The sequence below is a fragment of the Paraburkholderia sp. GAS82 genome, from assembly GCF_050436285.1.
GTDB lineage: Bacteria > Pseudomonadota > Gammaproteobacteria > Burkholderiales > Burkholderiaceae > Paraburkholderia > Paraburkholderia phenazinium_B.
Window position 1 is genome coordinate 114,138 of record NZ_JBNDLX010000005.1, and the last position, 115,343, is coordinate 229,480.

At 61.4% G+C, this 115,343-nt stretch carries 102 protein-coding genes and 4 pseudogenes (2 of these 106 cut by a window edge); 33 read left to right on the forward strand and 73 right to left on the reverse strand.

The genetic code is table 11. The features are described 5' to 3' along the window. The 8 genes from P3T17_RS16925 to P3T17_RS16960 all read right to left on the reverse strand — a co-directional run. Positions 1 to 1,611, reverse strand: the 5' portion of a protein-coding gene (locus P3T17_RS16925; protein WP_429408034.1) for a tetratricopeptide repeat protein. Its footprint begins 540 nt before the window's first position; the window shows 1,611 of its 2,151 coding nt (coding positions 1-1,611); the start codon lies at positions 1,609 to 1,611; its stop codon lies beyond the left edge, outside the window. A gap of 326 nt (positions 1,612 to 1,937) precedes the next feature. Beyond that, a complete protein-coding gene (locus tag P3T17_RS16930) occupies positions 1,938 to 2,633 on the reverse strand; it encodes a head GIN domain-containing protein (protein ID WP_074268977.1) in 696 nt (231 codons plus the stop codon). Between the two features lie 239 nt (positions 2,634 to 2,872). Continuing rightward, entirely contained in the window at positions 2,873 to 3,775 is a 903-nt protein-coding gene (locus P3T17_RS16935; RefSeq protein ID WP_429408036.1) for a hypothetical protein, read from the reverse strand. Positions 3,776 to 3,872: 97 nt separating this feature from the next. Continuing rightward, positions 3,873 to 4,382, reverse strand: a complete 510-nt coding sequence (locus tag P3T17_RS16940) for a GNAT family N-acetyltransferase (RefSeq protein WP_083611746.1) — start codon at positions 4,380 to 4,382, stop codon at positions 3,873 to 3,875. Positions 4,383 to 4,390: 8 nt separating this feature from the next. Beyond that, positions 4,391 to 4,906 carry an N-acetyltransferase family protein gene (locus tag P3T17_RS16945; protein ID WP_429408038.1) on the reverse strand — a complete coding sequence of 172 codons (516 nt, stop codon included), beginning with the start codon at positions 4,904 to 4,906 and terminating at the stop codon, positions 4,391 to 4,393. A 35-nt stretch (positions 4,907 to 4,941) separates the two neighbouring features. Continuing rightward, complete coding sequence (locus tag P3T17_RS16950; RefSeq protein ID WP_429408040.1) at positions 4,942 to 5,409, reverse strand: TIGR02594 family protein; 468 nt, start codon at positions 5,407 to 5,409, stop codon at positions 4,942 to 4,944. A gap of 64 nt (positions 5,410 to 5,473) precedes the next feature. After that, positions 5,474 to 8,452, reverse strand: coding sequence for a putative bifunctional diguanylate cyclase/phosphodiesterase (locus P3T17_RS16955; RefSeq protein ID WP_429408042.1), 2,979 nt, complete (start codon positions 8,450 to 8,452; stop codon positions 5,474 to 5,476). Between the two features lie 115 nt (positions 8,453 to 8,567). Further along, complete coding sequence (locus P3T17_RS16960; protein ID WP_429285892.1) at positions 8,568 to 9,341, reverse strand: N-acyl amino acid synthase FeeM domain-containing protein; 774 nt, start codon at positions 9,339 to 9,341, stop codon at positions 8,568 to 8,570. A gap of 316 nt (positions 9,342 to 9,657) precedes the next feature. On the opposite strand from P3T17_RS16960, the gene P3T17_RS16965 reads away from it, so the two are divergent. After that, positions 9,658 to 10,959 (forward strand): MFS transporter, encoded by a 1,302-nt coding sequence (locus P3T17_RS16965; RefSeq protein ID WP_429408044.1) that lies wholly within the window; start codon positions 9,658 to 9,660, stop codon positions 10,957 to 10,959. A 208-nt stretch (positions 10,960 to 11,167) separates the two neighbouring features. Continuing rightward, the gene (locus P3T17_RS16970; RefSeq protein ID WP_074268982.1) at positions 11,168 to 11,524 is read left to right on the forward strand and encodes a hypothetical protein; all 357 of its coding nucleotides are present in this window, start codon (positions 11,168 to 11,170) and stop codon (positions 11,522 to 11,524) included. Between the two features lie 3 nt (positions 11,525 to 11,527). Here P3T17_RS16970 and P3T17_RS16975 read toward each other — a convergent pair whose 3' ends face one another. The 8 genes from P3T17_RS16975 to deoC form a co-directional block, all read right to left on the reverse strand. After that, positions 11,528 to 12,562, reverse strand: a complete 1,035-nt coding sequence (locus P3T17_RS16975; protein ID WP_429408046.1) for an ABC transporter permease — start codon at positions 12,560 to 12,562, stop codon at positions 11,528 to 11,530. Positions 12,563 to 12,597: 35 nt separating this feature from the next. After that, positions 12,598 to 14,130, reverse strand: a complete 1,533-nt coding sequence (locus P3T17_RS16980; protein WP_074268984.1) for a sugar ABC transporter ATP-binding protein — start codon at positions 14,128 to 14,130, stop codon at positions 12,598 to 12,600. Between the two features lie 79 nt (positions 14,131 to 14,209). Further along, positions 14,210 to 15,214: a substrate-binding domain-containing protein gene (locus tag P3T17_RS16985; protein ID WP_074268985.1), complete on the reverse strand. Its 1,005-nt coding sequence runs from the start codon at positions 15,212 to 15,214 to the stop codon at positions 14,210 to 14,212. A gap of 116 nt (positions 15,215 to 15,330) precedes the next feature. Further along, entirely contained in the window at positions 15,331 to 16,359 is a 1,029-nt protein-coding gene (locus P3T17_RS16990; RefSeq protein ID WP_429408048.1) for an ABC transporter permease, read from the reverse strand. Positions 16,360 to 16,452: 93 nt separating this feature from the next. Next, complete coding sequence (rbsK, locus tag P3T17_RS16995) at positions 16,453 to 17,415, reverse strand: ribokinase (protein ID WP_429408050.1); 963 nt, start codon at positions 17,413 to 17,415, stop codon at positions 16,453 to 16,455. Further along, positions 17,412 to 17,891 (reverse strand): RbsD/FucU family protein, encoded by a 480-nt coding sequence (locus tag P3T17_RS17000; protein WP_074268988.1) that lies wholly within the window; start codon positions 17,889 to 17,891, stop codon positions 17,412 to 17,414. Before P3T17_RS17000 ends, rbsK (P3T17_RS16995) begins: the two co-directional genes overlap by 4 nt. Before the next feature lie 50 nt (positions 17,892 to 17,941). Next, positions 17,942 to 20,338, reverse strand: a complete 2,397-nt coding sequence (locus P3T17_RS17005) for an aldehyde dehydrogenase family protein (protein WP_429408051.1) — start codon at positions 20,336 to 20,338, stop codon at positions 17,942 to 17,944. Positions 20,339 to 20,351: 13 nt separating this feature from the next. Next, positions 20,352 to 21,362, reverse strand: coding sequence for a deoxyribose-phosphate aldolase (gene deoC / locus P3T17_RS17010; RefSeq protein ID WP_074268990.1), 1,011 nt, complete (start codon positions 21,360 to 21,362; stop codon positions 20,352 to 20,354). Positions 21,363 to 21,718: 356 nt separating this feature from the next. Between deoC and zapE the strand changes: the two are divergent. After that, positions 21,719 to 21,910: pseudogene (gene zapE, locus P3T17_RS17015) on the forward strand (AFG1/ZapE family ATPase); the annotation flags it as partial. Between the two features lie 137 nt (positions 21,911 to 22,047). On the opposite strand, the gene P3T17_RS17020 reads toward zapE, so the two are convergent. Next, positions 22,048 to 22,383: a DUF2322 family protein gene (locus P3T17_RS17020; RefSeq protein ID WP_429408052.1), complete on the reverse strand. Its 336-nt coding sequence runs from the start codon at positions 22,381 to 22,383 to the stop codon at positions 22,048 to 22,050. Positions 22,384 to 22,520: 137 nt separating this feature from the next. Between P3T17_RS17020 and bla the strand changes: the two genes are divergently transcribed. After that, on the forward strand, positions 22,521 to 23,393 hold the full coding sequence (gene bla / locus P3T17_RS17025; RefSeq protein ID WP_429408053.1) for a class A beta-lactamase: 873 nt from the start codon (positions 22,521 to 22,523) through the stop codon (positions 23,391 to 23,393). A 103-nt stretch (positions 23,394 to 23,496) separates the two neighbouring features. Here the strand turns inward: bla and rbsK (P3T17_RS17030) are convergent, their stop codons facing one another. The 4 genes from rbsK (P3T17_RS17030) to P3T17_RS17045 all read right to left on the reverse strand — a co-directional run bounded on the left by rbsK (P3T17_RS17030) (position 23,497) and on the right by P3T17_RS17045 (position 28,125). After that, a complete protein-coding gene (gene rbsK, locus P3T17_RS17030) occupies positions 23,497 to 24,429 on the reverse strand; it encodes a ribokinase (protein WP_429285899.1) in 933 nt (310 codons plus the stop codon). A gap of 37 nt (positions 24,430 to 24,466) precedes the next feature. Further along, positions 24,467 to 25,468, reverse strand: coding sequence for an ABC transporter permease (locus tag P3T17_RS17035; RefSeq protein WP_074268993.1), 1,002 nt, complete (start codon positions 25,466 to 25,468; stop codon positions 24,467 to 24,469). 2 nt (positions 25,469 to 25,470) lie between these two features. Next, positions 25,471 to 27,093: a sugar ABC transporter ATP-binding protein gene (locus P3T17_RS17040; RefSeq protein ID WP_429408055.1), complete on the reverse strand. Its 1,623-nt coding sequence runs from the start codon at positions 27,091 to 27,093 to the stop codon at positions 25,471 to 25,473. Between the two features lie 66 nt (positions 27,094 to 27,159). Continuing rightward, a complete protein-coding gene (locus tag P3T17_RS17045) occupies positions 27,160 to 28,125 on the reverse strand; it encodes a sugar ABC transporter substrate-binding protein (RefSeq protein ID WP_429408057.1) in 966 nt (321 codons plus the stop codon). A gap of 172 nt (positions 28,126 to 28,297) precedes the next feature. Between P3T17_RS17045 and P3T17_RS17050 the strand changes: the two genes are divergently transcribed. Beyond that, complete coding sequence (locus tag P3T17_RS17050) at positions 28,298 to 29,170, forward strand: LysR family transcriptional regulator (protein ID WP_074268996.1); 873 nt, start codon at positions 28,298 to 28,300, stop codon at positions 29,168 to 29,170. Between the two features lie 63 nt (positions 29,171 to 29,233). On the opposite strand, the gene P3T17_RS17055 is transcribed toward P3T17_RS17050, so the two are convergent. Continuing rightward, complete coding sequence (locus tag P3T17_RS17055; RefSeq protein WP_429408058.1) at positions 29,234 to 29,635, reverse strand: hypothetical protein; 402 nt, start codon at positions 29,633 to 29,635, stop codon at positions 29,234 to 29,236. A gap of 15 nt (positions 29,636 to 29,650) precedes the next feature. Continuing rightward, positions 29,651 to 30,367 carry a class I SAM-dependent methyltransferase gene (locus tag P3T17_RS17060; RefSeq protein WP_429408060.1) on the reverse strand — a complete coding sequence of 239 codons (717 nt, stop codon included), beginning with the start codon at positions 30,365 to 30,367 and terminating at the stop codon, positions 29,651 to 29,653. Positions 30,368 to 30,535: 168 nt separating this feature from the next. On the opposite strand from P3T17_RS17060, the gene P3T17_RS17065 reads away from it, so the two are divergent. Continuing rightward, positions 30,536 to 31,579: a rod shape-determining protein gene (locus P3T17_RS17065; RefSeq protein ID WP_074268999.1), complete on the forward strand. Its 1,044-nt coding sequence runs from the start codon at positions 30,536 to 30,538 to the stop codon at positions 31,577 to 31,579. A gap of 8 nt (positions 31,580 to 31,587) precedes the next feature. Here the strand turns inward: P3T17_RS17065 and P3T17_RS17070 are convergent, their stop codons facing one another. After that, a complete protein-coding gene (locus tag P3T17_RS17070; protein WP_429408062.1) occupies positions 31,588 to 32,223 on the reverse strand; it encodes a CGNR zinc finger domain-containing protein in 636 nt (211 codons plus the stop codon). Positions 32,224 to 32,392: 169 nt separating this feature from the next. On the opposite strand from P3T17_RS17070, the gene P3T17_RS17075 reads away from it, so the two are divergent. From P3T17_RS17075 to P3T17_RS17090, 4 genes are all read left to right on the forward strand, one after another. Further along, positions 32,393 to 33,088 carry an alpha/beta fold hydrolase gene (locus P3T17_RS17075; RefSeq protein WP_429408064.1) on the forward strand — a complete coding sequence of 232 codons (696 nt, stop codon included), beginning with the start codon at positions 32,393 to 32,395 and terminating at the stop codon, positions 33,086 to 33,088. An 82-nt stretch (positions 33,089 to 33,170) separates the two neighbouring features. Then, the gene (locus tag P3T17_RS17080; protein WP_429408066.1) at positions 33,171 to 34,037 is read left to right on the forward strand and encodes an alpha/beta fold hydrolase; all 867 of its coding nucleotides are present in this window, start codon (positions 33,171 to 33,173) and stop codon (positions 34,035 to 34,037) included. Between the two features lie 84 nt (positions 34,038 to 34,121). Then, positions 34,122 to 34,916 (forward strand): DeoR/GlpR family DNA-binding transcription regulator, encoded by a 795-nt coding sequence (locus P3T17_RS17085; RefSeq protein WP_429408068.1) that lies wholly within the window; start codon positions 34,122 to 34,124, stop codon positions 34,914 to 34,916. Next, entirely contained in the window at positions 34,913 to 36,076 is a 1,164-nt protein-coding gene (locus P3T17_RS17090; protein ID WP_429408070.1) for an MFS transporter, read from the forward strand. The genes P3T17_RS17085 and P3T17_RS17090 overlap by 4 nt, the downstream gene beginning before the upstream one ends. A gap of 41 nt (positions 36,077 to 36,117) precedes the next feature. On the opposite strand, the gene P3T17_RS17095 is transcribed toward P3T17_RS17090, so the two are convergent. After that, positions 36,118 to 36,627: a septal ring lytic transglycosylase RlpA family protein gene (locus tag P3T17_RS17095; protein WP_429408525.1), complete on the reverse strand. Its 510-nt coding sequence runs from the start codon at positions 36,625 to 36,627 to the stop codon at positions 36,118 to 36,120. 203 nt (positions 36,628 to 36,830) lie between these two features. After that, positions 36,831 to 37,661, reverse strand: coding sequence for an SDR family oxidoreductase (locus P3T17_RS17100; RefSeq protein ID WP_429408072.1), 831 nt, complete (start codon positions 37,659 to 37,661; stop codon positions 36,831 to 36,833). A gap of 111 nt (positions 37,662 to 37,772) precedes the next feature. Between P3T17_RS17100 and P3T17_RS17105 the strand changes: the two are divergent. Then, positions 37,773 to 37,955 (forward strand): annotated as a pseudogene (locus tag P3T17_RS17105) (helix-turn-helix domain-containing protein); the annotation flags it as partial. Between the two features lie 39 nt (positions 37,956 to 37,994). Beyond that, a complete protein-coding gene (locus P3T17_RS17110; protein WP_429408526.1) occupies positions 37,995 to 38,666 on the forward strand; it encodes a LysR substrate-binding domain-containing protein in 672 nt (223 codons plus the stop codon). An 81-nt stretch (positions 38,667 to 38,747) separates the two neighbouring features. Here P3T17_RS17110 and P3T17_RS17115 read toward each other — a convergent pair whose 3' ends face one another. Next, positions 38,748 to 39,131, reverse strand: coding sequence for a hypothetical protein (locus P3T17_RS17115; protein WP_429408074.1), 384 nt, complete (start codon positions 39,129 to 39,131; stop codon positions 38,748 to 38,750). A 187-nt stretch (positions 39,132 to 39,318) separates the two neighbouring features. Then, positions 39,319 to 40,278, reverse strand: coding sequence for a LysR family transcriptional regulator (locus P3T17_RS17120; protein WP_429408076.1), 960 nt, complete (start codon positions 40,276 to 40,278; stop codon positions 39,319 to 39,321). A gap of 67 nt (positions 40,279 to 40,345) precedes the next feature. Between P3T17_RS17120 and P3T17_RS17125 the strand changes: the two genes are divergently transcribed. The 5 genes from P3T17_RS17125 (at position 40,346) to P3T17_RS17145 (ending at position 44,565) form a co-directional block, all read left to right on the forward strand. Further along, positions 40,346 to 40,876 carry an N-acetyltransferase family protein gene (locus tag P3T17_RS17125; protein WP_429408527.1) on the forward strand — a complete coding sequence of 177 codons (531 nt, stop codon included), beginning with the start codon at positions 40,346 to 40,348 and terminating at the stop codon, positions 40,874 to 40,876. A gap of 312 nt (positions 40,877 to 41,188) precedes the next feature. Further along, positions 41,189 to 41,782 carry a cytochrome b/b6 domain-containing protein gene (locus P3T17_RS17130; RefSeq protein WP_429408078.1) on the forward strand — a complete coding sequence of 198 codons (594 nt, stop codon included), beginning with the start codon at positions 41,189 to 41,191 and terminating at the stop codon, positions 41,780 to 41,782. 2 nt (positions 41,783 to 41,784) lie between these two features. Then, positions 41,785 to 42,576, forward strand: a complete 792-nt coding sequence (locus P3T17_RS17135; RefSeq protein WP_429408080.1) for a molybdopterin-dependent oxidoreductase — start codon at positions 41,785 to 41,787, stop codon at positions 42,574 to 42,576. 47 nt (positions 42,577 to 42,623) lie between these two features. After that, positions 42,624 to 43,238 (forward strand): hypothetical protein, encoded by a 615-nt coding sequence (locus tag P3T17_RS17140; protein ID WP_429408081.1) that lies wholly within the window; start codon positions 42,624 to 42,626, stop codon positions 43,236 to 43,238. 274 nt (positions 43,239 to 43,512) lie between these two features. Beyond that, positions 43,513 to 44,565: a porin gene (locus P3T17_RS17145; protein ID WP_429408082.1), complete on the forward strand. Its 1,053-nt coding sequence runs from the start codon at positions 43,513 to 43,515 to the stop codon at positions 44,563 to 44,565. 58 nt (positions 44,566 to 44,623) lie between these two features. Here the strand turns inward: P3T17_RS17145 and P3T17_RS17150 are convergent, their stop codons facing one another. Together P3T17_RS17150 and P3T17_RS17155 are read right to left on the reverse strand one after the other, a co-directional pair. Next, positions 44,624 to 47,701, reverse strand: a complete 3,078-nt coding sequence (locus P3T17_RS17150) for a diguanylate cyclase domain-containing protein (RefSeq protein ID WP_429408084.1) — start codon at positions 47,699 to 47,701, stop codon at positions 44,624 to 44,626. Positions 47,702 to 48,038: 337 nt separating this feature from the next. Continuing rightward, positions 48,039 to 49,673, reverse strand: a complete 1,635-nt coding sequence (locus tag P3T17_RS17155) for a putative bifunctional diguanylate cyclase/phosphodiesterase (RefSeq protein ID WP_429408086.1) — start codon at positions 49,671 to 49,673, stop codon at positions 48,039 to 48,041. A gap of 42 nt (positions 49,674 to 49,715) precedes the next feature. On the opposite strand from P3T17_RS17155, the gene P3T17_RS17160 reads away from it, so the two are divergent. Then, a complete protein-coding gene (locus tag P3T17_RS17160) occupies positions 49,716 to 49,997 on the forward strand; it encodes a hypothetical protein (protein ID WP_429408087.1) in 282 nt (93 codons plus the stop codon). Between the two features lie 241 nt (positions 49,998 to 50,238). Then, positions 50,239 to 51,693, forward strand: a complete 1,455-nt coding sequence (locus P3T17_RS17165) for a phospholipase D-like domain-containing protein (RefSeq protein ID WP_429408088.1) — start codon at positions 50,239 to 50,241, stop codon at positions 51,691 to 51,693. Here the strand turns inward: P3T17_RS17165 and solA are convergent. The 7 genes and pseudogenes from solA to P3T17_RS17200 all read right to left on the reverse strand — a co-directional run bounded on the left by solA (position 51,676) and on the right by P3T17_RS17200 (position 55,937). Continuing rightward, positions 51,676 to 52,848: an N-methyl-L-tryptophan oxidase gene (gene solA, locus P3T17_RS17170; RefSeq protein WP_429408090.1), complete on the reverse strand. Its 1,173-nt coding sequence runs from the start codon at positions 52,846 to 52,848 to the stop codon at positions 51,676 to 51,678. The two genes, P3T17_RS17165 and solA, sit on opposite strands and share 18 nt — an antisense overlap. A gap of 89 nt (positions 52,849 to 52,937) precedes the next feature. Continuing rightward, positions 52,938 to 53,807, reverse strand: a complete 870-nt coding sequence (locus P3T17_RS17175) for a cytochrome c oxidase assembly protein (protein WP_429408092.1) — start codon at positions 53,805 to 53,807, stop codon at positions 52,938 to 52,940. Positions 53,808 to 53,933: 126 nt separating this feature from the next. After that, positions 53,934 to 54,245, reverse strand: a complete 312-nt coding sequence (locus P3T17_RS17180; RefSeq protein WP_429408094.1) for a DUF3876 domain-containing protein — start codon at positions 54,243 to 54,245, stop codon at positions 53,934 to 53,936. 33 nt (positions 54,246 to 54,278) lie between these two features. Next, positions 54,279 to 54,662, reverse strand: coding sequence for a hypothetical protein (locus P3T17_RS17185; RefSeq protein WP_429408095.1), 384 nt, complete (start codon positions 54,660 to 54,662; stop codon positions 54,279 to 54,281). Between the two features lie 63 nt (positions 54,663 to 54,725). Next, positions 54,726 to 55,094 carry a nuclear transport factor 2 family protein gene (locus P3T17_RS17190; protein WP_429408098.1) on the reverse strand — a complete coding sequence of 123 codons (369 nt, stop codon included), beginning with the start codon at positions 55,092 to 55,094 and terminating at the stop codon, positions 54,726 to 54,728. 203 nt (positions 55,095 to 55,297) lie between these two features. Continuing rightward, the gene (locus P3T17_RS17195) at positions 55,298 to 55,699 is read right to left on the reverse strand and encodes a type II toxin-antitoxin system HicB family antitoxin (protein ID WP_074269019.1); all 402 of its coding nucleotides are present in this window, start codon (positions 55,697 to 55,699) and stop codon (positions 55,298 to 55,300) included. Between the two features lie 56 nt (positions 55,700 to 55,755). After that, positions 55,756 to 55,937 (reverse strand): annotated as a pseudogene (locus P3T17_RS17200) (type II toxin-antitoxin system HicA family toxin). A 167-nt stretch (positions 55,938 to 56,104) separates the two neighbouring features. Between P3T17_RS17200 and P3T17_RS17205 the strand changes: the two are divergent. The 4 genes from P3T17_RS17205 (at position 56,105) to flhC (ending at position 59,267) form a co-directional block, all read left to right on the forward strand. Next, positions 56,105 to 56,998: a helix-turn-helix domain-containing protein gene (locus P3T17_RS17205; RefSeq protein ID WP_074269021.1), complete on the forward strand. Its 894-nt coding sequence runs from the start codon at positions 56,105 to 56,107 to the stop codon at positions 56,996 to 56,998. A 71-nt stretch (positions 56,999 to 57,069) separates the two neighbouring features. Continuing rightward, entirely contained in the window at positions 57,070 to 57,597 is a 528-nt protein-coding gene (locus P3T17_RS17210; protein WP_429408100.1) for a GNAT family N-acetyltransferase, read from the forward strand. Positions 57,598 to 58,341: 744 nt separating this feature from the next. Next, positions 58,342 to 58,662: a flagellar transcriptional regulator FlhD gene (gene flhD / locus P3T17_RS17215; RefSeq protein ID WP_074269023.1), complete on the forward strand. Its 321-nt coding sequence runs from the start codon at positions 58,342 to 58,344 to the stop codon at positions 58,660 to 58,662. Positions 58,663 to 58,676: 14 nt separating this feature from the next. Further along, entirely contained in the window at positions 58,677 to 59,267 is a 591-nt protein-coding gene (gene flhC, locus P3T17_RS17220; protein WP_074269024.1) for a flagellar transcriptional regulator FlhC, read from the forward strand. Between the two features lie 235 nt (positions 59,268 to 59,502). On the opposite strand, the gene P3T17_RS17225 is transcribed toward flhC, so the two are convergent. The 9 genes and pseudogenes from P3T17_RS17225 to P3T17_RS17265 form a co-directional block, all read right to left on the reverse strand. Beyond that, positions 59,503 to 60,831 (reverse strand): Nramp family divalent metal transporter, encoded by a 1,329-nt coding sequence (locus P3T17_RS17225; protein ID WP_429408101.1) that lies wholly within the window; start codon positions 60,829 to 60,831, stop codon positions 59,503 to 59,505. A gap of 61 nt (positions 60,832 to 60,892) precedes the next feature. Next, entirely contained in the window at positions 60,893 to 62,095 is a 1,203-nt protein-coding gene (locus P3T17_RS17230) for an acyl-CoA dehydrogenase family protein (RefSeq protein WP_429408102.1), read from the reverse strand. Between the two features lie 34 nt (positions 62,096 to 62,129). Then, positions 62,130 to 62,786, reverse strand: coding sequence for a methionine ABC transporter permease (locus tag P3T17_RS17235; RefSeq protein ID WP_429408103.1), 657 nt, complete (start codon positions 62,784 to 62,786; stop codon positions 62,130 to 62,132). After that, positions 62,779 to 63,990, reverse strand: a complete 1,212-nt coding sequence (locus tag P3T17_RS17240; RefSeq protein ID WP_429408106.1) for a methionine ABC transporter ATP-binding protein — start codon at positions 63,988 to 63,990, stop codon at positions 62,779 to 62,781. The genes P3T17_RS17235 and P3T17_RS17240 overlap by 8 nt, the downstream gene beginning before the upstream one ends. A gap of 53 nt (positions 63,991 to 64,043) precedes the next feature. Continuing rightward, a pseudogene (locus P3T17_RS17245) lies at positions 64,044 to 64,760 on the reverse strand (MetQ/NlpA family ABC transporter substrate-binding protein); the annotation flags it as partial. A gap of 472 nt (positions 64,761 to 65,232) precedes the next feature. Further along, on the reverse strand, positions 65,233 to 66,840 hold the full coding sequence (locus P3T17_RS17250) for an efflux transporter outer membrane subunit (RefSeq protein WP_429408108.1): 1,608 nt from the start codon (positions 66,838 to 66,840) through the stop codon (positions 65,233 to 65,235). 14 nt (positions 66,841 to 66,854) lie between these two features. Continuing rightward, on the reverse strand, positions 66,855 to 70,040 hold the full coding sequence (locus P3T17_RS17255; protein WP_429408109.1) for an efflux RND transporter permease subunit: 3,186 nt from the start codon (positions 70,038 to 70,040) through the stop codon (positions 66,855 to 66,857). Positions 70,041 to 70,104: 64 nt separating this feature from the next. After that, positions 70,105 to 71,325, reverse strand: coding sequence for an efflux RND transporter periplasmic adaptor subunit (locus P3T17_RS17260; protein WP_074269032.1), 1,221 nt, complete (start codon positions 71,323 to 71,325; stop codon positions 70,105 to 70,107). A gap of 34 nt (positions 71,326 to 71,359) precedes the next feature. Beyond that, on the reverse strand, positions 71,360 to 72,235 hold the full coding sequence (locus tag P3T17_RS17265) for an alpha/beta hydrolase (RefSeq protein ID WP_429285934.1): 876 nt from the start codon (positions 72,233 to 72,235) through the stop codon (positions 71,360 to 71,362). A 194-nt stretch (positions 72,236 to 72,429) separates the two neighbouring features. On the opposite strand from P3T17_RS17265, the gene P3T17_RS17270 reads away from it, so the two are divergent. Then, a complete protein-coding gene (locus tag P3T17_RS17270; RefSeq protein ID WP_074269033.1) occupies positions 72,430 to 73,434 on the forward strand; it encodes a LysR family transcriptional regulator in 1,005 nt (334 codons plus the stop codon). Positions 73,435 to 73,852: 418 nt separating this feature from the next. Next, positions 73,853 to 74,833, forward strand: coding sequence for an aldo/keto reductase (locus tag P3T17_RS17275; RefSeq protein WP_429408111.1), 981 nt, complete (start codon positions 73,853 to 73,855; stop codon positions 74,831 to 74,833). 98 nt (positions 74,834 to 74,931) lie between these two features. On the opposite strand, the gene P3T17_RS17280 is transcribed toward P3T17_RS17275, so the two are convergent. The 5 genes from P3T17_RS17280 to P3T17_RS17300 form a co-directional block, all read right to left on the reverse strand. Further along, positions 74,932 to 75,846, reverse strand: coding sequence for a cation diffusion facilitator family transporter (locus P3T17_RS17280; protein ID WP_074269035.1), 915 nt, complete (start codon positions 75,844 to 75,846; stop codon positions 74,932 to 74,934). A gap of 7 nt (positions 75,847 to 75,853) precedes the next feature. After that, positions 75,854 to 76,918 carry a selenide, water dikinase SelD gene (gene selD, locus P3T17_RS17285; RefSeq protein ID WP_429408113.1) on the reverse strand — a complete coding sequence of 355 codons (1,065 nt, stop codon included), beginning with the start codon at positions 76,916 to 76,918 and terminating at the stop codon, positions 75,854 to 75,856. Between the two features lie 116 nt (positions 76,919 to 77,034). Continuing rightward, positions 77,035 to 81,870: an NAD-glutamate dehydrogenase gene (locus P3T17_RS17290; RefSeq protein WP_429408114.1), complete on the reverse strand. Its 4,836-nt coding sequence runs from the start codon at positions 81,868 to 81,870 to the stop codon at positions 77,035 to 77,037. A 146-nt stretch (positions 81,871 to 82,016) separates the two neighbouring features. Further along, positions 82,017 to 82,562: a DUF3455 domain-containing protein gene (locus P3T17_RS17295; RefSeq protein WP_429408116.1), complete on the reverse strand. Its 546-nt coding sequence runs from the start codon at positions 82,560 to 82,562 to the stop codon at positions 82,017 to 82,019. A gap of 275 nt (positions 82,563 to 82,837) precedes the next feature. After that, the gene (locus tag P3T17_RS17300; protein ID WP_429408119.1) at positions 82,838 to 83,830 is read right to left on the reverse strand and encodes an alpha/beta fold hydrolase; all 993 of its coding nucleotides are present in this window, start codon (positions 83,828 to 83,830) and stop codon (positions 82,838 to 82,840) included. Between the two features lie 260 nt (positions 83,831 to 84,090). Here P3T17_RS17300 and P3T17_RS17305 point away from each other — a divergent pair, with 260 nt between their 5' ends. Then, positions 84,091 to 85,140, forward strand: a complete 1,050-nt coding sequence (locus tag P3T17_RS17305; protein ID WP_429408121.1) for an NADP-dependent oxidoreductase — start codon at positions 84,091 to 84,093, stop codon at positions 85,138 to 85,140. 75 nt (positions 85,141 to 85,215) lie between these two features. Here the strand turns inward: P3T17_RS17305 and P3T17_RS17310 are convergent, their stop codons facing one another. From P3T17_RS17310 to P3T17_RS17320, 3 genes are all read right to left on the reverse strand, one after another. Beyond that, entirely contained in the window at positions 85,216 to 85,992 is a 777-nt protein-coding gene (locus P3T17_RS17310) for an alpha/beta fold hydrolase (protein WP_429408123.1), read from the reverse strand. Next, entirely contained in the window at positions 85,989 to 87,023 is a 1,035-nt protein-coding gene (locus P3T17_RS17315; RefSeq protein WP_074269040.1) for a M14 family zinc carboxypeptidase, read from the reverse strand. The genes P3T17_RS17310 and P3T17_RS17315 overlap by 4 nt, the downstream gene beginning before the upstream one ends. 99 nt (positions 87,024 to 87,122) lie before the next feature. Then, positions 87,123 to 87,719 carry a TetR family transcriptional regulator gene (locus P3T17_RS17320; protein WP_429285941.1) on the reverse strand — a complete coding sequence of 199 codons (597 nt, stop codon included), beginning with the start codon at positions 87,717 to 87,719 and terminating at the stop codon, positions 87,123 to 87,125. Positions 87,720 to 88,009: 290 nt separating this feature from the next. Between P3T17_RS17320 and P3T17_RS17325 the strand changes: the two genes are divergently transcribed. The 3 genes from P3T17_RS17325 to P3T17_RS17335 all read left to right on the forward strand — a co-directional run bounded on the left by P3T17_RS17325 (position 88,010) and on the right by P3T17_RS17335 (position 90,555). Beyond that, positions 88,010 to 88,672, forward strand: a complete 663-nt coding sequence (locus P3T17_RS17325) for a DUF3313 domain-containing protein (RefSeq protein WP_074269042.1) — start codon at positions 88,010 to 88,012, stop codon at positions 88,670 to 88,672. Positions 88,673 to 88,801: 129 nt separating this feature from the next. After that, complete coding sequence (locus tag P3T17_RS17330) at positions 88,802 to 88,996, forward strand: hypothetical protein (protein WP_074269043.1); 195 nt, start codon at positions 88,802 to 88,804, stop codon at positions 88,994 to 88,996. After that, entirely contained in the window at positions 88,996 to 90,555 is a 1,560-nt protein-coding gene (locus P3T17_RS17335; protein ID WP_429408125.1) for an intermembrane transport protein PqiB, read from the forward strand. Before P3T17_RS17330 ends, P3T17_RS17335 begins: the two co-directional genes overlap by 1 nt. A 34-nt stretch (positions 90,556 to 90,589) precedes the next feature. Here the strand turns inward: P3T17_RS17335 and P3T17_RS17340 are convergent, their stop codons facing one another. From P3T17_RS17340 to P3T17_RS17370, 7 genes are all read right to left on the reverse strand, one after another. Then, entirely contained in the window at positions 90,590 to 91,210 is a 621-nt protein-coding gene (locus P3T17_RS17340; protein WP_074269045.1) for an ANTAR domain-containing response regulator, read from the reverse strand. Further along, complete coding sequence (locus P3T17_RS17345) at positions 91,207 to 92,382, reverse strand: transporter substrate-binding domain-containing protein (protein ID WP_429408127.1); 1,176 nt, start codon at positions 92,380 to 92,382, stop codon at positions 91,207 to 91,209. Before P3T17_RS17345 ends, P3T17_RS17340 begins: the two co-directional genes overlap by 4 nt. 83 nt (positions 92,383 to 92,465) lie before the next feature. Further along, positions 92,466 to 93,173 (reverse strand): ABC transporter ATP-binding protein, encoded by a 708-nt coding sequence (locus P3T17_RS17350; protein ID WP_429408129.1) that lies wholly within the window; start codon positions 93,171 to 93,173, stop codon positions 92,466 to 92,468. Continuing rightward, the gene (locus P3T17_RS17355) at positions 93,170 to 95,032 is read right to left on the reverse strand and encodes an ABC transporter permease subunit (protein WP_429408131.1); all 1,863 of its coding nucleotides are present in this window, start codon (positions 95,030 to 95,032) and stop codon (positions 93,170 to 93,172) included. Before P3T17_RS17355 ends, P3T17_RS17350 begins: the two co-directional genes overlap by 4 nt. Beyond that, positions 95,025 to 95,858, reverse strand: a complete 834-nt coding sequence (locus tag P3T17_RS17360; protein ID WP_429408133.1) for a branched-chain amino acid ABC transporter permease — start codon at positions 95,856 to 95,858, stop codon at positions 95,025 to 95,027. The genes P3T17_RS17355 and P3T17_RS17360 overlap by 8 nt, the downstream gene beginning before the upstream one ends. A 29-nt stretch (positions 95,859 to 95,887) precedes the next feature. Then, positions 95,888 to 97,057 (reverse strand): substrate-binding protein, encoded by a 1,170-nt coding sequence (locus tag P3T17_RS17365; RefSeq protein WP_429408135.1) that lies wholly within the window; start codon positions 97,055 to 97,057, stop codon positions 95,888 to 95,890. Positions 97,058 to 97,136: 79 nt separating this feature from the next. Then, entirely contained in the window at positions 97,137 to 98,024 is an 888-nt protein-coding gene (locus P3T17_RS17370; RefSeq protein WP_429408528.1) for a nitrilase family protein, read from the reverse strand. Positions 98,025 to 98,348: 324 nt separating this feature from the next. Between P3T17_RS17370 and P3T17_RS17375 the strand changes: the two genes are divergently transcribed. The 3 genes from P3T17_RS17375 to P3T17_RS17385 are packed head-to-tail and all read left to right on the forward strand — an operon-like array spanning position 98,349 to position 101,579. Next, a complete protein-coding gene (locus tag P3T17_RS17375; protein ID WP_429408136.1) occupies positions 98,349 to 99,374 on the forward strand; it encodes a succinylglutamate desuccinylase/aspartoacylase family protein in 1,026 nt (341 codons plus the stop codon). A 14-nt stretch (positions 99,375 to 99,388) separates the two neighbouring features. After that, the gene (locus P3T17_RS17380; RefSeq protein ID WP_429408138.1) at positions 99,389 to 100,711 is read left to right on the forward strand and encodes an MFS transporter; all 1,323 of its coding nucleotides are present in this window, start codon (positions 99,389 to 99,391) and stop codon (positions 100,709 to 100,711) included. Continuing rightward, a complete protein-coding gene (locus P3T17_RS17385; RefSeq protein WP_429408140.1) occupies positions 100,704 to 101,579 on the forward strand; it encodes an MBL fold metallo-hydrolase in 876 nt (291 codons plus the stop codon). Before P3T17_RS17380 ends, P3T17_RS17385 begins: the two co-directional genes overlap by 8 nt. Before the next feature lie 9 nt (positions 101,580 to 101,588). Here the strand turns inward: P3T17_RS17385 and P3T17_RS17390 are convergent, their stop codons facing one another. From P3T17_RS17390 to P3T17_RS17415, 6 genes are all read right to left on the reverse strand, one after another. Next, positions 101,589 to 102,491, reverse strand: a complete 903-nt coding sequence (locus tag P3T17_RS17390) for a LysR family transcriptional regulator (protein ID WP_074269055.1) — start codon at positions 102,489 to 102,491, stop codon at positions 101,589 to 101,591. A 249-nt stretch (positions 102,492 to 102,740) separates the two neighbouring features. Continuing rightward, on the reverse strand, positions 102,741 to 103,085 hold the full coding sequence (locus P3T17_RS17395) for a cupredoxin domain-containing protein (RefSeq protein WP_074269056.1): 345 nt from the start codon (positions 103,083 to 103,085) through the stop codon (positions 102,741 to 102,743). A gap of 35 nt (positions 103,086 to 103,120) precedes the next feature. Next, positions 103,121 to 104,065, reverse strand: a complete 945-nt coding sequence (locus P3T17_RS17400) for a metallophosphoesterase family protein (RefSeq protein WP_429408142.1) — start codon at positions 104,063 to 104,065, stop codon at positions 103,121 to 103,123. Between the two features lie 133 nt (positions 104,066 to 104,198). Then, on the reverse strand, positions 104,199 to 105,026 hold the full coding sequence (locus P3T17_RS17405; RefSeq protein WP_429408144.1) for an anti-sigma factor family protein: 828 nt from the start codon (positions 105,024 to 105,026) through the stop codon (positions 104,199 to 104,201). Continuing rightward, a complete protein-coding gene (locus P3T17_RS17410) occupies positions 105,026 to 105,568 on the reverse strand; it encodes a sigma-70 family RNA polymerase sigma factor (RefSeq protein WP_429408145.1) in 543 nt (180 codons plus the stop codon). Before P3T17_RS17410 ends, P3T17_RS17405 begins: the two co-directional genes overlap by 1 nt. A gap of 192 nt (positions 105,569 to 105,760) precedes the next feature. Next, positions 105,761 to 106,705: a LysR substrate-binding domain-containing protein gene (locus tag P3T17_RS17415; RefSeq protein WP_074269060.1), complete on the reverse strand. Its 945-nt coding sequence runs from the start codon at positions 106,703 to 106,705 to the stop codon at positions 105,761 to 105,763. Positions 106,706 to 107,166: 461 nt separating this feature from the next. Here P3T17_RS17415 and P3T17_RS17420 point away from each other — a divergent pair, with 461 nt between their 5' ends. Further along, positions 107,167 to 109,503: a patatin-like phospholipase family protein gene (locus P3T17_RS17420; RefSeq protein ID WP_429408146.1), complete on the forward strand. Its 2,337-nt coding sequence runs from the start codon at positions 107,167 to 107,169 to the stop codon at positions 109,501 to 109,503. 42 nt (positions 109,504 to 109,545) lie between these two features. Here P3T17_RS17420 and P3T17_RS17425 read toward each other — a convergent pair whose 3' ends face one another. From P3T17_RS17425 to otnI, 6 genes are all read right to left on the reverse strand, one after another. Then, positions 109,546 to 110,679, reverse strand: coding sequence for an ATP-binding protein (locus P3T17_RS17425; RefSeq protein WP_429408148.1), 1,134 nt, complete (start codon positions 110,677 to 110,679; stop codon positions 109,546 to 109,548). A gap of 79 nt (positions 110,680 to 110,758) precedes the next feature. After that, complete coding sequence (locus P3T17_RS17430) at positions 110,759 to 111,556, reverse strand: alpha/beta hydrolase (protein ID WP_083611754.1); 798 nt, start codon at positions 111,554 to 111,556, stop codon at positions 110,759 to 110,761. A 148-nt stretch (positions 111,557 to 111,704) separates the two neighbouring features. Then, complete coding sequence (locus P3T17_RS17435) at positions 111,705 to 112,412, reverse strand: response regulator (RefSeq protein ID WP_074269064.1); 708 nt, start codon at positions 112,410 to 112,412, stop codon at positions 111,705 to 111,707. Between the two features lie 210 nt (positions 112,413 to 112,622). Then, entirely contained in the window at positions 112,623 to 113,825 is a 1,203-nt protein-coding gene (gene pcaF / locus P3T17_RS17440; protein ID WP_429408151.1) for a 3-oxoadipyl-CoA thiolase, read from the reverse strand. Positions 113,826 to 114,161: 336 nt separating this feature from the next. Further along, positions 114,162 to 115,142 carry a D-erythronate dehydrogenase gene (gene denD, locus P3T17_RS17445; protein WP_429408153.1) on the reverse strand — a complete coding sequence of 327 codons (981 nt, stop codon included), beginning with the start codon at positions 115,140 to 115,142 and terminating at the stop codon, positions 114,162 to 114,164. Next, a protein-coding gene (gene otnI / locus P3T17_RS17450) for a 2-oxo-tetronate isomerase (protein ID WP_429408155.1) crosses the window boundary here: on the reverse strand, positions 115,139 to 115,343 show its final stretch. The gene runs 587 nt beyond the window's last position; the window shows 205 of its 792 coding nt (coding positions 588-792); the start codon falls outside the window, past its right edge — the gene reads right to left on this strand; it ends in the stop codon at positions 115,139 to 115,141. The genes denD and otnI overlap by 4 nt, the downstream gene beginning before the upstream one ends.

A 115,343-nucleotide genomic window follows, 5' to 3' on the forward strand; every position in this document is an offset into this window, starting at 1 on the left:
GAGCTTCAGGTGACCGGCAGGCGGAATGGTGTCCGGGGTGGTATGCAGATGCAGCGGCGCACTGAGCAGGCTGGTCCAGCGGTCGAATCCGGACGCCAGCCGCAACGCGCCTTGATGGTCGAGCACCGCATCGACACCCTCCACCGCAGCCATCAGGCGGTGCAGCGGGGCCATGCAGACAACCGTAATCGTGGCCGCGCCCCGCGCCTTGAGGAGCGGAAGATAGCGGCTGAACTGCAGAATGTCGCCGAGGCCATCCTCTTGCCAGATCAACAACGACTTGCCGGCGAGATCATCGCCACGCCAGTGCTGACAGGGCAACATCGCGACAGTCTTCGGGTGGATATAGTCCGGCTTCTGATAGCGGGACTCGTAAAGCCGCCAGCCCTCTTCGAACGCACCGGTGCTGAGCAACAGTGTCGCGAGAGCGAATTTCGCATCGGCATAGTCTGGGCGGATCGCGATCGCCTGCCGGTATGCTGCTTCGGCTTCCTCTAGCCGATTGAGCTCCTTCCGGACGTTGCCAAGGTTGTAATGGGCCTCGACGACATTGGGACGCAGCGCGATCGCCTGCTGGTATGCAACAGCAGCTTCCGACCAGCGCTCGAGTACCTGGAGGACACTGCCCAGGTTGTTATGCGCTTCGACACCGTTCGGATTGATGTGCAGCGCCTCGCGATAAACCGCCTCCGCATCGGCGAGCCGATTCATCCCGTGCAGCACGATGCCAAGGTTGTAGCACGCCTCCGCGTAATCGGGACGCAGCGCTAGCGCCTGCCGGTAGCAAGCCTCGGCTTCGGGCAGCTTTTTGAGGTCGGCCATTACGGTGCCGAGATTGTTGTGCGCCTCGGCGTAGCCCGGACGGATCGTCACGGCCAGCCGGCAGGCGAGTTCCGCTTCGGATAGCCGCGTGAGCAGCTTGAGCACGCTGCCCAGGTTATTGAGCGCCTCGGGATACTGAGGGCGGATCGTCAGCGCCTGACGGTAAGCCTGATCCGCCTCGGGCAAGCGACCCAGTTCCTTGAGCACGTTGCCCAGGTTGTTGTGCGTCTCGGCAGAACCGGGCCGCAACGCCAGCGATTGCCGGTAAGCGGCCTCTGCCTCATGCAAACGGCGCAGCTCGTAGAGGACGATGCCCAGGTTGTAGTGCGCCTCCGCGTAATCGGGACGTACGGCGAGCGCCTGCCGGTAGGCCGCCTCTGCGTCAGGCAGACGCTTGAGACCACACAGCACTGCACCAAGGTTGTTATACGCCTGGGCCTGATCGGGGCGGATGGCCACGACGCTGCGGAACATTGCCTCCGCTTCTGACAGGCGGCCAAGCCCCTTCAGCAACATGCCGAGGTTGTTGTAGCCATCTGCGAAATCGGGCTTTAGCGCGATCGACTCGCGCCAGTAAGTCTCCGCTTCGGTGGACCGGTTCAGACCGTGCGCCGCGATTGCGGCGACGCTAAGTGTTCCGACGAGTATGGGTACGGCGACGCTGGCACGCGCTTCAAGGATAGGTTGTACCAATGCCAGCGCCTCGGCGAATTTCCCGGTGGAACAGAGCATAGCCGCGGACTGTACGGTTTCTGCATGGGAGGGCGCGAGCGTCGATGCCGGAGTCATGAATAGGGGTTGCCGATGTCAGCGTCTGTAAGGTCAGGGAAAGCGATTTGCTAGCAGCAGGTTCAACGCGCACGTGTCGTGCGGATGCGCCCACTGCTGACGGAACGCCCCAAACGCAGGTTAAGGCAATTGAGGCTAATGCGATGGGAGGAAATGAACGTGTTGGAGCACGTTATTCAGGGGATGGGGGTATAGAGGACCGCACGGCTGAGTCTGCAGTTGCTCCAGTGCGGTACCCACAGACACCTTACGCCTGTAAGGCCTATGCAGGAGTGGAGACGGTCTGTCCGCATGGTCCGGCGGAGGCGATCCGCACTACCCGATAGCTATTCGAAATGCACATCCCCGGAGCCGGTCCGGTTCACTATTTTCGTTGGTGGATTGCCAACAACCCGAACGTCACCGGATCCCGTTAGAGAGACGATTGCCGTGTTCGCCGCATATCCGCGCAAATCGCCGGAGCCCCTCATACTCGCATTTAGCGTTTTTGCATGGACCGAACGCGCGTCTACTCCGCCCGAGCCTTTGATCGAGACATTGACCGTGGCGACCTGGCCCGACGCCACGATCGAGCCAGAACCGGAGACGTCGAGGTTCAGAGAATCGCCGCTGAGACCTGAAGCATTCAGCGATCCCGAACCGGACAGACTCACCGCAAGCAGCGACGGACCGGTAACCGTCACCTTGATCGGCCTCCTCAGCATCACCGAATCCGTAAGCTGGATAGTCAATACATTGTCTTTCACGGTCGTAAGCACCAGTGGCACGACATCGGCCGGACCGGAAACCGTAACGGACGTATTCGCGCCGGTAGAAAAAGTCACATCCACGGGCGCACGCAAGTCAATGCCCGAAAACTTGCCGGGCTGGCGCGCTTCCGACTTATCTGCGCCTGCGCCGGGGGACACCGCTACCGGTGAATCGACACGCATGATGGCGCCGTTGTTGCTCTGGGCTAGCGCAACACTGGCGAGGATGCTGCCAGCCGCTACGACGGCCAGGCGAACGATGGACGGTCTCATAGTTCTCCCGATCAGTTCAGTCAAGTCAAGCCGGTCTAAAGCAGCTCCGGTTGCAGATCATGCACCTCACGAGCCGGTCGCGTCAAACCACTAGACGCTTGAGATTTCGACGGCCTATGAGAAGCGAAGCAGTGTGCAGGCCTAACGATCGCTGCGCAGCAGACCGTAGAGCGCGCTGTCCGGCACTTCGCCGCCGACAATCCAGCGCTCGGCAAGCGGATGGAGAGCAGCGCTTACCCTCATCCGAGCATGCTGTATAGCGGCTTAGCTTTGCCGGCGAACCAGTCCTTCAGCGACTCGTCGTCCCAACCTTCCGCTATCGCAGCCGCTTGCCGAAGCCACCCCGCGCCCTCCTCTTGCCGCTCAAGTCCGAAAAGCGCTTGCGCCGACTCAAGCATCAGGAAGGCACGATCGACGTCTTCGCTGCCATGGGTTTCAATCAGCTGCCTGCCGCGCTCCGCCGCTTCAAGTGCCTTTGCGAATTCGCCAAGACGATTGAATACCAGCGCACAAAGGTAATCCGCCCGCTCGTGGTTGACCCACGTTCCCGCGCGATGCCAAAGCTCGCGCGCGGCAAACGCTCCGTCTTTCATCGCCTCTCGAACCTGAGACTGCGCTAGCGTTTCATCATCCAGTTCGAGCAGCGCGGAGACGATGTTGTTCAGGCTTGCCGCCACGAGCGCGTCGGCATCCTTTGTTTCGTCCCATTGTCTGACCGCTGCCACTACGGTCTGCAAGGCAATGGCTGCGTCGACCGCGCGCTCGCGTATCGGCAAGAAGCTGAGCGCTGCTGCGCGCACGACCATCGTGGCCTGATCCGGTCGCAATCCGTGCTGTGTCATCCGGCGCTCCAACTTGAGGCCAGTCAGAAGATCGCCGCTGAGATGTGCCGCCACCGCCGCATTGCGCAATGCGGCGAGGGGTACGGTTTCATGAGCCGAGGATGCTTTGACAATCAGCTCGTACGCCTCGCTCCAGCGTTGATATTTTTCGCCAATCACGTGAACGCAAAGCCACGAGAAGCGCCCTAGCTGATCGGCAGGCACTGGCGACTGAGCGATGTGCCTAAGCTGGCCGGCGGCAGCTTCGGGTTCGTCGTCGTGGTTCTGCATTAGCAGGCTGAGTTCGTCTGCGACCGTCATTGTGCGTATTCCCTTGTTGGCAATCGGAACATTCAAACAGCGTGGCACTTGTGGTGTTTAACGGCGGGAGCTGGCCGGCGCATCGCGTGGGTTGCCCTTACGCGTCAATCACCTTGAGCATTTGCAGGCAGGGATTACTCGGCGCCCAAAGCTCGGGGAACACTTCGATGGACATAAAACCCTGCCGTTCGTAAAAGCCGCGCGTCAATGCATAGTGAGGATTTGCGCTAGTGGCCGCGATTGTCTTCACCTGCAAAAAGCGCGCGCCGCGCTCGGCAAGCCAATGCTCGACATGCTTCAAAAGCTGCTTGCCGTGGCCCTTGCCTCTCGCGTCAGCGTGCACAGCTACACAGTGAATTTCCCAAGCTTGCGGGAAATGCTCGCGTAACGTCAAGAAGCCGATAATCCTGTCTGCTTCGTGGAGTACAAAGGTAGGCAGCGTTGCCGTGTCACGGACATACTGCACCAAAGATTCTTCGATTCCGAACCATTCCGGCACGCTGCGCAAGATGGCTTCACACGCAGCTTGCACATTGTCTTTCGGACCTTCTATATGCGTGTTGAATTGATCAGGCTTTGACAAAGGACGGCTCATGCGATTGTTCATTCATTCGATCAGTCAGCCAAAGCGCGATGGTAACGAAGTTCAACAAGCGACGCACCACCGATTTGCGTTGACTTGCTCGAACCATCATGAACAAAGCCCAGCTTTCGGTAAGCCGCTATCGCGCGATGATTCTCCGCCAATACCCAAAGCGCCACGTGCTCATATCCCGCGTCTCGCAGCTGCATCTTTACTGCATCGCTCAAGCGCCGGCCCACTCCTTTGCCCCACCACGACGGCAACACATAGAAGGCTTCCACTTCGGCCCATTGACTGTCCTTGTCCTCATCGCGGCTACGGCCAAACGCGATCCAGCCGACGAGCACGTGGCCGGTGTGCGCAAGCAACACGCGGATGCGCCCATTTCCAAGCGCCTTCTGCCATCCAGCGGTGCGCCCTGCGACGGTCAGGTCGTTTAGAAACTGCTCCGGAATGATTCCGATGTAAGCGGCCTGCCATGTCGCCACGTGGACCGTCGCGATCGCCTCGGCATCTTCGAGATTTGCTTCGCGCACTTCAATCGACATCGATACGGTTTCCTGATTATTTGCAGCGGTCCAAATTATCTAAAGACACCGCCCGCTGGCCAGCGATAACCCAACACCGACTCACGCGGATAGGCGTTTTCGCAGACGCGACCCAACTGGTTGCCGCCCCACAGGTAAACGTTTTGCGCATCCTCGCGCAAGAAAAAGCCAACATGCCCTTTCCAGCTATCGGGCTCGTCACGATACAGCACGGCAACGCATCCTAAAGCCGGTTGCCCGAGCGCCTCACCCCACTCAAGCCACGAACGGGCTAATGCCGATCCAGTCCCAGCGATGTCAAGTTGCGCCAGACACCAGTTCACGAACGACGAGCACCATGAGGCTTTATCGTCATAGCCGCGAATATTCGTGTGCCAATGGTATTCGGTGATGCGTGGATTGCTTTGTCCCAGCGGATACTGGGCCACGCCAGTTTCCCCGCGGGCGACGGCAAGCCAGGGTGGCCCCACGCCCGCATCGGGTTGGTATTGAAGATCGTCCATGGATCAAATTGCAAAGGAAACGACGCCTACCCTACACTTGCGTGCCCGCTCAATGCAAGTCCGCTCAATGCAAGCCGGCTCGCACGCGAATTTCATATTCTTCTTCGATACGCGGCGCGGGTTCGAGCAGGCTATTGACGAAATCTTGAGTGGCGGGATCTTCGATGAAGCTCGCGGCCGAACCGGCAGTCAGAATCGCGGCGCTTTCCTGCGGTCTCGCGATAACATACCCCTGCACGTAGTCCACGCCGATCTCTTTCAGCGCGCGCAGCGTATCGGCATCTTCCACCCACTCGGCAATGCTGCGCATGCCGAGGTTTCGCGCAAGCGCGACGATCGCCTCCACAATCGCCGTATCCGCAGGATGCGCGCACATCGTACGAATGAACTCACCGTCGATTTTCAACGCGTCGGCCGAGAGATCCTTCAGATACTTGAACGATGTATAGCCTGCGCCAAAATCATCGAGCGCAATCTTGCCGCCCATATCGTGGACGCGAGCAATAAAGCGCTGTGTATTCTCAAGATCGTGCAGCGCCACGCTTTCGGTGATTTCGAGGCACAGGTAGCGAACAATCGGGCGATAGCGTGCGAACAGCGCAAAGATGTCTTCCATGAACTGCTCGTCGTTGAGCGAGCCGCCGCTCAGATTGACGCAGACAAAACGCGTCTTCGACAACGCATGCCGGTTGGTCTCGATCCAGTCGAGCACAGTAGCAAGCACCCATTTGTCGATGGCCGCAATGTTGCCGGACTCTTCCGCCGCCACGATCACCTTGCCGGCCGGCAGCGTCGTACCATCCGGCGCGCGCCAGCGAAGCAGCACTTCGAAATCGAGCGAAGCGGTCGGCGCGGCGAGCGACATGATCGGTTGCATCACCAGGAACAGACCAGGCGGCAGGCGGTTTTGACCCAGCGTCTCGACCAGCATCAGTTCCTTGGCGCGTTCCTCGAAGGCGGCCGCGCCCTTGCGATACGTGACGAGATGCCCGTGTGCCACGTTCTTCGCCTCACGGCACGCACCGTCTGCGTTGGATAGCGCGTCCTGCACGCGTACGCCGTGCGAGCACTCCACCAGTCCGATCGACGCCTTGACCTGAAACGCGCAATTGCCTACCTGATACGGCGCGGCACTGAGCACGGTGACCAGCTCGCGGCATTGCTCGATCGCATCGTCGATACCCGTATTGCTCATCACACAGATAAACTCGTCGCCACCGATCCGTCCCACCGAATAATCGGACCTCACCACCGAACGGGTACGCGCTGCAACCTGCTTGAGCACCTCGTCACCGGCGCGGTGACCAAACAGATCGTTGACGAGCTTGAAGCGGTCAAGATCGATATACGCGAGCGCCCACGGTGCGTTTTCGTCGCTTTGTTCGGCGATGGCCCGCTCGACTCCGCGGCGATTCAGCGAGGCGGTTAGCGGATCGTGCTCCGCGAGAAAATGCAGCCGCTCGATAGCCTTCGAGCGCTCCGTCACGTCCTGCAACGATGCTTCGATCCAGCCGTTCGAATGCGTGGCCTTGAGCGAATAGCGCCGCTCAGCCGTGCCGGTTTCGAGCGAGCCGCCCAGTTCGAGTTCGGCCTCACTGCCCTTCTGCGCCAGCGCCTGCAATGAACCCCAGGCGCCCGGTTCGAAATAGTCCTTCCAGTGACGGTCCCTGTATTCGCCCTTGCGCATATCGAGCATCGCACGCAGCGCGGGATTGGCCCGCACGAAACGTCCGTTCTCATCCAGGGTGAAGAGACCGATCGGCGCAACATCATAGGTATTGCGCAACTCCGTCTGCATGCGGCGGCGGCGCTCGCGATCGGCGCGCATCTGCTCCGCAATCGCGAATGCAGCCATCATGCTCGACGACAGCGCTGCGATCACGGGATTCACGCCGCCAAACAGCAGCTTGATGCCGAACGCCGCACCCAGCACCTCGGAGAAGATCGAAAACAGCACGACCGCCATCGACGCCACGTACCACAGCACAGTACGCGAACGCGTTGTCCACACCAGCCGCGCAAGCAGGAAAATCAGCACGACCATGCCCAGGCTGCTGAGCGCCCACAGCACCGGGATGAACTGCGCATAGCGCAGCGTGGCGGCTGCCACGAGCATCAGAAGACCGTTGTATTGCACGATCCGCAGCATCCAGCGAAAGCCTTCTCCTTTCAGCTCGCGGCGGAACAGTTGGCCGAATAAAGCTACCGTGAGCATGTAGTACACGGCGAAGGTGGCCTGACGCAGCAACTGCATGTGATCGGGCGGAATGATGCGGCCGATCCATTCCATGTCCCAGCCCATGGCATTCGCACAGAGCCGCAGATTGCCGACGAGCCAGGCCGCGAAAATCACATACGTCCATTCACGATTGATCAGCGCGGTCACGAAGACGAACACAGCCAGCGTCAACAGACCGCCCGCGATCAAAGCCGAGTTTTCCTGGAAGTCGAGCGCTGAACGATCGAGGTCGTGCGCGCTCCAGGCAAGTGCGTTCAGATACGCAGGACCCGAAAATGTCCCGCGGCACAAGACAGCACTTGGGGCAGACACCGGCGCGTCGACGGCGAGCTCGAACCCAGCCTTGATGGGGCTGATCTTGCCGCTGACACCCCGGCGATCACCTTGCCCAAGCGGCGCCAAAGTCGATGCGTTCCAGCACGCGATTGTCTGCGCGTGGCGAGACGGAAATTCAATCAGCGTGGGCTGCCCCGATTTGATGACGGGTACATCGAACAGAAACCAGAAAGGGGTTTCGGCGAGCCGCGTGCTGTAGCGCCGCGTAGAAGGCGCCCGCAGTTGCCCGCTCAGGGCTTGCAGCGCCTCGGCCGGCGTAAGCGAACTGGTCTTGTCAGGGACGACATGAAGATTCACAACAAGCGAGCCGTTCGACTCGAATTGTCTTGGCGCCCACAGAAAAGCGACGACCGTCGCGGCCGCGATGAGTCCCGGCACGAGATACACCGAGAATGCGAACAGCAGCCAGTCGATGAACGACCCCGCACGCATGTACCTCGATCGCGAGAAGAAAGTCGCCAATTCCATACCTGGAATTCCCCTAGTGCGGCAGCGCTTCTATTTGGGCAATGACAGAGCCTGAATGGCTCTGCCATCGCCACACTCCATTAGTTGGCCTGCCGGATGGCCGGACTATGTTGTTTTAGCTACTTTGAGCAATTTGCGAAGCCTCCAGGCATCCTACCGTTTCTCGCGCAAAAGATAAATCTACCGGGGATAAATCGATGTCCGGGTGGTGTGTTTCAAACACGTACTGGAACAGCGGGTGCTGAACCGCCGCCCATCGCTGGCGAGCTACCGCCACGGGCTTGGCCAAAACCCGGTGAGGTAATCCGCCTACATGCGCCATTGGCAAAAACTGATTTTTTGCGAAAACGTCGTCGAAAAGCATGGCTTCGTATTCGCGATCCAATGGAGTGCGCGCAGTAATCACCATCCAGTCGATCTGCTGTTGCTGGCAATATAAAAACAATGCCTTGCACAACCCGATCTTTACCATCCGTCCCATTACCCCGCCGGCCACTCCCAGCCGGGTCGCCTCCGCCATGCGGGTACCCTGCAACCAGTCCGGCAATTCAACTGATTGCTCGACCGCCAGTGGTGCAAACTGGTTGGTCTGGATGCGCATGGTCCCGAGTGGGCCCCCGTCCAGCTTCGATTCCGCGAGAAGCACGGCCGTGCCGGCCGCGTAATCGCCTATTTCTATCGTCATTTGGCGGGCGAAGTCAGGCAGATGCCTGCTGTAAGCCATTTGGCGCATTTCGACAGCTTTTTGAAGGGATTCTTCGTCCGCGACGATTCGAATGGTAAACGGCATTCTTTCGGTTTTTTTCACCGGCAGGTTCAAATCTACCGAGTCGGCGGCCCGTCCGTTGTGCGATTCGGAAATTAATACTGCAGGATTGAGTCGATCCATTTTGTAACCCCAATTGAGCGATAAGAGAAGAAATCGCCGCACTGGGCACGCCATATATCCGTGCTTCAGCACGACAAACTAGACTCTCATGAACTCAAATTTACGTGTGAGTCCTATCTAATCTTTCTGGGTAACTTACTGAATTGCCTTACCGGCGGGCGATCCGCGCGAAAGCCGAAGCGAGGCGCAAACGTTATCGTCCGATTGCTGCACGATGAGCGCGAGCGGGATCATCGGACTTGCACTAAACTTGGCGGCTTTTTAGCAATGCGGCGGCGCATGCAAGGCGTCGGATCCGCAACCGACTTCGCAATCAATGAACCCTCAGCCCGCAGAGCCCCCCGCAGATTCGAACCCCACTCCCTCCAGCGAATCACGCGCCGCGACAACCGGCGCTACGCTGCAAAGCTTGCCGCGCAGCAGGCCCTTTCAGCGCTTCTGGTGCACCCGCGTCCTTTCTTCGCTCTCCTTCCAGATGTTGGCAGTTGCCATGGGCTGGCACATCTATGCCATCACACATAGCGCCTTCGCGCTTGGCCTGCTCGGTCTTGCGCAATTTCTGCCGATGTTCACGCTAACCCTCGTGGTCGGCCACGTCGCCGACCGCTACGACCGCCGGCGCATCGCCGCCGTCTGTCAAAGCATCGAAGCCGCTGCTGCGTTGCTGTTTGTGTTGGGCACCTTTGGCGGATGGCTGGGCGCACCTGTTATCTATGCGCTCGCTGCTTGCGTCGGCGCGGCGCGCGCCTTCGAATCACCCGCGGTGTCTTCGTTGTTGCCGGGCGTCGTGCCTCGCGCCCAACTGCCCCAGGCGACCGCATGGGCAACCTCGGCCGGCCAGACCGCGCAAATCGTCGGCCCGGCGTTGGGCGGCCTGCTGTATGGCGTTGGCCCTGGGTTTGCGTACATCGTCTGTACGTTCACGTTTGCATTGGCGGCGGCGATGGTCTGGGGTATTCCGTTGCAGGCGAAGCCAACCACGCGCGCACCCGTTACCCTCGAGTCCGTCTTTTCAGGCATCGCTTTTATCCGCCAGCAACCAGTCATTCTCGGCGCGCTGTCTCTCGATTTATTCGCGGTCCTGTTTGGCGGTGCGACCGCGCTGCTGCCGATCTTCGCGCGCGACATCCTGCATGCCGGACCGCTCGGACTCGGTCTGTTGCGCTCGGCGTCCGCCATCGGGGCGTTGAGCGGCACCATCTGGCTCGCGCATTTTCCACTGCGTAATCGGCCAGGGGCGGCCATGTTCGGCGGCGTGATTGCGTTCGGCGTGGCGACCATCGTGTTCGGCCTCTCGCATCAATTTCTCCTTTCGTGGCTCGCGCTGGCGGCGCTCGGTGCATCGGACGTGATCAGCGTGGTCGTGCGCAGCTCCTTAGTGCAACTACGCACACCGGACGGGATGCTTGGACGCGTGAGCGCGGTCAACGCGCTGTTTATCGGCTCATCGAATCAGCTCGGCGAATTCGAGTCCGGATTGACCGCCGGATGGTGGGGTGCGCAACCTGCCGTGCTGGTGGGAGGCGTCGCCACCATCGCGGTTGCCCTGCTCTGGATGAGGTTATTTCCAGCCCTGCGAAAGGTGCAATCACTCAAGCACGAAGAGGTCAGTTCGTAAGATCTGCCAGGAAAATATCTGTTGCGCATACGCAACGTCAAGCGGCAGCGAGTCGGCGTTCCGCGACGGGTCAATTTTACCGATCCAATATGTGGCAGGAAAAAATGCCCGTCGCGCAGGTACAGCAACCTTTGCGATCGCACCTTTCTTCAGAACCTCAGTCAAACTTTTTAGCATTGGTCCGAGACTGACGCGAACAGGAGGAGACATGCAGACTGCTCACCACTCTCATCACTTTCATCTCGAGCTACGCCACGCAACGGTACCCACCTACGTGACCAGCTATCTCTTTCCGATCCTGCTGCTTGCCTACGAGGCGTACCGGGTCGGGCGATGGATCTACGATTACGGCATGAACTTCGCGAACTTCAAGTACATGGGCTATGAATTCCTGCTCATGCTGACGTTCGTGGGCCTGCAGATTTTCGTCGAAGTGGTGTTTCTGGCCTGTGCGGGCATCACCCGCCACCCGGACTTCGAGCACCGGGTCGCCAATGTTCTAACGGGTATCGGTTGCTCGCTCGTGGTGATCGGTTTCGATCTGGCGTTGCAGCACGCGTTTTAACGCTCAGGACTTTCGCTGCAGAGCGAACAGTGTGCCGGCGATCAGGATGAACGCGCCGATGATCACTTTTTGCCACGTGCTGGGCACGCCGATGAGGATCAGTACGTTGTTGATCAGCGTGACCAGCACGACGCCCAGCAGCGTGCCGACCACGGTGCCCGTGCCGCCGGTAATGCGTGCGCCGCCGAGAATCACCGCGGCGATCACATCGAGCTCGGAGCCGACCAGGTCGAATGGGTTTGCGAGCCGGTTATTCGACACGTGCAAGATCCCCGCGATGCCCGCCAACATGCCCGTATAGCCGAACACGAACAGGTGGATCGCGCGTACGTTGTAGCCGAGGCGCTCCGCAATCGCGAGGCTGCCACCCATCGCATAGACACCGCGGCCCATCATGGTCCGGTTCAGCAGCCACCAGGTCACCACGGCCGCCAGCACCAGCGCCAGCACCGAAACCGGCAGCACTGCGCGCAAACCGTCCGCCGTCTGATAGAAAAACAGCGGGATGCGCCCAAAGCGATCCATGCTGTGCGGGATGTTCATGAAGAACGTCGTGCCGATGAAAGTCAGCAGGATGCCGCGATACAGATATTGCGTGCCGATCGTGACGATCAGCGAAGGCGCTTTGAGCCGGTGCACGAGCATGCCGTTGATCAGGCCAAGTAGTGTGCCGCCCACTGCGCCGGTGATCAGGATCAACGCAAACGGCTCATCGGGCCACCATGCGAACACGGCCTTGGTGATCCCATACATCGTCAGCGCACCAATCGCCGTGAACGACACGTCGATGCCGCCCGAGGCCAGCACGACCAGCGTGCCAAGCGCAAACAGCGAGACCGTGGTCGCCGAATGCAACGTGTCGAATAGCGTCGCAAACTGGAAGAAGCGCGGATTGATCGCGCCCACGACGACGCACATCACCACGATCAGCCCGAAGGTGAACCACTCAGGGTTACGCGCCAGTTTGGCCCGCAAGCCAAGCGGTTTGACCTGCGGGGCAATTTCGACGACGGATGGTGTGGTCATGGTCTGGTTCATGCGCGGGTTCATGCGTGTAACGTCCCTAACGTCCTTTAAGCGGCTTCCGACAGCAGCGCGTGGTACAGGTCGGCTTCTTTCATCTGGTCGGCCTGGTATTCGTTCGCGACGCGTCCCTTCTTCATCATCAGTATGCGATCGCAGTTCTGCAGCAGTTCGGGCAGGTCGTCGCTGATCAGGATAATGCCAATGCCGCGCTGCGACAGCCGCTGCATGATGCGGTAGATGATGTCCTTGGAGCCGACGTCCACGCCCACGGTCGGGCCGTGCAGGATCAGCACGCGCGGATCGATGGCGAGCCAGCGGCCAATCAGCACGCGTTGCTGATTACCGCCCGAGAGCGACTGCACTGGCTTGTCGACATCGGGCGTGGCGATCTGCAATTCCTTGACGGTCTCCACGGCGAGCGCCTGCGCCCGGGCGCGGTCGATCTGGCCGAAGCGGTCGCGCAGGCCGGAAATCATCGCGGTGATTACGTTGTCGCGAATCGGCTTGTCGAGAAAGAGCCCTTCATTCAGGCGGTCTTCCGGCACATAGCCGATACGGTGATCTTTCGCCTCCGAGGGCGTACGCAATGTAATGCGCTTGCCGTCGAGCACGACCTCGCCATGCTGCGCAGGCGCCACGCCGGCCAGGGCTCGCGCCAGTTCGTTGCGGCCCGAATCCAGCAGCCCCGTCACGCCGAGAATCTCGCCGCGATGAAGTGCAAACGACACATCGGCGAATTGCCCGGTGCGGGTAAGGCCGCTCACATCCAGCACGACCTCTGCACCAAAACCGCCTTCGCGGTAACGCTCGCTCGACAGATGCCGGCCCGTCATCAATTCGCTGATCTGCGCCTTGGTGTAGTTCGTGATCGGCCCTTGCGCCATGGTCTGGCCGTCGCGCAGCACGATCACTTCACCGCCGATTGCATAGCATTCGTCGAGCTTGTGGCTGACGAACAGAACCGTCACACCCTGCGCACGCAGATTGGTTAGCACTGCAATCAGGTTGTCGACTTCCTTTTGCGTCAACGAAGTCGTAGGCTCGTCCATGATGACGAACTTCGCCTCGCTCGCAATGGCTCGCGCAATGGCCACGAGCTGGCGCGTCGCGAGCGGCAGCTGTTCGATCAGAGTTGCCTGGAAATCCGCATCGCCCGGCAGACCGACCGACTCGAGCGCGCGCGCAGCCGTCTTCGCCAGGGCACGCCGGTCGAAGGTGCGGGCCAGACGGCCGTTATGCGTGGCCAGCTCCGAGGTCAGCGCAACGTTTTCGACCACGCTCATATTCGGCAGCAGGGAGAGATCCTGGTACACCGTCTCGATCCCGGCCGCGAGCGATTCGAGCGCCGAGAGGCGCGCATGCGACACGCCCTCGATAATGAGCTCGCCTTCATCGGGCGGCTGCGCGCCTGAGATAATCTTGATCAACGTGCTCTTGCCGCAGCCGTTCTCGCCGAGCAGATGATAGATCTGCCCACGCTGGAACGACAGGCTCACGCCACGCAATGCGTGCACGCCGGTAAAGCGCTTGTGCACGCCAACAACCTGCAGGAACGGCACGGAAGCAGCGTCTGAATTCATATTCCAATCGCAAACTTAAGAAATGCACCCGCACGTGGAACCCACGCGCGGGCACACCGTTACAGAGGAATCTACAAGCTTAGAACGAGTAGTTCTTGTAGTTCGACTTGTCGACGTCAACCCAACCCTGGCCGCGCACGATGATGCCCTTGCCCGGACCCTTGGTGACGGTCACCTTGGTGTAGCCCGGAATGCCGAGGTTGTCGCCGTCATGCACGGTCTGGCCGTGGATCAGCATCAATGCGATCTTGTTCATCGCAATGCCAGCAAGCTTCGGATCCCAGAACGAAATACCGTTGATGGCGCCGCTTTCCAGGAACTTGCCCGCCTCACCCGGCAGACCCGTGCCGTACACGCAAATCTTGCCCTGCAGACCCGCTTCTTCAACGGCGCGGCCAATGCCGATCACGTCCAGCGATGACGAACCCTGGAAGCCCTTCAGGTCGGGATGCTTGCGCAGCACTTCCTTCGCGACTTCATAGGCGCGCTCGCCGTCGTTATTGGTTTCGAGCTTCGGCTCGACCAGATCCATCTTCGGATACTTGGCCTTCGCGTTGCCGATCCCGCCGTCGGCCCACTGCACCTGCGAGCGGCTGCCGAGCGAGCCCACCAGCACGGCCCATTTGCCTTCGTCGTGCATGCACGAGGCCAGGTGTTCGTTCAGGTTGGCGCCATAGGCCGTGTTATCGAATGCTTCGATGTCGACCATGGTGTTCTTTTCATTGTCGGCCTCGTGCGTGACCACCTTGATGCCGCGGTCCATCGCCTTCTTCAGCACGGGTTCGAGCGTCGGCGGATCGTACGGCACCACTGCCAGGGCATCGACCTTCTTGGCGACCAGGTCTTCAATGATCTTTAGTTGCTGTGCTGCGTCCGCCTGGCCCGGGCCGGTCTGATAGGCCGTGACACCGGGGTTGTCTTTCGCGAACTCCTTGACGCCTTCGTCCATCCGGTTGAACCAGTTGATGCCGGTCACCTTCACCACTGTCACGATCGTGACATTATTCGCCGCCTGCGCTGCAGCGATCACGCCTACCGTGAGGACACCCGCGGCGATCGCGGCGCTCAATCGAGTCAGTTTCATACCAAGTCTCCATTTTTCTTTCGATGTCGCCCTGCTTCACGGTTGCGGACATCCAGGGCCCCGATGTACGCCGTGTACTAAACCTTGCCTATGTGCCGATGCTCACGCTGAGCTCACTAACGCCGCGTGGACGGATCGGATCGCGTGAAGCCGAAGATCGCGCTGACCCGCTCGCCGCCACCAAACGCCAGCGACAGCAGCAACAGAAAACCCCATGCGCAGTCGCCGAAGAATTGCGACACGCCCAGCAGATTGAAAAGGCTCGCGAGGAACTGCAGCACCGTCGCCGCGAAAAACACGGAGATAATGCGGCCGCGGCCGCCAGCGGGATTCACGCCGCCCATCACCGCGATCAGGATCGAGATCAGCAGATACGAATTGCCGTAGTCCCACTTCGCGCTCGACGTGTGAGTGGCGCTGATCAGGCCGGCGAGCGATGCCAGCACGCCGCACATCGTGTAAGTCACGATCAGCATGCGGTCGCGCGGAATCCCGGCGTAGAAAGCCGCCTTGGGGTTGGTGCCCATCAGATACAGCCGCAAGCCGAACGGACTGCGCTTAAGCAGCCAGCCGAGCACGATGATTGCGGCGATGAAGATGACGAACGAGACCGGCACCTGGAACCACGTGCCGTTACCGATATCCGAGAGCTGATCGACATACTCGACCGGCACCGAGGCGCCGTTGCTCAACACGACCGCAATGCCGGTGAACAGCAACTGGGTGCCGAGCGTGCAAAGAATGGGGGTGAGCCGCAGCTTCGCAATCACGATGCCGTTCAGCAGGCCGCCGAGCAGTCCCATGACGACCGTGATCACACAGAAGACCGCTGTGTAGGCGACGGGCGAGGCATCGCTGCTGATGAGCTTCGGCAACGCCAGCGCGGCAACCATGCCCGACAGATTGGCGAGGCCGACGCCCGACAGGTCGATACCGCCGTTGCCGGAGATCATCGAGAGCATGATGCCGAGCGCGAGCAGACCGAGCTCGGGCAACTGGCTGCCCATCGACTGCAGATTGTCGATGTCCACGAACTGGCCGTGCGACAGGCCTGTGGCCACCAGCACGACAAGCACGTTGACGATCAGCAGGAAATTCAACTGCCGGTCGGAGAACAGTTTTCCAACAGCGAACGAGGACTTCATGGTGAAGACAGACTCCTTCAAACTGCATCGGACTTCAGTGAGCCTTTGAAGCGCGTCTAAAGCGGCCTCAAAATGCACCTTTGGTACGCAGGCTTATTGCGCAGACGCCGGTTGGCCCGACTGACTCAATACCTGATTCACTTCGCTCAAGGTCGGCATGGACGGCGCCGTACCGGGCCGCGTGACGGAGATGCCAGCCAGCGCACAGCCGAAGCGCATCGCTTCCACGGGATCGGCGCCGCGTGCCAGCGCAGCTGCAAAGCCGCCCGTGAAGCCGTCGCCTGCGCCAGCCGTTTCCACGACACGGCCGCACTGGAACGCCGGCACGAGTACCGATTGCGTGGCCGAGTGCAGCAACGCACCCGCTTCGCCCAATGTGACGATCACGGTGCCGACGCCTTTAGCCAGCAGAACGTCAGCGGCACGACGCGCGTCGTCGGCGTTCTGGATCGGCACGCCCGTCAACGCGGCGGCTTCCGTTTCGTTCGGCGTGATGTAGTCGCACAGCGGGAAAATATCGTCGTCGAGCGGTAACGCGGGCGCCGGGTTGAACACGGTGGTGACGCCGTGCCGGCGCGCCACTTCGAGACCGCGGCGCGCGGCAGAGATCGGCTGCTCCAGTTGCGTCACGAACACCTGCGCAGCGGCAATATCCGCTTCAATCGCGTCGACGTCGCTCGCGTTCATCGTGCCCGCAGCACCGGAAGCGACGATGATCGCGTTACGGCCGTCGGTCTCGTCGACAAAAATATGCGCCGCTCCCGTCGACACGCCCTCTACGGCAGTCGCGCGTGCCGTGATGCCTTCGGCAGCCCACGTCGAGCGGGCGATCGCGCCGAACGCATCGTTGCCGAGGCGCGTGCAGAACACCACTTGTGCGCCAGCGCGCGCCGCCGCAACCGCCTGATTCGAGCCCTTGCCGCCCGGGCCCATCGCAAAGGACGAGCCCGCGATGGTTTCGCCGATCAGCGGCATACGTTCGGCGCGGAAAGTCAGATCGGTCACATAGATGCCGAGAATGACAACGCGCCCATTCGCCTGGGACTGCGTACTCATTTGCTGCGCTCCGTCGCACTGGGCGCGTCCGGCGCCAGCAACACACCCTTCTTGAACACAAAGCAGCCGTACCCACGCTGCTCGCCGGTCGCGATCACGCAATACGCCTGCTTCGCCCGCTCATAGAAAGCGAAGCGTTCAATCGAGGCAAATGGCACATCGCGCCCTTCGGCGGCGTTCACTTCAGCTTGCGCCTCGCGTTGCACGGCAGGAATCGTGTTCGGCTCGCCGACCACTTCCATGCGCAGCGCCGGATCGTCGACGAAGCTATCGAGCGGCATGACAGACAGCACCGCGCGAACCGCGCTCGCCGCATCCGCGCCGTCGAAGCGCAGCAGTTTGCCCAGCACCGTTTCACGCGCAACGGAATCGCCGGGGAAATTCGCATCGCAAATCACCACTTCGTCGCCGTGGCCCATCGCGCGCAGCGCGTACAGCACATCGGCGTTCAACAGCGGGTCCAGATTCTTCAGCACAGTGTCTTCTCCATGTTCTAGCGGACTGCCATCGGATCAGCGTTCGACGGTCAGTCTCCGTAAGGTATCCAGATGTTCTTCACTTGCACCGCCTGACGCAGCCAAGCCGGGCCTTCTGTCGAGCGGTCGAACCAGTCGAACTCGCGGCCATGATCGACAAAGGTGCGCTTCAGGTTACCCACCGAGGCGCGCTCAACCAGTGCCGAATCCGCCGCACTGCCGAAGCACCAGAGCGCATCGACGTCATCGTGCTTGGCCAGCGCAGGCAGCAACGCAGCGCGCTCGCCGGTGACAATGTTCAGCACGCCGGCAGGTATATCCGATGTCTCGACCACCTGATACAGATCCGTCGCCGTCAACGGGTTCGATTCGCTCGGCAGTACCACCACGCGGTTGCCCATCGCCAGCGTCGGCCCCACCAGCGAGACGAAAGCCAACAGCGGTGCCTCGTCGGGACAGGCAATGCCGATCACGCCAAGCGGCTCGTGCATTGCCAGCGCGACACCACGCAACGGCGGAGTATGCACCGCGCCGTCGAACTTGTCCGCCCACGCGGCATAGGTGAAGAGCCGCGTCACCGCCGCTTCGACTTCCGCATGCGCGGCGGCTAGCTCAACGCCGGTGCGCGCCACCAGTTGCCGTGCGAATTCGTCGCCCCGCACCGTGAGATTCTCGGCGAGGTAGTACAGGACCTGGGCGCGATTATGCGTACTGGCCTGCGACCACTTCCCTGCACCGCGCGCCGCCTCGACAGCATTGCGAATGTCCTTGCGATTACCCTCGCCCACCTCGCCGACAATCGCGCCGTCTGCACCATAGACGGGCAGCGAATAACCGCCGTCTGGCCGCACCTGCTTGCCGCCAATGAACAGCTTGGCAGTGCGATCGATCGGCGTGACGTTTGCCACCGCGGCAAGCGACGGGTCCGTTGCGGCGCGCTCATTCGCAACTCGTGCAGGACGTTCAACGAGCTTAAGCCACGCACGCGGCTTCAGATATTCGTAAATGCCCTCGCGGCCGCCTTCACGACCATAACCGGACTCGCGATAACCGCCAAAGCCGACCGCGGCATCGAACAGATTGGTTGCGTTGACCCACACAACACCCGCTTGCAGGCGCGGCGCGATATCGAGCGCACGGCCAATCGTTTCGCTCCACACGCTCGCGGCCAATCCATAGCGCGTGTTGTTGGCAAGCGCGACCGCTTCGTCCGGCGTGCGGAAGCTCATCGTCACCAGAACGGGGCCGAAGATCTCTTCCTGAGCGAGCGTCGAAGCAGGAGCAACACCTGTTACGAGTGTGGGCGGGTAATAGCAACCCTGACCCGGCACGGCGGCGTCCGGCGATTGCCATACCGAGCAGCCTTCCAGACGGCCCGCTTCCAAGAGCGACTGAATTCGCTCGAGCTGCACCGGATCGACGATCGCGCCCATATCGATGCTCTTGTCGAGCGACGAACCCACGCGCAGCGTTTCCATGCGCCGCTTCAGCTTGTCGATGAAGCGCGCTTCAATGCCCTCTTGCACCAGCAGACGTGAACCGGCGCAGCAGACCTGCCCCTGGTTGAACCAGATGGCGTCCACGACGCCTTCGACTGCACCGTCGAGGTCGGCATCGTCGAACACGATGAACGGCGACTTGCCACCAAGTTCGAGCGTCAGCGATTTACCGGAGCCGGCCGTCACCGAGCGAATCTGCCGGCCGACTTCAGTCGAGCCGGTAAACGCGAGCTTGTCCACATCAGGATGTTCGACGAGCGCAGCGCCAGTGCGGCCATCGCCGGTCACAACATTCAGCACACCCGCAGGCAAACCGGCGCGATGCGCCAGCTCCGCAAACAATAAGGCCGTGAGCGGCGTGTATTCTGCAGGTTTCAGCACAACACAATTTCCGGTTGCGATAGCCGGCGCAATCTTCCACGCGAGCATCAGCAGCGGGAAATTCCATGGCACGATCTGACCGACTACGCCCAGCGGCGCAAAATCGGCAAACTCGCTGTCCTGCAGTTGCGCCCACCCGGCGTGATGCAGGAAGTGACGCGCGACCAGCGGCACGTCGATGTCGCGCGTCTCGCGAATCGGCTTGCCGTTGTCTAGCGCTTCAAGCACGGCGAACAGACGGCTATGCCGTTGCACCATACGCGCTAGCGCATACAAATGACGCGCGCGTCCAGCGCCACCGAGCGTTAGCCAGGCAGGCTGCGCGGCGCGTGCGGCAGCAACCGCCGCGTCGACATCAGCCGCATCGCCTTGAGCGATTTGCGCAAGCAACTCGCCCGTGGCAGGTTCGCGCGATTCGAAGCGCTCGCCCGAAGCCGGTGCATGCCATGCCCCGCCGATAAAATGCCCGAAGCTCGCCTCGTGCTGCGCAAGCCACGCGCGCGCAGGCTGATCGTCCTCGGGTGCGGGACCGTACTCCATCGAAGAAAAATATTCGGCTACGCTCATGGGATCGGTCTGCTCAGGCTACGGGGTGACGATTGAAGGAGGAATAACGGCCGCTCACGTGATGTTCGAGCTGGCGTTCAATATCCGCGAGAAGACTCGACGCGCCGACACGGAACAGTTCCGGCTCGAGCCACGCACGCCCCAGTTCCTCTTTCATCAGGATCTGATACGTGAGCACGGATTTCGCACTGGACACACCGCCCGCCGGCTTGAAACCGATCAGGATGCCGGTACGCTCGTAGTAATCACGGATCATGCGCACCATCACCAGCGACACGTCGAGCGTCGCATTCACGCCTTCCTTGCCGGTTGAAGTCTTGATGAAATCGGCGCCCGCCATCATGCAGATCATCGAAGCGCGCGCCACATTCGAGAGCGTGCGGATATCGCCGGTGGCGAGAATCGCTTTCAGATGCGCCGGACCGCAGGCCGCACGGAAATCGCGCACCTCGTTGTAAAGCGCTTGCCAGTTGCCCGTAAGCACATGCTCGCGCGTGACGACGATGTCGATCTCTTGCGCGCCATCGGCCACCGAGGCTTCGATCTCTTTCAGTTTGAGCGGATGCGGAATGAGGCCTGCCGGAAAGCCGGTGGACACTGCCGCAACGGGGATGCCGCTGCCCTGCAATGCATCGACCGCAGCGGCCACAAAGCGATGATAGACGCACACCGCGCCGGTCGTGATGGTCTGCGGTGCGATGCCGAGCGCGCTGAGGATATCCGCACGCACCGGCTGCCGCGCTTTTGCGCACAGGCGCCGCACGCGGCCTTCGGTGTCATCGCCACTCAGCGTGGTCAGGTCGATGCAGGTGACCGCCTTCAATAGCCACGCGGCCTGCGCATCTTTCTTGACGGTGCGCCGCGTGCCGAGCGTAGCGGTGCGCCGCTCGACTGCAGACTGATTCACGCGCAGGCCGTCGAGCCAGGCGGCGTCGAACGGCACGCCGGGATTACGTTCGGGATGTACGGCCACGCCGCGCCGAAGCGCGATGACCGAGGAAGACGAAGATGGAGCTTCAGGCATGGGTCGTCCGTGATTTTGTGCAGTGCACAGCAACCAGTGATGGTTTATTCGCAACCATCGTACATCGAATGATAGGATCGTAACAAGCTTCGTTACGATCATTTCCTCATATCGTGTTTGTGGAACTGGCGCGCATCGGCAACCGCCGGGTCGTCACGGGTTTGGCCATCGGTATTTCCACTAGGCGCTGTACTGCGAGTGCAGATATCGTTGAGCCCGCAGCGGTGCCTGGTTGGATGACCCCTGTTCGAAAACGACCCTGCTCAAAACGTGGAGTTGCAGCACGATGATTGACGAAGCTCGCGTCGTGAGCGCCCTGGCGGCGCGCGCGGTCGTGCCGGATGACAGCCAGCGCCGCGGTCTCGCGGCAATGGCTCGACGGCGTCGAGCTGCTGTGCTTCGATGAATTCCACGTGCACGATATCGCCGATGCATTTCTGATCGGCCGCTTTCTCGAGATCGCACTTGAACTGGGCACGCGCATCGTGCTGACGTCGAACTCCGCGCCGCAGGGTCTGCTGCCGAATCCGGAATTTCATGAGCGCTTCGATCTGTCGCGCACGCTGAGCCGGTTAGCCGAAATGCAATCGCGAACCTATCTGAATCTTTTCGATAGCCCTGCGGCAGCGTCCGAGATGACGACATCTCTCACCTGAGCGATGCCGCCTGTTCTACGGTTGCGCGCTCAGGCCGCGGCGGCAACCACCTCGATGCGCAACGCCTCTCCTCCCGCCGCAATGACAAGCAGACGGTCGACGTTGGGATGTGCACCCGGACGATTACGGGCGTCGGACGTATGCTCCGCGAATACTGCCATGCCGTGCTCGGCTGCCTTGGCATCCAGCGCGCCGAATACCTGCTGCAGATAGTGGTAAACGGCGACCGAACCCTGCTTGCCAGGCTTGTTCTCAATGCTCGCCACCACGGCACCCTTGCCGTCCAGCAGATCGATACGCTCGATGCCGTCGATCGAAGGCAGTTGAGCCAGATTGTCCTTGAATACGTTACTCGGTTGAATCACTGAAAGGGCTCCATCGGTTAGATAGTGAACGTTGCGGCGGTATCTTATCCGATAGGATTCTGCACAACGCGCAAGCTCGCCCGGCGACCGGTTCGCAGAATGCGCACCAGAAAACTTCTAACTATCAGGACGATTCTTTGCCCATCTCTATCACGCGTCGGCGCCTGGCTCTCGGGCTACCGTTCCTGCTCGGCAGCGGGCTCACCACTCAGCTTTACGCAGCCACCAACCCCATCAGCAACATCGAACGCCGCCGCGGCGGACGCCTTGGTGTGTTCGCTATCGATACCGGCTCCGGCCGAACGCTCGCTTACCGGGCCGACGAACGTTTCCTGATGTGCAGCACCTTCAAGGGACTTCTCGCCGCGCAGGTGCTCGCACGCGTGGACGCGGGCAAGGAGAATCTGGACCGCCTCGTGCATTACACGGAGAAGGACCTGATCTTCACGTCCCCCGTGACGAAGGCCAATGTCGCGCAAGGCGCCATGTCGGTCCGCGCGATGTGTCAGGCCATCGTCGAGGTCAGCGACAACACAGCGGCGACCCTGTTGATGAGAGACGCTGGCGGACCTCCCGCGCTGACCCAATTTGTTAGAAGCCTCGGCGACACCGTCACGCGTTCGGATCGCTATGAACCCGACTCCAATCAATACAGCGGCGCGCGCGATACCACGACGCCGAAAGCGATCACGAAATCAGTCGGCAAGATACTCCTGGGCAATGTGTTGAGCGCGCAGTCGCGTCAACAACTTGAAAGCTGGATGATCGATTGCGAGCCAGGCCTCGACAGGATCCGCGCGTCGTTGCCGACGGACTGGGTTGCCGCAGACCGGCCGGGAACCAGCGTCGAAGAAGAAACGAACGACTACGCGATCGTGCGGCCACCGGGACGTGCGCCTCTACTTGTCGCGGCCTATTACGATGCACCGTATGTCGACATGGACGGCCGTGAAGCCGTCATGCGCGAGGTCGGTGCCGCGTTTGTCGACTGGGCCAAGCGCAGTGCGTAATGAGAGCCGGCCTGCGCAATCGGCATTGCTATCACAGCAATACGATCGGCAGCGCAGGCCGTCTCAGCTATTTGACGTCGAAATTTTTAAAGAACGATCCGCTTCAGCCCGCGCTATCCACTTCTGCACGCGTAGGTATCGACGGTTGCGCGCCAGCGCGCGTGACCGAAATCGAGGCAGCCCGTTGCGCCAGACTGATCGCGCCTTCAAGCGGCTGCCGCGCGGCAATTTGCGCGGCAAATACACCAATAAACGTATCCCCAGCAGCAGTCGTATCGACTGCCTGAACCTGCGGCGCAGGGAAGTGCGTCCCTTCTCCACCTTCGAGCAAAAGATAGGCGCCTTGTGAGCCAAGCGTCACGATCACATTGCGCGCGCCGCCACGTTGCAACTCTGTCGCCGCCCTTCTCGCGCCACTCTCCGATTCGACCGGCAGGCCGGCGAGGATTGCGGCTTCGACTTCGTTCGGCACGAGGTAATCGACCAGCGGCAACCATTCAGCCGGCAACGGCCCGGTTGCCGGCGCCGGATTCAGCACCGTGATCTTGCCAAGGCGCCGCGCAAGACTGAGCGTCGCGAAGACCGAATCCCATGGCGTTTCCAGCTGGCAAACCACGACGTCGCAAGCCTTGATTGCAGCCTCGTGACGCGCGACGCTGTCCGGCGTGAGCTGGCCATTGCTGCCCGCAACCACGACGATAGTGTTCTGCCCGTCATCCGAGACCGTCACCATCGCGACACCGGTAGGCTGCGCCGGGTCGACATCAATACCCGCGCAATCGATGCCTTCCGTTTCCAGATCCTTGACGCGCTGCGCGCCGTTGGCATCCTTGCCGACGCATCCGACCATCGCCACACGCGCACCGATGCGCGCTGCCGCCACCGCCTGATTGCCGCCCTTGCCGCCGGCAACCTGAGAAAACTCATGTCCGCTAATGGTCTCGCCCGGCCGCGGCAAATGCGGCGAACGCGCCACGAGGTCGGTATTGATACTGCCCACCACGAGCACCCGGCCCTGCTTCACTTCTTTCGACACTTTCTCTCTCCTGCCGATCATTCGCCGAATGACGGGATCATGCGGCGCGACGCCGGCTTCTATAGGTATCCAGCACGACCGCCACGACAATGACGGCCCCTGTAATAATGCGTTTGGTGGGTTCGGTAGCGCCAATCTGCGCGAGACCTGCGGCCAGCACCGAGATGATCAACACGCCGAAGAAGGTGCTGGTCACCGAGCCACGCCCACCCATCAAACTCGTCCCGCCAATCACCACGGCTGCAATCACCTGCAATTCGATGCCCGAGCCGGCATTCGGATCCGCCGCTTCGAGACGTGAGATCTGGAACAGCGCGGCGAGGCCGGAGAGCAGACCCATCATCGCGAATACCGCGATCTTGTAGGGCCGCGGATTGACGCCTGCGAGACGCACCGCTTCCTCGTTGGTGCCGATACCGACCAGATAGCGGCCAAACACCGTGCGCGTCAACACGAACTGCGCAACGACCATCACGACGATAGCGATCAGAAACGCGGGCGAAATGCCAAACGCGATCGGGTTGGAGAGGAAGTCGAACGCATCGCCGATGTACGCCGTGCGCGAGTTGGTCAATTGATACGCAATGCCGCGTGCCCCCTCGAGCACGCCGAGCGACACGATAAACGACGGAATCCGCCACGCCACGGTAATCGTGCCGGTCACGCAGCCCGTCAAGGTTGCGCCCGCCATGCCGAGCAAGGCAGACGGCAGCGCCGGCCAATGCCATTGCAATGCCGCGATGCTCGTCAACGCCGCGCCGAGCGCCAGCACGGAGCCGACCGACAGGTCGATGCCCGCGATGATCAGCACAAAGGTCATGCCGATCGACATCACCACCAGGTCGGGGATCTGGTTAGCGATCGTGCTGAACGTGTCGTAGGTGAGGAAGTGCGAACTCAGCAGCGAAAACAGTACGATCATGCCGAGCAGCGCGCCAAGCAGTCCCAGGTAGTTCGAGAAGCCAAGACGCGTGCCGACCGGCTTTGCATTCTTGGGCGGTTCGTTCTGCAGCGTAGGCAGGCTGGTTGGTGCGGTCATGCTTAGTACTCCACTAATTTGTCGCCGGGCTTGCCGCCGGGCACGTGTGCATCGGGCGCGATCGGCTCGTGCAGGATTTCGTCGCGCTGCGTGTAGCCCGCGAACGCCGCTGCGAGCAGCCCGTCCTGGGTCCAGGCGCCGCGCTCGAACAGTCCCGTCATCCGTCCTGCCGACATCACGCCGATGCGGTCGCAAATCGACATCAATTCGCGCAGATCGCTCGACACCACCACCAAAGCACGGCCTTCCCGCGCGAGGGTGCCCATCAAGGCATAGATATCGAACTTCGCGCCGACGTCGATGCCGCGCGTGGGTTCGTCGAACAACAGCACCGTGCAATCGCGCGCGAGCCAGCGGCCGATCACCACCTTCTGCTGGTTACCACCCGAAAGCTCGGATACGACCTGAGCCGGTCCTGAGCAACGCACGCGCATGGCGTCGATCTGCTGGCCCGCCATGGCCGCCTCGCGACGCGCGTCCACCACGCCGTTCTTCGACACGGCGCCCAGATGGCCGAGCGAAATATTGGCGGCGATCGGCTGCGTGAGCAGGAGGCCTTCGCCTTTGCGATCTTCCGTAATCAGGGCGACGCCATGCTTCACGGCGTCTACTGGCGAGGTGATCTGCACCTTCTCGAGCGCACCGCCGCCATATGCAATCGACACTTCGCCGGCATCGGCGCGATCCGCGCCGTAGATAAGCCGCATCAGTTCGGTGCGGCCCGCGCCGATCAAACCGCTGATGCCGAAAATCTCACCGGCCTTCACTTCGAAGGAAACGTCGTGCACCACGGGCTCGCGGGTCATCCCGCTGACCTTCAGCGCGACCTCGCCAATGCGCCGCTCGCCAAGATCGATCGACTCGCCAATGTCGCGCCCGACCATCAGCGTCACCAGACGGTCGGCAGAGAGATTCGCCATTTCGTCGACGTGCACGAGCCGGCCGTCACGCAGCACGGCGGCGCGCTTCGCGATACGTTTCAATTCTTCCAGCCGGTGCGAGATATACACCAGCGCGACGCCACGCGACTTGAGCCGCTCGATCTGCTCGAACAGCAGATCGACCTCGCGCGCCGTCAGCATCGCGGTGGGTTCGTCGAGGATCAGCACACGGCAATCGCCGATCAGATTGCGGGCGATCTCGACCATCTGCTGATGCCCAATGCCCAGGGTACCCACCAGCGTATCGGGATGGATCGCGTCGAGCCCGACCTGCGCCATGGCGTGCCGCGCATCCTCGCGCAGTTTGGTGCGGTCGATCCAGCCGAACACGCCGCGGTGCGGCAAGCGGTTCAGGAACAGATTTTCGGCAACAGAAAGCGTCGGCAGCAGGTTCAGTTCCTGCATGACCATGCGCACGCCAAGCGCTTCAGCGTCCTTGCGGCTCGCGGGTGTGTAAGCCGTGCCGCCTAGCGTCATCGAGCCGGTAGTCGGCGTTACCAGACCACCGACGATCTTCGACAAGGTGCTCTTGCCCGCACCGTTCTCGCCGGTCAGCGCCAGCACCTCGCCTGCGCGCAGGTCCAGCGAGATATCCGCGAGTACAGGCTCGGCGTAGGTCTTGCCGATGCCGTGAACCTGCAGCACGGTTTTGGCATCGACAAGGGAAAGGTTTGGAGTAGACATCAAATTGACCGAATCAGACCAGAAGCGGGCGCGTGGCACCGGGCGGCGCCACGCGTTATACCGTTCTTACTTGGTGACCAGATCGACCGGCGTTTCGACCACGCCAGACAATTCCGACTGCTTCTTGTGTTCCGACAGTGCCTTCAAAGCGGTATCGATACCGAATACGGCCTGCTTGGCGGCGTATTGATCCGCCGTCGCGAGGACACGGCCATCGGCGAGCATCGGCTTGATCGCGCTGATGTTGTCGTAGCCGACCACCTGGATCTTGCCAGCCTTGCCAGCCGCACGTACAGCCGAGACCGCACCGATCGCCATGTTGTCATTGCCGCACAGGAGCGCCTTGACATCAGGATTTGCGTTGAGGATCTGGCTCGCGACCGCGTTGCCCTTGTCGATTTCCCACTCGCCCGATTGCAGCGATACCACCTTCATGCCGCCGGCCGCCATCGAATTCTTGAAGCCCAGCGTGCGTTGCTGCGCGTTGGTCGTCGTCGAAACGCCTTCGATAATCGCCACGTTGTCGCCCGACTTCAGATGCTTGGCGAGGTAGTCGCCTACCTTCTGCGCGCCCTTGGCGTTATCCGGGCCGACGAACGGAATGTTCAGATCTTTCGACTTGAGCACGTCCTTGTCCAGCTGGTTGTCGATGTTGACCACGATGATGCCCGCGTCGACAGCCTTCTTCAGCACCGGCACGAGCGCCTTCGAATCAGCCGGTGCAATCACCAGCGCATCGACCTTCGACACGATCATCTGCTCGACGATACGGATCTGGTTAGCGGTGTCCGTCTCGTCCTTGATACCGTTGGTGATCAGGTCGAACTTGTCCGGATTCTGCTTCTGATAATCCTTGGCGCCGGTTTCCATGGTGAGGAAGAACTCGTTGGCCAACGACTTCATCACAAGCGCGACCTTCGGCTTGTGCGGGGCCTGCGCGAACGCGGTGGACATGGGCAGAACCGACGCGGCCAGGAAGGCTGCACCGACTACGATAGCGCGACGTCGCGCCGGTTGGAAATGGCGAATCATTGATGTGTCTCCTGTTCGCTCGTTCGGTCTACGTACTGATAGCCGCCGAATCGTGTGATGGGTTAGGACGTCACGTTTGCCACCAGATGCTGGGACAAGCGTGAGCAGGTCCAATCCTATCCTCGCGATCTCGGTTATGCTATGCCAAATTTCAAAATCGGCCGTTTCAAAAATGGAACACGTGGACTGGGACGATCTAAGGATTCTGGTGGCCATCGCGCGCGGCGGCACCATGCGCTCCGCCGCGGCGGCATGCGATCTGAGCGCGCCCACCCTCTCGCGGCGCCTGACCGAGCTCGAGCGCCGGCTGGGCGAGCCGCTGATCGACCGGGTGCCATCGGGCTGTACCGTGACTGCCTTCGGCGCACGGGTGCTGGCGTGGGCCGAGCAGATGGAAGACCTCGCCCATCAGATCGAGCGCGCCGCGGACGTGACCGGCAGCAGCGGCCCGCACGGCACGGTGCGGATCAATGCGGTCGAGTGGCCATCGTACATTCTGTTGAAGCTGCTTGGCTCGTTTCAGGAGCGGTTGCCCGGTCTTCAGATCGAAGTGCTGACGTCTCGGCGGCCTTATAGCCTCGCGCGGCGCGAAGCCGACATTGCACTGTGGTCCGAGTGTCCGGAAGAAGGCGACCTGTATGTGCGCCGGATTGGCCGCATCCGCTTCGGGCTGTTCGCTTCGCGCGATTACTATCTGCGGCACAAGGCGGCCATCGCCAGAAAGGAGTGGGACAAGCTGTCGTTCGTCGGTTATGACGACCGGCAGCCCGATCATCCCGCCACGCAATGGCTGAAAACCCTGACCGGCGCGCCAGCGCCCTCGCTTCGAAGCAGCTACGGCATGGGGGTGTTCGATGGCGTGCTGGGCGGCTCCGGGCTCGGCGTGCTCGCCCAGCTCGCGGGCGACACGACGAGCGATCTGGTCTGCGTGGAGCGGCACATCAAGCCGCTCGATCAGGACGTGTGGATGGTGCTGCATCCTGCACTGCGCGACAGTGAGCGCATCCGCACCGTGGCGAATCTGATTGCCGAGATTTTCCGCTAGGCATGGGGTTGACCCGAAGGCCGGATCGAACTGGCCGCACGAGATCCCGGCGTGACAGGCTGGTTATTCCTGACGCTGAACGATCCGGCCGTCGGCGAGGTCAACCGTTTCGCCAACCTTGAGCGCCTGTACCTGCTGGACCTGTTCCGCCGAGAAGCGGTGCTCGGGGTCATGGAAGACGTGCAGCGGATAGACAAACGTCCCCTGCTTCCAGTAGCGGCGGTCGAAGGTCACGGCGAACTTCTTCTCGCTCAGCCTGACCGGCGTAAGCGAGGTCAGCTTCGCGCGAAACTTCACCACCTCGCCGCGTACCAGATCGCGCTGCGACGCCACCATCATCCCGACTTCGCTTGCGGGATCGTTGGCCTCCGGGCAGTTTTCCGCCGCCTGAACAGCAGCCTCACCGGCCTGAACCAGTCCTTGCAACCACCGCTTCGTGTCGGACAGCGGGTTATCTTCCATCATGATTCGCATTTCCTGTTACTGACTCAATTTGCTAACCGGTGCCTGGACCTGGGCCTGGACCTGCGCGTGAAAAATCACCGACGCGGGCTTGCCGGTTCTCGGGTCCAACGGCTCCTGCAATGCACGCAGGACGAGCCCGCTACCGCGCAGCAGTTCGACCCATGCCTGCAAGGTACGGAAGTACCACGGCGGGGCGTCGGTAAATGCCGGGCCGAAGCCGGCCCACGAACCCGTGCGCCAGCCATCAACGTACGGCAGATCGCCGCACGAAACAAGAGGATGGAGCGTCTGCACAAGCAGGCTCCCATCTGCTTCGAGCAGCGTTGGCATGATCCGCAGCAGACCCTCTACCGACTCCTTGCCGAGCAGCGAAAAATTGCATCCTACGACATCGGCGCTCGCTTTGAACTGCCCTGTGGCGATCTCTTCGTACGACTGAACCCTGCCATCGATTACCCCCGCCTGCTTCGCTGCAGCCACCAGTTCGGGCACCACGTCCACCGCCGTCACGCCGATACCGCGTTGCTGCAGCGCGAGCGCTAGCCACCCCTCTCCGCAGCCGAGGTCGATGACAGTCCTGGGCTCGCAAGCCAGCACCGCATCCACGATGGCCTGATCCGTAACCAGACGGCGGCTTTCGATTTCGCGGGCGCGTACTGCCTGTGTCCACGGCGAAGCATTGTGCCGCCACGAATCGATGATCTTGCTGTCGCTCAGAGGGTCGAGGTTCATGCGTCGTTCCAACGACAAGTCAGGCCGTATCCTACCTCTCGCGGCGCAAGTGGCGCATACACCGCTGCGTCCCCGGGATGGGGAAACTGTTATTCTCTCCTCTCCCGACTGCCGCATGGTCGCATGTGATGGACCAACCGCCTGGCATCAAGCCAGACAGGACGTTGAATGTTCGGTTTTCTGCGCAGCTTCTTCTCCAACGATCTGGCGATCGATCTCGGCACCTCAAACACGCTGATTTACATGCGCGGCAAGGGTATCGTCCTCGACGAGCCATCGGTCGTGTCCATCCGGCAGGAAGGCGGCCCGAACGGCAAGCGAACCATTCTCGCGGTCGGCAAGGAAGCCAAGCAGATGCTGGGCAAGGTGCCGGGCAACATTGAAGCCATTCGCCCGATGAAGGACGGCGTGATCGCCGACTTCAACATCACCCAGCAGATGATCAAGCAGTTCATCCGGATGGTGCACGCACCGCACATTTTTGCGCCGTCGCCGCGCATCGTGATCTGCGTGCCGTGCGGATCGACTCAGGTCGAGCGTCGCGCGATCAGGGAAGCGGCCCACACCGCGGGCGCGGCAAAAGTCTATCTGATCGAAGAACCGATGGCCGCCGCAACCGGTGCAGGCCTGCCCGTTTCCGAAGCCACCGGCTCGATGGTGGTCGATATCGGCGGCGGCACCACGGAAGTCGGTGTGATCTCGCTCGGCGGCATCGTCTACAAAGGCTCGGTGCGCGTGGGCGGCGACAAGTTCGACGAGGCGATCGTCAACTACATCCGCCGCAACTACGGCATGCTGATCGGCGAGCAGACCGCCGAAGCGATCAAGAAAGGCATCGGCTCCGCGTTTCCCGGATCCGAAGTCAAGGAAATCGAGGTGAAGGGCCGCAACATGTCCGAAGGCATACCGCGCAGCTTCACCGTTTCCAGCAACGAAATCCTCGAAGCGCTGACTGATCCGCTGAACCAGATCGTATCGGCGGTCAAGATCGCACTCGAACAGACCCCGCCTGAACTCGGCGCCGATATCGCCGAGCGCGGCATCATGCTCGCCGGCGGCGGTGCGCTGCTACGTGATCTCGACCGGCTGCTCGCCGAGGAGACCGGACTGCCTGTATTCGTCGCCGAGGCGCCGCTGACCTGCGTTGTGCGCGGCTCCGGCATGGCGCTCGAGCGCATCGACAAATTCGGCGACGTCTTTTCCTACGAATAAGCCGATGCTTACTGGCTGAGTTCCTGCGCCTTGAGGCGCTTGCGGTGGGCCGCAACCTTCGCGCGGTTACCGCAGAGCGCCATGCTGCACCAGCGGCGCGCGTGACCTCGCGTGTGATCCGCAAACAGCAGCGTGCAATTCACCCCTTCGCACGCTTTCACCAGCGTGAAGTCCTCCTCGCAGACGAGTCTGGCCAGCGCTTCGGCCACCGGCATCAGCAGCGACTCGGCTGACTGCCAGCGCCGCTTCGCGCGAAGCTCGAAAGTCGTCACGCCATCCACGGTGTTCGCGACGATTTGCCGATGCTGTTCGTCACGCTCCAGCAACTGATTCACCGGTTCGAGCTCGCGCAGATCTTTGGCGCTCAGAGGCCGCCCCTTGTGCTGCTTCACAAATCCCCTGAACCACTCGCGCAACTCGCGCGCCTTCGCTGCCACTTCATCGAGTTCGGCAAGCGTCGAACGGCGCCGGATGGATTCGAGTGCTTCACGCGGCACAAACGCCGCCTGGTCCAGCCAGGCCAACAGGCCCTCGCCGTCGCTAATCCAGTCAACTTCCTCATCCACCGGCGTCGCCACCGAATTCAGAAAATCCAGTCCGGGCGCGTCGGCCAGGAACATCGCGGGTATTTGGCGGTAGTCCATCTCTTGTGACGAATACAGAGTGACGATAGACACATCGTAACCACTAAAAAAGCCCTTGACAAGTTACATCTGCACTTTGTAACCTATAAATGCGCAATAGACAGGTTACAAAGAGACGTCGATGTGTGCGCACCCAAAGCGGCACCCACTATCTTGTAAGGAGCGAAAAATGGCGATTGGCAACGTAAGCGTGGTGCTTGTGCACGGCGCATGGGCAGACGGTTCGAGCTGGAGCAAGGTCATCGAACGTCTGGAAGGACAAGGCATCCGCGCGGCCGCGGCACCGTTGCCGCTTACGTCGCTGCAGGACGACGTCGCGGCGCTGAACAGAACACTCGAGCGGATCGACGGTCCGGTTGTGCTTGCCGGACACGCTTATGCCGGCGGAGTGGTCGGGTTGGCGCGCGCAGACAACATCACGGCGCTGGTCTACGTGACGGCTCTGGCGCCCGACGAAGGTGAAACCGTTGGCGAGGTGTTCTACCGCGCTGAACCGCATCCGCAGGCGCCGAAGCTTGCACCGGACCAGCACGGTCTGATCTGGCTGCCTGACGATGCCTTCCCGGCGGCATTCGCACAACACGCGGCTTCACAGGAACTGACGGTGCTCCGCGCGGTTCAACGGCCTATTTCGGTTGCCTGTATTGGCGAGCCGGTGGGACGTCCGCTTTGGAAGGACGTTCCGAGCTGGTTCCTGATCGCCGAGCAGGATCGCATGATCAGTCACGACACCCAGCAGTTCATGGCGCAGCGGATGAACGCGCGGGTGCATTCGTACCCGGTCGATCACACGCCCATGATCACGGCCCCTGACGCCGTGACGAACGTGATCGTCGAAGCGGTCAACGCAGTATCGGCTCAATAAAGACGCGGGCCACATTCGTATCCGTGTACATCCCCTGCTCTGCACCGCAGGCAAACCCGTTGATTCATTCAGGAGAAAACTCATGTCATCTATTAGCTATCGTTCCGCCGACGTGGACGGCGTCAAGGTGTTTTATCGTGAAGCCGGTCGTCAAGGCGCTCCGAAACTGCTGCTTCTGCACGGCTTTCCGAGTTCGAGCCACATGTTTCGCGACCTGATTCCGAAGCTGGCGGACCGCTTCCATATCGTCGCTCCGGACCTGCCGGGTTTTGGGCAGTCCGACATGCCGGCTCGTGAAAGCTTTGCGTACACGTTCGACCACATTGCGGAGGTGATTGGGCGTTTCACCGAGGTGATTGGCTTCGATCGCTTTGCCATGTACGTATTCGATTACGGCGCGCCAACGGGCTTCCGGCTTGCCGTCAAGCATCCCGAACGGATCGCCGCGATCATCTCGCAGAACGGCAATGCGTATGAAGAAGGGTTGAGCGACGGATGGAATCCGATCCGCGCCTATTGGAAAGAGGCTTCGCCGGCTAATCGCGAAGCGCTTCGTGCGCTGCTGACACATGAAACGACCGTATGGCAGTACACGCACGGTGTGCCGGACGCGTCACTCGTGTCACCCGACGGCTACTCGCTCGACGAGTTTTATCTGAGCCGTCCGGGTGCAGATGAAGTCCAGCTGGATCTGTTCCGCGACTATCGGAGCAATGTGGCGTTGTACCCGGCGTTCCAGCAGTATTTCCGCACCCATCAACCGCCGCTTCTTGCGGTGTGGGGCAAAAACGATCCGTTCTTTCTGCCCGCTGGCGCCGAAGCATTCCGGCGCGACCTGCCGGCGGCAGTGGTGCGCTTTCTCGATACGGGGCACTTCGCGCTGGAAACGCATGCTGCGGAAATCGCTGCGGCGATTGGCGAATTCCTGAGTGCGCAGGAGCGTTCCTGAAATTCAGTCGTTGCCGGCGATTCTCGTTTGCGATACATTATGCTCGTTTATGATCGATTTACCCAACCGAGCAAGGATCGCCAGATGCAACGAAGCCGACAGGACGCCATGGATGGGCTGCTGCCCGACGAGCGCGAGCAGTTCATCCTCGAGCGTCTGCGAACCCAGGGCCGGGTGCTGGCATCCGAAATCGCGGCCGAACTCAACACGTCGGAGCACACCGTCCGCCGCCACTTGCGCGACCTCGCCAGCGCGGGGTTGTGCAAGCGCGTGTATGGCGGCGCCCTGCTGACTTCGCCATCTCATCTGAACGCATCGACGCGTATGAAGGCAGATGTGGATCGCAAGCAACGCCTTGCCATTGCTGCTGCGTCGATCGTGCAGCCCGGGCAGGTGATCCTGCTGGACGCGGGTTCGACCAATGTTGCGATCGCGCAGGCGCTTCCGGACAACGCAGGGCTGACCGTCGTGACGAACTCGCCAGAGGCTTGCCTGCGTCTGCTGGATCGGCCGGGTTTCGACATCGTTCTCATCGGCGGCAGGGTCGGCGGCGATGTCGCGGGCGCGCTCGGGTCGACCGCGCTGCTGCAGGTCCAGCAGATCAAAGCCGACGTCTGCTTCCTGGGCGCGTGCGCGCTCGATCCCGTCGAAGGCATTGCCGCCTTCAATGCCGAAGATGCCGAACTCAAACGCGCCATGCTCAAATCGAGCAGCGTGCTCGCGATTGCGATGACGACCGAGAAGCTGATGACAGCGGCGCCTTTCGTTGTCGGGCCAGCGTCCGCCATCGACTGCCTGATCGTTGAAGCCGATCTTGCCGCGGATCGCATCAACGAACTCGAAGAAGTCTGCGACAACGTGATGGTGGCAACATCATGAAGCCGATCAGGGAACGTCTTGCGACTCTCGCGGTTTTTCTCGCGAACGGCTTTGGGATCGGTGCGTGGGCGGTCGAAATTCCGCGCATCAAGGAGCACCTCTCGTTAAGCGACAGTGCGTTGGGGATCGCGCTGTTCTGTTTCGCGCTGGGCGCCATCATCGCCATGCCGCTTGCGGGCAGGCTCGCTCCGCGCTTCGGCAGCGGCCGGGCAACCGCACTGCTCGGCGTGGCGTTTTTTATCGCGCTGCCACTACCCGCGTTTGCGCCCAATCTTCCATTGCTCTGCCTGGTACTCCTTCTGCTTGGCGCGGCAAATGGTGCTCTGGACGTTTCGATGAACGGTCACGCAAGCGCGATCGAAACGCAGTGGCGCTCGCCGATCATGTCGTCATTCCATGCTGCATGGAGCGCAGGAGGCCTAACCGGTGCGGCGACGGGCGCGCTGATACAGAAGTGGGGCTTCGGCGCCGCCGGCGGTCTGTTGCTTCCCGACGCTTTCATTGGAGCGCTGATTGTCGCGGCGGCAGTTCTCGCACTGCGCGATGTCGGGGTCCGCGCAAGCAAGGCAGCCGGTGGCTTCGCTTTACCAGACGCAAGTGTGATGAAGCTCGCTGCGTTGGCCTTTCTTTGCATGATGGTTGAAGGCGCCGTGGCCGACTGGAGCGCCGTTTTCCTGCGCTCTGTCCTGAATCGGGAGGCAAGCGTTGCGGCCATCGGATATTCCGCTTTCGCCTTCTCCATGGCGGCGTGCCGTGTGATCGGCGACGTGTCCGTGCGTCGACTGGGCGCGAGTACCGTGGTTGGACTCGGTGGTTTTCTGGCAGCCAGCGGCTTCGCCCTGGTACTGGGCTTACCCAATGTCTGGACCGCCGTCGTCGGGTTCGTGCTTGTCGGTCTTGGCCTCGCCAATATCGTGCCGGTCATTTTCAGCGCTGCGGGGCGCTCGGCTGCGACACCTGCTGTCGGCGTATCGATGGCAGCCACTGCAGGTTATGCGGGCTTTCTGGTGGGACCACCGTTGATTGGTTTCGGCGCGGGTTTCGTGGGCTTGCGGCTGGCGTTGTGCGCGCTGCTGATTGCAGCGTTGATCGTCTGCGCTGTGGGTGGCAGGGCCGTGCGGAGTGCGGGGATGTCGACTCGTCTGGCGACGTCGAAATAGGATGCGTCAACGCCAATCCTGCTCGACAGTACAGCGCCGGCTCAGTTGGTGATACGGCCATCCCGCAAGTCGGCCGACGGTTGGCCGCGCACGTTTTCTGCCACGCCTGAACCGGCCTTGACGCTGCCGTCAGGCTGCGGCACTTCAACCGGCTTGACTTCGACGGGAGCCGTGCCGTTCTCCTTCAAACCGAGCTTATCGGCAGTCTGGGGAGACACATCGACGATTCGGCCCTTGACGTAGGGGCCCCGATCCCTGATTTCGACGACCGTACTGCTGCCGTTTTTCAGATTGGTGACTCGAGCCTTGGTGCCAAGCGGTAGCGTTTTGCTCGCGGCGGAATTCGATTGCGGATCCATCGGCATACCGTTGGCCATCTTCTTTGTGTAAAAGTTACGGCCGTAGTAAGAAGCCTTGCCCTTGCGAGTTTTGCCGGAGAGATCGAGATGAGGCTTGTGAGTTGCGCTTGGGTTTGGGTTTGCGTTTGCTGGGCCGGCATTCGCTGATACCTGCTTTTGCGCTGAAAATGCCGTGCTGAAACACCATGACATCACAAGAAACAGAACCGGTCCGAGCGCATGCCTTCGGACCGGCGTCCATGGCTCTTTCAGGCCCACTGTGTCCGCGTCAGGGAGAAGGCCCCGTGGCCGACTCTCCCTGGTATGAAGATTACTTTTCACCTGCCACTCCTCTTCAGCCTGACGAAAGCGGCGGGCACCGGTTCAGCTACCAGGAGAGCTCCGGTCAACAGACCTTAGTTGTCCCGATCGACGGAGAGCGCCAGATCTTTCTGTGCCTCCAGCGACTGTAGCCGCTCGGCCAACGCCTGGCTGATCGAGGCGTAGGCGGTACTGCCCAAGGTCAGCCGCAAAGGCGGCCGATCTGCATCGACCGCGTCAATCATCGCATTGACCGTTTTGGCAGCATCGCCCTTGAGAACGAAACTTCCGGAAGACACCGCCTTGCGCACTTCACCGGCTCGTGTACTGTCGTAGCAATTCATGGGCCGCGCGTGCTCCAGACCCTGACGAAAGTTGGTGAGAGTCGGCCCCGGTTCGACGATCAGAAAATCGATGCCGAACGGCGCGACCTCCTTGGCAACGGATTCGACGAAACCTTCGATCCCCCACTTGGTGGCGTGGTAAAGACTGAAGTTTGGATAAGCGATTTGTCCGCCCTCCGACGACACCTGAACGATCCGCCCTCCACCTTGCTCGCGCAGATACGGCAGGACTGCGCGGATAAGCTGGATCGAGCCCACAAGGTTGGTCGCGATCTGCCGCTCGATCTGCGCGTCGCTTAGTTCTTCGGCAGCACCGAAGAGACCATAGGCCGCGTTGCTGACCACCACGTCAATGCGCCCCATCCGTTCGAAAGCATCTGCTACGGCGCCTCTGATCGCCTCGACATTGGTCACGTCGAGCGTGACGACATGCAGGCGATCGCTGTGCCGGGCAAGTAATTCGTCCAATGCTCCGGGTCGCCGCAAAGTTGCAACGACGCGGTCCCCACGCTCCAGTAAACGTTCGGTGAGGATGCGGCCGAGGCCGGTGGATGTTCCCGTAATGAACCAGGTTTTGGCCATGATGCGCCTCCAGCGAAGAAAAGGTGTGGGCTGTAGGGATCCATGCTATGGCGCTATCATTGTTGCGACAATCACCAATGAATGGCATGAGCAAGTGAAAATAGGCCACCAATGAACAAGCCGACACTGAGCGATCTACGCGCTTTTATGGCCGTTGCCGAACACCGCAGTTTCCGGCGCGCGGCCGACCTGCTTGGAATCACCCGCTCAACGCTAAGCCATGCCGTGCGTGGATTGGAGGACAGCGTGGGAGCCCGTCTGCTGCACAGGACGACACGCAGCGTGTCGCTGACCGAGGCAGGCGAGCGCCTGCTGGGCCGTCTCGATCCACTGATGAGCGATCTCGACGCCGCACTGGAGGAAGTCGCAGGCGAGCAAGGTCACACAACCGGTACGCTGCGGATCAACGGCGGCGAAAACGCCATTCGATTATTGCTTCAGACAGTTGTGCCGGAATTCCTGGCGCGCTATCCCGGCGTGGAGTTGGACCTGGTAGCGGACGGACGACTGGTGGACATTGTTCAGCAAGGTTTCGACGCAGGCGTGAGATTGGGAGAAGCCGTGCCCAAGGACATGGTGGCGGTTCGGCTTGGACCTGACATGCGTTTCCTCGCGGTTGCTTCGCCGGAATATCTGGCGGCTCATCCTGCGCCCAAAACACCCGATGCACTCATGCAGCACCAATGCATCCGGCAGCGTCTGCCTAGCGGCAAACGCTATCGTTGGGAGTTTCTCAAGCGACGGCAAGAAGTGGCGATGGACGTTCCGGGCGTTTTGACGCTGGACAATAACCAGTTGATCGTCGAAGCCGCTATGAATGGGCTCGGTATCGCGTATGTTCCGGAACCCTATGCGCGTGCGGCATTGCGCGATGGGCGACTCGTTCCGGTGCTGGAGGATTGGTGCCCGACGATAGCTGGCCTGTTCCTTTACTTTCCGCGCACCCGTCATATGTCGACGAGCCTGCGGGCGTTCATCGACATGGTGCGGGCGGTTACTGGATGAGTTCTCTTCGCAGACCACAACGGCAATGGTCATATGAAACAGCCCGCACTCACGAACAGCAGGCTGGTAAAACAGCGCGTGTCAGTGTGTATTTCTGACCGGATGGAGCGCAACTGCGGAGACGTGGTCGCGGCGTGTGCGGCGCACCGCGTGCATTTTTTGAAGGTGTCGAAGCGTTGTACGCGCCGCTCTCACTGCATCGGATAAACGCTCGACGGCGCCCGCAGTGAAGATGAGGAACAGCGCGCCCATAATCACCGCATACGCAGTGACCGACATCACCGCGAAGCGTGCATTTTCGTCGTTGCTGTGCGACGCCCAAACATCAGGCAAATGCAGCAGGATGAAACCGGCCCCGGCAGCAAGCGATGCCCATAACGAAAACACGGCGATGGAAAAAACAAAGTAGCAGACGCTGCGTGTGACTCTACCGGTGACGCGTACATAGCTCATGATCGACTCCAAGAAAGTCGCCCCGGCGTTCTTACCGGAAGCAACCGGCCCTGATGCCTCAATTACGGCAGTCCGAACTAATGACTTTAGGTCGAACAACCGTTTCAAGTGCGGTGAACAGCCGGCGCGGACCGCCGCTGCTTTCAGACGCGATGTCGATTAAACATATTATCTGGCAGTCCAAAGATTCAGAGGCCAGCTAATCCTCAGACAAAGTCCGGAACGATTTGAGGATCTCCGCAAGGCCGCCATACAGACGCTTGTCGCGTCTAACTACCGCGACCAGTTTGCGATGAAGACGCGGGGACAAGGATCGAACCACCATCCTGCTTCCGGACTCTACATTGCGGACCGCGAGTGCAGGAAGGATCGCGCAACCGAGACCGGCTCCGACCATCGCCTTGGTCGCTTCCACACTTCCCAGTGACATCACAGGCCTGAGCTTCGTGCCGCTCCTCGCAAACCATTCGTCGGTAATCCTACGGGTATGGCCACCGGGTTCGAACAGAATGACGGGCCGGGTGGCGAGCGCGGCGGCGGTGATACGAGTCGGCAATTGCATGCCTGATGGGGCCACGAGCACAAATTCGTCATCCATGACCGGCGCAATGTGCAGGCTGCGGCTCGATACGGGCATCGTCACGAGCCCGACGTCCAGGATATTACCCTCGACCGCCTTGACGATATCCGCGGTATTGCCCGTCGTGACCGTGATTTCGAGGTTCGGAAATCGTTGGCGCAGATTGGTCAGGATAGGCGGAAGCAGAAAGATGCAAGCCGTCGCGCCGGTGCCGATGCGAATGCGCCCCACGCCCTCCTCCGCATGACGGAAAACGGCCGTCACTGCCGAGGTGACCGCTGCATCAATTCCCGCAGCATGGGCCAGTAGCTCCTCCCCTGCGACCGTCGCTCTCGCTACGCGCCCGACGCGCTCGATCAACACCGCGCCGAGGCTTTTCTCGAGCTGGCGAATCTGAAGGCTCACGGCCGGCTGAGTGAGCCGGAGATGATCGGCTGCAGCAGAAAAACTACCACGCTCGACAACGGCAACAAAGGTCTTCAGGTAGTCGAGATTCAAGCTCTTCATATCAAAGAATTCCTTATCGATTGCATACGATACCAAATCTTCCTTTATATCTACGATCGGGGCATCATGCATGTCGAACGTGTGGGTTGAGCCGCCCGTGACGTGTCTCCTATATCGAGGCTCAGGAGTGAGGTAAATGGTGGAATCAGAAGTTGACAGTGCAATTCGGATTCGCGACGCGGCGACAGCCGACATGGCAGCCGTGCAGGCCATCTACGCGTACCACGTGTTGCACGGCAGCGCCTCGTTCGAAGAGACACCCCCTTCCGTCGACGACATGCTCGGACGCCGCGACGCAGTGTTGAAGGCGGGGCTTCCCTATCTGGTGGCGCAGAGGCAAGGCCGTGTAGTTGGCTATGCGTACGCAACTCCATATCGGCCGCGTCCGGCATATCGCCACACCATCGAGGATTCGATCTACGTAGAACATGGGCTCGACCGTCTCGGGATCGGCCGAGCGCTGCTCGGGGAATTGATCCAACGGTGCGAGCAAGGACCATGGCGGCAGATGCTTGCCGTTGTCGGCAATAGCGAGAACACGGGATCGCTTGTGTTGCATGAACGTCTCGGCTTCCGCACAGTGGGAACGCTGAAATCGGTCGGATTCAAGTTCGGCCAGTGGGTCGACACTGTGCTGATGCAACGGGAGTTGGACTCTCACCAGGAATAGGCGGTCGCCCCCTCTCCGAAGTCTTCTTTTCATGCCACCGGTGCCGCCGACAGCGCGCACCGGCCGGCGCCGCGCACCAGACACAAACACGAGCACAAGCACGATGCCGTGGGTCGGTCATTTGACCGATACCGCTGTCGTGGCGCGCCTGCGATCCTGTCGTCAATCCAATCCACCCGGGCCAGACAGCGCAACTCCACTTTCTTGACTGCACCGTCGCGCCAAGGTCCTGGCACGCTGAACTACGTCTTATGCAATGCACGCTCGCCGCCCCATTCCTGTTTGCAAGTGCCAATCGTCCGTGAGGTCGCTTTGAATCACGCCACTATTCACCCCGTGTGGGTTCGCATTTTTCACTGGATTAATGCCGCCGCTGTTATAGCAATGTGCCTGAGCGGTTGGGCGGTGTACAACGCGTCGCCGATATTCCCGGCATTCAGGTTTCCGGCGTCCATCACGCTGGGTGGCTGGCTAGGTGGCGCGCTGCTCTGGCACTTCGCGGTCATGTGGTTGCTGGTCGCAAACTTTCTCGCGTATCTGGGACTGGGCTTCGTAACGGGGCGCCTGCGCAAGAAACTCTTCCCGGTCAGCCCGCGTGCAATTGCCTCCGACCTCGTTGCAGCCCTGCGAGGCAAGCTCAATCACGGCGATCTGAGCCGTTACAACGCCGTGCAGAAGTTCGCCTATCTCGTCGTGATCGCGGATATCGCGCTGGTCGTGCTGTCGGGATTGACGATCTGGAAGCCCGTTCAATTTCCGCTCCTGCGCACGGCGATGGGTGGCTTCGATAACGCACGCATCGTTCACTTTGCCGCGATGAGCGTACTTGTCGGCTTTTTCGCGGTGCACGTTGCGATGGTCGCTCTCGTCCCGCGTTCTTTGCTCACCATGATTCGAGGCCGGTAACCATGAATTCCCGAAAAGGTCACCCGACGCCCGCTCCGGCATACCGGCCCGACGCGCAATCGATCATCAAAGACGCACAGAAGGAGCTCTCATCGTCCTCACGGCGTTTGTTTGGCAAGCAGATCCTCACGCTGGGCGGCTTGATGCTCCTGTCGGGTTGCGATCTGACGAACGACAAATCCGTCGACACGATGCTGCGCCGAATCTCCTCCTTCAACGACGACGCTCAGGCATTGCTGTTCGACCCGCGCAAGCTGGCGCCGACGTACCCGGAATCGATGATCACACGGCCATTTCCGTTCAATGCCTACTACGACATTGATCAGGTGCCGGATGTCGATGCACAAACCTACCGTCTCGAACTGAAAGGACGGGTCAAGGGCAAAGCCGACTGGACGCTCGACGAACTGCGCGCGTTGCCGCAACAAAGCCAGGTTACCCGGCATATCTGCATTGAAGGGTGGAGCGCAATCGGCAAGTGGGGCGGAGTGCGGTTCGCCGATTTCCTGCAGCGAGCCGGAGCCGATACCACCGCGAAGTACGTTGCACTGCACTGCGCCGATAACTACTGGACGAGCATCGACATGCCCACTGCACTTCATGTGCAGACGCTGCTCACGCTGACCTATGACGGCAACACCCTGCCTGCGAAGTACGGCTTCCCGATGAAGCTTCGGATGCCTACCAAACTGGGTTACAAAAACCCGAAGCATATCGTCGCCATTACCGTCACAAACGAATTTCCCGGCGGGTATTGGGAAAACCAGGGTTACAACTGGTTCGGCGGCTCCTGAACCGCGAACCGATGATTTTTAACTGCAATCAACCACACGGAGCACCTATGTCCATTCGTCTCAAACTCGCTGTTTCAGCTGTCGCATTGACGCTCGCTGGCGCTGCATTCGCTCAATCCTCCGCCACCAAGCCCGAACGGATCCGGGGCGAGATCGTATCGCTTTCGGGTAACACCTTGCAGGTCCACCGGCGCAGCGGCGACACAGTCAACATTGACCTGAAGGATTCGACGGCGCTGAATGCCGTGAAGGCAATCCAGCTTTCGGATATCAAGGCCGGCTCATACGTCGGCGCGGCGGCAATGCCGGGCCCGGACGGAAAGCTGGTCGCCAAGGAAGTGCTGGTCTTCCCGGAGGCCGCGCGCGGCACCGGAGAGGGTCACTACGCGTGGGACCTCGGTGCAAACAGTTCGATGACGAACGCCAACGTCGACACTGTTGTGGAAGGTACGAGCGGACGCGACCTGAAGCTTTCGTATAAAGGCGGCAGCAACACCATCAACGTGCCGGCCGACGCTCCAGTCGTGACGGCCATTCCCGCGACCCGCGACGATCTGACTGCGAACAAAAAGGTATTCATCGTGGCGATCCCGGCGAAGAACGGCTCGTATGACGCGAATGTGATCGTCGTCGAGAAAGATGGTGTAGTACCTCCCATGTAATTCCGGACCGGGACGCGATCACCTTTCTGTTGTAGTCCCAGGTTATTAAAGCGTCCTGGACCACAGAAAGGGGATCGCGTTGTCTCCCGCTTCGGCTCATCAAGGATGACCCAAGCGCCATATCTGATGCATATGGATAGTGCATCACATATGTATTTTACATTTACATCGGCCGCCTCTACGATTTGCTCCATTGCGTTGTTTGCCCCCTGCCTGCCGCAACATCACTCGGCTTGCGACGCAAATGAAAACAGCAAATCTCAGGAGACAGTCAGTGAAAAAGAAATGTCTTGTCGCCGCGCTCGCGGCGACCGGATGCGCCTGCGCGCACGCCCAATCGTCCGTGACCCTCTACGGCGTGATCGACACCAACATCGAATATCTGACTCATGCAAGCGCGACGGGTGGGTCGCTGGTTCGTGAAAATTCAGGTGGACTTAGCAACTCGCGGTTTGGTTTTCGCGGCACGGAAGATCTGGGTGGCGGCACCAGCGCGTGGTTCGTATTGGAAGCCGGCTTTAACAGCAACGACGGCACGCCTGCCACCGCCGGTACGCTGTTCAACCGCACTGCAGCGGTGGGGTTGTCGAACGCCTTGGGATCGCTCTCGGCCGGCCTGCAATACACGGCCATGTACGACACACTCGAAAAGTACGATCCGATGGGTTACGCGCCTCAGTACACGTGGTTTCCCACCACCGGATCGTCGGACGACTTCTCCTACAAGGCGCGCCTCAACAATTCCGTGAAGTACGTAGGGCAGTTTGGCGGACTAAAGGCGATTGCCGATTACAGCTTCGGCGGCGACGCAGGCTCGTTCCAGAGCAGCGCGGCCTATGGCGGTTCGCTGGAATACAGCACCGGCACGTTCGCGGCAGCGGTGGCCTACGATTATCGCAACGGCGCGATCACTTCGACCGGCACATGGACCAAGACGCGCAACCTCAGTTTCTCTGTCCTGGAGCATATCGGCAACGGTGAAATCATGGGTGGCTATGAGCACTACCTGAACGATCCGACCAAGGGCTCGACGGTTTCGGCCGCAATGTGGTTTGGCGGGGTGCGTTACCGGTTCGTACCAAGCTTCCAGCTAACGGCCGGCACCTACTATCAGTCCAACAAGACGGCGAACGTATCGAACTCGTGGATGGGCGTGCTAAGCGGCGATTATTCGCTATCCAAGCGCACCGATCTCTATGCAACAGTGGCGTATGCCGCAGCGACACGCTATGCGAATGGGACTTACACGCCCATTGGCGTAACGGACGCCACTGCCTTTGCGTCCAATCAGACCGGTGTCACGCTAGGTATCCGGCACCGCTTCTGAACGTTGTGCGCGGTGGGCCGGGCAGTCGCCATCATTCAGGATGCCTGACTTGCTCGACTCAACGGTCCACCTCGAAAGAATCGCCCGCCCAGCGCCAGGCGCTGCGGCCGGCCTCTTTCGCCGCGTAGAGCGCCATGTCCGCGGATTTATACAGCCCCTGGGCATCCCGTGAGTCCTGTGGACAACGCGCAACCCCGATGCTCGCCCTGACCTCCAGCGAAAGCTTGCGGTACGGAATCGGCTCAGCGAAGGTGGCGATGATCCGCTCGCACACCTCGGCCACCGCATCGCGCTCGCCTGGATCTCTGAGCAGCACGGCGAACTCGTCGCCGCCAAGGCGCGCGACAAGATCGATCTCGCGCGTGATCAGCCGCAGGCGTGAGCCAACGGCCTTCAACACCACGTCGCCAGCATCGTGGCCGTGGATATCGTTGATCGGCTTGAAACGATCGAGGTCGACCAGCACAAGCGCGAATTCCGCGCCGCGACGCGCCTGCTCGATCAGGAGTTGCAGATCGTCGTTGAAATGCCGCCGGTTCGCGAGGCCCGTCAGACTGTCGAAGTAAGCCAACTGCTCGAGCCGCTGTTCGCTGGCCTGCAATTCCGCCGTGCGGCGCACCAGCTCATCGGAACGTTGCTGGAGTTCCTGGGTCCGCTCCGCGATCACCGCCTCCAGCGTCAATGCACGTCGCCGCAGCAGGCGCATGCGCACGTGCATCAGCAGGCCGAACAGCGCCAGCAGCAGGAGTGCCATGATCACGCGAAACGTGGTCCTCTCGTACCACGTCGGCACAACGTGGACGGGCAAGCTCACCGACTCGGTCCATTGACCTCCGGCACGGTTCGACGCCCGCACCTGCAGCGTGTAATTTCCGGGCGGCACATTCGTATAGTGCGCGACGCGCTGCTCGGCGGATGACTCGGTCCACGTGTCCTCCAGGCCAGCCAGGCGATAGGAGTAGCGCGTGCGTTCGGGGGCCGAGTAATCGAGCAACGCGAAAGCCACTTGCACCGTGCGTTGCGAAGGGCCGAGCCTGAGCCCGGACGGCGGTAACGGCCGGCCATCGGCATCGGTCAGCACGATGGAAGCCTTGAAACGTGCGGGCTGGAATTCGCTCGGATGCACGATGGTCAAGCCGTTGCCGCCGAACAGCAGATCGCCTTGCGGTGTCGTCCCGGCCGCTGAGGTCCAGTACGGCAGCAGCCCCACCCCGTCGGCCTGCTGCAGCAGCGTCGTGGTCAGCGTGTTACCGTCGATGCGCAGAATGCCGCTGTCGGTGCTGACCCAGGCGTTGCCCTGCTCGTCGAGCAGCAGGGCATTCGCGGCGTTTTTCTGCAGACCCTGATCGTGACCGATGCTGTCGATTCGCGCAGGCGCGCCGCCCACTCCGGGCTCGACCACACGCACGCCTCCGCCGTAGAAAGCAATCCACAGCCGCCCGCGCTTGTCCTGCACAACCGAAGTCACGTGGGTGCTGGGCAGGCCGACACGCCCAGGTCCCTCCGGCCAAGGCCGCTCGAGACGGCCGGTTGCCGGCCAGTACCGCGCAAGTCCTGTCTGCGTGCCGACCCACAACGTTCCGTCTGCGCCGGCGCTGAGGTTCGTGATGTCTTCGCCCTGCAGGCCGGGGACACTGTACGCCGTGGCGCCTTGCGCGGACAGGTCGACATAGCTCAATCCGTCCGTGCCGCCGATCCAGAGCTTGCCATCGGCGAGCGACACCGCCCTCACCAATGCAGTGGGCGAAATGCCAGGAAACTCCATCCGCTCGACACTGAGACCGTCATCGCGCGTTCGGTACAAACCCTTAGCAGTCCCGATGTAGACGCTGCCGTCCGGTGCGCGTGCCATCGAAAGCACTGCGCCCCTGGGAAGCGCGGTCCGCGACAGACCGTCCTCCGCCGTGAGACGCCGGCCGTGCTCGCGGTCAGGCGGGACGATGTCGACGCCGCCGATATCGGCGCCGAGCCAGACGCTGCCGTCGGGCTGGACAAGCACCGCCGTGACCTCTGCCCGCTTGCCGCCGAGCAGGTGGCCGTCGCTGCCGTACCACGTGGATATCGCCCGCTGGGAGGGATCGATCGAATCGAACACATTCGGTCCGCCGGCCCACACAAACCCACTGCGATCGCGCAGTAGCGCCGCCACGTCGTCCTCGCCCAGGCTCCCTGGAATCCCGGCATCGTGGCGCAGACGCCGCGTCGCCCAGCTGCGGGTGTCGACCTGCACGATGCCTTGGGCCCACGTGCCGAGCCACACGTGACCGTTACCGACATCGACGATCGCGCCGACCCAGTCGGTCTCGACACCCTGCCCGTCGCTACGTTCGCTGTCGCGCAATTGCTGCGCCGTCGTGGCACCTGGTTCGATCACGAAGGCACCGGTCGCTCGCGTCCCGACCCAGACCCGCCCTTCCCGGTCCTCTGCCAGTTGCCAGACCTCGATAGCGGCGCCCGTGAGGCTCGTCGCCGGCACCGCCACAAAAGCCTGTGCGCCGGCACGCAATACGTAGATCCCGTCGAGCGTGCCGGCCCACAGGTTGCCGCCGCGATCGACGAGGAGCGCGCTGATCCGGTGCGCGGGCAGGCCAGCGGGGATGGCCCCACCGCCTGCGCGCCGCACCTTGCCGGTGTTGAGATCCAGCCGGTCGAGGCCGGCCTCCGTGCCCACCCAGAGGCCGTCCGGGCCGTCGGGGGCAAGGGAGAATACGCGTACGCTGCTCAGGCCTTGAGGGCCCGCGCCCAGCGTAGAGAAGGTGCCAGCTGCCTTGTCGAGTCTTGCGAGACCGCCACTGTCTGTGGCCGCCCAAAGGCGGCCCTCACGGTCCTCATACAGCGCATTGATGTAGGAAGAAGGCAAGGTGCCAGGCTTGCTCGGGTCGGCAATGTAAGTGCGGAAGCGATAGCCGTCCCAACTGGCGAGACCGGTTTGCGAGGCGATCCAGATCAGGCCGTCCCTGTCCTGCAGCATTGCCGTGGGCGTAATGTCGCTCGGCATTTCGACATGGCGAAACACCGGCGTCGATCCATCGTACCAGGCATCGGCTGCTCTGGCGGGCGGTACAGCCGCGACCATCTCCACGCAGACGAGAAGGCAACTCAGGATACGCAACGAATGGCGCCTCCACTTATGCATGGAATTCTGGTCCTCGATAGGTCGTTCGCCGCGCAATGCCGGCGCGCCGCATTCGTGCCACGCGATATCTAACTAAATATCGGCAAACGATGCAGCTACTTTAGGTTTCCTCATAAACATGACGCAAAGGCTTTGCTGCTCATTCAGAACGACTGATCAATACTCTTCTATTACGATCCGAAGGCGGGCAGAACACCTCATGGCTACTCTCATACACCACGACGCATGTAAACGGCAGCATCGCGCTGCAACTTGAGGACTTTTTGCGTAAGGATTGCCTGAAAACAGGGTAGGCAAATCAGGCAGTGGACGGCGCATGCGCGCCGTTACCGATGGCCTAGCCTTTGATCACACCGTCGGCGGCGAGCCGCTCTTCCCGGTGCGCGATGGTCTCCGCCCGCTCCGGCCTGCCAAGCAGGTAGCCTTGCGCGTGGGTACATCCGCAGCCACGGACGAAGTCGAGTTGTTCGGGGGTCTCGATACCTTCCGCGGTAGTCGGCATGCCCATCTCCCGCGCCAACGCCACGATCCCGCGAACCACCGCCGCGGATTCGCGCCGGTGCACGGATTCCTTGACGAAGGAACTGTCGATCTTGAGTTCATCGAACGAAAAACGGACGAGCGTCGACATGGTTGAAAAGCCGGTTCCGAAATCGTCCAGCGCCAGTCCGATACCTAATGCACGGAGCGTTGCGACGTTGCGCCGGGTCGCGATGTCGTCGCTTAGCAGCACCGTTTCGGTCACCTCGATATTCAGGCGCTGCGGCGGCAACTTCGTTTTATGCAGGATCGACTCGACCGTCGCAGCGAACGACTCCTCGCGCAACTGCACAGGCGAGACGTTGACCGCAACCGTGACCGCATCGCGCCAGGTGACCGCTTCCATGCACGATTGCCGCAGCGCCCATTCACCCAGTTCGAGTACCAGGCCCGTGCGTTCGGCCGTGGGAATGAATGCGATGGGCGACAACTCGCCGCGCGTCGGGTGGGTCCAGCGCAGCAACGCCTCGCGTCCCGAGATGGTCCCGTCGCTAAGATCGATGATGGGCTGATACTCCATCCGCAAGCCGCTAAAAGACTGCATCGCGCCTTCGAGGTCGCTGCGCAGGAGACTCAGACTTTCGTCGGAGGCGTGCTTGTCGGCATCGAAAACGGCAAAGGCACTTTTGCCATTACGTTTGACCGCGTACAAGGCGCGATCCGCGCATATCAGCAATTGCGGCCCGGTTTTGCCGTGCTCCGGGTACAGCGAAATACCAACACTCGCGCCAATGTGGACGCGTGCCTCGCTCAGCACGAACGGCCGGGCCAATGCCTTGACGATGCGATCGGCCAGCACACGCACATCATCGATCAGGGAAGCGCCATCGTAGATGGCGACGAATTCGTCCCCCGCCAGGCGTCCGACGATACCGCCGGCCGGCAGGATATCGCGCAGCCGTATCGCCGCTTCCTGCAGGATCTGGTCGCCCGCAGCGTGTCCAAGACTGTCGTTGATCGCCTTGAAGCCGTCGAGGTCGATCAGTAGAACAGCGAACGATTGATCGTCGACCTGCTGCACGGTCCCCGTGCGCTCGAGCAGGAGCTCGCTGATGCGTGCGCGGTTGGGCAAGCCAGTGAGACTGTCGTGGCGCGCCAGACGGTGGCTGTTTTCGCGTGCCGTCAGCAACGCGACGGTGTCGCGGTTGCTACGGAGGGCGACGGTAAAGAAGCCTGCCGCGCAGAATGGCGCCTGAAACAGCAGGACGAGCTTGCCGGAGCCGGGAGAGAGTGCCGCGCCCAGACCGAGTAGCCCGAGAATGAGCGTGATCTGAATCAGCACAAGGTGGGGAATGCCGGCATTGCGACCTGCCAGGCCGCCTATCACGCCGACGGCGCAAACATTTCCGAGCAGGAATAGCGTCGGGTCGCCGCTGACATTGCATAGAAGGCTGCCGAAGCCGAACAGCGCGCTCCAGACAATGCTCGCCAACAGAAACGCGGAGGTGGGCGTAGGCTCGCCGCGGGCACTACGTTGGCAACAGACGTAAATCAATACCAGCCGGGTAAACAGCAACGCGAGGACAGCAAGTCCCCAACCGGCATAAAGCGCAGTCCGATGGAGGTAAAAGGCGGTGGCGCAGACACTGATTTCACAAATCGACGCAAAAATAATGGATGCCGTTCTGGTGAACAGATTGGCAAGCAATATTTGCCGATTTTCGGCACTCAGATTTTGAGCGGAAGAGACAATCCACTTGAAAAATGGAGACCTTGGTTCGCTGAAAGCCATGACCTGCGCATTTTTGACGGTTAGCGGAACGACGGAGCCTACACTGCAATTATTACGTAAACCGCATATAGCGGGTTAATTCTCCTTTGAGCGGCGCGCAATGCTCGGGCAAAGACAGGCGAAATGCCCCGAAACGCCATAAGAGCCTGGAAAGAAAACGCCTGACAAAGCGGAATAACCTCGTTTTAAGCTTGCTGGCGCTGCGTCCCCTCGAAAATAAAAGCGGCGTCTCTAACGACGATCGAATGCCACCTGGAACCCTTCAATGGATCACCACTCCGAGCCGACCACAAATAACGATCCCGGCCAGATGTCCGTCCCATTCATCACGCAGGGTTCCTATCCGCAACGGCCCGGCAACCGGGTTCGTCCGCTTATAGATAGCGGTCCTGCATTTCGCGGCATCTGCGAAGCGGTAGAAAACGCCCAGCACCGTGTCTGGCTCACCGTCACCTTCGTATCAAGGCATTTTCAGATGCCCGACGGACGGGGCACGCTGTTCGATGTGCTCGATGCTGCTGCCCAGCGGGGTGTCGACGTCCGCGTGATTTTCTGGCGCCCCAACCCCGCGAGCAATGGATACGGACAGACGTTTGAAGGCACGCAGTCCGACTTCGACTGGCTGGCGGAGCGGGGCTCGCGTTTGAACGCTCGCTGGGATCGCGCGCCCGCCGCCTATTGTCATCATCAGAAATGCTGGCTGATCGATGCAGGGGAGTCCTCAGAAACCGTGTTTGTCGGCGGCATCAACCCGACTTTCGCGCTCGTCGAACCTGGGCACGCAGGGGGTGAACAACGCCACGACGTCTACGCCGAGATAACCGGTCCATGCGCGAGCGATGTGCATCACAACTTCGTTCAGCGCTGGAACGAAACCAGCGAGCGCAATAGTGCGCTTGGCGTGTATGGACCTGACGGACACTCGGATCTCGCGTTCCCAACACGTTTATCGAAGGCGCAAGGCCCGAGCACCGTGCAGATTCAACGCAATGTGCACGCCGGATGTTATCGCAACGCGCACGCAGCCCCCGGCGTTGGAGAAGCCTATCCCATCGCCAACGGCGAGCGGTCCATCACCGAACAATATCTGTTGGCCATCGACGCCGCGCGTCGTTCGATCTACCTGGAAAATCAGGCGCTTCCGGTGCCCGCCATTGCCGGTGCGCTTGAAAATGCCTTGAAACGAGGGGTATTCGTGGTTCTTCTGGTGCCGGGAGAGCCCGAACCGTATGTCGCGCAGTGGCGACAAAATCCTGAACGCGCGGCGTTTTTCGAGCAGATCGAAGCACTCGGCCGCCATGAAAATTTCACGCTCGCCGCACTCGCAGGGCCCACGCAAACCGATGGCCGGCGTTACGTTTACGTCCATGCCAAGCTCATGCTGATCGACGATGCATGGGCCACCATTGGATCGTGCAACCTTCATGCGAATTCGCTGTACGGCCATAGCGAAATGAACGCGAGCGTGTGGGACTCCAACGCGGTAAAAGCACTGCGCTGCCAGCTTTTCCTCGAACACCTGGGCCAGGACACAAGCCATCTGGACGATCGCTCAGCCGTTCAGCTTTACCAAAGCATCGCATACCGAAACGATAGCCGCTGGCGAGACGGCCATGACGATTGGGACGGTAGTATCGCGTGCAGTCTGAAGCCGCAAGCCTATGGAAAAACGCACGGACCAGACAACGTCCTTGCGCCTTCCTCAGGAAAGACGGCTTAAAGAAAACGCCGAGAGGTCGATCTGACTCTTTCCGCTCAGACAGCGTTGCGCGACCGCCTCGCCGATTGCCGCCGAATGCTTGAAGCCATGACCCGAACAGGCCGACACCACGGTGACATTCTTGAGCGCAGGATGCTCGTCGATGATGAAACCATAGTCAGGCGTCACGGTGTAGGTACAGACACTCGCCTTGACCCGTTCCGCGGTCACGCCGGCGATCTTGCCCGCAACATGCGTGCGGAATATGGCCGCCACATCGGCGTCGGACACCGTGCGATCCAGCGAATCGGGCTCGCTCAGCGCCGTGTATTGCTCGGTCGCGATCTTCATGCTGCCTTCACCGGGAATGGGTGGAAAGCCGTAGCAAAAGTCGGTGTCCAAAGGACCATGCGAGAGAATGAAGCTCGGGGAAACCTCAGGAAAAATCACAGGCTCTTCAAGCTTGAACCAGAATAGCTGTTGCCTGCAAACCTTCAGCAAGCTTTTGAACGGCTCGCCCAACAGCTCGGCGGACCACATGCCGGCGCAGACAACGACCTTGTCCGCCACCACTGTCCGATCGCCCGCCCTCACCCGGACCACGTGGCCCGTCGACTCCACAGCGGAAACCGTCACACCGGCGATCACGTCGGCCCCGAGCTCGCGCGCCGCCTTCAGTTGGGCGGCGATACACCGTTCGGGTCGCACAAAGCCCCCTTCCGGTTCGTAGTACGCGATCGTGTCGTCGCGAAGCGGCGCAAATTGTGGGAAGCGTGCGCGGAGCTGTTCGGCCGTGAGAACCTCATGATCGATGCCATAGGTCCGTGCCAGCTCGATCGTGCTCAGCGTGAAATCAGCCGCGCCGTGGTGCGATGTGTGCGTCGCGCCCGAGGTCATGACGAGCACCCCGCATTGCTCGAAAAGCGCGTCACCGTCGCGTGCTTCCAGTTCGCGCCAGATCTGCTGCGACCTGCGCACCAACGGCACGTACGCGGCGCCTTCGCCAACGGCCAGCCGGGTAATCCGCGTGTCTCCGTGACTCGATCCCTGATCATGTGGCGGGGCATATCGATCTATGCCTACCGCTTTCGCGCCAGCCTTGGCCAGCTGGTAAAGCGTGGCTGCGCCCATGGCGCCGAGTCCCACCACCACGACATCGCATCGTTCTTCGAGCACGGCATGTCCTTGTTCGGTTCAAAAGGTACGGGATCAGCCCGGCGTGAAGGCCAGCTGCAAGCACTGATTGCGCACGGCAATCCGACTGATCAGCTTCCTGCCTGCAGCGCCGGCTTCGCTCTTGCCCTACCCGGTCTCGCCTTCGGCGGCACGCGCGACGGCAAGGTGGACAGACGCATCACGTGACGCAGCGCCATCATCGCGCCGATCGCTTCGAGCACCCCGGCGGGCACCCACATGATGAGGCCGCCGAGGCTCTGATCGAGCGCGGGCGGAACGGACGTGAACGCGCGGCCGCACAGCGTGAACACCGGATACAGGTCATGCGAGGAAAAAGTGATGATGGCGCCCACGAGGATCTGCGGCGTCATGGTGATCACCGGAGACAGCACCCGCAGGCCCGGGCGCGTGCGGCTCGGCGGACTCGGCCGGTGATCGAGCAGCATCCACCAGTACAGCAGGCCGCTCACCGCGACCGACCAGTTCATGAACGTGTAGATGCGCCAGTCGAGCATCGCGACGAACTGGACGGACGGAATCAGCCAGAACACCACGGAAACGACGAAAGCGATAGAGATAAAGGCCGGATTGAACAACACGGCAGCAACGATCCGCACGGGCTTCAGACGCTGCCAACGCCGCAGCGCGCTGCGCCAGCGCAGCGGCAAACCGGCGCGCAGCACACTGCCCGGATACGAAGCCATCAGGATCAGAGGAGCCAGGTGATGCAGCACGAGATGCTGGAGCCGGTGCACGAAGAACTGGTGCTCGGCGTAGTAGTCGAGGCGTGTGTGCAGCGCAATATAGAACAGCACGAGCCCGATCCAGAACGCCCCCCGTCTGGCAAAGCTGACGCGGACGTGGCGCGAACCGCGTGCATACAGCACCGCGACGGCAACGAACACGGCGACGAGCACAAACGACGGCTCCCACGGATCAAGCAGACTAATGAGCGACATGGCGGATTCGACGGTAACGGCAGGGTGCGTCCGGACCTGGCGTCCGAGGCGGCGGGTTACATGTTAGCAGGTGCTACCCGGATGCCGTGCGGGCGCGGTCTGATAGGCACTATGCGCCGCAAAACCTCATTTGACCCGGCTGAATGTCGCCGAGCCGGTCATGGTCGGCAAGATGATCGTGTCGTGCTGCTTGTCGTAGGGGATGCTTTCAATGCGGCCAGTCGATTCGACCTCCAGCACGCCGTCCCGGTAGACGGCAGATGCCACCCCGGGCCTGACACTGCCACCACTGGTGTTGGCGATGACAAAGCCATCGTCATTACGGCTGATCTCGACGCTTTCGCGGCCCTTGGTGCTCTGCCACTTACCGACGAACTCGTTGCCTTCCTTGTTGCCGCAACCGCCGAGCACGGCAAGTGCGACGGCGGCTAACATCACTACACAACCCCGTATCATGTACTCCCCCTCTATTTATGATCGTTTCGCCACCCGATCAGGTACACCTGCGCCGGGTGGCGACGAGGCAGGCTGATCCGCGCGAACGCTCGTCCACAGAAGCCAGTCGCGTGCGGTGGGCAAACGGTCAGTCATTTTATCGTGAAGCCGGCGACCCCGAGCCGCCGCCACTCTTCTTTGACCGCTAAACCAGCGCAGCCAGCCTACCAGTCCCAGCAACACCAGACCCGCACCGCCTAACACGGGCTCGCGCCATGCCAGCAATGCGGTGAAGGTGAACGCCCGCGCGCCGGCCAACAGCGCGAAGCCGGCAATGGCGGTGCTGACTGCGTCGAGGGTGCCGAGCACCCGTTCGAACGCGAGTGTCACCGCAAATCCCGCGGCACTTTGCTCGCGCATGATCATCTCCTTGAAAGTGGGAAGGTGGAGGCCTGAGTTGGCCTCAGCTGTTTTTGATTGGACTCAGGCCGCGCCCGGCGTCGCGTCGAGAAAACCCGTCACGGCCTGCAACCGTCCGGCCGGATCGATCACGCCAAAATCCGAGCCCTTGACGATCGGCGTGCCATCGGGCGTGGTCAGCTCCCACGAAAAACGCAGACGGTCGGCGAAGCCGTCGACATCCGTGGTGCGGCGGAAGGTGTGGCGCGGAAAGCGCTCGTGGACCGCGCGAATCATCGCGTCGATTCCGTCATGACCGTTGCCGGCGAGTAGCGGATCCAGATACGCGGCGTCCGTGCTCCACGTCGCGGCGATCAGTTCGCGGCGGCTGACCGCGTCTGTTTCATTCCACGCCGCGAAATAGCGGTCGATCAGATCGGTATGTGCGTTCATCACAGACTCCTTCAGTAGCTTGGCTGAGCACGACGCCTGGCAAACAGTGCGTTTGGGGCGGGCTCGGACTGAAGGATCGGTGAGCGGGTGCGGGGAGTCGATTACCTGGGAGGTAACGTTGCTCGCTAACGAAAGACGGCCCGCCAAAGCGGACCGTCACTTAACGCTATTCCAGCAGCGCGCGAACCAAGCGATCCGCGCCATCATTGGTGAGCCAACGCTTCCAGCGCTGCGCGCGCGAGGAATCCGCTGCGGGTTTCGTGACGCGCCTCGACGTAGGCGTCGATCTTATGCAAAACAAAGCGCGGCAGGCTGATGTTGATCCTCTCTGGCTTCGAGTCGAGCTTCGACAGATCGACGCTGACCAGCGCCCAGATTGCCCCACAGTATTCAGGCTGTGCGGCCAGTTCTTCCACGGTCGAGCACGTGAAACCGACCTCTTCACCGAGCTCTATTAGCGTCGAAACGTGACCCACAATGGCCTCTTTTGCGTTTCTGATTGCGTCATCGATGGTGTCGCCCCAGGAGTGGACGCCCGGAATATCCGGAACAGTCACGCCGTAGACGCTCCCATCGTCCTTATGGACAGCGATGGGAAATTCCATTTCCGTTCCTTTGCAGTCAATGTTCTCCGACATCCTGAGCCGGCAAAAACCGCCGGTCAAACAAGACCAGCGGTCTTCAGGATGCTCTTCGCCGTCCCGATCGGCAGATCCTTCTTAGGGTGCGGAACCGTCACAAGGCCCTTCCTTTCAGGGTGTTTGAAGTGGTGATGACTGCCGGTAATTCGCACCAGTTTCCAGCCATCTTCTCGAGCATCCGGATTAGCTTTGATGAATTCATCTGGCCTCCGCATGTCTCGTGTGTAATTTTACACACGACTCGGCGCCGGGTAAAGGAAAGTGTGTAGTTGTGTGTTCGGGAGGCGCCGGAGTTGTCTGACTGCTTCCCCCCAATTCACTTACCTCCCAGGTAATGGAATCCCGCCGCGCCCTGGCTATGATTCCCCCATGAGCACTCTCTCCCTCCCCCAAGCCGGCCCGTCGGGACCATCGTCGGCCAGCCGCACCGTCGGCGAACTGCTGCGCGACTGGCGGCAGCGGCGCCGCATGAGCCAGTTGCTGCTCGCAGCGGAAGCCGACATCTCGACCCGTCATCTGAGCTTCGTCGAATCGGGCCGCGCCCTGCCGAGCCGCGAAATGGTGATGCACCTCGCCGAGCGTCTCGACGTCCCACTGCGCGCCCGTAACATGCTGCTGGTGGCGGCCGGGTATGCGCCCCTGTTTCGCGAGCGTCCCTTGACCGACCCGCAACTGACGGCCGCGCGTGAGGCAGTGGAACTGGTGCTGAAGGGACACGAACCCTATCCGGCGCTCGCAATCGACCGGCATTGGACCATCGTCACCGCCAACCGCGCGCTCGCCCCACTGCTCGGCGCAGCGAGCGAAGCCCTGCTGGCGCCGCCCGTCAACGCGCTGCGCCTCAGCCTGCATCCGGACGGGATCGCCTCCTCTATTGTTAACTGGCACGCCTGGCGCGCACATGTGCTGGCGCGGTTGCAACGGCAGATCGACGTCAGTGGCGACGAAACGCTCGTGGCCCTGCGCGACGAACTTGCCGGCTATCCCACCCCGCCGGGCGCGGAAAGCCCGGAAGCGGACAGCAACGCCACCCTCAATCAGATCGCCGTGCCGCTGCGTCTGCGCACGCCGCTGGGCGTGCTGTCGTTTTTCAGCACCACGACCGTGTTCGGGACGCCGGTGGATGTCACGCTCTCCGAACTCGCGATCGAGGCATTCTTTCCGGCCGATCCGCAGACCGCCGCGGCCTTGCGCGCATACGCAGAAGATCAGGCAGAAGGTCCGGCCACAGCGGCGTCGAACGACACCGCTAGCAATCCCTGAAGCCCGCCCCCTGTGGGCAGTCGCACCGTTACCATGCGAAGCCCACTCGAGCCCCCCACGGAGAAACACGCATGGAGCACGCCCCGCTGATCCGGCAACTCAACCTCGCCGATCTCAACGCGTTCTTCCAGTTACGCCTGCGCGGTCTGCAGGCGCACCCGGAGGCGTTCGGTACGAGCCATCAGGAGGCGCTCGAGAAAGGCCCGGGGCAATACGAGGCAATCCTGCAAGGCACTCAGGCGGCCGACGGCAATTTCATACTCGGCGCGTTCGCCACGCCGGAGCTCGAGTTGATCGGCACGGTCGGGCTCAGACGCGAGCCGCGGGTCAAGGAGCGGCACAAGGCGGTGGTGGTCGGTATGTATGTCGCGCCTGAAGCCGCCGGCCGCGGCGTCGGGCGTGCGTTGCTGGGCGACCTGCTCGCGCGCTGCGAACGCATCGAGGGTCTGCGGCAAATCCAGCTAGTTGTTACAAAACAGAACGAAGCGGCGCGCCATCTATATGAATCGCTCGGATTTCGCTGTTACGGCCGGGAAGTCGACGCGCTCCGCATCGACGGGGTATTTCACGACGCGGACCTGATGGCGCGCCTCATCTGAGGCCACGGGCAACCCGCGGGAAGTTGTAACGTCGATTTGTCTTATCGATTTAACCAATCCCGGCCTGGTGTCAGGCAGATTCCGAGGCTGCCGGGCCGATCGCGGCTTCGTCAGCCGCCCGGTTCTTACAGCGCCCGGTGGCGCCCATCCGGATCCAGCAGAATCTCGTTGCCCATACCTCTGACCGAACGTTCGGACGGAACCGGTAACTCTCCCCACCCACTCGTTACATTTGCCGCTGAGTTTGTAACTGGCTCTCCCGCAATGTGTTACATCCGCTTTTGTCCCCCAAACTTCGTTCCAGCAAGTAGTTATTACTGCATTTCGTCGCTTTCTTTCTTTTAGCTTTCCGTTTGAAGCGCCTATTAGCGTTATTACCGAGATTCAAACGGATTTCCTCAGACCATTTCGACAAGCCCCATTCTGCAAGGCCTGTGGCGGCTCAGACACGGTCTGCACATGCTCCAGAACCCTCGCTGCAGCCTATATTACGGCTCCGTGAAAGAGTTACCGAAAATTGTTGTATTTTTGTGAGATATTTTTTTGAGAAGGTATTGATTTCCTGAAATGCACTTCATACAATTGCTTCCAAGGTGTTACGAGTTGTAACACCTTGTATCAAACAGTCAGGACACGTTTCAAGTCGTAAATGTCGCCGGAGGTCATCAGTGTCCGGCGAGGGTACAAAAAGCATAACGGCGCAAAAAAGCCGACATAGCAATTCGGGGCTTCGGAAACACAAAAATGGACCGTAGCAGCGAGACGCGGGAATCGATCCGCGAAATTAATTTGTCTTACATCATGCTCGCACAACGTATGTTGCGTGAGGACAAACCCATCGGGATGTTCCGTTTGGGCCTGTCGTCGGAACTGGCCGATTTGCTTGCCGGGCTGTCGCTCGCGCAAATCGTCAAACTGGCCTCTTCCGACCAGCTTTTGTGCTTCTTCCGCTTCAACGACCACTCGATGTTGTCGGCGTTGACGCAAACGACAAAGCACGCAGAGGTATCGCCGACTCATGCGGCTATCTTGCTGGCCGGCCAGCCAGCAGAGCAATTCGCTTAACCGGAGTGACTGCGATGCTCAAGCGAAGCCTGACGGAAGATGCACAAGAAGTATTCCGCGCAATCGCGCTGATCGAACTCGGTGCACGCATGCAAGTGCTCGAGAGCGAATTGACGCTGTCGCGCGACCGCATGATTCGCCTCTACCGTGAGGTGAAGGGTGTTTCGCCACCCAAGGGAATGCTGCCGTTCTCGGCGGACTGGTATATGACGTGGCTCGCGAACATTCATGCTTCGCTGTTCTACAACACGTACCTGTTCCTGAAGAACGAAGCGCGTTGCTCGCATCTGGATGCGCTGACCAAGGGTTACCGCCTGTATCTGGAACACTGCAAACACAGTGAAACGGAACCGGTGCTGGACCTGACGCGTGCGTGGACGCTGGTGCGTTTCTTCGACGCCAAGATCCTGCAACTCACACCGTGCTGCCGTTGCACGGGCAAGTTTGTCGCGCACAAGCACGATCTGCAGCACAACGTAGTATGTGGCGCCTGCCAGCCGCCGTCGCGCGCCGGCAAGACCAAGAAAGCCGCTGCTGCAGCCAAACTGGAAGCGCAAGAAGCGTTGGAAGCAATGGAAGCTACGCAGATCGCGGAAGCTGCCTGACCCGACTGATTTCCGGTCGGTTTGTTTTGTACCGATTTTTTGTGCCGGCTATCCGGCTGACGGTTCATCCTGCTGCATATCCAGCAGATTCGAACCTCGCCTTCGCATCCGGCATCATTGTGTCGACCAGAGGCCGTTACAACCTCTGGTAGCGCATCTCATCCGTTTTTTCGCCGCATCTCATCTGCTTTGTTACACATCACACGATCTCCCGATCGCGCGGAAACGTGCGTGCTCAGCTGATCCATCCCACCGTTTGCACCACCAGCCACAGGTTCGCGGCCGTGATCACGACGAACAGCGCCCACGCGAGCAGCCGGGTCGGCAGACGATTGGCAAACTCGCCCATCAGCGAACGATCGTTAGTCATACGGATCAACGGATAGAGCGCGAACGGCAACTGCAGGCTCAATACCACCTGACTTGCGACGAGCAGCGTGCCGACCGCGCCGTTGCCGAGCGTCTGCACGCCGATCAGCGCCGGGATCAGCGCCAGCGCGCGGGTAATGAAGCGGCGCTGCCAGCACGGGATCTTCAGCTTGAGAAAGCCTTCCATGATCACCTGCCCGGCGACGGTGCCGGTAAACGTCGAGCTTTGCCCGGACGCGAGCAGCGTGATGGCGAACAGCACAGCCGCGAAACCCGTGCCGACGATCGGCGCAAGCAGCCGGTAAGCATCTTCGATTTCCGTGACCTGGTTGTGCCCGGTCGCATTGAATGCAGCGGCGGCGAGAATCAGGATCGCCGCGTTGATCAGCAGCGCGATCACCAGCGAGACGATCGTATCGAGGCGTGACAAACCAATAGCCGAGGCGATACTGCGCGAATCGCGCTTTACGGCGCGCGTTTGCACGATGGACGAATGCAGATACAGATTGTGCGGCATCACGGTCGCCCCGAGGATGCCGATGGAGAGATAGAGCGGTTCGCGCGTGCTGATGGCGTGCCACGAAGGCACGAGCCCTGCCATCACCGAGGGCCAGTGCGGATGCACGAGCACCAGTTGCACGATATAACCAATGCCGATCGTGGCGATCAGCCCAAGAATGATGGCCTCGAGGTCGCGGAAATTTTTTCCCTTCAGACCGAGCACGATCAGCGTATCGAACGCGGTCAAAATCACGCCGGTGGTCAGGGAGCACTTGAACAGCAGATGAAACGCGAGCGCGCCGCCGAGCACTTCGGCAAGATCGCAAGCGATGATCGACACCTCGGCCAGCAGCCATTGGATCCGCGCAATGGCCGGCGAGTAGCGGCTGCGCGACAGTTGCGCGAGATCCTGGCCTGTGGCGATGCCAAGCCGCATGCTGAGGCACTGCAGCGCCATTGCCGCGAGACTGGACAGCACTACCACGAACAGCAAGCTGTAACCGTAACGCGAGCCGGCTTCGATATCGGTGGCCCAGTTGCCGGGGTCCATGTAGCCGATCGAAATCAGCAGGCCGGGGCCGGCGAACTGCATGATCCGCTTCCAGAGCGGCGCACCCTGCGCGACGGCGACGGTTCCCTGGACTTCGGACGGACAGAACGGCGCAGTGGCCGTAGTCGGTAAATTAAATGGCAAGCCGGCGACCTCTTGAGATTGACGTAGCAACGGCACCCGCCAACGGGTGCCGCAGTCGACCTCAAGTGTACAAAGAAACGTCCGGCAATGTGCCGCTAAGCGCGTAACGGCCAACGTCGCGCACCCGGTAGTCGAGCGGATCGTGCAGCGTATGGACGCGAGCGTTGCGCCAGAAGCGGTCGAGCGCGAGCGGCGCATGTGTGGCGCGCGCGCCGCACGCATCGAACAGGTTCTGGCTCACCTCAAGGGCGGCCCGGTGCGCGAGAATCTTCGCTTCAGATGTGGCCAGTGCAACCCGGCCGCGCTCTTCGGCGCTGAGTTCGGTGCCCTTGTTCCAGGCGTCGTCGAGGGCCCGCGCGGCGCGTTCCGCCAACGCCTCGGCACTGACTGTCTGCAAACGCATCTCGCCGAATCGTGCGATCAGGTAGGGATCGTCCGTGGCCTTGTCGACGCCGGAGGTAATCCAGGGCCGTCCATTTTTGTTCACGTATTGACGCGCTTCCTCGAGCGCGCCCTGCGCAATGCCAACAAACAGGTTCGTCAACACCAGTTGCGACACCAGTGTGCGCAGCGTGGCGTGCGGTGTAGGCGGTGTTTCCGAACGGTGCAGCACTTCTTCCGCCTCGACCTTCACGTTCGCAAACGACACGCTGCCGCTATCGGTCTGCCGCTGACCGATCGGATCCCAATCTTCGTTGACGGTGATGCCATCGCGCGTCGTCGGTATGACTGCGAAAATCGGCTTGCCGGTCTGCGGGTCGTGCGCCGATACGGTCATCATCTGCGAGCCGCGCGTACCGGAGCAGAAGCCCTTCTGTCCGTTGAGGCGGAAACCGCCGTCGGCGGTTGCACTTGCAACCAGTCGCGTGTCGAGCGGATTGACGGCATTGCCCCACCACCAGCGGCCCTCGACGGTGCCACGCAGATAGCGCGCCCGTTGCGCCGGATTGCCCCACACATCGACGCTCACCACCTGCAGGCACTGAAAACCCAGCAGATGCGCGAGCGCGCTATCGACGCGCGCAATCGAACGGATCGTTTCGTAGACTTTGGGCCACGCCGCGCCAGTGCCGCCGAATTCGCGCGGCACGGCTATCGTCAGCAGACCTGCCTCGGCAATCCACTGTTTCTCCTGCGCCGCGTGACCGCCCTGGCGGTCACGCTCCGCTGCGCTCGCGCGCAACGCTTCCAGCAGGCTCGACAGACCGTGTGGCACCGATGACGCCTGCGGGTCACGCGCCGCGGGATGGTCCAACTCGTTCATGCAAACTCCAAACCAGGTGTCGGATACCTGTGCATTATGCGCGATGACCGAGCCGACGCACAAAGCGGTCGCCGACGAACTGCACGGCCGTGACAATAACAATCAGCAGAACGATGACCGTCACCATTACCGGGGTATCGAAGCGCTGATAGCCGTAGCGAATCGCGAGATCGCCCAGACCGCCGGCACCGACCGCGCCGGCCATCGCCGACGAGCCGATCATCGCGACTATCGTGATCGTGAAGCCGCCGAGAATGCCAGGCAGTGCTTCCGGCAGCAGCACATGCCAGATGATATGACGGCGCTGCGCGCCCATCGCCTGCGCCGCTTCGATCAGACCGCGATCGACCTCGCGCAGGCTCACTTCCGCGACGCGTGCGAAAAAAGGAATCGCGGCGATGCTGAGCGGCACGATGGCTGCCCACACTCCAATCGTAGTACCAACGAGTAGACGCGTGAGCGGCAGCAAGGCGACCAGCAGGATGATGAACGGCGTCGAGCGGAATGCGTTGACGAGCGCGCCGAGCGTCGTGTTGACCGAGCGCCGCTCGAAGATGCCGCCGCGAGTGGTGGTCACCAGCACGAGCGCCAGCGGGATGCCGACCAGCAGCGCAATCACGGCGGACACGCCGACCATCACGAGCGTGTCGCGAATCGCTCCAGCCAGTTCGGAGAGCCATATATCAGACATAACCGAGCACCTCCACGTGATTGGCATGCTGCCGTGCACGGTCCACAAGAGCGGCAATCTGCGCGCGGACAGCGGGCGTGTCGGCACCGCGATCGACGTATGCACCATGTGCGCCATCGCCCAACTCCAGGACCGCTGCCGTAGCAGGAATCTGCGCGGTCACCACAAGGCGTCCTTGCGCATGCCCTTGAATCCGGTCGATGCCGCCGTGCACGAAGCTCACGCGGCCACCGTCCACACTCAGCGCGTGAGCGAGTGCGCCCAGATCCGGCTCGCGTTCATCCGCGCCGGTAAAGCGCACGTCGAGCAGGACCTGCGCTTCGCCCGCCGTCACCTCATGTAAAGGCTTCACACGCGCGGCGAGATCGGCAGGCAGATCGTGCACCAGCGTGCGCAACAGCGCGCGGGTTGCGTCGTGCTGCGGCGAGCCGAATACTTGCCACACCGGCCCCGTCTCCACCACCTGGCCGCGCTCGATCACGGCCACCGTATCGCAAACCTCGCGGATCACCTCCATCTCATGTGTGATGAGGATGATCGTCAGCCCAAGGCGCCGGTTGATATCGCGCAGCAGCGCCAGAATCGCCTGAGTCGTTTCGGGATCGAGCGCCGAGGTTGCCTCGTCGCACAGCAGAATATCGGGGTCGTGTACCAGCGCGCGAGCAATCCCCACGCGCTGCTTTTGCCCTCCCGACAGACTCGCCGGATACGCATTGCGCTTTTCGGAAAGTCCGACCAGTTCGAGCAACGCATCGACCTTGCGCTCGATCGCCGCCTTCGAGGCACCCGCGATCTTCAGCGGCAAGCCGATGTTCTCACGCACCGTCTTGGCCGAGAGCAGGTTGAAATGCTGGAACACCATGCCCGTGCGGCGCCGCAAGGCCACGAGGCCGCGCTCATCCAGTTCGCCCACGCTGACGCCATTTACGCTAACCGTCCCGGACGTGGGTTTTTCCAGACCGTTGACGAGCCGCAGCAACGTCGACTTTCCCGCGCCGCTGCGACCGATGATGCCGAACACCTCGCCGCGCGCCACCTGCAATTGCACATCGGCGAGCGCCGGGGCCGTGCCGGGCGAGTTGCCGAACACCTTGCCGATCCGGTCGAATACCACCGCCGGGCCCTGCGCCTCGGACGATGCGGGACGTGCGGACCAGGCCGGCGCGGCCGCGATAAAACCGGGCGTGTCGAACAGAGAAGGCATCGTATCCGTCCTTGCTAAAGCTTTAAATCACGAGCGGCCGCAGGCCGAAGCGATTACCACGCAACCGCGTAGAGATTGCCGAACGCCTTGTCGAGCTCAGCGCGCACTTGCGGCGAGTGCTGATAGATCGAAATGAATTTGAGAATACGCGGATCGTTTGCGCTTTCCGGACGCACGACAAACTGGATCGCGAAGATCTTGTTTTCGACGCCATCGAACAGCAAGGCGCTATTCGGGTCTGCGGTGCCGGCGAGCTTGATGAAGCTTGGATAACCTTCGGCCAGATCCACGTCGTCAAGCGAGCGCGCCAGTTGCGACGCTTCGAGCTGGACGATCTTCAGATGCCTGGGGTTGTCGACAATGTCGAGCGTCGTTGCGCGATAGTCGACGCCCGGCTTCAGTTTGATAAGTCCAGCACGCTGCAGCAACAGCAGTCCACGGCCACCGTTCACCGGATCGTTGGCAATCGCGACGGTGGCGCCGTCCTTCAGCTGACCGAAGCTTTTGACCTTCTTCGAATACAGGCCGATCTTCATGATCGTGCCGGGGGCAATCGCCACGAAGTTATAGCCGCCCTGCTTCTTCGCATTCTCCAGAAACGGAATGTGCTGGAAGTAGTTGACGTCGATATCCTTGTTGGCGAGCGCCGCGTTCGGTGTATTCCAGTCGGTGAACTCAATGATCTTCACATCGAGCCCTTGCGCCTTGGCTTCATGCGCCGCCTCCTGCAAAGCCCCGATTTGGGGCGTTGTGGCAATGCCGATTGTTAGCGTTGGCGTATCGGCGGCTTGGGCGCTCGACGCGGCAACCGCAAACGTCAACGCCATCATGACGACACCGCTCAAGCGCATAAACGACGCGCGCGGTGCAAGCAACAGCCGGCGCAAGTTGTAAACAGAAAAGCTCATGACGGACCCGTTCAATGAAGTGTTTGCCTGGCGCAAGCGAACGCTCCAGCGTGCATCAATGCATGCTGCAGGTAAGCGGATAGCAGGATCAGAGCCGCTGACGCGGCTCGAAAGGCGTGACGCGCAGATGGATCAGCGCGGACAACGGAACGGTTGACAGGTCATCGCCTCTCTCCAGATGAGGTGCGAATCATGATAGACGCCACGCAGACAGCGGTCTACGAAGCGATTTTGGAAAGGAAATCGCGCCAGGCGATATACAAAAGGGGCTGAGCGCGCTGCTCAGCCCCTCGATGCACTAGTACTCGTATTACCAACCACCAAGGCTAGGCCATTACTGCTTTGCCAGCTGTTGCGGCGCATCCTTCACAGCGGCAGCAACAACGGCGGGGGCAGCAGTGGGAGCGGTGGAACTCGCACCTACCGTACCTGCACCACCCGGCGCAGCAGCCACCGGCACGCCGGAAGCCGCAACATCCGAGCCCCAACCGCCACCCAGCGCACGAATCAGGTTCACCGTCGACACCGCCTGCGTGCCTTCCAGATGGGTCGCCTGCAACTGCGTCTGCAGAACCTGCCGTTCGCTGTCGATCACATCCAGGTAGCTCACCTGTCCTTCCTGATACTGCGTCTGCGACAGATGCGAAGCCCGCTGCGATGCGTTGACCGCATCGTTTTGCGCCTGGATCTGATCGTCGAGCAGGCGCAGATCGGAGAGGTTGTCTTCGACTTCCTTGAACGCCTCCAGCACCTGCTGACGATACTGCGCCACGTCTTCGTCATACTTGCCGCGCGCCTGAGCGAGGTTCGCCTTGCGACGGCCGCCGTCGAACAGCGGCACCGTCAAGGCAGTACCCGCCAACGGCCCGAGCAGGAACGTGCGGCTCGACCACATGAACAGATCGCCCAACGTGGCCGATTCGAACCCAGCCGCACCGGTGATATCGAGCTTCGGGAAAAACGCCGACTTCGCCAGCCCGACTCGTGCATTGGCCGCAGCCATCGCACGCTCAGCCGCCGCCACGTCAGGACGACGTTCGAGCAACGCAGAAGGCAGCCCCGGCGGCACGCGTGCGGCCACCGGCACAAGCGGCGTTTCCGGGAACGAGAAGTTCGCCGGCGCCTTACCAAGCAGAATGGCGAGGCTATGCTCGGACGCGGCACGTTGCCGGGCGATGCCCACCGAATCCGCGCGTGCGCTCGCCAGTTCGTTACGCGCCTGCGCCAGATCCAGTTCGCTGATGTCGCCTTCGTTGAAACGCCGCTGGATCAGCTTGAGCGTGTTCTCACGCAACGCTACCGTCTGACGGTACAGATCCTGATCCGTATCGAGCTCACGCAACTGGAAGTAGTTCTGCGCAACATCAGCCTGCAGTGCAAGCTGCACCGAACGGAACAATGCTTCGCTCTGCTGCGCATCTGCCTGAGTCGCGTTCACATTCGAACCAACCCGGCCGAACAGATCCGCCTCGTACGACGCGGTGCCTTGCGCGCGCCACAGCGTCGTGGTCTCCGAGCCATTGCTCTGCGGCAGGAACTGCGAAGCCGCTGACGCGGTTTCGCGCGTCGGCCCAAAGCCCGCATCGAACTTAGGGAACCAGTCGGAACGTGCCGCCTGCAACGACGCCCGCGACTGCTGCACGCGTGCCGCCGCTGCCTTCAGATCCTGGTTGGCCGCTGCGGCCTGCTCTTCCAGATCGTTCAACTTGGGGTCGCCAAAAATCTGCCACCATTCGCCGCGATGCGCGTCGTCAGCCGGCTGAGCCGGCTTCCACGTGCCCGCATCCTGCGGCGCGATAGTCGGCGCTTCCTTGAACGCCGCCGACGTGTCGACATCGGGACGCTTATAGGTCGGCTCGACCGAGCAGGCGGCGAGCAGCGCCAGCAGCAAACCGCTCGCTGCAGCGCGGCCCCAACCGCTCAAAGACTGATATTGCTTCATTATTGTTTTCCTCTTCAAGCGTCCGTGACCGGCAACGCGTAATGCGGCGAGTCCTTTTGCGCGACGTGAACCTTGCCGCCTGCAAGCGTACGCAGCACCACATAGAACACCGGCGTCAGCATCAGACCGAACAGTGTCACACCCAGCATGCCGAAGAACACCGCGATACCCATCGCGTGGCGCATTTCCGAACCAGCGCCGCTCGACAGCACCAGCGGCACCACGCCCATGATGAAAGCGATCGACGTCATCAGGATCGGGCGCAGCCGCATACGGCTCGCTTCGATCGCCGCGGACAGCGGTGTATGCCCGTCGTGTTCGAGTTCGCGAGCAAACTCGACGATCAGGATCGCGTTCTTCGAGGCCAGCCCCACCAGCACCATCAAGCCGATCTGCGTGAAGATGTTGTTGTCGCCGTGCGTGAGCCAGACCCCGGTCAATGCCGACAACAGACTCATCGGCACAATCAGGATCACCGCGAGCGGCAACGTCAGGCTTTCATACAGGGCGGCCAGCACCAGGAACACCAGCAGCACGCTGATCGGGAACACCCACATGCCCGCATTGCCGGCGATGATCTGCTGATACGTCAGGTCGGTCCATTCGAGTTTCACGCCACGCGGCAGCGTTTCCGCAGCCACCCGTTCAGCCGCGGCTTGCGCCTGGCCCGACGAATAACCCGGAGCGGGTCCACCGTTGATATCGGCAGCCGTATAGCCGTTGTAGCGCACCACCATTTCCGGACCGAACGTCGGCGTCACCGTCACCAGCGACGACAACGGCACCATTTCGCCCGCGGCATTACGCGTCTTCAGTTGGCCGATATCGTCGGCATGCTGACGGAACGGCGCATCCGCTTGCACCCGCACCTGATACACACGGCCAAAGCGGTTGAAGTCGTTCACATACAGCGAGCCCAGATAGATCTGCATCGTGTCGAACACGTCCGTCACCGGCACACCGAGCTGCTTCGCCTTGACGCGGTCCAGGTCCACATTCAGCTGCGGCACGTTGATCTGATAGCTCGAGAAAGTCGGGCCCAGTTCAGGCGTAGTAGCCGCCTTCTTGATGAAGGCTTCCGTTGCCTTGTTCAACTCCGCGTAACCCAGCGCACCGTGATCCTCGAGCTGCATCTTGAAGCCGCCCAGCGTACCGAGGCCCAGCACCGGCGGCGGTGGGAACACGGCCACGAACGAATCCTTGATCGCGCCGTACTGCTGGTTCAACGCGCCTGCAATGGCGCCGGCGGAGAGCGCCTTGTCGCCGCGCTCCTTGAACGGCTTGAGCGTGACGAACACGATGCCCGCGCTCGAGCTATTGGTGAAGCCATTCACCGACAAGCCCGGAAACTCCACCGCGCTTTCGACACCCGGCTGCTTCAGCGCGATCGCGCTCATATCGCGGATCACCTTTTCGGTGCGGTCGAGCGAGGCGCCGTTCGGCAACTGCGCAAACGCGATCAGGTATTCCTTGTCCTGCGCCGGCACGAAGCCGCCCGGCACGATACGCGTGATCAGCACCGTGGCGCCGAGCAGGATCGCGTAGACGGCGAGCATGCCGCCCTTACGTCGCAATACGCCCTGCACGCCCTTGCCATACCCGGTCGAGCCGCGATGAAACACCTTGTTGAAGCCCTTGAAGAAGCGGCCGAACACCAGGTTCATCCCCCGCGTAAGCCAGTCTTCCTTCGCGCCATGTCCGCGCAGCAGCATGGCGGACAGTGCCGGCGACAACGTCAGCGAATTGAACGCCGAGATCACCGTCGAGATCGCGATGGTCACCGCGAACTGCTTGTAGAACTGACCCGTGAGACCCGTCATGAACGCGAGCGGTACGAACACGGCCACCAACGTCAGCGCGATTGCGATAATCGGCCCGCTCACTTCCTGCATGGCCTTGTACGTCGCATCGCGCGCACTCAGGCCGGCCTCGATATTGCGCTCGACGTTCTCCACCACCACGATGGCATCGTCCACCACAATCCCGATCGCGAGCACCATGCCGAACAGCGACAACGCGTTGATCGAGAAGCCGAACGCCAGCAGCAGCGAGAACGTCCCCACGATCGACACCGGCACCGCAATCAGCGGAATGATCGACGCACGCCACGTCTGCAGGAACACGATCACCACGATCACGACCAGCGCAATCGCTTCGAGCAGCGTGTGAATCACGGCCTCGATACTGGAGCGCACGAACTGCGTCGGGTCATAGACGATCTGGTAATCCACGCCTGCAGGCATGTCTTCCTTCAGTTCCTTCATTTCCGCGCGCACCTGGTCCGAGATCTGGAGCGAGTTCGCGCCCGGCGCCTGGTTAATAGCGAGCGCCACCGCCGACTTGTTGTCGAGCAGCGAACGCAGGCCGTATTCCGACGCAGCCAGCTCGATACGGGCAATGTCGCGCAGATAGGTGACTGCGCCATCCGGGCCGGTCTTGACGACGATGTCGCCGAACTCGCCCGTGGTCTGCAAGCGGCCACGCGCATTCACCGACAACTGCAACTGTGTGCCCGGCAACGACGGTGAAGAACCAATCTGACCGGCAGCCACCTGAATGTTCTGCTCGCGGATCGCGTTAACCACATCAGTTGCGGTCAGGCCGCGCTGCGCCACTTTCTGCGGATCGAGCCACACGCGCATGGCGTAGTCACCCGAGCCCCACAGCTGCACTTCGCCCACGCCCTGAATACGCTCCAGCCGGTCCTTGACGTTCAGCACTGCGTAGTTGCGCAGATACGTCATGTCGTACTGGTTGTTCGGCGAGATCAGGTGGACCACCATCGTCAGCGTCGGCGAGCTCTTGATCGTCGTCACGCCCAGACGCTGCACGTCGTCCGGCAGACGCGGCAGCGCCTGGTTGACGCGGTTCTGCACGAGTTGCGTCGCGAGATCCGGATTGGTACCGAGCTTGAAGGTGACCGTCAGCGTCAGATTGCCGTCGCTATTGGCTTGCGACTGCATATACAGCATGTTTTCCACGCCGTTGATCTGCTCTTCGAGCGGCGACGCCACCGTTTCGGCAATCACCTTCGGGTTGGCGCCCGGATACTGCGCGTGCACCACCACCGAAGGAGGCACGACTTCCGGGTACTCGGAGATCGGCAGCTTGAAGAGCGAAATCACGCCCGCCAGCAGGATCAGGACCGATAGCACGCCCGCGAAGATCGGCCGGTCGATGAAGAATTTGGATATGTTCATGAGAGGCTCTTGAAATTAAAGCGCTGGAATGCGGCGCGCAAGCAGCAATCGTTAAGCACCAAGCTCACGAATTGCCCTGCGCTTTCGCATGACCCTGCGTTTGTGCTACCGACGCGCTGTCCGCATCTTCGTCGCCGTTCATCGGCACAGCATGGGCGCGTACCGTTTCGCCCGGACGCACACGTTGCGTTCCGTTGACGACGATCCGGTCACCGTTTTGCAGACCCGACTTGACGACGCGCAGGCCGCCTTGCATCGCGCCAAGCTGCACCTCGCGGTACACGACCTGATCGCTCTTGTCGACGACGAACACGAACTTCTTGTCCTGATCGGTGCCCACTGCAGCGTCGTCAATCAACAGCGCCGCGTGCGGCGCGCTGCCGCTCACCTTGATGCGGGCGTACAGACCCGGAATCAGTGTGCCGTCCTGATTGTCGAAGCGCGCGCGTACGCGGATCGTGCCGGACGAGGTGTCGAGCTGGTTGTCGACCGAATCGATCACACCGTTGCGCGAGTAGCCCGATTCGTCAGCGAGGCCCAGTTGCACCGGTACTTTGGTGCCGTCCTTCTCGCGGCCGATGTACTCCAGATACGTCTGCTCGTCCGCATCGAACGACGCGTAGATCGGCGACACCGACACCAGCGTCGTCAGCGGCGGCGAACCTGCACCGGCCGAGACGACGTTGCCCACGGTGATCTCCGCACGCGACACGCGGCCCGACACCGGCGCAATAACCTTGGTATAGCCAAGGTTAATCTGCGCGGTTTCGAGCGCTGCCTGCGCTGCCTTGACGTTGGCGCTCGCGCCGCGCGCGGCGTTCTGCTTCTCGTCGTAGTCGCGCTTGGCAATGGCGTTATCGCCGATCAGGCGCTGTGCGCGCTCCCAGTCGCTTTGCGTATAACCCGCCTGCGCCTGCGCCGCCGCCAGTTGCGCGGCGGTGCGGTCTACTTCGGCCTGATACGGGCGCGGATCGATCACGAACAGCGTGTCGCCCTTCTTCACCAGCGCGCCATCCTTGAAGTTCACCGAAACGATCGTGCCCGACACCTGCGGACGTACTGCAACCTTCTCGACCGCTTCGAGGCGCCCCGAATAGCTTTGCCAGTCGGTGATGGTTTTCTGGATCACGGCTGCCACGTCCACTTCCGGCACGATGGTCGGCGCGGCGTGGGCGGGCGAGCTCGCATCGACGCGAATCGCGCCGAATGTGCCGAGCCCGGCAATGATCACAACGGTCAGAACCGCTAGCGCCAGACGGTGGCGCGAAGGAGAAAAGATAGACATGAAAGGCTCCCGGCGTTTGTTGATTGAAATACGTTTATCGTTGGGTGCGCGCTGCGAGGCGGCACTGGAAAAAGCGCACAGCCTCCTGCAGCGCTTCCGGATGGTCGGCGAGCGCGGCATGCGAGACGCTCGGATAGCGGACCACCTGGGTCGCCACGCCTGCATCGATCAGGCTGCTGGCATATTTCTCGGCCTCGACGTGCAGCACATCGTTCTGCGCAGTCGCGATCAGCGTGGCGGGCAAGCCTGCAAGCCGTGACGACTCGAGAGGCGCGGCATACGGATGCATACGCTGCGAGGCTTGCGGCAGATACGCGCGATAGCACGCTGCGCATTCCTTGGCGGTAATATCGGAGCCAAGCCGCTGTTCGTCGCCAAGGCGCGTGAGACTCGGATCGAGCATCGGGCCGAACAGCGCCTGCGCCGAAATCCGCACGTCGCCACGGTCGCGCGAGATAAAGGCGAGGCAATTGGCAATCTGGCCGCCCGCGTCATGTCCCGCGACGCCGATATGTTTGGTGTTGCCGCCGAACGCCCGTGCGCGGGTCTGCACCCACAGCGCGGCGCGGTGTGCGTCTTCCGGCGCCGTGGGAAACGGAAATTGCGGCGCAAGCGAGTAGCCGACCGACACAACCAGCGCCGGCAGGTGCTCTGCGAAATAGCGTGCGGGGAAGTCCGCATCGTCCAGCGAGCCGCGCACAAAGCCGCCGCCGTGAAAATAAAGCAGTACTGGCAGTGCGGTTTTGCCCGTCAGGCGGTACAGCCGCAGCTTGATGTCCTGCGCGTGCCCCTCAATCGTCACGTCCGTCACGTCGAGCGCCGCATGTGCCGAACCGACATCGTCCGCCTGAGCAAGGTCAAGCGGTACAAAGGTGTACGGCGAGGAGTACGGCGGTTTGAATGCATTCATGTCGAACGGCGCAATACGCATAGAACTGGAATGGTGCGAATTGTGGGTTCGGCAGACTTCTAAATAAATGCCTATAATCCGGCAACACAATTCGGTACGCCCAAACAATCGAATTCGGCGCCCGGCGAAACCGGGCTAATCCGTGCCTATTCGATTGGCGCTGCGCGCCGCCAGCCCCTTCTTGGAGGTTAGCCATGGACCGTCTCCAGGCCATGCAAGTGTTCACCCGTGTCGTCGACACCAACAGTTTCACGCGTGCCGCGGAGACGCTCGACCTGCCGCGCGCCTCGGTCACCACCATCATCCAGAATCTGGAATCGTTTCTCGGCACACGGCTCATGCACCGCACGACGCGGCGCCTGTCGCTCACGCCGGACGGCGCGGCGTACTACGAGCGCTGCGTGCGAATTCTCGCGGACGTCGAAGAAACCGAAACCAGTTTCCAGAGCGGCAACAAGAAGCCGCACGGTAAGCTGCGCATCGACATGCCGGGCTCGATCGGCCGGCTGCTGGTGATCCCTTCCCTGTGTGAATTCCACACTCGCTACCCGGATATCGACCTGCAACTCGGCCTGACCGACCGCCCGGTCGATCTGCTGCAAGAAGGCGTGGATTGCGTGGTGCGGGTCGGTGCGCTGCAGGATTCGTCGCTGGTGGCGCGCCGGATCGGCATCTTCGAAGGCGTGACGTGTGCCGCGCCGGAATATCTGCAGAAGTACGGCACGCCGCTTACGCTCGACGATCTCGAGTCGCATAGTGCGGTGAATTATTTTTCGAGCCGCACTGGCCGCGTGATCGACTGGGCCTTCAAGGTCGACGGCAAGGAAGTCGAAGTAAAAATGAAGGGCACGGTGTCGGTCAACGACGCGGATGCCTACGTCACCTGCGGTCTCGAGGGCTTTGGGCTGATTCAGCCGGCGCTTTTCATGGTGCTGCCGCATCTGCAGTCGGGCCAGCTGGTCGAAGTGCTGCCCGAGATCAAGCCGATGCCCATGCCGATTTCCGCGGTCTATCCGCACAGCCGGCATCTGTCGCCGAAAGTGCGCGTGTTTGTCGACTGGATTGCGGAGCTATTCGACCGCTGCCCGTTGCTGAGCGGCCGCGGCAGTCTCGACACGCCTTGCTCGAAGCGCACCATCGAGGAGCGCGAGTCCGCGCCTACGCTCGATACGCCGGTAATCACGGAGTGGGTGGCCTGATCCGCCCCGCAATACAGATGACGACAATCGCGGCCTCCACACTGCGATTGCCGCCATTGTTCTGAATTCACAACAATTCATTTCGCCGATCCGCCGTTTATCCGCGCGTCGCGAAAGCCTACAGTTCACCCTGTCGCAGCGCCATCGTGCGCCGCAAACGAATCGACAGGAGTGAATCATGAATCCATCCGAACTCGACCATTGGGACAGCGATACGCCAGTCTGGACGCCGTTCCGCTCGACGCAGCACTGAGGGCCGGTCACCCGCGTTTAGCTCTTGCGTGCCTGTGGCACTGCAGTGTTGGCGATTTTCAAATATGCTTAAAAGAGGCATGCGACCGCATCATGCATGCGGTCGCGCCGCTTGTTGCATTTGAAAGTCCGTACAACACATCGGCATTACACACAGGAGCGTGACATGGAGTATGTGAAACTGGGCCGCACAGGCCTCGATGTCTCTCGACTTTGCCTCGGTTGCATGAGCTACGGTGTATCGGACCGGGGCAACCATGAGTGGACACTCGGCGAGAGCGATTCGCGCCCGTTCATCAAGCAGGCGCTGGACCACGGCATCAACTTCTTCGATACGGCCAACGTCTATTCCGACGGCACCAGCGAAGAGATTGTCGGCCGCGCGCTGAAGGACATGGCCAGGCGCGACGAGATCGTGCTCGCCACCAAGGTTCACGGCCGCATGCATGCCGGCGCAAACGGCATGGGCCTGTCGCGCAAGGCGATCATGGCTGAAATCGATGCGAGCCTGCGGCGTCTCGGCACGGACTATGTGGACCTGTATCAGATCCACCGCTGGGACTACACCACGCCGATCGAAGAAACCATGGAAGCGCTGCACGACGTCGTGAAAGCGGGCAAGGCACGCTATATCGGTGCGTCGTCGATGTATGCGTGGCAGTTCTCGAAGGCACTGCACGTTGCAGAAAAACACGGCTGGACCCGCTTCGTGACGATGCAGAATTACGTGAACCTGCTGTATCGCGAGGAAGAGCGCGAGATGCTGCCGCTCTGCGCCAGCGAAGGAATCGGCGTGATTCCGTGGAGCCCGCTTGCCCGTGGACGTCTGACGCGTGACTGGAACACCAGCAGCGCGCGCTCGGAGACCGACGAATTCGGCCGTACGCTGTATGCGAAGACGGAAGACGCGGACCGCCGCATCGTCGAACGGGTTGGGGAGATCGCGGCAGCCCGCGGTGTACCTCGTGCGCAGGTTGCATTGGCATGGGTTCTGCAAAAGAGCGTGATCAGTGCGCCGATTGTGGGCGCGACCAAAGCGCATCACCTTGACGATGCGGTTGCGGCGCTTTCGCTCAAACTGAGTGCGGAAGAGATCAAGCAGCTCGAAGAGCTGTACGTGCCACACGAAGTGACCGGTTTCAAGTAAGCCACGGCACGGCATTGCACGCGGCGCCGTGCCGCGTGCGTGCTCGCTTCGCGCTTAGCCTGGATGGGGCTGATCGTGTCTGGCAGGATAACTGACGATCAGCCCCGTTGATCGCGCGGCACGTCCGGCTCGAAAAACACCCAGCGCACCTGCGGAAACGTTTCCTGCAGATCGGCTTCGATCACATTGATCGCGTCGACCATCGCGCGGCCGCTCGGATACGCAATCATCTCGGCCTGCACCGCGACCACGACTTCGCGGCCCCATTGGAGGGTAATCAGATTGATGATGCCGCGAATCTCGGGCCGCGCCCGCAGATGAGCTTCGATGGCACGCCGCACTTCCGGGCTCGCCGACTCGCCGACGATCATCGATTTCACTTCGCGCGCCACGAGCCACGCGATCACCATCAGCAATACACCAACGCCGATTGAGCCAAATGCGTCGAAGGCCGGATTGCCGGTGATCATCGTCAGCAGAACGGCCACGAATGCAATCGCAAGGCCCATTAGCGCCGCAATATCCTCGCCGGCTACGACCAGCAGATCCGATTCGCGCGTTTCGCGAAACCAGCGCCACATGGATTTGTCGGGATGCGTCTTGCGGATCTCCCTGACCGCGCCCGCAAGCGACAACGATTCGAGTACGACCGAGACACCCAGTACAGCCAGCGCCAGGTAAGCGTGCGACAACGGTTCGCGCTCAAACAGCCGGTGCACGCCCTCGTAGACGGAAAACGCGCCGCCGACAAAGAACAGCAGCAAGGCCACCAGCAGCGAGTAAAAATTGATTTCGCGCCCGGCGCCCATCGGATGCAATGGACTGGGCGGCTTGCGCGCCTCACGCAGACCGAACAGCAGCAGAAGCTGATTGCCGCAGTCGGCGCTCGAGTGAATGGCCTCGGCGAACATCGAGCCGGACTGCGTGAAGATCGCAGCGGCGAACTTGAAAACGGCAATCCCGATGTTCGCGGCGAGGGCGTAAAAAATGGCTTTCGGCGATTCTTCTTTCATCGTTCGATCACGCCACCTCGACGCGCGGCGTGCCGTCGCGCATCTCACCAATCACTACCGCGCGATCGAAGCCGTCGGCGCGGAAAATCGCCAGCACGTCATCGACGCTTTCCGGCGTGCAGGAGACCAGCAGACCACCTGAGGTTTGCGGATCGGTGAGCAACGCGCGAGCGCGCTCTGGCAGTCCCGCGCTTAAACCGACGCTCTCGCCATACGAAGCCCAGTTGCGCCCCGACGCGCCGGTAATCACGCCCGCATCCGCGAACGCTTCGACACCGGTGAGCCACGGCAGGTCTGCATAGCGCAGATGGGCGCTCAGCCCGGCTCCGCGCGCCAGCTCCAACGTATGTCCAAGCAGGCCGAAGCCCGTGACGTCGGTCAGTGCATGCACGCCCGGCAATGCAGCGAGATCGGTCCCGGGGCGGTTCAGCTTGGTGGTGTTCGCAATCATCTCGCGGTAGCCTGCGTCGTCGAGCTGGCTTTTTTTCAGTGCCGCGGACAACACACCCACGCCGAGCGGCTTGCCGAGCACCAGCACGTCGCCGGCGCGAGCCCCCGCGTTGCGCTTGACGCGCTGCGGATGGATCACGCCCAGCGCGGCGAGACCGTAGATCGGCTCGACGGAATCGATCGAATGACCCCCAGCCACCGGAATGCCTGCCTGCGTGCAGACATCTTCGCCGCCGCGCAGCACCGCCGCGATCACGTCGTGTGGTAACACGTTGATCGGCATGCCGACCAGCGCGAGCGCGAGAATCGGCTTGCCGCCCATTGCATATACGTCGGAGAGTGCATTGGTCGCCGCAATGCGGCCGAAATCGTACGGATCGTCGACAATCGGCATGAAGAAATCGGTGGTGGCGATGATCGCCTGCTCATCGTTCAGGCGGTACACGGCGGCATCGTCGGCGGTCTCGGTGCCGACCAGCAGGTCGGGAAACGCCGGTAGCGGCACACTGCGCTTGAGCAGATCGGCCAGCACGCCCGGCGCAATCTTGCAGCCGCAGCCGCCGCCATGCGAAAGGCTCGTGAGGCGCGGCACAGCGGGATTCGATGCTACGTGATCGGTCATGGCGGGTTCAAGGCGGAATGGCAAGAGTCGCTATTATGGGCAATCAGGGTGTCATGCGTCCAACTCCCCTCTACGAGCCCCTCGCCGCCGCCTTACCTCGCCGTTGCCGGCCACCTTCAGGTCCGCTCCAACAGCGCCATTTCCCGCACGATCACAAGCAGCACCGAGAGGCTCGAACCGCCCGATGCGCGCAGGTCGGCGACCAGTCGCGCATAACGCTCGAGCGGCGCCGCACGTTGAGCTTGCCATCGTTCGACCAGCTCGTCCGGCGTCGACGATTCCGTGGCGCCCGCCAGCGCGCTCGTCGTCAGGGCACGCTTGAGGCGAGCCAGTTCGGCGAGCGCAGCGGCGCGCGCGAGCATGTCCCAATGCGTCGGCGCAGGCAGCGCGTTGGCGCGTTCGGCGATCCAGCCATAGTTGAGCTGCGTGCCGAGCGCGAAATACACGCCTGCCACGAGTTCAAGATTCTTGCCGCAGGTGGCGGCCACCTCGGCAATGTCGAGCAAGGCCGCGGAGATTTCGCCGCTCGCCACCCGCACCGCCAGTTCGCTGTCGACGCCGGCGTCCACCAGAATCCGCTGCCGTTCCATCAGCGCTTCCAGATCGGCGGCGGGCAGCAATGCAGGCCATTGCGACGCGAGCCGCTGCGCGGCATCGCGGCAACGCGCCAGCAGATCGGTCACGTCGACGACGGCGCCCGATTGCAGTTGCCGCAAGAACCACAGCGCGGTTCGCTCCACGAGTCGCGATACCTCGACGAACATGCGCGCCTGGACATCGTCGGCCACGCGGTTATCGAGCGCATCGATGCTGTGCCACACGTCGTCCAGATCGAAGACGTCGCGCGCCATGATGCAGGCCCGCACGATCTCGCCCGGCTGCGCGTCAGTCTCTTCCATAAGCCGGTGCACGAATTCACAGCCCACGCGGTTGACAAGCGCGTTGGTCAGATACGTGGCGAGAATCTCGCGCCGCAACGGATGGCGCTGTATCGGCTCCCTGAAGCGGTGGCGCAACGGTTTCGGAAAATAGTCGATCAGCATGCTGCTGACCAACGGATCTTCCGGCATATCGGATTCAAGCAGCGCGTCGTACAGCCACATCTTGCTGTAGGCAAGCAGGACCGCGCGCTCCGGTGAGGTGAGGCCTTGCTTGGCCGCCTGGCGCTCGGCGATTTCCTCGTCGGTCGGCAAGAACTCGATCACGCGATTCAAACGCCCCGCCCGTTCGAGCCAGCGCATGAAACGTGTTTCGGCGTCGAACAGTTCGATACTGTAGCGGCCCGCGATCGACAACGCCTGGGTCTGATAGTAGTTGTCCTGCAGGACCAGAAGTCCGACTTCGTCGGTCATGTCGGCAAGCTGCGCGTTACGCTGCTTTTCGGTCATCTCGCCATCTTTCACGACGAGGCCGAGCAGAATCTTGATGTTGACTTCGTGATCCGAACAATCCACGCCGGCCGAATTGTCGATTGCGTCGGTGTTGATGCGGCCACCGCGCAATGCGAACTCGATCCGCCCGAGGTGCGTGAGTCCCAGGTTACCGCCCTCCGCCACCACCTTGCAGCGCAGATCCGCGCCGTTCACGCGCAACGCGTCGTTGGTGCGGTCGCCGACCTGCGCATGGGTCTCGCGGCTCGCCTTCACGTAGGTGCCGACGCCGCCGTTATAGAGCAGATCCACCGGCGCCTGCAGAATCGCGCGGATCAGTTCGTTCGGCGGCAGCGCGGCGGCATTGATGCCAAGTATGGCCTGCATCGCAGCCGATACCGGAACGGTCTTGGCCGTACGCGGAAATACGCCACCGCCGGCCGAGATCAGCGTCGGATCGTAGTCGGCCCAGCTTGAGCGCTCGAGGATAAAGAGGCGCCCACGCTCGGCCAGACTGGCGCCCGGATCGGGGTTCGGGTCGAGAAAGATATGGCGATGGTCGAACGCGGCCACGAGCTTGATATGCGGCGACAGCAGCATGCCGTTGCCGAACACATCGCCGGACATATCGCCGATGCCCACCACCGTAAAGTCCATCGTCTGGGTGTCGACGCCCATCTCACGGAAATGCCGCTTCACCGATTCCCAGGCGCCGCGCGCGGTGATTGCCATCTTCTTGTGGTCGTAACCGACCGAGCCGCCCGAAGCAAACGCGTCGTCGAGCCAGAATCCGTACTCCTGAGAAATTGCGTTCGCATAGTCGGAGAACGTGGCCGTGCCCTTGTCCGCGGCCACCACCAGATACGGGTCGTCGCCATCGTGCCGCACCACGTCGGGCGGCGGCACGATATCGGTGCCGGCCAGGTTATCGGTCAGATCCAGCAGGCCGCGCAGGAAGGTCTGGTAGCAGGCGATGCCTTCGCGCATCCACGCTTCGCGGTCGCCGGGCGGCGGCGGGTTCTTCACGACGAAGCCACCCTTCGAGCCCACCGGCACGATCACCACGTTCTTCACCATTTGCGCTTTCATCAGGCCGAGGACTTCCGTGCGGAAGTCCTCGCGCCGGTCGGACCAGCGCAGGCCACCGCGCGCGGCTCGCCCACCCCTCAAGTGCACGCCTTCGACGCGCGGCGCGTACACCCAGATCTCGAACATCGGCTTGGGCTCAGGCAAGCCTGGCACATGCGCCGGGTTGAACTTGAACGACAGATAGGGCCTGGGGCGCCCCTGCTCGTCGAGCCGGTAGTAATTCGTGCGCTGGGTGGCCTTGATTACGCCGAGAAACTGCCGCAGGATGCGATCCTCGTCGAGATTCGGCACCTGATCGAGCGCGCTATCGATCCACTTGAGCAGCAATTCCACACGCTGCTCGCGCGTGTCGCCCAGCGACGGGTCGAAGCGCGCCACGAACAGTTCGACGAGCTTGCGGGCAATCGTGGGATTGCCGGTCAGTGCGCGTTCGATGTAGGCATCGCTGAAGGTCGAACCGACCTGCCGCAGATACTTCGCATAGGCACGCAAGATCGTCACTTCACGCGCCGCCAGTTGCGCACGCAGCACGAGCCGGTTGAAGTCGTCGCTTTCGATCTCGCCGGTCCAGACCTGCTGGAACGCATCCTCAAAGAGGTTTTTCACACGCTCGATATCGAATTCGGCGTCGTCCGCGAGTTCGAGGCCGAAGTCATGAACCCATGCGGGCGTCGCGTTCAGCGCTTCAATCAGATAGGGACGCTCTTCATCGACTCGCACGCCGAGATGCTCGAGCATCGGCAGACTGCGTGACAAGGCGATCGGATGCCCCGCCCGGTACACCTTGAAACGAAACGCACGCGGGCCGGATTCGATCGGCCGATACAGGTTCATGGCAATGCGCTCGCTGCCCTGAAGCCGCTCGATCAGTTCGATATCGCGCACCGCCGTGCGGGCCGGATAGTCGTCGCGGTAACCAGCCGGAAACGAATCGGCGTAGTGCTGCAACAGACGGTTGCCCTGTTCTTCGCCAAACGCATCGATCAGCGCATCGGCCAGATCGTCCTGCCAGCGGCGCGTCACCTGCACGAGCCGTGCTTCGAGTTCGCGGGTGTCCACATCCGGCATCGCGCCAGGCTCGGCATGCACGACGAAGTGAATCCGCGCGAGAGTCGACTCCGAAAGCAAGGGGGTGAACTCGACGCTGGCGCCGTTGAATGCCTCCATAAGCAGGTTGGCAATGCGGCGCCGCAAGTCGGTGTTGTACTTGTCGCGCGGCACAAAGACGAGGCACGACACGAAGCGATCGAACCGGTCGCGCCGTACGAACAGGCGGGTGCGCTGATGCTCCTGCAAACGCAGCACGCCGAGCGCGATGTCGTAGAGCTGGTCTTCTTCGGCCTGGAACAGTTCGTCGCGCGGATAGGTTTCCAGCACCGTCACCAGCGACTTCGCGAGGTGCCCCTTCGGCAAAAAGCCGGCGCGACGCACGATATTGGCGCATTTACGGCGCACGATAGGTATTTCGGACGCCGATACGATATACGCCGTCGACGTATACAGCCCGATAAAACGGCGCTCGCCGATGATCTTGCCATCCGCGCCGGTCAGCTTGATACCCACGTAATCGAGGTATCCGGGCCGATGCACAGTGGCGCGCGAATTCGCTTTGGTCAAAAAGATCGGCGAAGGACCCGTGATGATCTGTGCGGCGGCGGCCGGCAACGGCGTGACATCGGCGGCGCCCACCGGCCGCAGCGCATCGCGCAGAATGCCAAGGCCCGAATCCGGCAGTGGACGCAGGCCAAAGCCCACGTCATGCGAAACCAGTTCATAGTCGCGCTGCCCGAGAAACGTGAAGTGGTCGTCCACCATCCACTCAAGGAAGGCACGCGCTTCCGCGCCTTCGACGCCGGTGTCGCGCAACTTCATGTCCTTGATGGTGCCGCGCGCAATTGCAACGATCTTCGGCCAGTCTTCCACTGCCGCACGCACGTCGCCCAAGACCTTGGCAATATCGTCCCTGAGCGAGTCGAGCTTGGCGGCGTCGCCGCAACGATCTACTTCGAAGTGGATGAAGGACGCGAGTTGCGACTGCGTGTCGGCCGCATCTTCCGCACCCTGGCCGACGCGCACGATACTGCCGTCGGCGCCGCGCCAGATGCGGAACACCGGGTGCACGACCGAATGCAAGGCAAGCCCGAGCCGGTTGACCGCCATCGACACCGAATCGACAAGGAACGGCATGTCGTCATTGACGATCTCGATGACGGTGTGATCGGAATGCCAGCCGTGCTGTTCGAGAATCGGGTTATAGACGCGCAATCGTTCGCTGCCGGGAACGAAGCGCTGGGCGGTTTGCCAATGCGCGAGTGCCGCGCCGTAGAGGTCGGCGATTGCGCGACTTTGCAGATCGTCGGCGTCGACGAAATCGTAGTAGTGCCGCAGAAAGGGTTCGACGATTGCGAATGTCGGTTCGGGCAATCGCCCGCGTGCGAATTCGATGACGTCGTTCAGCAGGTGCGCAACGGATTCTTCGTTCTTCGCTTGCATGATCTCCTCCACAGCGGGCGGCAATCGACTGCATCGTGATACGAATTATGCGCCAGATAGTTGAAAGTCAATGTGCATCCGCACATCGACTTTCAGATGAACGCTTACTAAGGTGTCGCCCCAGGTGGCAAACCGATTGCGAGGTCTCAGCCGAGAAACACGTATTCGGCTATATATGGACTGCGCCCTTCCTGTCCTTCCTGCGTGCAGGGTCCGCTTGGCGCGACACCGCCATGCGTGTCGAGACGTTGCACGTAGCGCACCGTAGAAAGCAGGCCAGGGCCACCGGCATTAGTCGCCCGCAGCAGCAGAAGAGGGATGCTGCCGGCCTGATCGGTATTCAGCGCTTGCTGGAGTACCGCGCCGGTGATCCTGCTGCCGTCCGCTGCAGCCCATGAGGGGCCCGCGCTATGCGTGACGATCAGTGTGCCCGATGCGTCGTACAGCTCGGCGCTCGGCGCCTTGAACGCCCAGGACAGATTGTTGCTGGCGTCGCGCTTGCACGTGTAGATCTGCGTGCCGCTCGCCTTGAGTGCTGCGACGACATGGGTCGCTTCGCCCGGGGTCAGGGAAGCAGGAATGGTGGCCTGGGCGAACGCTGCGCTCAGGCAGACGGCGTTGCAGGCGAGCGCCAGCGAAGCGGTTGTAAAGACACGCGCCAGGGAACGGCGCGAGACGATTCGTGAAAACATGCAGTGATCTCCTTGTGAGCCCAGTAAGCCCGGTCAGGCTGGGCGAAGCTATTCCTCAGACAGATTAGCATGGCCGCCCAAAGCGCGAGCACACCTGATATGTCGACAAAAGCATACTGGCTTACCGGACGCACGGAGCGGCAAATACAGGTCAAGTACAAGGAAGATCGTTGAGTCTACGCGCGCCGTCGCCTCGAACTGCGCTCATACCTCTGGTTGTGCCGTAAGGGTTGCGGGCCGAAGCTCGAAGCCGCTCAGTCCTGCGGGCAGGTCCATCAGTCCGCCTGGGATTGCCCTGCCCGCTCTGCCGCGAGAAATTCCAGTATCGCCTCACTCACCTGCGCCGGCCGTTCCTGCTGGATCCAGTGGCCTGCGCCCGGGATTACGAGCTTCTTCCGAAGACGGGGGACGTTGAGTTCCAGTTGTTCGAAATCTTTCGCAGCCATCTTCAGCACGCCATCAAGCTCCCCTGCGATGAACAACGTAGGCTGCGAGACTCGCGCGCCGTCGAGAAACCCGGTCAGCTCCCAGTTCCGGTCGATGTTGCGATACCAGTTGATCGGCCCGCGAAAACCGCTGCGCTCGAACTCCGCCACGAAGAATTTCAGCGCCGCTTCGGGCAGCCACGACGGCAGCTCATCGGGCAGCGTCAGATTGTCGACTAGCCGCGTGGTCTTGTCGAAGGCCGCGAAATTGACCGACGGCGCTGCCCTGACGCCATCTCCGGATGCCGTATAGAGAATGCCGAGCAACGCGCGGCCAATGTCTTCCTCGAGTTCCCGCTCGATGCGCCCCGGCTGTTGAAAGTACTCCTGATAGAAGTGGCGCTCCTGCGTGATCTGCTGGAAGTGCAACGCCGGACGCCTGGCCCGCCGCGGCATATACGGCACGCTCAGCAGCCCGAGCGTGTGGAACCGGTCGGGACGCAGCAACGCCGCGTAGGCGGCGACGGCCGCGCCCCAGTCGTGCCCGATCAGCACGGCCGGCTCGTCGCCGAGTGCGTTGACGAGACCGACGAGATCGCCGGCCAGATGCAGGATGTCGTACGCTTCGACCGCTTCGGGCGCCTCGGTCTGCCCGTAGCCGCGCTGATCCGGCGCCACCACGCGGTAGCCGGCGGAAGCGAGCGCATCGATCTGCCAGCGCCACGAGTACCACGACTCCGGCCAGCCGTGACAGAGCAGCACCAGCGGACCCTCGCCTTTTTCGACGTAGTGCATCCTGATACCGTTGACATGGGCGAATCGCTGCTGCAGACCCTCGATCATCGGGTAGACCTCATTGAAGCCGGATTGCGGCCAGGTGAAGATAGCAGGTCGCCGGCTGCAAGACCCCGGTCACCTGTCCACCCCGGTATGATGCGTATGATTGAAAATTGGCTACCGACCTTAGCAACGGACCTCCCGGCTGTGAACCGGGGATTTACCCGGGCCGTCCAGAAATCACCCAGCCGGTGGCCGAATCGCCCCTTTCCCCACGCGAGCGCAGGTGGAAAATAGCCGGCACCCGGCGATCACAAGGAATCAATATGAGCACCGTCAACCACCAGATCCGTCTCGCCTCGCGACCGGCCGGCCTGCCGACAGCGGAGAACTGGCGCTTCACCGAAGAGGCCGTGCCCGCTGACAGCGAACTGGCCGACGGCGAGCTGCTCGTCAAAACACTCGCACTGTCGCTCGATCCGGCGATGCGCGGCTGGATGAACGAGGGCAAGAGCTACATCGCGCCGGTCGGCATCGGCGAAGTGATGCGTGCCGGCGGTATCGGCACCGTCGTCGTATCGAAACATCCGGCGTACGCAGCAGGCGACCAGGTGAGCGCGGTGCTCGGCGTGCAGGAATTCGCGCGCATCGACGGCGCGCACGCGCAACGCTTCGGCCTTTTCAAAATCGATCCGCGGCTCGGTTCCCCCACGCAGTGGTTGAACGTGCTCGGCATGCCCGGGATGACTGCATATTTCGGACTGCTCGATGTCGGCGAGCCGAAGGCGGGCCAAACCGTCGTCGTCTCCGGCGCGGCCGGCGCAGTCGGGCAAACGGTCGGCCAGCTCGCGAAAATCAAGGGCTGCCGGGTGGTGGGCATCGCCGGTGGCGCGGCCAAATGCGAATGGGTCGTGCGCGAACTCGGCTTCGATGCGTGCATCGACTACAAGGCGTCTTCGTCCTCGGTGCGCGACGGGCTGAAGCAGCATTGCCCGGACGGCGTGCACGTCTATTTCGACAACGTGGGCGGCGACATTCTCGACACCGTGCTGACACGGCTGGCACGCGGTGCGCGCATTATCATCTGCGGCGCCATCAGCCAGTACAACAATCCGGGCAGCACGCCCGCCGCCGGACCGAAGAACTACCTGTCGCTACTGGTTAACCGGGCGCGTATGGAGGGGATCGTCGTGTTCGACTATGCATCCCGCTATCCGGAGGCCATCGCCGAACTGGCGGGCTACCTGGCTGACGGCCGCATGCAGTCGAAGGAGGACGTCATGACAGGCGGTGTCGCCGCGTTCCCCGAAGCGCTGCTGAAGCTCTTCTCAGGGGAAAATTTCGGCAAGCTGGTATTGAACGTGGCTGACCGGTAACGCTAGCGCGTAGAGGCCGCAGCGCGGCAAACAAGCGGCATGGCGCTTTCATCTTCGCCATGCCGCCTGCCGTCTTCAGAATCTTTTCCCCGTCGCGTCCACGATCTCCGGCAACCAGGCGCCGACCGTCTCGCTGGTCCACACCGGATCGTCGTGCGGCAGATCGTGGCCCGCCCACGGATGCTGGATATGCGCCGCACCCCACGCCGCCGCCAGCTTCGCCGAACACACCGGATTCACCAGCCGGTCCTGCGCCGACGACAGGATCAGGGTCGCGCAGCGCGGCACCGCATCGCCGGCGCTGAAGCGGGCCGCGGCCCATAACTGGCGCAGCGCATTGCCCCGGCTCACCGGCGCGCTCTCGCGGATCGCGGCCCACGCGGCAAGATCGTCCGCCAGCGCCTGCGAATCGTTGCATGTCAGCCGATGGATAATCGCCTCGGCCTCACGGGCGTCGCGCCATCCGGCCGCGACGCGCAGCAAACGAGGCCACGCCTGGGGGCGCAGACGCTCGGTCATGCTGCTAAAAGGCCGCATGCTCGTGTTGACCAGCACGAGCCGGTCGATCTCCTCAGGATAGTGCTGCGCCCATGCCGTCGCCACCATCCCGCCCAGCGACATCGCCAGCACGCGGTACGGACCGGGTACGCTGCTTTGCGATACCGCCTGCCGCACGAACTCAATCATCGAGGGCACCTGGGCCGGCGCACGTAGATCGACAAGTGCGCCGTTGCCCGGCAGATCGAGCTGCAGCAAGCTGTCGGTCTTGACGGCGTCACGCAGGATGGCCGGAAAGCGGCCCCAGTGACGCGTCTCACGCGTGAGTCCACGCAGCAGGATCCACGTACTCATTCACCCGCCGTCCGATACCAATGCTGAATCGCATTGTGCAGAAGCTGCTGACGCCCGTTGCCCTGCGGCAGCCAGCGATGCCACGCAAAGGCGGCGCGGGTCAGGAAGTCCAGCAGGTTCGCGTGACGCCGCAGGACACGCGCGGTGCGATGCGCCTTCACCGGATTGAACATGCCTTGCCGCGAAAAAAGTTGACGCGGATTCTTCTTGATCCACAGCCATGAGCCGAGTTCGAGCGTCATTGGCAGAAATACGCTCTCTGACGGCGCGCGGTCGTAGGCGTAGTCCCATAGATCGCCGTGCAGCAGATATTGATGGCTCTGCGGCTCGAACGCGTAGCCGTGATGCGGATGGGCACGCTCGAACATCGTCTTGAGCGCGTACATTTCCGGCAGATGCGGCATCAGTTTGCGGGTACGCGCATACGGAAACCAGATGCTGTCGCGCCAGCCGTAACCCGAATGACAATCGAGCGCGAAGCTAAGCGGACGCGAGGTCAGTTCGCTGTCGACCAGTTTGAGCAGCGCGGCGGCTTCGACTTCCATGGGTGCCCCGCGACGTCCGCGATACCAGGGCAACCAGGCACCGAGACGCTGGCCGCCCGCGAGCAACGGCACGCGTTCATCGGCATCTTGCGGCGCATTGCGCATCAGGTCGACGCCATTCGGATTGGCGCGCGTGGCTGCCCACATACCGCCCGGATTGCAGATGGGCATAAAGATCAGACGAACCGATTGCAACTGCCGCACCAGCAGTTCGTCCCATTCGAGACGTGAGAGCAGCGAGCGCATGTAGTCGAGTACGAGTTGCGTACCGATGCGCTCTAATCCGTGGATGCCGCCGAAGAATCCGATGGCCGGGGCTTGCGGATCGCTTGAGCCGATGCTTGCGGTCAGGACGGGGAAGGTTCTGCCGTGGACGCGCGCCTCGCAAACCGTGCGGATGTCGAAGCTTGCGCTGCCGGCGTCGAGGATCGTCTTGAGATCCTCGTATTCCGCGAAGCTGTCGGGTAGGAAACTGAGAGCCTGCATGGCGACGCCGGTGTGGTTTGCAAGGTTATTGGAGATGGCATGCGCTTTGTTTCTTTCTTCGTTTTAGCAATATAGCTGAAGGAAGGCTTAGCGCGGGATTCACCTACCGCCCTTCTTCCTCCCCTTAGGCGCCGCCGGCAAACCCTTCCACCGATCCTCGTCCAGCAACCTCTCAAACAACCCATCTCTGGTGGAATCACTCAACGGCGAAAGCCCCAACAACGAATGAAATGCGATCCCGCTAGCAGCAAAATACCGCAACAACGCCAAATCCGGATCACTCGCCTCCGCATGCAGCGTCTTCATTTTCACTTCATCGCTCGTCTTGCTCTCTTCAAGCAAATTCGGACTCTCGATAAGCGCCGCCAGAACCGCACGTGCCACCGAATGCGGCTGCTTCACCGCCGCCCGGTAAATCGCAATCTGCGCCGCCAGCGTCGGTTCGGCCTTGGCCGCGCCCTCGCTCGCCATATAGTCTCGCGCAATCTGCTCGAACTGAAGCCGCTGATGCTCCAGCAATGCGCTGAGCACCCCCTGCTTCGTACGGAACTGATGCAGCAATCCACCTTTGCTGATACCACTTTCGCGTGACAACGAATCGAATGTCAGTCCGCCCACGCCATCACGGCTAAGAATGGTCAGCGCGGCTTCAATCGCTTTCTTGCGGGAAATCTCCGAACGGGTCTGGTTGTCCATTTTCAAATCTGATGGCGTCGCGACGATTCGGCATGCCCCTAAGGTCGCCGCGTCACGAACAGGTCTGGCAAGTAATCCGGTGCAGTAACTCAATCTCAGTGAGCCGTCCCGCGAGGCCCCGCCCAGCAGGCGCTCGTGCGAGCGGTGGAATTGTACGCTCTCAGTTACACCCTAAACAAACCGGATAGACGGTTTACATTTAATAAAGGCGATGGTACTCTGCGGCCACATCGGCTCTCGCCCCAACCAAACGCCAGTCGGCGCCCAACCTGCCTTTTCAGGAACACAGCATGTTCAAGCACAAATTCGTCCCGCTTCTTTTCACTGTCACAGCGGCGCTGACTCTCGCGGCATGCGCCAGCGTGCAGCCGGTCGCCTACAACGGCATCGCCTCTTCGTCACAATTGCAGCGCAACCGGGATGACGATTCGGTCAAGATTCCCTACCGGTACACATCCCCGGTGACCTGGTCGCGCTACACGCAAGTAATGCTCGATCCTGTCATCGTGTATCAAGGCAGCGATAACCAGTTTGGCGACATGAAAGACGCCGACAAGACAGCGCTCGCCGACTACATGGCAAAGACATTCGCGGAGAAACTGACCAGGCGATTCGAGGCCGCGAATCAGGCCAGCCCTCACACCCTGCGGGTCAAGCTGACGCTGACCGGTGCCGAAAAAACGACGTTGCTCGTCGGACAGGCCATGCATTTCGACCTTGCAGGCAATCTCTATAACGGAGTGCAGGCAGTCCGCGGTGGTCAAGGCGCATTCAGTGGTTCGGTTTCCTACGCAGTTGAAGTCTATGACAGCGAAAGCGGTCATCTGCTGAAAGCATACGTTTCGAAGCAGTATCCAAACGCCATGAATCTGCCGGCAGCCTTCGGTTCGCTCGGTGCGGCAAAAACCGGTCTCGACAAGGGTGCTGATGCGCTGGTGGCGCAACTCAATTAACGGCTTGAAAGTCGCAAAAGCGAGCGTGGTGCGGCGGGCTCTCGACGCGCGCCCCCCGCCGGAAATACGGGTCATCGGAACTCGCCGTAGTCGAAACCCGGTTGCACCGCTCCTTTACGAGGTCCGTGCATGCGCGCATTTGCCAACGCTGTTGTGTCACTAGCGCCTCCGCCCTTGATGGTCGCGATCGTGTTCTCGATCGCGTACCTGGTGGTAGGCATTCCGGTTCATTTCACCCGCGGCGTAGCTTCCAGAGACGTGTTAGGCACGTTGGCCGGGATCTTCGCGTCACTCGTCTATATCACGCTGGTTGTTGGCTTCTGATGCGAAGTGGTCCGTTACCTTCGGCCGTGTGGCTCGTCCCGCTTGCCGCTGCTTTGCTTTGTCTGGCGCTCCTTGTTCCTCGGCTCATGCAACAGGGTCCCGAGGTCGACGTCAGCTTCCTCACCGCCGAAGGGCTCGAGGTTGGCAAAACCCGTGTGCGTTACAGGGATGTCGAAATAGGCAAACTGACGGGACTGCAACTCTCAAACGACCGCACACATGTGCTCGCAGCCGTGCAACTTGATGCCTCAGCCCGTCGGTTCGCAACTTGCGGCACTCGCTTCTGGGTCGTCCGTCCGCGGATAGACACAGGCGGTATTTCCGGGCTGGCGACGGTTATCTCGGGTCCTTATATCGCCGCCGATGTTGGCAGTTCTTCAAGACGATGCAAAGAATTCGCCGGTCTGGAAACACCCCCTTTACTGACTAGCGGCCAGGACGGCCGGAGATTCGTTCTGCATACCGAATCACTTGGATCGCTCAATGTGGGCGCGCCAGTCTATTTCCGGCACGTACAGGTTGGACAGGTGATCGGCTACGCTCTAGCCGGAGACGGCGCCCAGGTCGACATCGATGTCTTCGTGAAAGCGCCATACGATCGATACGTTACTGCCGCCACGCAATGGTGGCATGCGAGCGGAATCGACTTGCGCCTCGATTCCAACGGTTTGAAACTCGACACCCAGTCGGTGGCGACGATCCTCTCAGGAGGCGTCGTTTTCGATTTGCCCCGATCACAGGTTGCCCAGCCGCAATCTGCTGATGGCACCGCATTTGATCTTGCTGCCAACCGCGAGGACGCGATACATCGGGCCGACGACGGACCGGCCGCAGCCGTGAGTCTGCGGTTCACGCAATCGGTGCGTGGGCTGTCGGTCGGCGCACCGGTCGACTTTCACGGCGTCGAGCTGGGCCGGGTGAGCGCGATCGACGTCGACTTCAACCGGTCGCGTGGTAGCTTCGACATGGTGGTAGCACTCAATCTGTACCCCTACCGGCTCGGCCAACGCTACCGGGAAGCGATCGGAAAGGGCGATAGCGAAGCCGGCAGGGCGCTGCTGCGTCAAATGGTTGCCCGAGGTCTGCGTGGACAATTGCGCATGGGGAGCGTCCTGACCGGCCAGCGCTATGTGGCGTTAGACTTTTTCCCGCATGTATCGGCTGCCAGCATCGACACCCGGCGCAGCCCGGTCGAACTCCCCACCGTACCCAGTACGCTCGACGAGCTTCAGGACCAGCTCGCCAGCATAGTGAGCAAGCTGGACCGCGTGCCCTTCGATCAGCTTGGCAACAATCTGAACAAGGCGCTCGTGAACGCGAATACCCTGTTTCAGCAGGTCAACACGGAACTGATCCCGCAGGCTCGCACCACGCTCACGGCAGCCACGCAGTCGTTCAATGCGGCCAATGCCACGCTGCAGCAGGACTCTCCAATGCAGTCCGACGTTCACGAGGCGTTGACCGAATTGCGCCGCACGCTTGTCTCGCTCAATGCCCTCTCCGATTATCTAGAGCGTCATCCGGAAGCGATCGTCTGGGGGAAGTCCGACGGACATTGAGGTAGGTGGGGCTTGAATGGCGAACGACGCCAGCTCAAAACGCCGTTCCCTTCCCCAGCCCAAGCTTCTCCATCGCCTCATGCGCATCGATCACCATCGTGGCGATCTCCCCTACCGTCACCCTGAGTCCCGTCGCCCGCGAACGCATATGCTCGTACGCCTCGCTTTCGCTTAACCGGTGCGCCTCCATCAGAATGCGAATCGCGCGTTCGATATGGCGTCGCGCCTTGATCGCCTCTTCAAGCTTGCTGATCTTGTTGTGCAACCGCTGTTGGTAACCGGACGATGCGCGCGCAAGCACCAGCGTACTGAGAATACCGGTGGAGCGGTACGGTTTGGTGATCACGCCGTGTGCCTGCGTATCCAGCAGCATCTTGAGCGCGGTGGGATTCTCGTAGTCGGACAACGCAATTAGCGTCGCCTCGGTATCGGCCGCGCACCAGTTTCCTGCACTTCGCGTCTCAGGGCCGACGAGAAAAAATATCGCGTCGACATCCGCAGGAAGTTGAGACGGAAACGGCCATAGCACGCGAACAGGGCAACCGATCCGCCGCAATTGCTCCTCGAGAACGCTGCGATCGTCGCCGGGCGGGTGAATCACGAGGACGCGCAACGTCCGCAAATCGTCAAATAGCCGACGAGCCCCCGTACTCATGCCCGTTCTCCGTCGAGCCAGAATTCGGCGAAGCCGTACGACGTCAGATAGGGATCCGGCTTGATCGGGCTGCGCCCCTCCCAGACGATGTCGAACGAGCCGTCCGGCCGGCACACCGCAATGCGCGGAGTCAGGATGGCGTGGTTGTTCTCCGGATCGATTTTCAGCACACCCTCAGGCGAATCGAATTCGACCTCGTGGATCGCCTCCACCAGTCTTGCAGTGTCGAGGCTTCGGGTGCGAGCCAACGCTAGCGCAAAGAGATGAACCTGGTTGTAGGCCATCTCCGACCACAAGCTGGCGGGTTGATCTCCGAAACGCGCATGCCACAAATTCAGGAAACGCCTGTTGCCTGCATAGTTGAGCGTGTTGACATAGCTCGCGGAGATGATGTGACTGCCGCACAGTTCAGGGCCGATCATCCGCGTTTCGCCTTCCGCCATTGTCAGGCTGGCGATCGGAATCTGCGCCGGATCGATACCGTGCTCGCGGTACAACTGATAAAAATTCCGCGCACTGCGGCCGATCACGGTGGAGAACACCACGTCGGGTCCGACCGCCTTGATCTGTTGCACGACCTCTTTCAGCGCCGCCGGATCTGCGTCGCTAGGTAGATAGATTTCCTCAACGATTTCACCGCCGTGCTGCTCGACCATATCCCGCATGATCCGGTTCGACTCGCGGGGATAGACGTAGTCGGTGCCCACGAGGAAGAAGCGGCGGCCGTGATTGCGCAGCAGATAGGCGGCTAGCTGCATGCTGTTCTGGTTCGGCACGGCGCCGGTATAGATCACATTCGGCGAATACTCGAAGCCTTCGTAGATGGAGCAATACCAAAGCAGCGCATTGTTGCGCTCGATTACCGGCAGCACCGCCTTTCGGCTCGACGACGTCGAACAGCCGAAAATCACCGTGACGTCGTCCTCCTGCAGCATCCGGGTGGCCAGCCGGCGATATTCATCCGGATCGCTCTTTGGGTCGTACACGACAGGGTCCAGCAGGCGCCCGTCGACGCCGCCTGCGGCGTTGACCTCTTCGATCGCCAATGCGGTGCCGAAGAAATGCTCCGATTCCGTCGCAGCGGTAACGCCCGTGCGGGAATACAGCACGCCGATGCGCCAACCAGCGTCGGCCGATGGCGAGGCGTCTGGGTGTCGCGAGTTCGTCGGCATTCGGTTCCTCCTTGTATTACTTTAGCCGGTCGAGCAGCGGTTTGCTTCCATAGCACTCATGATGCCTCAGAAAATGTGCCGTGTCAGACGCGCAGGTGTTCGAAGATCGATGCCGCCGCGGTCTCATCCTTCGCGTTTCCGTCGTCGATGATTTCGCCTTGCTTCAGCACCGCATAGCGGTCGGCGACTTTCAATGCGAAAGGCACGTTCTGCTCGATCAGCAGCAGCGTCGTGCCGTGCTGCCTGCGTTCCCATAGCAACGCGTCGGCCAGGCGGTCGATCACAGTCGGCTGCAGCCCTTCTGTGATTTCATCGAGAAGAATGATCGACGGGCGCATCATAAGCGCGCGGGCAACCAGCAACATTTTCTGTTCGCCGCCGGAAAGCGTGCCCGCGAACTGCTTCAGCCGGCTCGTGAACACCGGGAAAACCGGTTCGATCTGCGCAAATCGCTCCTCGAACGCCGATGCCTTCTCAAGCCCGATGCGCAGGTTGTCACGAATGCTGAGATCCTGAAACAAGGCGTGTTCCTGCGGCGCATAGGCGATGCCTGCGCGTGCAATCCGATGGGGCGCCATGCGGGTGATGTCTTGCCCGCGTACGCTGATTGCGCCCGTCTTCTTCGGCAGATAGCCCATGATCGTCTTGAGCAGCGTGGTCTTGCCCATGCCGTTCTTGCCGAGCAGCGCGAGAGCTTCGCCATTGGCGACGGTCATCGATAGCTTGCGAAGTACCACTGAGCTCCGGTATCCACTTGTCACGTCCCGGAGTTCCAGCGCGTTCTGGCTCATGACGCCTCCCCGTGCATACCATCGCTGACCGGTCCCGTACCCTGCGCCGTCCCGGCATAGATTGTCTTGACCAGTTCCGAATTGACCACCTCGTCGAAGGAGCCTTGCATCACAATGCGCCCTTGATGCAGGACGACGATGCGAGTGGCAACCTCTGCAACGAAGTCCAGGTCGTGCTCCACCAGCAGACAGCAAAGCTGATACCGGTGAGCCAATGCGGCCAGCACGTCGCCGATCTGCGTGCGCTCCGTCTTGGTCAACCCGGCGGTGGGCTCATCGAGCAGCACGATCCGTGGTTCCAACGCGAGCACCATTGCCAACTCCAGTGCCTGCTGTTCGCCGTGCGACAGATCCTTTGCGACCGCGCTCAACTTCCGGTCGAGTCCAGTGGTACGGACAACCTCGATCGCATACGGCGGTAAAGCGAGGGTCGCCGAGCGCCGGATGAGCGAAGGCCGTTCGACGATCGCGCTCGCGATCCTCAAACATTCCGCCACCGTCAGGCTCTCGAACACATTTGCGTTCTGGAACTTGCGTCCCAATCCGAAATGCACGCACCGCTCCGGCGCCAGTTGCCGGATATCGTTGCCGCACAGCACGACTGTCCCTGCAGAGCGTTCGGCACCGTCGCTCATACAACGCATCAGCGTCGTCTTTCCGGCTCCATTAGGACCGATGAGGCCGACCAGTTCACCCGCGTTAGCCTCAAGGTCAATGCCCTGCAGCACCTTGAGGCTGCCAAAGTGTTTGGCAACTCCGTTCAATTGCAGCATGGGTTCGGACAGGGTCTGCTGCCGTTCCGCTTTAACAGCGCGCTCGACGACCTCCGGTTCAGCAACGTTGTCAGCAAGCCTAAGCAACGGTTTCAGAAGCGCTGGCACCAGCCCTTGCGGCAACAGTACGATCACCGCCACAAACGCGGCTCCGAGAATAAGTTGCCACGCAAACGGCATGCTGCTGCTCAGATACGCTGTGCCGACGTTGATCAGGAGAGCACCGATAACCGGCCCCCACAGCGTTCCCCTGCCGCCAAGCGCGACCCAGATGATCATCTGGGTACCCAGCACAAATCCGGTCAACTCCGGTGCGACAACCCCGCTAAAGGATCCATAACCAAAGCCTGCAAGACTGGCGATAATCGCGGCCACCACCAGTAGAGCGATCTTGAGCAGCGACGTATTGATCCCGAGGTACGAGCAGCGCGACTCGTTATCACGGATCGCTGCCAGCACGCGGCCGCCGTCGCTGCGCACGAATATCCAGGTCAGCGTTGCGACGCTCAGCAAGGCCGCTCCGGCGATCCAGTACCAGGCCGGCAATGAGAGATCGAAAGTCTCGTAGCCGGTGAGCCCGGAACTCGATCCCGTCCACTCGCCACCTGACAGCAGCAACTGGCTGAGTACGATCGGCAAGACCAGCGACATCACGGTAGCGAAAAACGGCGAAGCACCGCGATACAACGAAAGCCAGCCCAGCACGAGCGCGACGGCCGCAGCCACGACGATAGCCGCCCCCAACGCCAGTACGACATAACCAATCGAGAAGCCACCGTGAGTAAAGACCAGCCCAGCTGCGTATGCGCCGAGACCGAAAAAAGCAGCCTGTCCGAACGTTAGATAACCCGTGTAGCCCCAGAGGATATCCACCGTGACGGCGGCTATCGAAAAGAAGAATGCCTGAATCAGGATGTTCAGCAAATACGTGCCGAACACGAACGGACCTACAGCCAGCAATAGAAGAGCGCACGCACCGCACAGAACGATGCCGCGCCCACGAGGTCGGCGCCGTTTAGCCGCAAGCGTCCCGGTCGACGCGGCGCTATTGTCCGGGTGATTGGCCGCCGCATCGAGCTTAACCATGGGAGAACCCCTTCGGACGAATGCGCAGCGTAAGCGCGGCCAGCACGGCAATGGTCAGGCCGCCCAGCACAGGACTGACAAACGTACTGACAAGCACCTGACACGCTCCGAATACCAGGCACGTAATCAGCAGGCTAAGCATCGAGTACCCTGACACCATGACCAGCATGAAGGCGCTTACCAGCCAGACAAGTCCCATGTCGGGATCGACGCTCGACAGCGGCGTAATCAGCGTGCCGGCCAGCGAGCCCAAAGCGGCGCCGAGACTAAACGTGATAAAGCGGATGCGACCCGAGTGAATACCGAGCCCTCGTGCCAGATCCTCGTTCATGATGACTGCGCGGGTCTTGACGCCAAAGCGCGTGCCGGCAAGCAGGCCTGTCATCAGCGCGCACAGGACCAGAGCGACCGGAATCAGCAGGAGGCGATAGGCGGAATAGTCGGTGCCGGCAATCGAAATCGCCCCCTTCAAGGGCGTTTCCACAAACTGGACCTCCCGGCCAAAGGCCATCACGATCAGTTGCCCAATCACGATTCCGAGGCCCCATGTAGCGAGGATTGCGTCAAGCGGGCGTTTGTAGAGCGGGCGCACGATCACCTGCTCCACCAGCATCCCGACAGCGGTACCCACCACGATCGCCAACGGCACGCTGAGCCAAGAGTTGAGCTTCAACTGCGTCACGACGAAGCTCGAGTACGCACCCATGGTCAGCAATGCCCCGTGGGCAAAGTTGACGATCTTCATCACGCCGAAAATCACCATTAAGCCCGCCGTGACGATGAACAGCACGGCGGCAGTCGTCAAAATATCCAATGCGAGGACCATTGTTGTCTCCAGTCACATCCGCCCGGCGTTCACTTGATGTTGGGACACTGTGCACCCGGATCTACATCAGGAAAGGATTGCAGGATTTTCACGGAACCGTCGGCCTGAATCTGTCCCAGGCGCATGGCAAGCGGTGTATGACGGCTCTTGTCCATCGTTACAGGGCCGCGGGGTCCGTCGAACGACACCTGATCCAGTGCCTTGATGACCTTTGAGGAATCGGTCGAACCGGCCTTCTCGACTGCGGCCTTGTAAAGGAAGAAGGCCTCGTATTGAGGTTCGGACAATTCGTTTGGAGTCTTGAGGTCTTTGCCGAAGCGCTTGTCCATGGCCGTGAGAAACGCCTTGTTGCCAGCGTTGTCGATACTCGTCAGATAGGACGCCGACATGTAAGTGCCCGTAGCGGCATCGCCCATGCTTTTCGCGGTCCCTTCGTCGATGGCGAGATTACCGTACGGCAACGTCAGCCCCGCCCCCTTGATCTGCTTCGCCAGCGAGACGTTCGGCGCGCCGCCGGCCGTCGCGCTGATCAGCGCATCGGGATGCGCGGAGCGGATCTTCGAGAGTATCGGCGTCCAGTCCGTGCCGTCGATCGGCAGATACTCTTCGCCGACCACCTTGCCACCGTGCTGCTCGATGTACTTTTTGGTGAACTCCAGCATTCCCCGGCCGAACGCATAATCGTTACCGACCAGATAAAACGTTTTGGCGCCCTTGTTCTTTACGAAGTAGTCGACGACCGGCGCCACCTGCTGTTCCGGCACCCAACCATTGACGTACATCCACGGGCTGCATGAGCGGCCTTCATAGAACGAGGTATAGATGAACGGCTTCTTGCCGCGCGCTACGATAGGTAACGCCGCATTGCGCGCCGCACTCGTTTCCATTGAGATGATTGCGTCAACATTGTTCTGGAAAACCAGCGTGTCGTAGGCCTTCTGTGCGCCAACTGCGCCAGACGCGTCATCGGTAATCTCCAGTTGCACCTGGCGACCCAGGATACCGCCAGCGGCGTTAATCTGCTCGACCGCAAGCTGCGAGGACTGCACGACCGCGGGCGCTACCACGCTATTTGCGCCGGACAGTCCGACCGCAACCCCGATCTTGATGGGGTCGGCGGCCAGCACGTTCGTGCATGCGCCCGCTGCGGCGGTTGCCGCGATGATGCCAACCAGAAACTGCTTCTTGAACTGACTCATGGCGTTTCCTTCGTAGAGGTGGTCGTAGTGGTAGTGGTATTGCTGGTTTGGGAGGAGCAGGAGTGCACTGTCCGATGTCTCACGCGCTTGAGGATGGCCAGCCTGTGCCAAGCATCGGGTCATAGACGTCGGCCCGGCGATCGCGCAGGACGTGATTGGAGGCGCTAAGCGTGCGCTGGGCTCGCGTGCGCTTCAGATCAATTGCGGCGTAGAGCAGTTCTTCCTGGTCGCTGCTGGCCGGCCCCGCCAAAGGCCACCCATCGCCTCCGACAATCAGGCTCTGGCCGATGAAAGGCTGACCACGTTCGGTCCCAATCCGGTTCGCGCAGGCAATCGCGAGACCGTTGCTATGCGCCGCCGCCATGGCGAGCGTCGTCGCCATCGCGGGGCGGTCGTCTGGTTGTGCAGGCATCGGCACCCAGTTCGTCGGTACGCAGACGAGGTCCGCGCCTTGCGTGGCCGCGAGCCGGTATGTCTCGGGAAACCAGCCGTCGTAGCAGATCGCAATCGCAATTCTCCCCAACGGGGTATCGAAGACGGGAACGCCGAGGTCGCCCGGTTCGAAAAAGCGCTTTTCGTCGCCCCAGAGATGCAGTTTCCGGTAGACGCCAATCGGCCCGGACGGCCCGGTGAAGATGGCCGAGTTGTACAGACGCTCGCCTGCCCGTTCGGCGATTCCGGCAACGATGTGAATGCCGAGTCGTTGCGCCGCTTCTGTAAAGATCTGGGTGGTCTCTCCGTTCGGCAACTCCTCGGCTAGCGAAAACGCCTCGTCCCGATCGGCAAAGACATAACCGCTATTTGCCAGTTCGGGCAACACCACCAGCGATGCGCCGCTCCTGGCTGCGGATTCGATATGACGAATCGAACGCGCCACGTTATCGCGCTTGGCGCCGACATGTGGCTCCATCTGAATGCATGCAATTACGAAGCCGTCCAAGCCACGTTCTGCGGGGGTTTGCTGCAATGTCACGAATCGGTCTCCCAAAGCAAAAAGCCCCCGAACCAGCGTTGGACGCAAGTTCGGGGGCTGCATAGCCTTTCATGTGTAGCACGGCAACGTTGCCGTGGAGCCGCCGGACAACACGACGGCTCAGTGGTAGCGAATTTAAGAAGTCAAATTCACGGTGTCAAGGGTTTTGATGATTTTTCGAATACCCGGGACCGATGCCGCCGGGGCATCGCGCCAGCCAGTCATCGGCATTGGCATAAAGCCTCTCGATTTCCGATAGTAAGCACATTGCCGCGGCAACCGGACCTGCGCGGCAGGCAAACATTCAGGAGACGAACGATGGCAAACGACCGTTCCCGCATTTCAACGGACATCGATTTTGAGCAAGAGGGCTTTCAGACGGGCACGTTAGATGTGCCCCATTCCGTGGACCGATCCGGCTACGGACACATCCCCATCCCGATCGCTGTCCTCAAGCACGGCAACGGGCCCACTGCGTTGCTCACTGGCGGCAATCACGGCGACGAATACGAAGGCCCTATTGCGCTGATGAAACTGTTGCAGCGCCTGCCTTCGATGCAGATCAACGGCCGTCTTATCATCGTACCGGGCTTGAATTTCCCAGCGTTTCTCGCTGGACGACGGACCTCGCCAATCGATGGCGCCAACATGAACCGCATTTTCCCGGGCCGTCGCGACGGCTCCGTCACGGAGATGATCGCTCATTATGTGGATACCGAACTGTTTCCGCGCGCCGACTTCGTGTTCGACATTCATGCAGGCGGAGCCTCGTTCGATCACTTACCGACGCTACTGGTGGCGCCGCCTGCCGATGCCGAGCGGCGTCGCGAATACCGGCGCATTGTCGACGCGTTTGCTGCGCCCCATGCAATGGTGATGGATCTGCTCGGCGAGGACCGCACCTATGGAGCTGCCATCGAGCGGCACGGCAAGCTGTTTCTGTGCGGCGAATTCGGTGGCTATGCGACGTTGAATCCGTCCGGCCTTGCGATCGTCGAAGAGGGTGTGCAGCGCGTGCTGGCGACGCTCGGTATCTGCCCGGACAACTCGCTGCCCCCGCCGCGTTACGACACCCGTTGGCTGCGCGTCGACGGCAAAAAGCATTACGTTTTTGCGGACACGCGCGGCATTTTCGAACCGGCATTCAAGCTCGGCGACCAGGTAAAGGCCGGCGACCTGGCCGGGCGCATCTTCGTTCCGCACGCGCCGTGGGCGGCCCCCGTCGAACTGAGGTTCGACGCCGCGGGACTGGTCGTCATTGTCCGTTCGTTTGCGAGCGTCGAACCTGGCGACTGCGTCGCGCTCGTAGCAAGCGACGACGTTTCCGGCGGCCACACGCATTGACCACGGAGACGGCCATGTCCGCAATCCTTGTAGCCACTATCGCCGACGGGCGCGATGCACTCTATCGCAAGATCACATGGCGTCTGCTGCCGTTTCTGACGCTGTGCTACATGCTCGCATATCTCGATCGCATCAATATCGGCTTTGCGAAATTGCAGATGCAGAATCAGCTCGCGTTTTCCGATGCCGCTTACGGGGTCGCTGCGGGCATCTTCTTCATCGGCTACGTGCTGTTCGAAATTCCGAGCAATCTGCTTCTGCCGAAGATCGGCGCACGCAAGACGTTATCGCGCATCATGGTGCTGTGGGGGCTGACCTCCGCGTTGATGCTGTTGGTGCGCGACGTCCACGCGTTTTACGCGCTACGCTTCCTGCTTGGTGTCTTCGAGGCCGGTTTCGCGCCTGGGATGGTGCTGTATCTGACGTACTGGTACGCGCCAACGCGTACCGCACGTGCGATGGCCGTCGTGATGTGGGCCGGTCCGATTGGCGGTGTGATTGGCGGCCCCTTGTCGAGTTGGGCCATGACGTCGCTGGCAGGTGCCGGTGGCCTCGCAGGCTGGCAATGGATGTTCATCGTCGAAGGTCTGCCGTGTTGCATACTGGGCGTGATGGCGTTTTTCTTTCTCGATGATCGCCCGCAGCAGGCACGCTGGTTGTCCGATGAGGAGAAAGCACTGCTCGACGCCGATCTCGCTGCGCAACGCATCAGGCGTGCGGCGAGCGAAGCACGGCATCACTCGCTGCGAAGCGTTGTAGCCGATCCCAAGGTACTCGCACTCGCGTTCAGCAACTTTTGCGTGATCGCCGGAATCTATACGGTGAGCTTCTGGTTACCGACCATTCTGAAGACCGCGGGTGTTGCCAGCACGATGGAGATCGGCCTGTGGTCGTCCATTCCCTACGTCGCCGCGATTGCGGCGATGGGTTGGCTGTGCCGCAGTTCCGATCGTCGTAACGAGCGCCGTCGCCATAGCGCCATTGCCAGCATCGTGGGAGCCGTCGCCCTTGCCGTCGCGGGTTTGTATCCGCATCAACTCGGAATAGCGTTACCTGCCATCACACTCTCCACTGCCATGCTTTGGGCTTCATATACGGTACTCTGGGCACTGCCAGCGGGCTACCTGGGCAGCGCAGCGGCGGCGGGAGGCATTGCCTTCATCAACATCTGCGGCGCGCTTGGCGGCTTCGCCAGCCCGATCATCATCGGTTACGTTAAAACATTGACTGGCGGCATGCAGGCGGGAATGCTGACGATTGTCGTCATCGCGCTCGCCGGTGCGTTTGCGATGCTCTGCAACCCTATTGAATCCCGCTCGGAGGCACGGCATGGATGAACCATCGAAGATCTACCGCGTTGGCGATGCGACGATTACCCGCGTCCTCGAGCAAAGCTTTCCTTTCAAGGCCCAAACGCTATTCGCCGATTTCGACCCTGCGGTGATCGAGGAGCATGGTACGTGGCTCAAAGACGGGCACATTGACGCTACGGCGGAACACTTCATTCTGAGCGTCAACACATGGGTAGTTCGGGTAGGCGGCAAAGTCATTCTGATCGACACGGCCAGCGGCAATCACAAAAACCGTCCGTTTAGCGCCCTCTTTCATCAACTGAATACGCCTTACCTCGAGCGGCTGGCGCGCGCTGGCGTCACACCCGATGAAGTCGATTTCGTACTTCTTACCCACTTGCATGTGGACCACGTCGGCTGGAACACTCGGCTCAATGATGGCCGCTGGGTACCGACCTTTCCGAACGCGCGCTACGTGTTCTCGAGCGCAGAGCGCCAACACTTCGACACGGCAGCTGGCGCAAGCCGGCGGATGGTTTTCGATGACAGCGTATTGCCGGTAATCGAGGCAGGCCTTGCAGAGGAGATTGGCCCGCAGGGTGGACAGTATCTGCCGGGCATCCGCTTTCATTCGACTCCAGGGCACAGCGCGGGACATATGTCGATCGAGCTTGAATCGGCAGGTGCGCACGCGCTCTTTAGCGGCGATGTATGGCATCACGCAATCCAGGTCTACCGACCCGCCTGGAGTTCGATGTTCTGCGCCGACAAGTCACGCGCGAACGCATCGCGCGAGTGGGTGTTGGAGCGGGCAGCCGACACGGGCGCTACGGTGTTCACCCCGCATTTCTCCGGCACATCGGCAGGTGAGGTGACGCACGCAGGCAGCGGCTTTACATGGCGTTTTTTATAATCAACGGACCTAATCGCTTTCGCCAGCCTGCAGAGTCGCGTCAAACACGCGTAGAAGGCGCTGCAATGCAGCGTTCGGGTTCGTGTCGATATAGGCGAACGCCAGTGGCATCCGGATTGATAGATCGGTGAAGCGCAGAAACTGCGTGCGCGCCGGCGGACGCCCCAGATTCGCTGAATTGACAATTGCCGCGCCGATGCCTGCTGACACCAGCGAAAGAATCGCGGCTTCGGTCGGTACCTCCTGCACCACGTTCAACGTCAGATCAAGATCGTCGCAGGCACCGAGCAGTCTGTCGTAATACGAGGGATAGGTTTGTCGGGGAAAGCAGATCATCGGTCGACCGTTCAGGTCTCGTGCCGAGATTGCCTGGTTATCCGGAAGATTCCAGCTTCGGGGGACCGCGGCCACCACGTCATTGACGGCGAGCTGCACCAGCCGGAGTTCGCGAGGAAGCTCCCCATAGGAATAGATGAAGCCGCCGTCGAGCGTACCGGCGAGGATCTCGTCTACCTGCTCCGGCGTATTGAGCGGTGCTACATGGAGGCTCACCTCCGGTGCTTCGCGCTGAAAGCGATTAAACGCGTCCGGCACGAAACCGTCCCAGCTCGCATTCTCGACGACCCCAAGCCGCAAAGTGCCCCGCAATCCGGAAGCAACGAGTTTGACTGCACGCGCCGCCGATTCGAGGATGCCGAGCGACTTGCGAACTTCGGGCAAAAATAGCTCGCCCGCCGCCGTGAGCCGGACACCCTGCGGCGTCCGGTCGAACAGCCGCGCGCCCAGCAGTTCCTCCAGGTCGTGAATCTGACGGGTAATCGCCGGCTGCGTGATGTTGATACGCTCGGCGGCCATGCGGAAACTCTGGTTTTCAGCGACCGCCATAAAGTACTTCAGGTGTCGTAATTCCACTGTGCTTTCCCTGCTTTGCCCGGCTGGACTATTGGCTTGAGCGCCAGCATCCCTTACCGCAACGACGTTGGCGATCGAAACCGCGGCGGACCGCGCGATGTTTTCACCATCGCTCCCAGTTCCGCCGCATCTCTGTGTTATCGACGCTTTTTGACCAGTGCTGGAGGGTAAAGAGGGATTCTAAGGGAATATCCGATGTGGAAGGTTTGAAGCCGAGCCGCGGCGCATCACAGCACCGCTTGCCCGCGCTTACTGAACAGTAATAGTCGCCTTCATGTTGGGGTGGATGCCGCAAAAGATCTGATACACCCCGGGCTTATCGAACTTGAACTGGTAGGTGTCGTTCTGATCGAGCGCGGCGGAGCGGAACAGCCCGGCATCGTTGACCACGGTGTGCGGTTCGCCGTCGAGATTTTTCCAGGTTACCGTCGTGCCGGTCTTGATGGTGAGCGCCATCGGCGAGAACATGAAGTTCTTGATCACCACGGCATTCGACTCCTCCGCTTGAGTGGCAGAAAATCCGGCGGACACAGCCAGTAGCAGGATCGCCCCGAGCAACACAGCCAGTGATACTTGAATAGTATTCCTTATCATGATTTCGTCCTTGATATCAGTATCGGTGGATGAGTTTAGACAAGCGTGACGTCGTCCAGGCTGGCCTTGAGCGGATGATGCGTGATCTTGATGCTCGTCACGCCCAGCATGTGCGGAAGCTGATCACTCGCCACGGTCAAAGGCATGGGTCCGGGCCCCTCGCCCGCGGTAGGTTGCGGGTATGCTGTCGAGCGTGCGGTATGGAAAGTAATGTTCCCCTCCACTTTCGACACAATCTGGTGGATATGACCATTCAGCACTGTGACCGAGCCGAATCGCTTCAGATAACTCATGGCCTGCCCGGCATCGCCGGTTCCCCAGCCCCACGGCTCATAGATCGTCCACAGCGGCATATGCGCGAACACGACGATCGGCGTGCTGGAAGAACGCCCCTTCAGGTCGTTTTCGAGCCAGGCAAGCTGGTCGTCCCCGAGTCCTCCCAGACCGTTCGGCTTGAAGTGCATCACGTTGACGAGAGCGATGAAATGCACGCCGTTATGGTCAAAGCTGTAATAGCCTTTGTTGTCGGAGGCCTGGCCAAAGCGCTTGAAGTATTCGGTGCCCGGTCCGTCCGTCACGTCATGCTCGCCGGGCACCGTATGCAACTCGGTGATATTCAGACCTGACATCAACTGGGCCGCGAGGTCGAACTGCTCCGGCTTCGAAAGATGCGTGATGTCGCCCGTGTGAATCGTCAGCGCCGGCTTGACCGGCATGGCATTGACGAACTCGATGGTCTGCTTGAGCGTGCCCGCTACGTCCGGATTGGCTTCCTTGTTGAAGCCGATATGCGTGTCGCTGATCTGCAGGAATAGCGGCACGCCGGAAACCGCTGAGGAATCCTTGGTACTGGCGGCAAGCGCGAGCTCAACGGGCGTCAGGATACCGCCAGCCAGTACAAACAGCGTACCCACGCCCCCGAAGGCCAGGCACTTCAACGCGCCACGGCGCGACGGATCGGATGGAAGATCTATTGACATGGTCACCTCACGATTAAAGTTCAGGAGACGAACCGCCGGATCATCCGACGGTCGTCCTGACTGGATTCAATGAGGAGACTGCAGCGGGGTACGTCTTATTCCACGACTCGCCACTATTTTTTTAGCGGCCTCGTCAGGAAGCGGAATGTGCGCGCAGATCGGTAATGAAACCGTTGAGTTCGGCGTCGCCCGCATCGGTAACGGCCCAGTAGTTCATTCCCGCGGCACTCCAGTGCGCGAGGTGATAGCCCTGCCGCTCGTAGATATGCGGTGTCGCGCCCGCATCGTTACCCGGCCAGACATACAGATTGATCGGGTGCAACTTGTAGCGATAGACCATCACAGCGACCGAGCGTCCGTTCAGATAATCGAGCCGGCCGCCCACCAGCGGATACCCCTGCTGCGCGAGGTCCACCACCGGTGGCGCAAAGTCGATCTTGCCGTCGAACCACGGTTTGACGGTGTGCCGATCGGTCGAGATCACATCATAAAGATGATCGAACTGCAGCGACCGGACATGGCTGTCCACCAGTTCTTCGGTCAGACGCGTATCGCCGGACGGCATGGTGTAGTACAGCCCGGCACTCCACGTCAATGCGACCAGACTCACCACCATCGCACCGAGCGGCGCCCAGCCAAGCGCCTTGGCGCCACCATTGCCGCCTCCCGCAACGCCGAATGCACCGCCGAAAACACCACGCCCGCCGAAGCGTTCGCCCAGCCGTTGCCATACGGAGCGGCGCACCGGCAGCGAAGCCTGGATGCGGCGCACCAGTTCCGGTGGTGCGTCCATTCGCATGTCCGATTCCCGTAGTCGCGCGCTGACCTGACGCTGCTGCTCATAGGCCTGCGTGCATAACTCGCAACTGGCCAGATGACGCTCGAACTCGAGCGCCTCGGACAAACTCAGTTCCTCGTCGATATAGCCCGGCAGTAATTCAAACGCCTGTTCGTGATCCATCACGCCTCCTGATCTGTCGGTGCGAGCAGCGCCGCAAGCTGCTGTCGGCCGCGCCCGAGGCGAGACATCACGGTTCCCATCGGGATACCCACGATGGCGGCGATTTCCTTGTATGACAATTCCTCAAGCTCCCGCAGCACGACTACCTCCCGGAATTCCAGACGCAAGCTGCGCAGCGCCTGGTGCACCCGCTTCTGGCTCTGGCTGCGAATCAGCGCCGCTTCGGGACTGTCGTCCCGTCCGGCCCCGCTGCTTTCTTCGAGGCTGTGCATCTCTTCCTCGAATTCCATGGTGTCCGCTGCATGATCCCGGTTCTGCTGGTGCCACGTGTAAAAGGTGTTACGTACGATGCTCAATAACCAGGCACGCGCGTCCTCGCCGCGGAATCCGCCGAAATAGCGGAAAGCCCGCAGATACGCCTCTTGGACCACGTCCTGGGCGTCCTGATCGTTACGGGTCAGCCAACGCGCAACGTTGAAGGCCGAATTCATATGAGGCAATAGCAGCGCCTCGAACCGCTTGGCGATGATTGGATCGGCCATTGTGAAATCCCTGCGGTAACCCCTATCCGTAACCGATAACTAGCAGACTGCCGGTACGTCGCTTTTATTCCCGGAGAGTCGGCCAGACCCGTTTTACTGCGGCATGGCAAGCGGACGACTGATTTCAGAGGGCATTGTAGCTGCCTTGAGAGGGGCAAAACCAGGTGGCGCGGTGGGGGAGCGGTGTACCGGTTACGCCACGACTTGGGTCACGGAATCCAGTTCGTTGCGCAAAGCCAGTGCGAGTTTGGGAAGGGCAAACTCCAGAAACAGACGTGTCGATACGGTCGCGCCACGGCGCGCAGGCAGCATCGCATACATGGTTGCGGGTTCCGGTTGCCACCCGGCCTGAACCTTGAACGCGTCGACCAACCGGTTCGCACGCAGCGCATCTTCACACAAATGGCGCGGCATACAGGCCGCGCCGATCCCTGCGACGACTCCAGCCTGCAAGACCGCGACGCTTCCCGTCATCACGTGCGGCGTGTATTCGATGGCGTGCCCGCCATGCTTCGGATGAAGGAACCGGAGCGTTTTCACGCCAGCCTGCGCTGCACGCGCGAACAGTCTGAATCCGGCTAACTGGTCGGGATGCGATAGTTGCCCGGACTGCTCCAGCAGGGCCGGGCTGATGGCCATGATCATAGGAACGTCGCCAATGGTCCGGGCTACCAGGCTCGAGTCGGCAAGCGGCCCTGTCTGCGCACAAAACCCGAGGTCGAAACCTTCTGCTACCAGATCGGGCACCCAGTTGCGCGTGTCGATCAGCAGGTCGACTTGTGGGTACAGGCGGCAAAATTCGGCGATCACCGGCATCAAGGCCGCTGCCGAAAACGTGGCCGGAGCGGTGATGCGCAGTACGCCGCGCGGTTCGCCATTCATTTCCGCAGCGACGCTAAAGGCTGCCCGCGCCTCATCGGCAAGCTTGCGCGCGTGACCATAGATCTGTTCGCCGGCGGTGGTCAGAGATATGCAACGCGTGTTGCGCTGGAGCAGACGCACACCCATGCGTTGCTCCAGTTCTGCCACGCGGCGGCTCACCTTGGAACGCTGCATGCCTAGACTGCGCGCAGCGGCCGCGAACCCTGCTTTCTGAACCACCTCAGCAAACAGGAGGAGGTCATCGAGCCTTTCCATATTTCACCATCCCCGAGTTGTTGCCCTGCTACAAGCTTCATCGTACGATCGTTCTATTTAATCTGTATTCCTACCTAAATGGTTCGCACCGGCAACTTTTCGCCGTGCAAGCCGCAAGGAGACCGGGTAAGCTAAAACGTCAACAGCGTTAGTTATGGTCAGAATAATGACCAATGTTAAAAAGCATTGCAAGACAACAATCGTTAAAACAATGTCAAACAAATTTATGGCGTCAAATACTGCTTCGTATAACCAACTATTCTTCTTCACTTCCCGCTATTCAGGCGAACTGGCGATGTCCGCCGCGCAGTAAGCGGAGACAATCGCTGCTCCCTGGATTCAGCGCTTCGACGGCGGAAACAACGAAAAACGCGCGCCCGGCGCGCCGCCCCCCGCAGGAACCTCAGTACTCGACTGTAAAACCATGTAATCTCTCGGTTTTTCCTACAGTTGTGAAGCGCATGATCCCAGCGTTGGCGAGCCCAAAAAAACCACTAACGAAGGCATATACAAGGCTCTGCCATGCCCCCACCCGACTGCTTTGCGCCGCCACACTGCTGGCGCTCGCCCTTACCTCCTTCGTGAAGTCCGCCCGCGCGGCGGACACCGCCTGCACGCCTGACGGCGGCCCAACTGGCCGCCCCGCCGTCGGCCTTGTGCTGTCCGGCGGCGGCGCGCGCGGCTACGCCCACCTGGGGGTGCTAAAGGTACTGGAAGAGAATCGCATTCCGGTCGACTGTATCGCCGCCACCAGCATGGGCTCGGTGGTCGGCGGCCTGTACGCGAGCGGGATGACCGCACAGGAAATGCAAAACCGCCTCGGCCAGGTGAACCTGGCCGACATCGCTTTCGATGTGGTCGAGCGCGCCGATCTGCCCCAGTCGCAACGCGAAGACGAGGAGCTCTACGCAGGCAGCCCCGCATTAGGCTTCAACGCTAACGGCTTCAGGCTGGCGCCCGGCCTCGTGCAAGGCAATCGTTTGCAGGCGTTGCTGCAGGACTGGACCTCGGCGGTGTCGGCCAATAACTCATTCAACCAGTTGCCGATTCCGTTCCGCGCCATCGCCACGGATCTGCAAACAGGCGAGAAGGTCGTGCTCGAGAAGGGCTCGCTGCCGCAAGCCATCCGCGCCAGCATCGCCCTGCCGGGCCTGTTCGCGCCGACGGTGGTGGACGGCCGCACGCTGGTCGACGGTGGCATTGTCAGCAACCTGCCGATCGAAACCGCGCGCGACATGGGCGCGCAAGTGGTGATCGCAGTCGATATCGGTTCGCCGCTGCGTCCGCTCGACGCGCTCGCCTCGCCCGCCGACGTCATGCAGCAGATGATAGGCATCCTGATTCATCAGAACGTCGCACAACAACGCAAACAGCTCGATGCGGATGACGTACTGATCACGCCATCCCTCGGATCGCTTAGCTTCACTGACTTCGCCAACGCCCCGCAAGCAATCGCAGCCGGCGAAGCCGCTGCTCGCGCAGCACTACCGAAGCTGCAGCATCTCGCCCTGTCGCCGCAAGATTACGCGGCGTGGCGTGCCGCGCATATGACGCCTGTCGTGAAGCCGGTGCGGATCACGCGCATCGTCGTCAAGTCGCATGGCCCGATCCCCGAGCGGCGCATCGTCGAAGCGCTGCACGTCCATGCCGGCGACGTCTACGATCCCAAGGCGCTCAACCAGGATCTGCTGGCCCTCACTACGGCGGGCGATTTCGAAAGCGTGACACAGCAACTGGTCAGCGACGGTGACGAAAACACGCTCGTGATCGATGCCCACGACAAATCGTGGGGACCCAACTTCCTGCTGTTCGGCCTCGGCCTGTCGGCGAGTTCTTCGGACGTCGGCGGTTTCCGCCTGCATATGGGATACCGTCGGCCGTGGCTGACATCGTCGGGACTGGAGGGGTTGATCGACGGCACGGTGGGCAGCGATATGCTCGCGTTGCATGCCGAGCTGCGGCAACCGCTCTCGGATTCGTTTGGCTATTACGTCGCGCCGTATGTGGAGTTTCAGCGCAGCTACGCGAATATCTATCAGGACGACCCTTACATCAAGCTCACTCAATACCAGCAGCAGACTGAACGCGCGGGTCTCGACTTCGGCCTGCCGCTTGCGAACCTCGGTGACTTCCGGCTGGGCGTTGCGTACGCGCACGGCTTCGCGTCGCCGCAATACAATCTGCAGTACTACGATGAGAATAACAATCTCACGCTGGCGTATCCCGACATCTACGGCCGCGAGTTTACGGCACGCGCGCGTCTCGTGATCGACCAGCTCGACGACCCGCTCTTCGCGCGCAAGGGCTATTACCTGGAGCTGCGCGGCGAACGTTCGCTTTTCGCGCAATCGCAGAACAGCTTTACCGAGGCTTATGGCAAAGCGCTGGTGGCCGCGAGCTATGGGCGCAACAGCCTCAACGCCAGCATCGAGGCCGGCAAGGACTTCCAGAACGTCAACCCGGTCAATCCGTTCGGCTTCACGCTCGGCGGCTTCCAGCATCTGTCCGCGTATGCCGCCGATCAACTGGCTGGCAACTCGATGCTGTACGGCCAGGTCACGTACATGAACGAGCTTACGACGTTCACCGCATCGCCATTCCACGCGTTGTTCGCAGGCATGAGCCTCGAAGCGGGCAACGTGTGGGACGGCGAGATTCAATACGGCGGAGGACCGCTAAAACGCAGCGTCACGTTCTTCACCAGCGCGACTACGGCGTTTGGACCGATCTATCTGGGTGTGGCATTCGCACCGGGTGGGCGCAACAACTTCTACATCCAGCTCGGCCACACGTATTGATGGGTACAAAGAAGAAAGCGAACGGTAACAGTCAGGTGGCCGTTAAGCGGCAGCTTGCGCCGTACCCACCGGCCAACTGATTTCGAAACGCGCGCCTGGCAGCGTCAATGGGTCCGTCACCGCAATGCGGCCTTTGTGCGCGCGCAAGACCTGTTGCGTGATCGCAAGCCCCAGACCGTATCCGCCGGTGTGGCGATCGAGCCGCACGAAGGCGTCGAAGATGCGCTCGCGCTCGCTTTCCGGCACACCAGCGCCGTCGTCTTCGACAAAGATCTCTACATTGCCGTGCCGCACCGCCAGGCCGACCAGAATCTGGCTGCGCGCATATTTGCTGGCGTTGCGCAGCAGATTGCGCATCGCGTACGACATCAGGCGTTTGTCCATCACGACACGCAGCGCTGCGTCGATCTCGACGCGCGAGACGATTTCCTTATCGGTGTAGAGCAAGGCCGCGTCGTTGATCTGACTGTCGAACCATAAGGCGAGCACGGTTGGTTCGAGATTCGACTGCAGCGAGCTGTATTCGAGCCTCGCGTAGGTGAGGCTCATGTCGATCAGTTCGTCCAGTTCAGTGACGTCCTGATCGATGCTTGCCAGCGCGCTTTCGTACTCGGTGGCGGAGCCCGGTTCGCGCAACACCTCCAGTGCAAAACGCACCCGTGCAAGCGGCGTGCGCAGTTCGTGCGAGATGCCATTGGTCAGTTCGCGCTGCGCGGCGATCAGCCGTTCCATCCGTTCGGCAAGCGCGTTGAGTGTGCGCGCCAGCGGGCCGATGATCGTGCTAAAGGACTCCCGTGCCCGGGTGTTGAAGCGACCGCCGGTGAAATCGATCGCACGTTCGCGGACCATCACCAGATCGACCCACACCGGACGCATCCAGCGATACGCCACCACGGCCGGCACCCCGAACACCACGACCAGGACCGGCACGACGCCACCCGGCAACGCCACGAAGCCGCGCCATACGACCGCGGCGGTCAGCTCGAACGACAGGCCGAGCAACGGAATCGCAGCCACCACCAGCGAGAGCCCCAGCAAACGAAGATAGGCACGCAGATAAAGCCGCGACCAGCTCGGCATGCGGTCGGCACGCGTATCCGTCCACGAGCGGCGAAAATTCAGCCAGCGCCATTTGCAATAGCGGAAAGCAGAGAGTTTAGGTGCGGCAGGATTCATGATCACGAACGTCGGGAAAGAAGGTGCGCCGGCCGCAGGAGGCCGTCCAGTCCATCCGTTCCTCTGGCGTGCGCGCGGCTCACGTTAGCATAGCGGGACGCTGCAGGAAGGCAAGCGTGCGGTCGGCAACGGTATCGCGCTCGTTGTCGAGTGTGATCATGTGATAGCTGTCGGTCAGGCGCACGAGCGTGACATCGCGGCTACCGAGGTGTTCGCAGACGAATTCCGCAGAACGGATGCTCGTCACTTCGTCCTCCTCCGAGTGCATCACCAGCGTTTCACAGGCCACCTGCGGGAGCGCGCGTCTGACTGCAAAACGCATCCAGTCCACCTGAGCAATCGCTGCGAGCGGCACGTACGGATAGTGCACGCCACTGCCTTTTTTCAGCGCGCGACGAATCAGGTTGCGGATACGATCGTTCTTGATGCCGAACGGCTCACCCTCCGGCACGCGAATCAGATGACGCAGTCCCGGCACGCAATACATCAGGTAACGCAGCGGACGCAGGCGCGAACCGCCCCAGCCGTCGAGGAAGAGCGGCGGCGACAGCAGGATCAGGCGGCCATGCGTCATCCGCTCACGGGCGCTCAGCATCACCGCGAGCAAGGCGCCCATCGAGATGCCCGCCACGTCGACACGTTCATAGCGCGTGATCAGATCGCGATACGTGCGGCTAAGCAACTGCATGTAGTCGCGCAGGCTGACGCTGCTCAACTGATCGGGACGCGAACCGTGTCCCGGCAACGACGGCAGATACACATCGCAGCCGATCTGCTCGAACTTGCGATCGAGTGAGCCGAAGTCGTGCCGCGTCCCGCCCAGGCCATGGATCATCAATACAGCGTGTCTGGAAAGAGGTAAGACGCGGGCGGACATGACGCAGCTCGTAAATGAACAAGCTTGCGATACTAGCTACGCAACGCGCGCGCGACTGTCGATTTGAAACAGGTCTATGTGGAGTTTTGTCGGCTATTCAAAGGCGACTCCGGGGCCCTTCCGAGGCTATTTGCAACCGGTTGGCAAGTTACTCCCATGCCACCTTGCTGAACTGATAGCCCTTGCCGCGCACCGTCTTGATACGCTGCGGCGTGCCGGAATCGTCATGCAGCTTGCGGCGCAGCTTGGAAATGCCGCCGTCGATGGAGCGATCGAGGCCGTCGAACTCGATGCCTCTCAATTGCCGCATCAGGTCGTCGCGGCTCACCACTTCGCCTGCACAACTTACTAGCGCCCACAGCAGGTCGAATTCCGCGGAGGTCAGATCGGGGCGCGTGCCGTCGGGCAGCGTCACCATCCGGGCAGCCCGGTTGATCTCGAACTTGCCGAACGTAAAGCGCTCCGGCTGGCCGGAGATTTCCGTGGCGCGCCCCGAAACACGGCGCAACTGCGCCTTGATGCGAGCGAGCAGGACGCGCGGTTCGACCGGCTTGTGGACATAATCGTCTGCGCCGAATTCGAGGCCCAACACTTCGTCGAACTGTTCGTCGCGCGCGGTGACCATGATAATCACGCCGTTGAACTGCTCGCGCGCCTCGCGGCAGATCTGGAAACCGTCCTTGCCCGGCAGGTTGACGTCGAGGATCACCAGATCCGGCTGCCGTTTGAGAATGGCGGGCACCGCTTCGTTGCCGTGCAGCACGACCTCCACTTCATAGTCGTGCTTGCGCAGATAGCCCGCCACTAACGCGGACAGGCGGATGTCGTCTTCAACGAGCAGGATGCGGAAAGGCATGAGTAAATTGTCTGGCGCTGACGGGATTTCAGCCGCTGCGAGGCTGTTGGTAACCTCTTAGCATAGCCGATAGTTTTTGCGCAATTCGAACCACGCGACAAAACTCGACAATTATCCATGCAACTCGACACGAAGACAGGACGAACGCGGGCCGCAATAACAAAAGCCCCATTCGCCAACGAATGGGGCTTCTACAACGTACTAAAAGAATCAGACGCGTTCAATCGCGATCGCAATGCCCTGACCGACGCCGATACACATCGTGCAGAGGGCGAAACGGCCCTGCGTGCGCTGCAGTTGATACATCGCCGTGGTCACGAGCCGCGCGCCGCTCATGCCGAGCGGATGACCAAGCGCAATCGCGCCGCCGTTCGGATTCACGCGAGCGTCATCGTCCGCGACACCCAGCGTGCGCAATACCGCGATCCCCTGGGACGCGAACGCCTCGTTCAATTCGATCACGTCGAACTGATCGATCGTCATGCCCAGGCGTGCCAGCAGCTTTTGCGTGGCCGGCGCCGGGCCGATGCCCATCACGCGCGGTGCAACGCCGGCGGTCGCGATACCAAGCACACGTGCCCGCGGTGTCAGGCCGAACCGCTTGGCCGTCGCTTCGTTCGCGAGCAGCAGCGCCGCGGCGCCGTCGTTCACGCCTGAGGCGTTGCCCGCTGTAACGGTGCCGTCCGGACGTACCACGCCTTTCAATTTGGCAAGCGCTTCGAGACTGGTTTCCCGCGGATGTTCATCCTGCGACACCACCAGCGGATCGCCCTTCTTCTGCGCAATCGTGACCGAGACGATTTCCTGCGCAAGCGTGCCGTCGCGTTGCGCACGCGCGGCCTTCTGCTGGCTGCGCAGTGCAAACGCGTCCTGATCCGCACGGCTCACCTTGTAGTCGGTTGCGACGTTTTCGCCGGTCTCCGGCATCGAATCGACACCGTAAAGCTGCTTCATTAGCGGATTGACAAAACGCCAGCCAATTGTCGTGTCGAAGATATCGGCCTGGCGCGAGAACGCGCTGGTTGCCTTGCCCATCACGAACGGCGCACGGCTCATGCTTTCGACACCGCCCGCCACCATCAATGCCGCCTCGCCCGATTTGATCGCGCGCGCCGCGATGCCGACGGCGTCCATGCCCGAGCCGCACAACCGGTTGACGGTGGAACCCGGTACGTCTTGCGGCAAACCCGCCAGCAGCAGCGACATGCGCGCGACGTTGCGGTTATCTTCGCCGGCCTGGTTGGCGCAGCCGTAGATCACGTCGTCGATGGCGTTCCAGTCGACTTCCTTGTTGCGCTCCATCAGCGCCTTGAGCGGCACGGCGCCCAGGTCGTCGGCACGCACCGACGACAACGAACCCGCATAGCGGCCGATCGGCGTGCGAATCGCGTCGCACAGGAAAGCTTCAGTCATGTGATGTCTCCAGTTGAATACTTGCACCGCTTGCCTCGCCGTTACAGGCGCGGCTGGCGCGTCGCGCGAGTGGAACCGCGTTCGCGGCCACCCGTCGCAGCGAGCGGAAGGGTCATTCGGAGCTTATGCCGCGACGCGACGTGCCGCAAACCCTTCACTGCGCAATCAGGATAGCAGTGAACCGCTTTGGCCGACTCCGAGTTGTTCGATATACGAACAACAGATCGTATATCGAACATTCAGCCCTGATGATAGGCGTGGCGCGGAAACCGTGTCAAGTGCGGCGAGTTTCGCCAATCGGAGACAAACATCGGAAGAATCAGGCTTTGCCGCCTGTCAACGAGGCTGAATGTGCTCATCCTCGATGTAGCTGCGGATCACATCTGCAAAGCTCGACTCGCCTTTCAGACCGAGCTGCTCCGCACGCGCGGTGTCCCACCGGCCGGGCCAACTGCCGACAATCTTCTCAATGCGTGGGTCCGTCTGCCACTCGATGCGCTTGACCACCTCATCACCTGCGACTTCGCGCAGCGCGGCGACCATCTCATCGACACTGACCGAAATACCCGGCAAATTCACCGCACGAAGGTTGCCGAGCGCGGCGGCGTCGATTTCGAGCCCCGCGATCAGACAGGCAATCGCTTTGCGCGGCGAAAGCAACCACAGGCGCGTGCCGCCGGCCACCGGGCAGATCGCCGCCTCTCCGTTCAGCGGCTCGCGAATGATGCCGCTCGCAAACGACGACGCCGCAGCATTCGGCTTGCCGGGGCGCACGCTGATGGTCGGCAGGCGCAACACCCGACCGTCGACGAAGCCACGCCGCGTGTAATCGTTCAGCAGCAACTCGGCAATCGCTTTCTGCGTGCCATACGAGGACTGCGGATTCAACGCCGTATCGTTGCGCACGACGTCCGGCATATCGCCACCGTACACGGCGACCGAACTCGTGAACACGACGCGCGGCCGATGCGCGCGCAACCGGCAAGTTTCCAGCAGCAGACGCGAGGCATCGAGATTGATGCGCATGCCGAGATCGAAATCCGCCTCGGCCTGCCCACTGACAATCGCGGCCAGATGGAAGATGGCTGAAGTCTGCTCGTCGATCACGCGCTCAAGCACGTCGGACTCGGCGATATCGCCCACTTCGGCGCGCACCCGGCTGTCGCTGAATCCGCTAGCGGCGACGACGTCGAGCAGCACGAGTTCGGTAATCGGTTGCGGCTGGCCGTCCGGTCCCTTCAGTTCGCCGCGTGCCAACAGTTCGCGTGCGAGACGTTGACCGAGAAACCCCGCGCCGCCAGTGATCAGTACTTTCATGATGTCTGCCGTCCCTGATAGTTCCTGAGCCAGCCCAAGCCTTCCGACGTCCCTGCCCGCGGCCGATATTCGCATCCGACCCAGCCGTCGTAGCCGAGCTTGTCGATCAGATCGAACAGATAGGGGTAGTTCAGTTCGCCGATATCCGGCTCGTGCCGCTCAGGCACACCGGCAATCTGGATATGCCCGATGCCGGCCATA

Excerpts from the sequence above, each read along its gene's own strand:
- P3T17_RS17360 (WP_429408133.1), bottom strand. The coding sequence starts at position 95,858 with ATGGTCCTCGCATTGGATATTTTGACGACTGCCGCCGTGCTGTTCATC.
- P3T17_RS17065 (WP_074268999.1), top strand. The coding sequence starts at position 30,536 with ATGTTCGGTTTTCTGCGCAGCTTCTTCTCCAACGATCTGGCGATCGAT.
- P3T17_RS17345 (WP_429408127.1), bottom strand. The coding sequence starts at position 92,382 with ATGCCGACGAACTCGCGACACCCAGACGCCTCGCCATCGGCCGACGCT.
- P3T17_RS17375 (WP_429408136.1), top strand. The coding sequence starts at position 98,349 with ATGGCAAACGACCGTTCCCGCATTTCAACGGACATCGATTTTGAGCAA.
- P3T17_RS17205 (WP_074269021.1), top strand. The coding sequence starts at position 56,105 with ATGAGCACTCTCTCCCTCCCCCAAGCCGGCCCGTCGGGACCATCGTCG.
- P3T17_RS17070 (WP_429408062.1), bottom strand. The coding sequence starts at position 32,223 with ATGGACTACCGCCAAATACCCGCGATGTTCCTGGCCGACGCGCCCGGA.
- P3T17_RS17095 (WP_429408525.1), bottom strand. The coding sequence starts at position 36,627 with ATGTCATGGTGTTTCAGCACGGCATTTTCAGCGCAAAAGCAGGTATCA.
- flhD (WP_074269023.1), top strand. The coding sequence starts at position 58,342 with ATGGACCGTAGCAGCGAGACGCGGGAATCGATCCGCGAAATTAATTTG.
- P3T17_RS17425 (WP_429408148.1), bottom strand. The coding sequence starts at position 110,679 with ATGAATCCTGCCGCACCTAAACTCTCTGCTTTCCGCTATTGCAAATGG.
- P3T17_RS17050 (WP_074268996.1), top strand. The coding sequence starts at position 28,298 with ATGGAACACGTGGACTGGGACGATCTAAGGATTCTGGTGGCCATCGCG.
- P3T17_RS17260 (WP_074269032.1), bottom strand. The coding sequence starts at position 71,325 with ATGTCTATCTTTTCTCCTTCGCGCCACCGTCTGGCGCTAGCGGTTCTG.
- P3T17_RS17040 (WP_429408055.1), bottom strand. The coding sequence starts at position 27,093 with ATGTCTACTCCAAACCTTTCCCTTGTCGATGCCAAAACCGTGCTGCAG.
- P3T17_RS17135 (WP_429408080.1), top strand. The coding sequence starts at position 41,785 with ATGAATTCCCGAAAAGGTCACCCGACGCCCGCTCCGGCATACCGGCCC.
- P3T17_RS17150 (WP_429408084.1), bottom strand. The coding sequence starts at position 47,701 with ATGCATAAGTGGAGGCGCCATTCGTTGCGTATCCTGAGTTGCCTTCTC.
- P3T17_RS17405 (WP_429408144.1), bottom strand. The coding sequence starts at position 105,026 with ATGGATCACGAACAGGCGTTTGAATTACTGCCGGGCTATATCGACGAG.
- P3T17_RS17060 (WP_429408060.1), bottom strand. The coding sequence starts at position 30,367 with ATGAACCTCGACCCTCTGAGCGACAGCAAGATCATCGATTCGTGGCGG.
- P3T17_RS16970 (WP_074268982.1), top strand. The coding sequence starts at position 11,168 with ATGCAGACTGCTCACCACTCTCATCACTTTCATCTCGAGCTACGCCAC.
- P3T17_RS17120 (WP_429408076.1), bottom strand. The coding sequence starts at position 40,278 with ATGCATGATGCCCCGATCGTAGATATAAAGGAAGATTTGGTATCGTAT.
- P3T17_RS16985 (WP_074268985.1), bottom strand. The coding sequence starts at position 15,214 with ATGAAACTGACTCGATTGAGCGCCGCGATCGCCGCGGGTGTCCTCACG.
- P3T17_RS17140 (WP_429408081.1), top strand. The coding sequence starts at position 42,624 with ATGTCCATTCGTCTCAAACTCGCTGTTTCAGCTGTCGCATTGACGCTC.
- P3T17_RS17270 (WP_074269033.1), top strand. The coding sequence starts at position 72,430 with ATGGACCGTCTCCAGGCCATGCAAGTGTTCACCCGTGTCGTCGACACC.
- P3T17_RS17110 (WP_429408526.1), top strand. The coding sequence starts at position 37,995 with ATGAGCGATCTCGACGCCGCACTGGAGGAAGTCGCAGGCGAGCAAGGT.
- P3T17_RS17385 (WP_429408140.1), top strand. The coding sequence starts at position 100,704 with ATGGATGAACCATCGAAGATCTACCGCGTTGGCGATGCGACGATTACC.
- P3T17_RS17265 (WP_429285934.1), bottom strand. The coding sequence starts at position 72,235 with ATGAATGCATTCAAACCGCCGTACTCCTCGCCGTACACCTTTGTACCG.
- P3T17_RS17035 (WP_074268993.1), bottom strand. The coding sequence starts at position 25,468 with ATGACCGCACCAACCAGCCTGCCTACGCTGCAGAACGAACCGCCCAAG.
- P3T17_RS17325 (WP_074269042.1), top strand. The coding sequence starts at position 88,010 with ATGTTCAAGCACAAATTCGTCCCGCTTCTTTTCACTGTCACAGCGGCG.
- P3T17_RS17430 (WP_083611754.1), bottom strand. The coding sequence starts at position 111,556 with ATGTCCGCCCGCGTCTTACCTCTTTCCAGACACGCTGTATTGATGATC.
- P3T17_RS17275 (WP_429408111.1), top strand. The coding sequence starts at position 73,853 with ATGGAGTATGTGAAACTGGGCCGCACAGGCCTCGATGTCTCTCGACTT.
- flhC (WP_074269024.1), top strand. The coding sequence starts at position 58,677 with ATGCTCAAGCGAAGCCTGACGGAAGATGCACAAGAAGTATTCCGCGCA.
- rbsK (WP_429408050.1), bottom strand. The coding sequence starts at position 17,415 with ATGAGTACGCAGTCCCAGGCGAATGGGCGCGTTGTCATTCTCGGCATC.
- denD (WP_429408153.1), bottom strand. The coding sequence starts at position 115,142 with ATGAAAGTACTGATCACTGGCGGCGCGGGGTTTCTCGGTCAACGTCTC.
- P3T17_RS17320 (WP_429285941.1), bottom strand. The coding sequence starts at position 87,719 with ATGGACAACCAGACCCGTTCGGAGATTTCCCGCAAGAAAGCGATTGAA.
- deoC (WP_074268990.1), bottom strand. The coding sequence starts at position 21,362 with ATGCCTGAAGCTCCATCTTCGTCTTCCTCGGTCATCGCGCTTCGGCGC.
- P3T17_RS17235 (WP_429408103.1), bottom strand. The coding sequence starts at position 62,786 with ATGTCTGATATATGGCTCTCCGAACTGGCTGGAGCGATTCGCGACACG.
- P3T17_RS17435 (WP_074269064.1), bottom strand. The coding sequence starts at position 112,412 with ATGCCTTTCCGCATCCTGCTCGTTGAAGACGACATCCGCCTGTCCGCG.
- P3T17_RS17290 (WP_429408114.1), bottom strand. The coding sequence starts at position 81,870 with ATGCAAGCGAAGAACGAAGAATCCGTTGCGCACCTGCTGAACGACGTC.
- P3T17_RS17005 (WP_429408051.1), bottom strand. The coding sequence starts at position 20,338 with ATGAGCGTAGCCGAATATTTTTCTTCGATGGAGTACGGTCCCGCACCC.
- P3T17_RS17355 (WP_429408131.1), bottom strand. The coding sequence starts at position 95,032 with ATGGTTAAGCTCGATGCGGCGGCCAATCACCCGGACAATAGCGCCGCG.
- P3T17_RS16930 (WP_074268977.1), bottom strand. The coding sequence starts at position 2,633 with ATGAGACCGTCCATCGTTCGCCTGGCCGTCGTAGCGGCTGGCAGCATC.
- P3T17_RS16935 (WP_429408036.1), bottom strand. The coding sequence starts at position 3,775 with ATGACGGTCGCAGACGAACTCAGCCTGCTAATGCAGAACCACGACGAC.
- P3T17_RS17045 (WP_429408057.1), bottom strand. The coding sequence starts at position 28,125 with ATGATTCGCCATTTCCAACCGGCGCGACGTCGCGCTATCGTAGTCGGT.
- P3T17_RS17410 (WP_429408145.1), bottom strand. The coding sequence starts at position 105,568 with ATGGCCGATCCAATCATCGCCAAGCGGTTCGAGGCGCTGCTATTGCCT.
- P3T17_RS17250 (WP_429408108.1), bottom strand. The coding sequence starts at position 66,840 with ATGAAGCAATATCAGTCTTTGAGCGGTTGGGGCCGCGCTGCAGCGAGC.
- P3T17_RS16940 (WP_083611746.1), bottom strand. The coding sequence starts at position 4,382 with ATGAACAATCGCATGAGCCGTCCTTTGTCAAAGCCTGATCAATTCAAC.
- P3T17_RS17190 (WP_429408098.1), bottom strand. The coding sequence starts at position 55,094 with ATGAACGCACATACCGATCTGATCGACCGCTATTTCGCGGCGTGGAAT.
- P3T17_RS17365 (WP_429408135.1), bottom strand. The coding sequence starts at position 97,057 with ATGAGTCAGTTCAAGAAGCAGTTTCTGGTTGGCATCATCGCGGCAACC.
- P3T17_RS17280 (WP_074269035.1), bottom strand. The coding sequence starts at position 75,846 with ATGAAAGAAGAATCGCCGAAAGCCATTTTTTACGCCCTCGCCGCGAAC.
- P3T17_RS17335 (WP_429408125.1), top strand. The coding sequence starts at position 88,996 with ATGCGAAGTGGTCCGTTACCTTCGGCCGTGTGGCTCGTCCCGCTTGCC.
- P3T17_RS17310 (WP_429408123.1), bottom strand. The coding sequence starts at position 85,992 with ATGAGTACGTGGATCCTGCTGCGTGGACTCACGCGTGAGACGCGTCAC.
- P3T17_RS17340 (WP_074269045.1), bottom strand. The coding sequence starts at position 91,210 with ATGAGTACGGGGGCTCGTCGGCTATTTGACGATTTGCGGACGTTGCGC.
- P3T17_RS16955 (WP_429408042.1), bottom strand. The coding sequence starts at position 8,452 with ATGGAATTGGCGACTTTCTTCTCGCGATCGAGGTACATGCGTGCGGGG.
- P3T17_RS17085 (WP_429408068.1), top strand. The coding sequence starts at position 34,122 with ATGCAACGAAGCCGACAGGACGCCATGGATGGGCTGCTGCCCGACGAG.
- pcaF (WP_429408151.1), bottom strand. The coding sequence starts at position 113,825 with ATGACTGAAGCTTTCCTGTGCGACGCGATTCGCACGCCGATCGGCCGC.
- P3T17_RS16975 (WP_429408046.1), bottom strand. The coding sequence starts at position 12,562 with ATGAACCAGACCATGACCACACCATCCGTCGTCGAAATTGCCCCGCAG.
- P3T17_RS16980 (WP_074268984.1), bottom strand. The coding sequence starts at position 14,130 with ATGAATTCAGACGCTGCTTCCGTGCCGTTCCTGCAGGTTGTTGGCGTG.
- P3T17_RS16965 (WP_429408044.1), top strand. The coding sequence starts at position 9,658 with ATGAACCCTCAGCCCGCAGAGCCCCCCGCAGATTCGAACCCCACTCCC.
- selD (WP_429408113.1), bottom strand. The coding sequence starts at position 76,918 with ATGACCGATCACGTAGCATCGAATCCCGCTGTGCCGCGCCTCACGAGC.
- P3T17_RS16960 (WP_429285892.1), bottom strand. The coding sequence starts at position 9,341 with ATGGATCGACTCAATCCTGCAGTATTAATTTCCGAATCGCACAACGGA.
- P3T17_RS17420 (WP_429408146.1), top strand. The coding sequence starts at position 107,167 with ATGATCCCAGCGTTGGCGAGCCCAAAAAAACCACTAACGAAGGCATAT.
- P3T17_RS16950 (WP_429408040.1), bottom strand. The coding sequence starts at position 5,409 with ATGGACGATCTTCAATACCAACCCGATGCGGGCGTGGGGCCACCCTGG.
- P3T17_RS17195 (WP_074269019.1), bottom strand. The coding sequence starts at position 55,699 with ATGGAATTTCCCATCGCTGTCCATAAGGACGATGGGAGCGTCTACGGC.
- P3T17_RS17330 (WP_074269043.1), top strand. The coding sequence starts at position 88,802 with ATGCGCGCATTTGCCAACGCTGTTGTGTCACTAGCGCCTCCGCCCTTG.
- P3T17_RS16945 (WP_429408038.1), bottom strand. The coding sequence starts at position 4,906 with ATGTCGATTGAAGTGCGCGAAGCAAATCTCGAAGATGCCGAGGCGATC.
- P3T17_RS17315 (WP_074269040.1), bottom strand. The coding sequence starts at position 87,023 with ATGCAGGCTCTCAGTTTCCTACCCGACAGCTTCGCGGAATACGAGGAT.
- P3T17_RS17380 (WP_429408138.1), top strand. The coding sequence starts at position 99,389 with ATGTCCGCAATCCTTGTAGCCACTATCGCCGACGGGCGCGATGCACTC.
- P3T17_RS17300 (WP_429408119.1), bottom strand. The coding sequence starts at position 83,830 with ATGATCGAGGGTCTGCAGCAGCGATTCGCCCATGTCAACGGTATCAGG.
- P3T17_RS17400 (WP_429408142.1), bottom strand. The coding sequence starts at position 104,065 with ATGTCAATAGATCTTCCATCCGATCCGTCGCGCCGTGGCGCGTTGAAG.
- P3T17_RS17295 (WP_429408116.1), bottom strand. The coding sequence starts at position 82,562 with ATGTTTTCACGAATCGTCTCGCGCCGTTCCCTGGCGCGTGTCTTTACA.
- P3T17_RS17185 (WP_429408095.1), bottom strand. The coding sequence starts at position 54,662 with ATGCGCGAGCAAAGTGCCGCGGGATTTGCGGTGACACTCGCGTTCGAA.
- P3T17_RS17055 (WP_429408058.1), bottom strand. The coding sequence starts at position 29,635 with ATGATGGAAGATAACCCGCTGTCCGACACGAAGCGGTGGTTGCAAGGA.
- P3T17_RS17165 (WP_429408088.1), top strand. The coding sequence starts at position 50,239 with ATGGATCACCACTCCGAGCCGACCACAAATAACGATCCCGGCCAGATG.
- P3T17_RS17230 (WP_429408102.1), bottom strand. The coding sequence starts at position 62,095 with ATGAACGAGTTGGACCATCCCGCGGCGCGTGACCCGCAGGCGTCATCG.
- P3T17_RS17100 (WP_429408072.1), bottom strand. The coding sequence starts at position 37,661 with ATGGCCAAAACCTGGTTCATTACGGGAACATCCACCGGCCTCGGCCGC.
- P3T17_RS17080 (WP_429408066.1), top strand. The coding sequence starts at position 33,171 with ATGTCATCTATTAGCTATCGTTCCGCCGACGTGGACGGCGTCAAGGTG.
- P3T17_RS16990 (WP_429408048.1), bottom strand. The coding sequence starts at position 16,359 with ATGAAGTCCTCGTTCGCTGTTGGAAAACTGTTCTCCGACCGGCAGTTG.
- P3T17_RS17395 (WP_074269056.1), bottom strand. The coding sequence starts at position 103,085 with ATGATAAGGAATACTATTCAAGTATCACTGGCTGTGTTGCTCGGGGCG.
- P3T17_RS17240 (WP_429408106.1), bottom strand. The coding sequence starts at position 63,990 with ATGCCTTCTCTGTTCGACACGCCCGGTTTTATCGCGGCCGCGCCGGCC.
- P3T17_RS17255 (WP_429408109.1), bottom strand. The coding sequence starts at position 70,040 with ATGAACATATCCAAATTCTTCATCGACCGGCCGATCTTCGCGGGCGTG.
- P3T17_RS17210 (WP_429408100.1), top strand. The coding sequence starts at position 57,070 with ATGGAGCACGCCCCGCTGATCCGGCAACTCAACCTCGCCGATCTCAAC.
- P3T17_RS17305 (WP_429408121.1), top strand. The coding sequence starts at position 84,091 with ATGAGCACCGTCAACCACCAGATCCGTCTCGCCTCGCGACCGGCCGGC.
- P3T17_RS17175 (WP_429408092.1), bottom strand. The coding sequence starts at position 53,807 with ATGTCGCTCATTAGTCTGCTTGATCCGTGGGAGCCGTCGTTTGTGCTC.
- P3T17_RS17350 (WP_429408129.1), bottom strand. The coding sequence starts at position 93,173 with ATGAGCCAGAACGCGCTGGAACTCCGGGACGTGACAAGTGGATACCGG.
- P3T17_RS17090 (WP_429408070.1), top strand. The coding sequence starts at position 34,913 with ATGAAGCCGATCAGGGAACGTCTTGCGACTCTCGCGGTTTTTCTCGCG.
- P3T17_RS17075 (WP_429408064.1), top strand. The coding sequence starts at position 32,393 with ATGGCGATTGGCAACGTAAGCGTGGTGCTTGTGCACGGCGCATGGGCA.
- P3T17_RS17415 (WP_074269060.1), bottom strand. The coding sequence starts at position 106,705 with ATGGAAAGGCTCGATGACCTCCTCCTGTTTGCTGAGGTGGTTCAGAAA.